The organism is Erwinia tasmaniensis Et1/99, from assembly GCF_000026185.1.
GTDB classification, from domain to species: domain Bacteria; phylum Pseudomonadota; class Gammaproteobacteria; order Enterobacterales; family Enterobacteriaceae; genus Erwinia; species Erwinia tasmaniensis.
Genome location: NC_010694.1, coordinates 403,701 through 519,043, shown reverse-complemented (window position 1 = coordinate 519,043; position 115,343 = coordinate 403,701). Strand labels below are relative to the sequence as shown.

At 53.7% G+C, this 115,343-nt stretch carries 95 protein-coding genes, 1 tRNA gene, 6 pseudogenes and 1 riboswitch (2 of these 103 cut by a window edge); of the genes and pseudogenes, 53 read left to right on the top strand and 49 right to left on the bottom strand.

Features of this window, described 5'->3' with window-relative positions:
- The 3 genes from ETA_RS03360 to ETA_RS03350 form a co-directional block, all read right to left on the bottom strand.
- A protein-coding gene (locus ETA_RS03360) for a pyridoxal phosphate-dependent decarboxylase family protein (RefSeq protein WP_012440204.1) crosses the window boundary here: on the bottom strand, positions 1–1,170 show its 5' portion. Its footprint begins 303 nt before the window's first position; 1,170 of the gene's 1,473 nt are visible here — the first part of the coding sequence; its start codon is at positions 1,168–1,170; its stop codon lies off the left edge, out of view.
- A gap of 4 nt (positions 1,171–1,174) precedes the next feature.
- Positions 1,175–2,569 (bottom strand): diaminobutyrate--2-oxoglutarate transaminase, encoded by a 1,395-nt coding sequence (locus ETA_RS03355; protein ID WP_167310300.1) that lies wholly within the window; start codon positions 2,567–2,569, stop codon positions 1,175–1,177.
- A 203-nt stretch (positions 2,570–2,772) separates the two neighbouring features.
- Positions 2,773–3,660: an AraC family transcriptional regulator gene (locus ETA_RS03350; RefSeq protein WP_012440202.1), complete on the bottom strand. Its 888-nt coding sequence runs from the start codon at positions 3,658–3,660 to the stop codon at positions 2,773–2,775.
- 241 nt (positions 3,661–3,901) lie between these two features.
- On the opposite strand from ETA_RS03350, the gene dkgA reads away from it, so the two are divergent.
- On the top strand, positions 3,902–4,726 hold the full coding sequence (gene dkgA, locus ETA_RS03345; RefSeq protein WP_012440201.1) for a 2,5-didehydrogluconate reductase DkgA: 825 nt from the start codon (positions 3,902–3,904) through the stop codon (positions 4,724–4,726).
- A 51-nt stretch (positions 4,727–4,777) separates the two neighbouring features.
- On the opposite strand, the gene ftsP is transcribed toward dkgA, so the two are convergent.
- The 3 genes from ftsP to parC all read right to left on the bottom strand — a co-directional run bounded on the left by ftsP (position 4,778) and on the right by parC (position 9,484).
- Complete coding sequence (gene ftsP, locus ETA_RS03340) at positions 4,778–6,202, bottom strand: cell division protein FtsP (RefSeq protein WP_012440200.1); 1,425 nt, start codon at positions 6,200–6,202, stop codon at positions 4,778–4,780.
- Positions 6,203–6,298: 96 nt separating this feature from the next.
- Positions 6,299–7,036, bottom strand: coding sequence for a 1-acylglycerol-3-phosphate O-acyltransferase (locus tag ETA_RS03335; RefSeq protein WP_012440199.1), 738 nt, complete (start codon positions 7,034–7,036; stop codon positions 6,299–6,301).
- A 171-nt stretch (positions 7,037–7,207) separates the two neighbouring features.
- Complete coding sequence (gene parC / locus ETA_RS03330) at positions 7,208–9,484, bottom strand: DNA topoisomerase IV subunit A (RefSeq protein ID WP_012440198.1); 2,277 nt, start codon at positions 9,482–9,484, stop codon at positions 7,208–7,210.
- Between the two features lie 296 nt (positions 9,485–9,780).
- Between parC and ETA_RS03325 the strand changes: the two genes are divergently transcribed.
- Together ETA_RS03325 and ETA_RS03320 are read left to right on the top strand one after the other, a co-directional pair.
- The gene (locus ETA_RS03325) at positions 9,781–10,362 is read left to right on the top strand and encodes an NAD(P)H-dependent oxidoreductase (protein WP_012440197.1); all 582 of its coding nucleotides are present in this window, start codon (positions 9,781–9,783) and stop codon (positions 10,360–10,362) included.
- 36 nt (positions 10,363–10,398) lie between these two features.
- Positions 10,399–10,710: a putative quinol monooxygenase gene (locus ETA_RS03320; protein WP_012440196.1), complete on the top strand. Its 312-nt coding sequence runs from the start codon at positions 10,399–10,401 to the stop codon at positions 10,708–10,710.
- A 46-nt stretch (positions 10,711–10,756) separates the two neighbouring features.
- On the opposite strand, the gene ETA_RS03315 is transcribed toward ETA_RS03320, so the two are convergent.
- The 6 genes from ETA_RS03315 to nudF all read right to left on the bottom strand — a co-directional run bounded on the left by ETA_RS03315 (position 10,757) and on the right by nudF (position 16,221).
- Complete coding sequence (locus tag ETA_RS03315; RefSeq protein WP_012440195.1) at positions 10,757–11,659, bottom strand: LysR substrate-binding domain-containing protein; 903 nt, start codon at positions 11,657–11,659, stop codon at positions 10,757–10,759.
- A gap of 43 nt (positions 11,660–11,702) precedes the next feature.
- Positions 11,703–13,598 (bottom strand): DNA topoisomerase IV subunit B, encoded by a 1,896-nt coding sequence (gene parE, locus ETA_RS03310; protein WP_012440194.1) that lies wholly within the window; start codon positions 13,596–13,598, stop codon positions 11,703–11,705.
- A gap of 54 nt (positions 13,599–13,652) precedes the next feature.
- Positions 13,653–14,231: an esterase YqiA gene (gene yqiA, locus ETA_RS03305; protein WP_012440193.1), complete on the bottom strand. Its 579-nt coding sequence runs from the start codon at positions 14,229–14,231 to the stop codon at positions 13,653–13,655.
- A 3-nt stretch (positions 14,232–14,234) separates the two neighbouring features.
- On the bottom strand, positions 14,235–15,062 hold the full coding sequence (gene cpdA, locus ETA_RS03300; protein ID WP_012440192.1) for a 3',5'-cyclic-AMP phosphodiesterase: 828 nt from the start codon (positions 15,060–15,062) through the stop codon (positions 14,235–14,237).
- 101 nt (positions 15,063–15,163) lie between these two features.
- Positions 15,164–15,589 (bottom strand): DUF1249 family protein, encoded by a 426-nt coding sequence (locus ETA_RS03295; RefSeq protein ID WP_068794415.1) that lies wholly within the window; start codon positions 15,587–15,589, stop codon positions 15,164–15,166.
- Complete coding sequence (nudF, locus tag ETA_RS03290; RefSeq protein ID WP_012440190.1) at positions 15,586–16,221, bottom strand: ADP-ribose diphosphatase; 636 nt, start codon at positions 16,219–16,221, stop codon at positions 15,586–15,588. The genes ETA_RS03295 and nudF overlap by 4 nt, the downstream gene beginning before the upstream one ends.
- 212 nt (positions 16,222–16,433) lie before the next feature.
- Between nudF and tolC the strand changes: the two genes are divergently transcribed.
- The 3 genes from tolC (at position 16,434) to ETA_RS03275 (ending at position 19,914) form a co-directional block, all read left to right on the top strand.
- Entirely contained in the window at positions 16,434–17,909 is a 1,476-nt protein-coding gene (gene tolC / locus ETA_RS03285; protein ID WP_042958583.1) for an outer membrane channel protein TolC, read from the top strand.
- Positions 17,910–18,075: 166 nt separating this feature from the next.
- Positions 18,076–18,747 carry a DUF1190 family protein gene (locus ETA_RS03280; RefSeq protein WP_012440188.1) on the top strand — a complete coding sequence of 224 codons (672 nt, stop codon included), beginning with the start codon at positions 18,076–18,078 and terminating at the stop codon, positions 18,745–18,747.
- A 6-nt stretch (positions 18,748–18,753) separates the two neighbouring features.
- Positions 18,754–19,914: a glutathionylspermidine synthase family protein gene (locus tag ETA_RS03275; protein ID WP_012440187.1), complete on the top strand. Its 1,161-nt coding sequence runs from the start codon at positions 18,754–18,756 to the stop codon at positions 19,912–19,914.
- A gap of 105 nt (positions 19,915–20,019) precedes the next feature.
- Here the strand turns inward: ETA_RS03275 and ygiD are convergent, their stop codons facing one another.
- Together ygiD and ribB are read right to left on the bottom strand one after the other, a co-directional pair.
- Positions 20,020–20,805 (bottom strand): 4,5-DOPA-extradiol-dioxygenase, encoded by a 786-nt coding sequence (ygiD, locus tag ETA_RS03270; RefSeq protein WP_042958580.1) that lies wholly within the window; start codon positions 20,803–20,805, stop codon positions 20,020–20,022.
- 199 nt (positions 20,806–21,004) lie between these two features.
- On the bottom strand, positions 21,005–21,661 hold the full coding sequence (gene ribB, locus ETA_RS03265; protein WP_012440185.1) for a 3,4-dihydroxy-2-butanone-4-phosphate synthase: 657 nt from the start codon (positions 21,659–21,661) through the stop codon (positions 21,005–21,007).
- 107 nt (positions 21,662–21,768) lie between these two features.
- A riboswitch (FMN riboswitch) is annotated at positions 21,769–21,917 on the bottom strand.
- Between the two features lie 148 nt (positions 21,918–22,065).
- Between ribB and ubiK the strand changes: the two genes are divergently transcribed.
- Positions 22,066–22,350: a ubiquinone biosynthesis accessory factor UbiK gene (ubiK, locus tag ETA_RS03260; RefSeq protein ID WP_012440184.1), complete on the top strand. Its 285-nt coding sequence runs from the start codon at positions 22,066–22,068 to the stop codon at positions 22,348–22,350.
- Positions 22,351–22,393: 43 nt separating this feature from the next.
- Here ubiK and hldE read toward each other — a convergent pair whose 3' ends face one another.
- The 3 genes from hldE to ETA_RS03245 all read right to left on the bottom strand — a co-directional run bounded on the left by hldE (position 22,394) and on the right by ETA_RS03245 (position 28,095).
- The gene (gene hldE / locus ETA_RS03255) at positions 22,394–23,830 is read right to left on the bottom strand and encodes a bifunctional D-glycero-beta-D-manno-heptose-7-phosphate kinase/D-glycero-beta-D-manno-heptose 1-phosphate adenylyltransferase HldE (protein WP_012440183.1); all 1,437 of its coding nucleotides are present in this window, start codon (positions 23,828–23,830) and stop codon (positions 22,394–22,396) included.
- Positions 23,831–23,917: 87 nt separating this feature from the next.
- Positions 23,918–26,752, bottom strand: a complete 2,835-nt coding sequence (glnE, locus tag ETA_RS03250) for a bifunctional [glutamate--ammonia ligase]-adenylyl-L-tyrosine phosphorylase/[glutamate--ammonia-ligase] adenylyltransferase (RefSeq protein WP_012440182.1) — start codon at positions 26,750–26,752, stop codon at positions 23,918–23,920.
- Positions 26,753–26,790: 38 nt separating this feature from the next.
- A complete protein-coding gene (locus ETA_RS03245) occupies positions 26,791–28,095 on the bottom strand; it encodes a CYTH domain-containing protein (protein WP_012440181.1) in 1,305 nt (434 codons plus the stop codon).
- A 251-nt stretch (positions 28,096–28,346) separates the two neighbouring features.
- Here ETA_RS03245 and ETA_RS03240 point away from each other — a divergent pair, with 251 nt between their 5' ends.
- Complete coding sequence (locus ETA_RS03240) at positions 28,347–28,967, top strand: TIGR04211 family SH3 domain-containing protein (protein ID WP_012440180.1); 621 nt, start codon at positions 28,347–28,349, stop codon at positions 28,965–28,967.
- Positions 28,968–29,104: 137 nt separating this feature from the next.
- Positions 29,105–30,328: a multifunctional CCA addition/repair protein gene (locus ETA_RS03235; protein ID WP_012440179.1), complete on the top strand. Its 1,224-nt coding sequence runs from the start codon at positions 29,105–29,107 to the stop codon at positions 30,326–30,328.
- A gap of 74 nt (positions 30,329–30,402) precedes the next feature.
- On the opposite strand, the gene bacA is transcribed toward ETA_RS03235, so the two are convergent.
- Positions 30,403–31,224 (bottom strand): undecaprenyl-diphosphate phosphatase, encoded by an 822-nt coding sequence (gene bacA / locus ETA_RS03230; RefSeq protein WP_012440178.1) that lies wholly within the window; start codon positions 31,222–31,224, stop codon positions 30,403–30,405.
- Between the two features lie 135 nt (positions 31,225–31,359).
- Positions 31,360–31,719: a bifunctional dihydroneopterin aldolase/7,8-dihydroneopterin epimerase gene (folB, locus tag ETA_RS03225; protein ID WP_012440177.1), complete on the bottom strand. Its 360-nt coding sequence runs from the start codon at positions 31,717–31,719 to the stop codon at positions 31,360–31,362.
- A 107-nt stretch (positions 31,720–31,826) separates the two neighbouring features.
- Between folB and plsY the strand changes: the two genes are divergently transcribed.
- On the top strand, positions 31,827–32,444 hold the full coding sequence (plsY, locus tag ETA_RS03220; protein ID WP_012440176.1) for a glycerol-3-phosphate 1-O-acyltransferase PlsY: 618 nt from the start codon (positions 31,827–31,829) through the stop codon (positions 32,442–32,444).
- A gap of 9 nt (positions 32,445–32,453) precedes the next feature.
- Here plsY and tsaD read toward each other — a convergent pair whose 3' ends face one another.
- Positions 32,454–33,467 (bottom strand): tRNA (adenosine(37)-N6)-threonylcarbamoyltransferase complex transferase subunit TsaD, encoded by a 1,014-nt coding sequence (gene tsaD / locus ETA_RS03215; RefSeq protein WP_012440175.1) that lies wholly within the window; start codon positions 33,465–33,467, stop codon positions 32,454–32,456.
- 305 nt (positions 33,468–33,772) lie between these two features.
- Here tsaD and rpsU point away from each other — a divergent pair, with 305 nt between their 5' ends.
- From rpsU to rpoD, 3 genes are all read left to right on the top strand, one after another.
- Positions 33,773–33,988 (top strand): 30S ribosomal protein S21, encoded by a 216-nt coding sequence (gene rpsU, locus ETA_RS03210; protein ID WP_001144069.1) that lies wholly within the window; start codon positions 33,773–33,775, stop codon positions 33,986–33,988.
- 290 nt (positions 33,989–34,278) lie between these two features.
- Entirely contained in the window at positions 34,279–36,024 is a 1,746-nt protein-coding gene (dnaG, locus tag ETA_RS03205) for a DNA primase (protein WP_012440174.1), read from the top strand.
- Positions 36,025–36,258: 234 nt separating this feature from the next.
- On the top strand, positions 36,259–38,100 hold the full coding sequence (gene rpoD / locus ETA_RS03200) for an RNA polymerase sigma factor RpoD (protein WP_012440173.1): 1,842 nt from the start codon (positions 36,259–36,261) through the stop codon (positions 38,098–38,100).
- A gap of 88 nt (positions 38,101–38,188) precedes the next feature.
- Here the strand turns inward: rpoD and mug are convergent, their stop codons facing one another.
- Both mug and ETA_RS03190 read right to left on the bottom strand, forming a co-directional pair.
- Complete coding sequence (gene mug / locus ETA_RS03195) at positions 38,189–38,707, bottom strand: G/U mismatch-specific DNA glycosylase (protein WP_012440172.1); 519 nt, start codon at positions 38,705–38,707, stop codon at positions 38,189–38,191.
- Positions 38,708–38,864: 157 nt separating this feature from the next.
- Positions 38,865–40,016 carry a porin gene (locus ETA_RS03190; protein WP_012440171.1) on the bottom strand — a complete coding sequence of 384 codons (1,152 nt, stop codon included), beginning with the start codon at positions 40,014–40,016 and terminating at the stop codon, positions 38,865–38,867.
- 549 nt (positions 40,017–40,565) lie between these two features.
- Between ETA_RS03190 and opgB the strand changes: the two genes are divergently transcribed.
- Together opgB and ampH are read left to right on the top strand one after the other, a co-directional pair.
- Positions 40,566–42,863, top strand: coding sequence for a phosphatidylglycerol--membrane-oligosaccharide glycerophosphotransferase (opgB, locus tag ETA_RS03185; RefSeq protein WP_012440170.1), 2,298 nt, complete (start codon positions 40,566–40,568; stop codon positions 42,861–42,863).
- Between the two features lie 92 nt (positions 42,864–42,955).
- Positions 42,956–44,131, top strand: a complete 1,176-nt coding sequence (gene ampH / locus ETA_RS03180) for a D-alanyl-D-alanine-carboxypeptidase/endopeptidase AmpH (protein WP_012440169.1) — start codon at positions 42,956–42,958, stop codon at positions 44,129–44,131.
- 22 nt (positions 44,132–44,153) lie between these two features.
- Here ampH and ETA_RS03175 read toward each other — a convergent pair whose 3' ends face one another.
- Positions 44,154–44,465, bottom strand: coding sequence for a helix-turn-helix domain-containing protein (locus ETA_RS03175; RefSeq protein ID WP_012440168.1), 312 nt, complete (start codon positions 44,463–44,465; stop codon positions 44,154–44,156).
- A 131-nt stretch (positions 44,466–44,596) separates the two neighbouring features.
- Here ETA_RS03175 and ETA_RS03170 point away from each other — a divergent pair, with 131 nt between their 5' ends.
- Complete coding sequence (locus ETA_RS03170; RefSeq protein ID WP_012440167.1) at positions 44,597–44,860, top strand: helix-turn-helix transcriptional regulator; 264 nt, start codon at positions 44,597–44,599, stop codon at positions 44,858–44,860.
- Positions 44,861–45,025: 165 nt separating this feature from the next.
- Entirely contained in the window at positions 45,026–45,799 is a 774-nt protein-coding gene (locus ETA_RS03165) for a MetQ/NlpA family lipoprotein (protein ID WP_049778774.1), read from the top strand.
- A 52-nt stretch (positions 45,800–45,851) separates the two neighbouring features.
- Here the strand turns inward: ETA_RS03165 and ETA_RS03160 are convergent, their stop codons facing one another.
- On the bottom strand, positions 45,852–46,409 hold the full coding sequence (locus ETA_RS03160; RefSeq protein ID WP_012440165.1) for a YecA/YgfB family protein: 558 nt from the start codon (positions 46,407–46,409) through the stop codon (positions 45,852–45,854).
- 816 nt (positions 46,410–47,225) lie between these two features.
- Here ETA_RS03160 and ETA_RS03155 point away from each other — a divergent pair.
- The 10 genes from ETA_RS03155 to ETA_RS03110 all read left to right on the top strand — a co-directional run bounded on the left by ETA_RS03155 (position 47,226) and on the right by ETA_RS03110 (position 60,620).
- A complete protein-coding gene (locus ETA_RS03155) occupies positions 47,226–47,984 on the top strand; it encodes a LuxR C-terminal-related transcriptional regulator (RefSeq protein ID WP_042958578.1) in 759 nt (252 codons plus the stop codon).
- A gap of 152 nt (positions 47,985–48,136) precedes the next feature.
- Positions 48,137–48,670, top strand: a complete 534-nt coding sequence (locus tag ETA_RS03150) for a fimbrial protein (protein WP_012440163.1) — start codon at positions 48,137–48,139, stop codon at positions 48,668–48,670.
- 76 nt (positions 48,671–48,746) lie between these two features.
- On the top strand, positions 48,747–49,289 hold the full coding sequence (locus ETA_RS03145) for a fimbrial protein (protein WP_012440162.1): 543 nt from the start codon (positions 48,747–48,749) through the stop codon (positions 49,287–49,289).
- A complete protein-coding gene (locus ETA_RS03140) occupies positions 49,289–51,829 on the top strand; it encodes an outer membrane usher protein (protein WP_012440161.1) in 2,541 nt (846 codons plus the stop codon). Before ETA_RS03145 ends, ETA_RS03140 begins: the two co-directional genes overlap by 1 nt.
- An 84-nt stretch (positions 51,830–51,913) precedes the next feature.
- A complete protein-coding gene (locus ETA_RS03135) occupies positions 51,914–52,660 on the top strand; it encodes a fimbria/pilus periplasmic chaperone (RefSeq protein WP_042958575.1) in 747 nt (248 codons plus the stop codon).
- 90 nt (positions 52,661–52,750) lie between these two features.
- Positions 52,751–53,368, top strand: a complete 618-nt coding sequence (locus tag ETA_RS03130; RefSeq protein ID WP_012440159.1) for a fimbrial protein — start codon at positions 52,751–52,753, stop codon at positions 53,366–53,368.
- A gap of 10 nt (positions 53,369–53,378) precedes the next feature.
- Complete coding sequence (locus ETA_RS03125) at positions 53,379–54,350, top strand: fimbrial protein (protein WP_012440158.1); 972 nt, start codon at positions 53,379–53,381, stop codon at positions 54,348–54,350.
- Positions 54,351–54,805: 455 nt separating this feature from the next.
- Complete coding sequence (locus ETA_RS03120; RefSeq protein ID WP_012440156.1) at positions 54,806–56,692, top strand: site-specific DNA-methyltransferase; 1,887 nt, start codon at positions 54,806–54,808, stop codon at positions 56,690–56,692.
- 14 nt (positions 56,693–56,706) lie between these two features.
- Positions 56,707–57,612 carry a hypothetical protein gene (locus ETA_RS03115; RefSeq protein WP_012440155.1) on the top strand — a complete coding sequence of 302 codons (906 nt, stop codon included), beginning with the start codon at positions 56,707–56,709 and terminating at the stop codon, positions 57,610–57,612.
- Entirely contained in the window at positions 57,612–60,620 is a 3,009-nt protein-coding gene (locus ETA_RS03110) for a type III restriction-modification system endonuclease (protein ID WP_012440154.1), read from the top strand. Before ETA_RS03115 ends, ETA_RS03110 begins: the two co-directional genes overlap by 1 nt.
- Before the next feature lie 139 nt (positions 60,621–60,759).
- Here the strand turns inward: ETA_RS03110 and ETA_RS03105 are convergent.
- From ETA_RS03105 to ETA_RS20530, 3 pseudogenes are all read right to left on the bottom strand, one after another.
- Positions 60,760–61,706, bottom strand: a pseudogene (locus ETA_RS03105) (nucleotidyl transferase AbiEii/AbiGii toxin family protein); the annotation flags it as partial.
- Positions 61,707–61,749: 43 nt separating this feature from the next.
- Positions 61,750–62,195: pseudogene (locus ETA_RS20645) on the bottom strand (DDE-type integrase/transposase/recombinase); the annotation flags it as partial.
- A gap of 7 nt (positions 62,196–62,202) precedes the next feature.
- Positions 62,203–62,334 (bottom strand): annotated as a pseudogene (locus tag ETA_RS20530) (transposase); the annotation flags it as partial.
- A 381-nt stretch (positions 62,335–62,715) separates the two neighbouring features.
- Here ETA_RS20530 and ETA_RS03095 point away from each other — a divergent pair.
- A complete protein-coding gene (locus ETA_RS03095) occupies positions 62,716–64,284 on the top strand; it encodes a sensor domain-containing diguanylate cyclase (protein ID WP_012440151.1) in 1,569 nt (522 codons plus the stop codon).
- A 68-nt stretch (positions 64,285–64,352) separates the two neighbouring features.
- Here ETA_RS03095 and ETA_RS03090 read toward each other — a convergent pair whose 3' ends face one another.
- Positions 64,353–64,811: a hypothetical protein gene (locus tag ETA_RS03090; RefSeq protein WP_012440150.1), complete on the bottom strand. Its 459-nt coding sequence runs from the start codon at positions 64,809–64,811 to the stop codon at positions 64,353–64,355.
- The gene (locus ETA_RS03085; protein ID WP_042958572.1) at positions 64,804–65,682 is read right to left on the bottom strand and encodes a winged helix-turn-helix domain-containing protein; all 879 of its coding nucleotides are present in this window, start codon (positions 65,680–65,682) and stop codon (positions 64,804–64,806) included. The genes ETA_RS03090 and ETA_RS03085 overlap by 8 nt, the downstream gene beginning before the upstream one ends.
- A 435-nt stretch (positions 65,683–66,117) precedes the next feature.
- On the opposite strand from ETA_RS03085, the gene ETA_RS03080 reads away from it, so the two are divergent.
- The 8 genes and pseudogenes from ETA_RS03080 to ETA_RS03045 form a co-directional block, all read left to right on the top strand.
- Positions 66,118–66,672, top strand: a complete 555-nt coding sequence (locus ETA_RS03080) for a fimbrial protein (RefSeq protein WP_012440148.1) — start codon at positions 66,118–66,120, stop codon at positions 66,670–66,672.
- A gap of 40 nt (positions 66,673–66,712) precedes the next feature.
- A complete protein-coding gene (locus ETA_RS03075; RefSeq protein ID WP_012440147.1) occupies positions 66,713–67,384 on the top strand; it encodes a fimbrial biogenesis chaperone in 672 nt (223 codons plus the stop codon).
- Between the two features lie 18 nt (positions 67,385–67,402).
- Positions 67,403–69,886 (top strand): fimbria/pilus outer membrane usher protein, encoded by a 2,484-nt coding sequence (locus ETA_RS03070; protein WP_012440146.1) that lies wholly within the window; start codon positions 67,403–67,405, stop codon positions 69,884–69,886.
- Between the two features lie 10 nt (positions 69,887–69,896).
- Positions 69,897–71,186 (top strand): fimbrial protein, encoded by a 1,290-nt coding sequence (locus ETA_RS03065; RefSeq protein ID WP_012440145.1) that lies wholly within the window; start codon positions 69,897–69,899, stop codon positions 71,184–71,186.
- A 68-nt stretch (positions 71,187–71,254) separates the two neighbouring features.
- Positions 71,255–71,923, top strand: a complete 669-nt coding sequence (locus ETA_RS03060) for a fimbrial biogenesis chaperone (RefSeq protein ID WP_231853297.1) — start codon at positions 71,255–71,257, stop codon at positions 71,921–71,923.
- A 105-nt stretch (positions 71,924–72,028) separates the two neighbouring features.
- Positions 72,029–72,301: a helix-turn-helix transcriptional regulator gene (locus ETA_RS03055; RefSeq protein ID WP_042958569.1), complete on the top strand. Its 273-nt coding sequence runs from the start codon at positions 72,029–72,031 to the stop codon at positions 72,299–72,301.
- A 229-nt stretch (positions 72,302–72,530) separates the two neighbouring features.
- A pseudogene (locus ETA_RS03050) lies at positions 72,531–72,788 on the top strand (integrase core domain-containing protein); the annotation flags it as partial.
- Between the two features lie 21 nt (positions 72,789–72,809).
- A pseudogene (locus ETA_RS03045) lies at positions 72,810–73,330 on the top strand (YgjP family zinc-dependent metalloprotease); the annotation flags it as partial.
- Positions 73,331–73,430: 100 nt separating this feature from the next.
- Here ETA_RS03045 and ETA_RS03040 read toward each other — a convergent pair.
- The 4 genes and pseudogenes from ETA_RS03040 to ETA_RS03020 form a co-directional block, all read right to left on the bottom strand.
- Positions 73,431–74,912, bottom strand: coding sequence for an N-6 DNA methylase (locus tag ETA_RS03040; protein WP_157861831.1), 1,482 nt, complete (start codon positions 74,910–74,912; stop codon positions 73,431–73,433).
- A gap of 2 nt (positions 74,913–74,914) precedes the next feature.
- Entirely contained in the window at positions 74,915–75,505 is a 591-nt protein-coding gene (locus ETA_RS03035; protein WP_012440139.1) for a restriction endonuclease subunit S, read from the bottom strand.
- A 453-nt stretch (positions 75,506–75,958) separates the two neighbouring features.
- Positions 75,959–77,212: pseudogene (locus tag ETA_RS03025) on the bottom strand (tyrosine-type recombinase/integrase).
- 201 nt (positions 77,213–77,413) lie between these two features.
- Positions 77,414–77,498: transfer RNA gene (locus ETA_RS03020), tRNA-Leu, on the bottom strand.
- Positions 77,499–77,847: 349 nt separating this feature from the next.
- Here ETA_RS03020 and ETA_RS03015 point away from each other — a divergent pair.
- The 5 genes from ETA_RS03015 to ETA_RS02995 all read left to right on the top strand — a co-directional run bounded on the left by ETA_RS03015 (position 77,848) and on the right by ETA_RS02995 (position 82,288).
- Complete coding sequence (locus ETA_RS03015) at positions 77,848–78,357, top strand: DUF2501 domain-containing protein (protein ID WP_042959239.1); 510 nt, start codon at positions 77,848–77,850, stop codon at positions 78,355–78,357.
- Positions 78,358–78,524: 167 nt separating this feature from the next.
- Positions 78,525–80,024 (top strand): helicase HerA-like C-terminal domain-containing protein, encoded by a 1,500-nt coding sequence (locus ETA_RS03010; protein WP_012440136.1) that lies wholly within the window; start codon positions 78,525–78,527, stop codon positions 80,022–80,024.
- A gap of 1 nt (position 80,025) precedes the next feature.
- Positions 80,026–81,303 (top strand): DUF445 domain-containing protein, encoded by a 1,278-nt coding sequence (locus ETA_RS03005; RefSeq protein WP_012440135.1) that lies wholly within the window; start codon positions 80,026–80,028, stop codon positions 81,301–81,303.
- Between the two features lie 437 nt (positions 81,304–81,740).
- Positions 81,741–82,013, top strand: a complete 273-nt coding sequence (locus ETA_RS03000; RefSeq protein ID WP_012440134.1) for a CopG family ribbon-helix-helix protein — start codon at positions 81,741–81,743, stop codon at positions 82,011–82,013.
- Positions 82,013–82,288 carry a type II toxin-antitoxin system RelE/ParE family toxin gene (locus ETA_RS02995; RefSeq protein ID WP_042958568.1) on the top strand — a complete coding sequence of 92 codons (276 nt, stop codon included), beginning with the start codon at positions 82,013–82,015 and terminating at the stop codon, positions 82,286–82,288. Before ETA_RS03000 ends, ETA_RS02995 begins: the two co-directional genes overlap by 1 nt.
- Positions 82,289–82,706: 418 nt before the next feature.
- Here the strand turns inward: ETA_RS02995 and lptG are convergent, their stop codons facing one another.
- The gene (lptG, locus tag ETA_RS02990) at positions 82,707–83,783 is read right to left on the bottom strand and encodes an LPS export ABC transporter permease LptG (RefSeq protein WP_012440133.1); all 1,077 of its coding nucleotides are present in this window, start codon (positions 83,781–83,783) and stop codon (positions 82,707–82,709) included.
- Positions 83,783–84,883 (bottom strand): LPS export ABC transporter permease LptF, encoded by a 1,101-nt coding sequence (gene lptF, locus ETA_RS02985; protein ID WP_012440132.1) that lies wholly within the window; start codon positions 84,881–84,883, stop codon positions 83,783–83,785. The genes lptG and lptF overlap by 1 nt, the downstream gene beginning before the upstream one ends.
- A 253-nt stretch (positions 84,884–85,136) precedes the next feature.
- Here lptF and pepA point away from each other — a divergent pair, with 253 nt between their 5' ends.
- From pepA to ETA_RS02970, 3 genes are all read left to right on the top strand, one after another.
- Positions 85,137–86,648, top strand: coding sequence for a leucyl aminopeptidase (gene pepA / locus ETA_RS02980; protein ID WP_012440131.1), 1,512 nt, complete (start codon positions 85,137–85,139; stop codon positions 86,646–86,648).
- A 139-nt stretch (positions 86,649–86,787) separates the two neighbouring features.
- Positions 86,788–87,243, top strand: a complete 456-nt coding sequence (locus ETA_RS02975; protein WP_012440130.1) for a DNA polymerase III subunit chi — start codon at positions 86,788–86,790, stop codon at positions 87,241–87,243.
- A gap of 5 nt (positions 87,244–87,248) precedes the next feature.
- On the top strand, positions 87,249–90,104 hold the full coding sequence (locus tag ETA_RS02970) for a valine--tRNA ligase (RefSeq protein ID WP_012440129.1): 2,856 nt from the start codon (positions 87,249–87,251) through the stop codon (positions 90,102–90,104).
- 265 nt (positions 90,105–90,369) lie between these two features.
- On the opposite strand, the gene ETA_RS02965 is transcribed toward ETA_RS02970, so the two are convergent.
- Positions 90,370–91,140: a hypothetical protein gene (locus ETA_RS02965; RefSeq protein WP_012440128.1), complete on the bottom strand. Its 771-nt coding sequence runs from the start codon at positions 91,138–91,140 to the stop codon at positions 90,370–90,372.
- Between the two features lie 307 nt (positions 91,141–91,447).
- Between ETA_RS02965 and ETA_RS02960 the strand changes: the two genes are divergently transcribed.
- The gene (locus ETA_RS02960; protein WP_012440127.1) at positions 91,448–91,951 is read left to right on the top strand and encodes a GNAT family N-acetyltransferase; all 504 of its coding nucleotides are present in this window, start codon (positions 91,448–91,450) and stop codon (positions 91,949–91,951) included.
- Between the two features lie 178 nt (positions 91,952–92,129).
- On the opposite strand, the gene rraB is transcribed toward ETA_RS02960, so the two are convergent.
- Positions 92,130–92,552 carry a ribonuclease E inhibitor RraB gene (gene rraB, locus ETA_RS02955; protein WP_012440126.1) on the bottom strand — a complete coding sequence of 141 codons (423 nt, stop codon included), beginning with the start codon at positions 92,550–92,552 and terminating at the stop codon, positions 92,130–92,132.
- 156 nt (positions 92,553–92,708) lie between these two features.
- Here rraB and argF point away from each other — a divergent pair, with 156 nt between their 5' ends.
- From argF to ridA, 4 genes are all read left to right on the top strand, one after another.
- Complete coding sequence (gene argF, locus ETA_RS02950; RefSeq protein ID WP_012440125.1) at positions 92,709–93,719, top strand: ornithine carbamoyltransferase; 1,011 nt, start codon at positions 92,709–92,711, stop codon at positions 93,717–93,719.
- Between the two features lie 288 nt (positions 93,720–94,007).
- Positions 94,008–94,943 carry an aspartate carbamoyltransferase gene (gene pyrB / locus ETA_RS02945; RefSeq protein WP_012440124.1) on the top strand — a complete coding sequence of 312 codons (936 nt, stop codon included), beginning with the start codon at positions 94,008–94,010 and terminating at the stop codon, positions 94,941–94,943.
- Between the two features lie 11 nt (positions 94,944–94,954).
- The gene (gene pyrI / locus ETA_RS02940; protein WP_012440123.1) at positions 94,955–95,419 is read left to right on the top strand and encodes an aspartate carbamoyltransferase regulatory subunit; all 465 of its coding nucleotides are present in this window, start codon (positions 94,955–94,957) and stop codon (positions 95,417–95,419) included.
- Positions 95,420–95,537: 118 nt separating this feature from the next.
- A complete protein-coding gene (gene ridA, locus ETA_RS02935; protein ID WP_042958564.1) occupies positions 95,538–95,930 on the top strand; it encodes a 2-iminobutanoate/2-iminopropanoate deaminase in 393 nt (130 codons plus the stop codon).
- A gap of 281 nt (positions 95,931–96,211) precedes the next feature.
- Here the strand turns inward: ridA and ETA_RS02930 are convergent, their stop codons facing one another.
- Positions 96,212–98,773 carry a DEAD/DEAH box helicase gene (locus tag ETA_RS02930; protein ID WP_042958562.1) on the bottom strand — a complete coding sequence of 854 codons (2,562 nt, stop codon included), beginning with the start codon at positions 98,771–98,773 and terminating at the stop codon, positions 96,212–96,214.
- A gap of 268 nt (positions 98,774–99,041) precedes the next feature.
- Between ETA_RS02930 and nrdD the strand changes: the two genes are divergently transcribed.
- Together nrdD and nrdG are read left to right on the top strand one after the other, a co-directional pair.
- Positions 99,042–101,180, top strand: coding sequence for an anaerobic ribonucleoside-triphosphate reductase (gene nrdD, locus ETA_RS02925; RefSeq protein WP_012440120.1), 2,139 nt, complete (start codon positions 99,042–99,044; stop codon positions 101,178–101,180).
- Positions 101,177–101,641: an anaerobic ribonucleoside-triphosphate reductase-activating protein gene (gene nrdG / locus ETA_RS02920; protein WP_012440119.1), complete on the top strand. Its 465-nt coding sequence runs from the start codon at positions 101,177–101,179 to the stop codon at positions 101,639–101,641. The genes nrdD and nrdG overlap by 4 nt, the downstream gene beginning before the upstream one ends.
- A gap of 1 nt (position 101,642) precedes the next feature.
- Here the strand turns inward: nrdG and ETA_RS02915 are convergent, their stop codons facing one another.
- Positions 101,643–102,041, bottom strand: coding sequence for a DUF350 domain-containing protein (locus ETA_RS02915; protein WP_012440118.1), 399 nt, complete (start codon positions 102,039–102,041; stop codon positions 101,643–101,645).
- A 128-nt stretch (positions 102,042–102,169) separates the two neighbouring features.
- Between ETA_RS02915 and ETA_RS02910 the strand changes: the two genes are divergently transcribed.
- On the top strand, positions 102,170–102,496 hold the full coding sequence (locus tag ETA_RS02910) for a GIY-YIG nuclease family protein (protein WP_012440117.1): 327 nt from the start codon (positions 102,170–102,172) through the stop codon (positions 102,494–102,496).
- On the opposite strand, the gene ETA_RS02905 is transcribed toward ETA_RS02910, so the two are convergent.
- Positions 102,460–102,963, bottom strand: a complete 504-nt coding sequence (locus tag ETA_RS02905; RefSeq protein ID WP_012440116.1) for a GNAT family N-acetyltransferase — start codon at positions 102,961–102,963, stop codon at positions 102,460–102,462. The two genes, ETA_RS02910 and ETA_RS02905, sit on opposite strands and share 37 nt — an antisense overlap.
- 704 nt (positions 102,964–103,667) lie before the next feature.
- On the opposite strand from ETA_RS02905, the gene ETA_RS02900 reads away from it, so the two are divergent.
- On the top strand, positions 103,668–104,675 hold the full coding sequence (locus ETA_RS02900) for a luciferase-like monooxygenase (protein ID WP_012440115.1): 1,008 nt from the start codon (positions 103,668–103,670) through the stop codon (positions 104,673–104,675).
- A gap of 75 nt (positions 104,676–104,750) precedes the next feature.
- On the opposite strand, the gene ETA_RS02895 is transcribed toward ETA_RS02900, so the two are convergent.
- The 9 genes from ETA_RS02895 to nusA all read right to left on the bottom strand — a co-directional run.
- Positions 104,751–106,652 (bottom strand): DEAD/DEAH family ATP-dependent RNA helicase, encoded by a 1,902-nt coding sequence (locus ETA_RS02895; protein ID WP_042958560.1) that lies wholly within the window; start codon positions 106,650–106,652, stop codon positions 104,751–104,753.
- A gap of 16 nt (positions 106,653–106,668) precedes the next feature.
- A complete protein-coding gene (yrbN, locus tag ETA_RS20640; protein ID WP_100229640.1) occupies positions 106,669–106,725 on the bottom strand; it encodes a protein YrbN in 57 nt (18 codons plus the stop codon).
- 104 nt (positions 106,726–106,829) lie between these two features.
- Positions 106,830–107,714, bottom strand: a complete 885-nt coding sequence (nlpI, locus tag ETA_RS02890) for a lipoprotein NlpI (protein ID WP_012440113.1) — start codon at positions 107,712–107,714, stop codon at positions 106,830–106,832.
- A 127-nt stretch (positions 107,715–107,841) separates the two neighbouring features.
- Positions 107,842–109,974, bottom strand: a complete 2,133-nt coding sequence (gene pnp, locus ETA_RS02885; RefSeq protein WP_012440112.1) for a polyribonucleotide nucleotidyltransferase — start codon at positions 109,972–109,974, stop codon at positions 107,842–107,844.
- Between the two features lie 306 nt (positions 109,975–110,280).
- A complete protein-coding gene (rpsO, locus tag ETA_RS02880; RefSeq protein ID WP_012440111.1) occupies positions 110,281–110,550 on the bottom strand; it encodes a 30S ribosomal protein S15 in 270 nt (89 codons plus the stop codon).
- Between the two features lie 228 nt (positions 110,551–110,778).
- On the bottom strand, positions 110,779–111,723 hold the full coding sequence (truB, locus tag ETA_RS02875; RefSeq protein WP_012440110.1) for a tRNA pseudouridine(55) synthase TruB: 945 nt from the start codon (positions 111,721–111,723) through the stop codon (positions 110,779–110,781).
- On the bottom strand, positions 111,723–112,136 hold the full coding sequence (gene rbfA / locus ETA_RS02870; RefSeq protein WP_012440109.1) for a 30S ribosome-binding factor RbfA: 414 nt from the start codon (positions 112,134–112,136) through the stop codon (positions 111,723–111,725). Before rbfA ends, truB begins: the two co-directional genes overlap by 1 nt.
- A gap of 181 nt (positions 112,137–112,317) precedes the next feature.
- Positions 112,318–115,008: a translation initiation factor IF-2 gene (gene infB, locus ETA_RS02865; protein ID WP_012440108.1), complete on the bottom strand. Its 2,691-nt coding sequence runs from the start codon at positions 115,006–115,008 to the stop codon at positions 112,318–112,320.
- Positions 115,009–115,032: 24 nt separating this feature from the next.
- Positions 115,033–115,343, bottom strand: the final stretch of a protein-coding gene (gene nusA, locus ETA_RS02860) for a transcription termination factor NusA (protein WP_012440107.1). It continues 1,195 nt past the right edge of the window; the window shows 311 of its 1,506 coding nt (coding positions 1,196–1,506); its start codon lies beyond the right edge, outside the window; it ends in the stop codon at positions 115,033–115,035.

Here is a 115,343-nt window from a genome sequence, read left to right as displayed (position 1 = left end):
CTGCTGTGCCAGCGTGACGCCGTGATCGATGATCTCGGCATACTGTTTTTCACCCAGCGCTTCCAGCCCCATCCACAGTTTTAACGCGTCAAAACGGCGGGTGGTCTGTAACGATTTGGAAACCAGGTTGGGTACGCCCTGCGCTTCGTCGAACTCGGAGTTCAGATAAGCGGCCTGATAACGCATCAGCTCATAGTGGCGCGCTTCTTTTAACAGGAAAGCGCCGCAGCTGATGGTCTGGAAGAACTGCTTATGGAAGTCCAGCGTGACGGAATCCACCAGCTCAATACCGTCCAGGTAGTGACGATACTGTTCAGACATCAGCAGCGCGCCGCCCCATGCGGCATCAACATGCACCCAGATCTGGTGCTCTGCCGCCAGTTGCGCAATCGCACGCAGCGGATCGATAGCGCCAGCGTCAGTGGTGCCGGCGGTGGCGACAATCGCGAGGATCTGCTCGCCGTTGGCCTGAGCCAGCGCCACTTTTTCCGCCAGATCGTTGATGTCCATGCGCGCGAGGCGATCGGTTTTCACCAGCGTGACCGACTGATAGCCCAGCCCCATCAGCGCCATATTCTTCTGCACCGAGAAGTGGGCGTTTTCAGAGCACAGCACTTTAATCTTGCGCAGATCGCCTACCAGCCCATCCTGCTGGATGGAGTGGCCCTGACGAGCAAAGAAGGCATCGCGCGCCAGCATCAGGCCCATCAGGTTACTTTGGGTGCCGCCGCTGGTGAATACGCCGGCATCGCCAGCCTGGTAGCCAACCCTGGTACGCAGCCATTCGATCAGCTTCATCTCAATGATGGTGGCGGACGGGCTTTGATCCCAGGAGTCCATGCTTTGGTTGGTGGCGTTGATCAGCACCTCGGCAGCCTGGCTGATCACCAGGCTTGGGCAGTGAAGATGCGCCACGCACTGCGGGTGATGCACCGCGAGGCTGTCTTTCAAAAAGAATTCAACCGCACGCTCAATGGCGGCCTGGTTGCCCAGGCCCTCAGGATTAAAATCCAGCGCGATACGTTCACGCAGTTCGGCAACGGTTTTCCCCTGATACATCTCAGGCTGTCGCAGCCACTGCACCACGGCCTCACTGCTTTGTGCTATCGCCTGCTGGTAAGCCTCGCTGCTTTGCGCGCTGGCGGCCAGAATAGGATTCAGTCTGGACATCACGTTACTCCACAGAAACCGGCTTGACGCCAGCGGCTAACAGCGCCATTTCGAATTTATCCAGGAAAATGCCCAGCTCATCATCAGAGATCAGCAGGGAAGGCAGCAGGCGCAGGACGCAGCCGTGACGCCCGCCGCGCTCAAGGATCAGCCCGTTTTCGAAGCATTTTTTCTGTAGCAGAGCGGATAACTCACCGTCAGCCGGATAGCAGCCCATGTGATCCTGCGCTTCGCCAGGCTTGACGATCTCAATACCGAGCATCAGGCCCAGGCCACGCACATGACCGATGACCGGATAACGTTTTTGCAGTTCAGCCAGCTGCGCTTTCAGCCAGTCGCCCTGTGCGGCGACTTTATCAGCAAGCTGATTATCTTTCAGATACTGCAAGGTGGTCAGGCCGGTTGCCATTGCCAGCTGGTTGCCACGGAAAGTACCGGTATGGTGACCCGGCTCCCAGGCGTCAAACTGCTTCTTGATACCCAGTACCGCCAGCGGTAAACCGCCACCGACCGCTTTCGACATCACGATAATGTCAGGCTCGATGCCGGCATGTTCAAAGGCGAACAGCTTACCGGTACGCGCAAAGCCTGCCTGGACTTCATCAATAATCAGCAGAATGCCGTGTTCCTGCGTCACCTTACGGATACGTTGCAGCCACTCTGCCGGAGCCGGATTCACCCCGCCTTCGCCCTGCACCGCTTCAAGGATGACGGCCGCAGGCTTGCGCACGCCGCTCTCAACGTCGTTGATCAGGTTTTCAAAGTAGTAGGTTAATGCCCGCACGCCCGCTTCGCCGCCGATGCCCAGCGGGCAGCGGTACTGGTGCGGATAAGGCATAAACTGCACTTCAGGGATCATGCCGTTAACCGCTTCTTTCGGTGACAGGTTGCCGGTGACCGCCAACGCGCCGTGCGTCATGCCGTGATAGCCGCCGGAGAAGCTGATCACACCGGTACGGCCGGTGTACTTTTTCGCCAACTTCAGCGCCGCTTCAACCGCATCAGCACCGGAAGGCCCGGTAAACTGCAGGCAATACTCTTTGCCCTCACCCGGCAGCAGGGAAAGCAGATACTCAGAGAAACGATCTTTTAACGGCGTGGTCAGATCCAGTGTATGTAACGGCAAGCCGCTGGTAATGACATTTTGGATGCTTTGCAATACATCAGGATGGTTGTGTCCAAGTGCCAGCGTACCTGCACCGGCAAGGCAATCAAGATATTGATTACCCTCAACATCAGAAATCCACACGCCCTCGGCCTTTGCAATGGCTAACGGCAGTTTGCGCGGATAACTTCTGACATTGGATTCAAATTCAGCCTGTCGCGCCAAATAGGTTTCATTGTTACCATCAAATGAAGTCGCACCTAAATTATCAATACGGACTTTATCCGTCATCATATCACTCCTACAACTGGGGGTATCTGTCACGCCGCAGTTGAAAATTTAAATTAAAGGGAAATTACCACTGTGAAAAAACGCGGCCAATATATGGCTTTTTAAGTCTCTTCTCAATCACTTATTTTGTTAAGATTTTATTAATAATTATCAGTGCGTTACATGTTATTTACTCCGTTACCGTCTGTTACAATGTGCGGTAAGCGCTACCCCGTATAGCGCATGCGCGTCATTTCTTCTCCCGGCGTCACGCCAAAGAAACGTTTAAACTCGCGCGAGAACTGCGACGGACTTTCATAGCCAACCTTCAGCGCCGCCACGCCGGCTTTCATGCCTTCTTGTAACATCATCATCCTCGCCTGATGCAGTCGGTAACTTTTCAGATACTGCAAAGGAGAGGTGCTGGTAACGGCCTTAAAGTTATGATGAAACGCCGAAACGCTCATATTGGCTTCCGCGGCCAGCTGGTCAACGCTCAGACTGTCGGTGAAATGATGTTCAATGCGCCGCAACGCGCGGGCTATCTGGCTGAACTGCGTTTGGCGGCTCACCAGCGACAGCAGCGCACCGCCGCAGGGCCCTTGCAGCACATGGTAAAGAATTTCACGTACGATATGCGGGCCGAGCACGCGCGCATCGCACGGATGCGCCATCGCATCCAGCAGCCGCTCGGTAGCACACAACATCTCCTCCGTCAGCAGCGCGGAGTGAATGCCGTGGGTCAGCGGCGGCGGATGGAACCCGTCATCGTCGCCAATATCGATCAGCAAATCCTGTAACTGAAGCACATCAACCCCCAGTGACAGCCCGGCGAGCGGCAGTTCAGGGGTAGCAAAGGTTTCGCATTCAAACGGCACCGGCACCGTAAGCATCAGGTATTTACTGGCATCGTATTGAATGACGCTTTTGCCGAAATAACCGGTTTTCTTGCCCTGGAAAACAATCACAATCGCCGGCTTATACATCACCGGCTTGCGTACCGAGCCAGATTCAGAATAAAACAGAGTAATGCCCGGTATTGGCGTCATTTTCTCCTGCTTTACCAGGCGGGTGACCTGTTGCGCCAGCCGGGCGCAGACGATTTTTCGATCCATAAGTGTTTGCCGCTCGCTGAAAGAATCCTGCCACCATCATCACCGGAAGCCGCTTTTTTCTCCAGCGATTTGGAGGATTAGGCAATATTCAGCGAGAAATGGGCACGGGGAAAACCTGGCGGATCCCACCACGCCAATCGAATGCCCGTTTCTCATTTCCCCCGCCTATCAATGTATCAACTAGAATTAACCTTATCCGTCGGTTTCAGTACACCGACTAACCTGCAAAACAGGAGATATCATGCCAAATCAACCGATCATCACATTACACGATGGGAACAGGATGCCGCAGCTCGGACTGGGCGTCTGGCAGGCCAGTATTGATGAGGCGCGCAGCGCGGCGGTTAAAGCACTTTCCGTAGGCTATCGCTCCATCGATACCGCCGCCATCTATAAAAATGAGGAAGGTATCGGCCAGGCGCTGAAGGAAACCGATGTGGCTCGCGACGATATCTTTATCACGACCAAATTATGGAATGACGATCAGCTGAACGCGCAGCAGGCGCTGGAAACCAGCCTGCAAAAATTGCAGCTGGAGCGCGTTGACCTGTACCTGATGCACTGGCCATGTCCGCAGAAAGACAATTATGTCGCCGCCTGGCAGCAGATGATCGCGCTGCAACAGCAGGGGCTGACCAAAAGCATTGGCGTCTGTAATTTCAATGAACCGCACTTGAAACGTCTGATGGACGAAACTGGCGTCAGCCCGGCGATCAACCAGGTTGAGCTGCATCCTCTGTTACAACAGCGCACCCTGCATGCGTGGAGCGCCCTGCACCAAATCCAGGTCGAGTCATGGAGCCCGCTGGCTCAGGGGGGAAAAGGCGTATTCGACCGGGAAGAGATCAAGGGGCTGGCGAAGAAATATGGCAAAACGCCGGCACAGATTGTTATCCGCTGGCACCTGGACAGTGGCCTGGTGGTGATCCCTAAATCTATCACGCCATCGCGTATTGAAGAGAACTTCAACGTGTTTGATTTTCGTCTGGAAAAAGCGGAAATCAGTACCATTGCCACGCTGGATCAGGGCAAGCGCCTCGGCCCGGATCCGGACGAACTGGATTAGCCGACAGGATGCAGGGCGACCTTTACGGTCGCCCATCGCCCATACCGCCGTTTAACCCGCCTGCGGCGCCGGATTGACAGCCAGCTGTCCCGCCGTACCGCGATCGGCCATCTCCAGCGTCTGGCTGTAGTAGACGAACGGGAAATGTTCAGAAGATGGCTGTGTAAAGGAGACAAACAGCTCCACATCGCCATCAACCCATACGGTATCTTTCCAGCCGCGATCCTCCGCCATTGGCTGCGCGCCGTTGACGTTTTTAATCAGGAACATCACTCCCTGAATATGGAATGCCTGCGGCGTATCGGCGTGAATGTTCCAGCGCTCATAAGTTCCCTGCTGCGCCTGGACGTCAATGCGCAGCATATCCCAAAGCGCACCGTTAATGCCCGGCGGCGCATCCGCAAGACGTAACTCGCGCGTGCGGCTCACCGCCCCCTCAATCACCTGGTCGGGCAGCAGACGCATCGGCAGGTTATCCGTCACCAGCGGCAGCAGGCCGGTAGGCCGTAAGGTGAGAACAAGCGTCGAGGTCAGAATAGAGGAAGGCTCAAACAGACCGCGCAGACGGTCAACTATCCCGGCAGCTTCGCCAGCGGTGATCGCCACTTCATTCCCCTGCGACATATCCACCAGCACCTCACGCCTCTCTCCCGGAGCCAGTGAAAGTTGTGACACCGCAACCGGTGCCGGCAGGAACCCCTGGTCGCTGGCGATGACGTTGAACGGCCGATCGTCACTCATCCGCAGCTGATAGCGGCGCGCGTTTGAGGCATTCAGCAAACGAAGACGCACCCAGCCACGCGAGACTTCAACAAATGGGTTCTGCACGCCGTTGACCAACAGGATATCGCCAACAAAACCGTCGCTCCCGGAGGGGGAGTACGTTGGGGTGCCGAAGTTATCCAGGCGTTTGTCCTGAATAATCAGCGGAAAATCGTCAACGCCGTAGTGGTTGGGGATGGGTAATGACTTACTGACATTGTCCTCCACCAGCCACATCCCTGCCAGCCCGTTATAAACGTGCGGAGCCATACGGTTTGGCGTATTCGCGTGATACCAGCAGGTGGCCGCCGCCTGACGGATCGGCACGACCGGTGCCCAGTCAACGCCGGGCGACATCAGGCGTGCGGCCCCCCCCATCAGCGCCCCGGGAACCTGCAAACCGCTGACCGTCATCGCGACCGGCTCGGTCAGACGGTTGCTGTATATCAGCTTGACGTCGTCGCCGTTCCACACCCGCACCGTGGGGCCAAGATACAGGCCGTTAATTCCCCAGACGGCCGCCTTCGTGCTGCCGTTAAATGACCAGTGGCTACGTTGCAGCGTCAGAAAAAGCGGCTGCCCGCGACGTGATTCAATCAGCGGCGGGATCGGTAACGCTATGCCCGGCACCGCGGCACGAACGCTGAAAGGTAAAGAGGAAGCGCAGAGGGCAATGCCCGAGGCCTGAAGAAATTGACGACGACTGAAGGACATACCCACTCCGTAAGCCAAAAAGGGGCCACCCCGGTGGCCCCGTTATTTTTTTTCATTCTGCGCGGACGGTTTGCCCGCATGGCAATGCCATTGAATTTATAACTTATCTGAGGCTTCGCGTGCGGCGACTTCGCCATTGAGCGCGTCCAGCTTCGCCGACATCAGCTCGCGGCAGTGGGTCGCCAGCTTGCGTACCGACTGATCGGCAAAAGCCTGGGTATCCACCGGCGGCAGCATTTCAACAATCGCCAGGCCGTTTTTTAGCCGGTTCAACTTAATTTTCCCATGAGTGTTTGAAACCACGACCGGAATAATCGGCACGCCGGCCGCAACGGCGGCATGGAACGCACCGGTTTTAAACGGCAGCAGGCCACGGCCACGGCTACGGGTGCCTTCCGGGAACATCCAGAAAGAAATTTTCTTCTTTTTAAACTGCGCGACCAACTCACCGATAGTGCCATGCGCTTTGGTGCGGTTTTCCCTGTCGATAAGCAGGTTGCCGGTCAGCCAGTAGAGCAGGCCAAAAAAGGGAACCCACAGCAGGCTGGTCTTGCCAACGGTCACGGTGGTCGGCTGAACGATGGCGGCTGCGGTGACCATGTCAAAGTTATTCTGATGGTTACAGATATAAATCGCATTCGGATAGTTTTCAGCCCCTGCGGGCTTACGCAGCTCAACCTTAAGGCCAAATACCGGAGCAAGACGCCCAAAAAGATGACCGAAAGTCGCCACATGGCGCGGATTGCGGGGGCTGAACAGGCAGTAAATACAGCCCAGGATACACACCAGCAGCGAGTAAACCACGACCACAATTGTTCGTAACAGAGCAAGCATCAGAACCTCATATTCTTTATTCGCGTCATCCCTCAGGCAGCACGGACGCCGGCGCATTTCGCGGTGCGAACCGTCGCCCTGGCCCAGAGGATGCAGCAATACTCTTTCTTGAAAGTAGAAATCATTCAGTTCAGTCAGTCGACTAAACTCTCCGTTAAATAAAGCAGAGGATCACTCCCCGCCGTCATCCCTGGCGGCTGTACGCGCCGCCCCTTCCACGTCAACCCGATCAATACGCTGTAGCCCTCGCGGCAGCAGCGTGCCGCGGCGACCACGCTCGGCGCGGAATTTCTGCAAATCAGCGGCTTTCAGCGTCAGCTTACGTTTACCGACATGCAGAGTAATATCGCTTTCCGGCGTCAGCAGCAGCAGCCAGGCCAGCTTATCTTCTCCTGAAGCCGCCTCGGCAGACGGAATGGAAACGATTTTATTTCCTTTGCCTTTCGACAGCTGGGGCAGGTCACCGACCGGGAACATCAGCATACGGCCAGCAGCGGTGATCGCCAGCAGCAGATCGTCGTTGCTGTGGATCGCTAACGGCGCCATCACGTTGGCATTTGCCGGCAGAGTTAACAGCGCTTTGCCAGCCCGATTGCGTGACACCAGATCGGCAAAGGTGCAAACAAAACCATAGCCAGCGTCGGAGGCCATCAGCAGTTTCTGCGTATCGTCCGCCATCAGCACCTGCTCCACCACCGCGCCCGGCGGCGGGGTCAGCTTGCCGGTGAGCGGTTCGCCCTGCCCGCGCGCAGACGGCAGCGTGACCGGGTCAAGCGCATAGCTGCGTCCGGTAGAGTCAATAAAGACAACCGGCTGATTGCTCTTTCCGCGCGCTGCTCCGAGGTAGCCATCTCCGGCTTTGTAACTGAGGCCGGCAGGATCGATATCGTGGCCCTTGGCGCTGCGCACCCAGCCACTCTGTGACAGCACGATAGTCACCGGTTCTGACGGCATCAGTTCGTGCTCCCCGATCGCTTTCGCTTCTTCGCGCTCGCGCAACGGTGAGCGGCGATCGTCGCCATAAGCATCGCTGTCAGCCTGTAACTCTTTCTTGAGCAGGGTATTCATTTTGCGTTCGGAGGCCAGGAGGCCCTCCAGATGGGCACGCTCTTTTTCCAGCTCATCCTGCTCGCCGCGGATCTTCATCTCTTCCAGTTTAGCAAGATGGCGGAGTTTCAGCTCAAGGATCGCTTCTGCCTGTGTTTCTGAAATATCAAAGCGCGACATCAGCACCGGCTTAGGTTCATCCTCGCCTCGGATAATCTCGATCACTTCGTCAATATTGAGAAAGGCCACCAGCAAACCGGCAAGAATGTGCAGACGCTTGAGCACTTTTTCCAGACGATGGTTCAGACGGCGGCGCACGGTATCGCGGCGGAATACCAGCCACTCGGAAAGGATCTCCAGCAGGTTTTTCACCGCCGGGCGATTGTTCAGTCCGATCATATTCAGGTTAATACGGTAGCTACGCTCCAGGTCGGTCGTGGCGAACAGGTGATTCATCACCTGGTCCATGTCCACGCGATTGGAGCGCGGAACGATAACCAGCCGGGTTGGGTTTTCATGGTCGGACTCATCGCGCAAGTCTTCGACCATCGGCAGCTTTTTGTTGCGCATCTGCGCGGCGATTTGCTCCAGCACGCGTGCGCCGGAAACCTGGTGCGGCAGCGCGGTGATCACCACATCGCCCTCTTCCTTTTTCCACACCGCACGCATACGCACCGACCCGCGCCCGTTTTGATAGATTTTACGAATTTCACTGCGCGGGGTGATAATTTCCGCTTCGGTCGGGTAGTCCGGCCCCTGGACGATATCCAGCAGCTCATCAAGCGTGGTTTTTGGGCTGTCGATTAACGTGATAGCGGCTTTGGCCACTTCGCGAAGGTTGTGCGGGGGAATGTCGGTGGCCATGCCAACGGCAATACCGGTGGTGCCGTTCAGCAGAATATTAGGCAGGCGTGCCGGTAACATCGACGGCTCCTGCATGGTGCCATCAAAGTTCTGCACATAGTCGACGGTGCCCTGCCCTAACTCCCCCAGCAATACTTCAGCATACTTCGACAAACGCGACTCGGTGTAACGCATCGCCGCGAAAGATTTAGGATCGTCCGGTGCCCCCCAGTTCCCCTGGCCGTCAACCAGCGGATAGCGGTAGGAGAACGGTTGCGCCATCAGCACCATCGCTTCATAACAGGCGCTGTCGCCGTGCGGATGATATTTACCCAACACATCCCCGACGGTACGCGCCGATTTTTTAAACTTAGCGCTGTTGCTCAGCCCCAGCTCCGACATCGCGTAGACGATTCGGCGCTGAACAGGCTTTAACCCATCGCCAATATAGGGCAGCGCGCGATCCATGATGACGTACATGGAGTATTTAAGGTAAGCATTTTCAGTAAATTCATGCAGGGCAAGACGCTCTGCACCATCCGGCGTCAGGTCACTCATTCTGTCTCTTTTCCTCATATCGCGGCGCGTTCAGGGCCAGCACCGCCATAGCGGTAAGTTTGGCGGGGATAGTACCTTATCTGGTAAGGGTCTGTCACAGGGATCGGTGGTTAAGCGGGGCCGCTTGCAACGAATTGTATCCTGCGGCGGTGAAACGAAATTTAGGTTAGGGTCATTTGGGGATGGTTACTGCGGATTATTGCTTTATGAGCAATAGTATTGTGATCAAAACCACATTTTTCCCTCAATATCCGTCCTGTAGACTCGCATCCATTGCCCACGGTTGCGAGATATTCATGAAACAGATCCTAATTATTGATGCTGGTAAGCCCTTTGCCCACTCTAAAGGTGAGCTGAACCATACCCTAACCGATGTTGCCGCCAGCTTTCTGCGTGACGCGGGTCATCATGTCGATATCACCGTTGTCGATGATGGCTACCGGGTCGCCGACGAAGTGGAAAAATATCTCGCTGCCGATACCGTCATCTATCAGATGCCGGGCTGGTGGATGGGAGAACCCTGGACGCTGAAGAAGTACATCGACGAAGTCTTTACCGAAGGCCACGGAAAACTCTATGCCAGCGATGGCCGCACGCGCGCCGACGCGGCAAAGCAATATGGTTCCGGCGGTCTGTTGCAGGGCAAGAGTTATATGTTGTCTTTGACCTGGAATGCCCCTTTACACGCTTTTACCGATCCACAGCAGTTTTTTGAGGGCGTGGGGGTTGATGGCGTCTATCTGCATTTTCATAAGGCGAATCAATTTCTTGGCATGCACGCTTTGCCGACCTTTATCTGTAACGATGTGATCAAGCAGCCAGATATCGCCGGTGATATTGTGCGCTATCGGACTCATCTGAGCGAAATCTTTGCTTAACTGATTAACTGACTTTGTAGAAAAGAAGGAAATCGTATGCTGACCGTTCTCGCTGAAATTTGTATCAGGCCAGGCCGTCGAAATGCCGTTTTACGGGCAATTGAGGAACTTACTCCGGTGGTGCTGGCAGAGGAGGGCTGCGGAAGCTATCAGGCGTTAATCGATCATAAGGCTCAGACCCCATGGAAACAGCACTCCCCACATTCAATCTTTATGGTGGAGCACTGGGTATCCCTGCGTCATCTTGAGCAACATCAGCAGGCCAGCCACATGGAAAATCACCGTGCTGCGATCAGAGATGATGTCATTGACGTGAAGATCTTTGTACTGGAACCGGCGGTTAAATAATACCGCCCGGAAGGGTCAGGCCGATCCCTGCTGCGGATCGGTCTTTTTACAGCAGCGTGTTGCTGGCAAACTGCTCGCTCAGATAATCGAGAAAACAGCTGATACGCGCCGAAAGCGTACTGTTACGGTAGTAGACCGCATGGATGGGATGACGCATCTCATGGGTTTGCGATTCCAGTACCGGCACCAGGCGACCGGAAGCCAGATCGGCACGACTAAGAAAATCGGAAATACGCACGATCCCCATACCGTTTACCGCCAGCTGGCGCAAGGTCTCACCGCTGGAGGCGCTGATGGTGGGTTTGATATGCAATAGCTCTTTTTCCGAGTGCCAGAGCGGCCAGATATTATGCTGTTCCAGATTGCAGAACCCCAGCAGCCGATGGTTGGCCAGCAGCTCCGCCACGTTATGCGGTTCACCATATTCAGCGAGATAGTCCGGACTTGCCATCAGCCGTAGCCTGCTGCTGCCAAGAGCGCGGGCATGCAGCGTCGAATCGCGCAGTTCACCGATACGGATAGCGATATCGGTCTGCTGCTCCAGCAGGTCAATCACCACCTCATCACTCGTCAACTCCAGCTGGATCAGCGGAAAACGCCGTGAGAATTCGGGGATAAGCGGTACGATCGCATGCAGCATAAATGGCGTGGCGGCATTGACGCGCAGCCGCCCGGAGGGGATCTCTCGCCGCCGGGCGATCTGTTCTTCAGCAGCTTCAACCGAACGAATGATCTGCCGCGCATGCTGCAAAAAAATCTGTCCTTCTTCGCTCAGGGCGATACGGCGTGTAGTGCGGTGCAGCAGGGTGGTTTGCAGTTTGCTTTCCAGCCGGCCCAGCGCCCGGCTGATGCCGGAGGTCGTCTGATTCAGCTGATCTGCGGCAGCGGTGATCGAACCGCTGTCGACCACCGTCACCCACGCACGTAGCTCTTCAAGGGTAATTTTCACCGGCTGCTCTTCTGTGAGTTAATACACCTTTCCTGCAACGGCTTTACACCTCGACTTCAGCGCTGTCGCCTTTTTCCTGTAGCCAATTACGACGATCCTCAGATCGTTTCTTCGCCAGCAGCATATCCATCACGGCCAGCGTTTGATCCACATCCTCATCGCCTATCGTTAACTGTACCAGGCGACGAGTGTTCGGATCGAGGGTGGTTTCACGCAGCTGTAACGGGTTCATCTCACCCAACCCTTTAAAGCGCTGCACGCCCGGTTTGCCCTTTTTACGCTTCAGCTGCTCAAGGATGCCCGCCTTCTCTGCCTCGTCCAGCGCATAATACACTTCTTTGCCCAGGTCGATGCGGTAAAGAGGCGGCATAGCAACATAAACGTGACCATTTTTCACCAGCGTGCGGAAGTGGCGCACGAACAGTGCACACAGCAGGGTCGCAATATGCAGGCCGTCAGAGTCCGCATCGGCAAGGATGCAGATTTTCCCGTAGCGCAGCTGGCTGAGGTCTTCGCTGTCAGGGTCGATGCCGATCGCGACCGAAATATCGTGCACCTCCTGCGAAGCCAGCACCTCGTCCGAGGAGACTTCCCAGGTATTCAGGATTTTACCCTTCAGCGGCATAATGGCCTGATATTCACGATCGCGCGCCTGCTTGGCAGAACCGCCCGCCGAGTCCCCTTCCACCAGAAACAGTTCGGTTCGACTCAAATCCTGTGCGGTGCAGTCCGCCAGTTTCCCCGGCAGCGCAGGGCCGCTGGTGAGTTTTTTACGCACCACTTTCTTTGCCGCGCGCATACGGCGCTGGGCGCTGGATATCGCCAGCTCGGCCAGCATTTCGGCGGCCTGTACGTTCTGATTCAGCCACAGGCTGAAGGCGTCTTTGACCACGCCTGAAACAAATGCGGCGCACTGACGTGACGACAGGCGCTCTTTGGTCTGACCGGCGAACTGTGGGTCCTGCATTTTTACCGACAGCACGTAAGCACAGCGATCCCAGATATCTTCCGCCGACAGCTTCACGCCACGCGGCAGAATATTGCGGTATTCACAGAATTCGCGCATCGCATCCAGTAAGCCCTGGCGCAGTCCGTTAACGTGCGTTCCGCCCTGCATCGTGGGGATCAGGTTCACGTAGCTTTCGGTCAGCAGCTCACCACCTTCCGGCAGCCACAGCAGCGCCCAGTCTACCGCTTCAACATCGCCGGAGAATGTGCCGACAAAGGGTTTTTCCGGCAGCAGAGGCAGACCGTTGACCGCCTCCATCAGATAGTCGGTCAGGCCATCGGCGTAGCACCAGCTCTGTTCGGTTTTGTTCAGCTTGTCTTTAAAAACGATTTCAACGCCCGGACAGAGCACCGCTTTGGCTTTCAGCAGGTGGCTTAAACGCGATACCGAAAAGCGGGGGCTGTCAAAGAACGACTCATCTGGCCAGAACTGTACGCGCGTACCGGTGTTGCGCTTAGCGACCGTGCCGGTCACCGTTAATTCCTGAACTTTGTCGCCGTTCTCAAACGCCATTTCATACACTTCGGCATTGCGGCGTACGGTGACTTCTACGCGTTTTGACAGAGCGTTAACCACCGAGATCCCCACGCCGTGCAGGCCGCCGGAGAACTGATAGTTTTTATTTGAGAATTTGCCTCCGGCATGCAGACGGCAGAAAATCAGCTCAACCGCCGGTACGCCCTCTTCGGGGTGAATATCCACCGGCATGCCGCGCCCGTCGTCAATGACCTCCAGTGACTGATCGGGGTGCAGGATCACTTCCACGCGTTTGGCATGACCGGCCAGCGCTTCGTCCACGCTGTTATCGATCACTTCCTGGCCTAAATGATTAGGGCGCGCGGTATCGGTGTACATACCCGGGCGGCGACGCACGGGTTCAAGTCCGCTGAGAACCTCAATGGAATCTGCGTTGTAGCTGGATTGGGTCATCGTAACAATCTGATTAGTGGTGGCTAAAAATGCGTGGTCAGACTCCGGCCGTGCTCAATCCTTAACGCTAAGAAAATCAAGGATGGCGGAGAAATGACGTTCGAATCCGATAAAAGCATGATTTCCGCCCTGTTCTACCGTCTGTCGACAGGCGCTGTAATAGTCAAGGGCCTGGCGGTAGTCGAGCACTTCATCGCCCGTTTGCTGCAATAACCAGAGCAAATCCGGTGACTCTAGTGGGTCAATCTGCATGACTTTTAGATCGTAAATATGGCGTGACTCTAACACATATTGCTGGCCGGTGTACGGGTTCTCGTTGACGCCAAGGTAATCAGCCAGCAGCTCAAATGGCCGCACTGCGGGATTGACGACCACTGCGGGCAGGGTGAAGCACTGTGACAGCCAGGTCGCGTAATAGCCGCCCAACGAAGAGCCGATGATACCCAACGGCTCGCCGGCCGACTGCATCACGAAATCCTCCAGCAGCTGCGCAGCCTCTGCCGGATACGCCGGGAGCTGGGGAACGTAAAGACGAATATCAGGATGATTCTGCGTCAGCCACTGCTCAAGCAGGGTCGCCTTAGCCGAGCGTGGCGAACTGTTAAAACCATGCAGATAAAGCAACGTAGCCATAGGTCAGTACCCTTCTGAGTCGAGATCCGGATTAAACATGCGGGTGTTCAGACGCCGAACCTCAGTCTCCAGACGGCCATCTTCTTGCAGATCCAGACAACGCCAGCCCGGCGCCTCGGCGTCAATGGTAAAATTGGTGCAGTGCGGCTTGAACTGTACACAGGTTGACGGCGTTGCCAGCACGCGCCGCCCTTGCCAGTTGAGGTCCAGCTCCTGATGAATATGACCACACAACAGCGTTTTTGCCAGCGGATAGCGCTGCAAAACGGCATCAAGCATATGTGGATTACGCAAACTGTGCTGGTCAAGCCATGAGCAACCGGAAGGCAAAGGATGATGGTGCAGTAGTATCAGCGTGTGGCGCTGCGGTTCAGCGGCCATCGCCCGTTCCAGCCATTCCAGCTGGTAATCGCTCAGCTCACCGTGTGGCACCCCATATACCTGACTGTCCAGCAGCACCACTTGCCAGCGATCTCCTAGCAGTACCTGCTTTTGGTCAGCGATGCTGGATGCCCCCAGCGTTCTGAACATCGTCGGCTGATAGTCGTGATTACCCGGTAGCCAAACGCAGGGGGCAGGCAGGCGAGAAATACCCTCAGCAAAATGCTGATAGGCCTCCATCGAGTGGTCCTGCGCCAGATCGCCCGTGGCAACGATCAGGTCATAGTGGGCGTGTTCTGCGGCAATAGCGTCGAGTACCGCGTCAAAACTCGCCCAGGTATTCACCCCCAACAGCGTTTCATGTTTACCTGAAAAAAGGTGGGTATCCGTAATCTGTAAAATCCTGACTCTGGACCCACTCGCCACAGGAAGTTTTAACAGGCTATCCAATCAAAGTCCTTAAGGTTAGATCTCTACCCATCATGCCCGAAAGCCTTAGGTGAGTTGGCTGCAACCCGGATTATTTAATCATAAAAATGTGTCAGTTCGCGCTAACATACCGGCACGACCATTGCATCGTGGGACAGACAATAGCGCAGCCAGTCCGCTAAGAACTGATTAATCTGGTGCTTTTCGTCACGCTGATGCAGCTTTTTATTAGGATAATCATAGCGTGCTTTAAAGCGATAGATCTGCTGAGTGGAACACACTTCTGCCACCATTGCATCGTGATACAAACGTACCGACATGGAAGGCAGGCTCCAATAGCTGACTGCCGGAGCGGTCTGTCTGACTTCCACCAGCGTGGTATAACGGGTCGATTCCTGGACGGTGATCTGATAACTGGCCCCGTTAACCTGATATGCGACAGATTCGCCTGCCCGATCTTCTTTAGGCAATAAACGGCGTAGCTGCGCAAAATTGGTTTCGCAGATGCGCATCATTTCAGGAAAGTCAGGGACATAGCGTTTCATTATTCGTTTTTCCACTCAAGGCGTAACTGTTTATGGTGCAGCTCCAGCCATTGCAAAGCAATAACGGCAGCAGCATTGTCAATTCTCCCCTGTTCCACCCATTGATAAGCCTGACTGCGGCTCACCACATGCACAAGAATATCCTCATTCTCTTCCTCCAGACCGTGGTTTCCCTGCGCCACGCTGGCATCCACTTCACCGACAAATACCGCCAGCCGCTCTGACGTTCCCCCCGCGCTGGAGAGATAATGAATAATCGGTTTAACGCGTCCGGCGGTCAGGCCGGCTTCTTCTACCGCCTCACGGCGCGCTACCGCTTCCGGCGTTTCGCCTGTTTCAATCATGCCGGCCACCAGCTCAAGTACCCAGGGGGTGGGGCTGGTATCGTAAGTTGCGATACGGATTTGCTCGATCAGCACCACTTCATCGCGCAGCGGATCATAGGGTAGCAGCACGGCGGCGTGACCGCGCTCAAAAATTTCTCGGGAGATTTCACCACTCATTTCCCCATTGAACAAACGATGGCGAAAGCGGTAACGCTGCAACGAAAAAAAACCCTGATATAAGGTTTCGCGGGCAATAATTTCTACATCGTTTTTGGTAAAGGTCACCGGATAATCGTTAACGGCTGTCATTAGTGCATCTCCTGAAAAAAGGGTGGCAAAAACGCTAAGTTCAATAGTAATTTTCCGGATGTCTGGTTCTTGATGAATTATTTCAGTAAATTAAAAGAAGGATGGCACTTTCAGCCAACTTACCTTATCCGGACTCTCTGCTATTATCGGCGATAATTTTCGGTCTTAACCAGCGCTACCATAGCAATTTTGCTGCACTACAAGGAATGCAAATGAACAAACTGCTCCCTTTACTTATCGGTCTGAGCCTGGGCGGCTTCAGTGTCGCCAGTCAGGCTGAAAACCTGCTGCAGGTATACCAGCAGGCGCGTTTATCAAATCCTGACCTTCGTAGCTCAGCAGCCGATCGCGATGCGGCATTTGAGAAAATTAATGAAGCACGCAGCCCACTGTTGCCCCAGCTTGGCCTCGGAGCTGACTATTCCTATACTAACGGCTATCGCGATAACAGTGGCTCTAACACCACCACCAAATCTGCGTCGCTGCAACTGACCCAAACCATTTTTGACATGTCAAAATGGCGCGCTCTTACCCTGCAGGAAAAAACCGCAGGGATTCAGGATGTCACCTGGCAGAGCGCGCAACAGACGTTGATCCTGAATACCGCCACCGCCTATTTTAACGTACTGAACGCCATCGATACCCTGTCATATACCGAGGCACAAAAACAGTCTATTTATCGCCAGCTTGATCAAACCACACAGCGCTTTAACGTGGGTCTGGTCGCCATCACCGATGTGCAGAACGCTCGCTCACAGTACGATACCGTGTTAGCCAGCGAAGTCGCCGCACGCAATGCGCTGGATAATGCAGTAGAAACCCTGCGCCAGGTCACCGGCAACTACTATTCCACCCTGGCCTCACTCAACGTGGGCGCTTTTAAAACGGATAAGCCGCAGCCGGTCTCCGCGCTGCTAAAAGAAGCGGAAAGCCGCAATCTCAACCTGTTATCAGCACGCCTTTCTCAAGACCTGGCACGTGAACAAATTCGCTCATCTGAAACTGGCCATATGCCAACGCTGGATCTGTCCGCGTCTACCGGTTTATCCAACAATCGTTACGGCGGAAGTCGGGCTAACCAGTCATCCAGTAATCAGGACAATATCAGCGGCAATAATCAGGTTGGTTTAAGCTTCAAACTGCCGCTGTACAGCGGAGGCTCGGTCAGTTCGCAGGTGAAGCAGGCGCAGTATGCCTTTGTCGCCGCCAGCGAGCAGCTTGAAGGCGCTCACCGCACCGCCGTTCAGACCGTACGCTCTTCGTTCAACAACGTGAATGCGTCAATCAGCAGTATTGCCGCCTACAAACAGGCCGTTGTATCAGCACAGAGTTCGCTGGATGCTATGGAAGCCGGTTATTCCGTGGGTACCCGCACCATCGTCGATGTGCTGGATGCCACCACCACGCTGTTTAATGCCAAACAGCAGCTGTCTAATGCACGTTATAGCTATATGATAAACCAGCTGAATATCAAGTCTGCGCTGGGTACGCTTAACGAGCAGGACCTGCAAACGTTGAATAACCAGCTGGGTAAAGATGTGGTCACCGCGCCAGATGCTGTTGCTCCGGAAGATGCACAGCAGGATGCCAACGCCAACGGTGCCGCTTCCGCGGCGCGCAGCGGTAAAGCTTCCGCGCCCGGCCGCCCGGCGGCTACCCGCACCAGCGGCAATCCCTTCAGTCACTAATACCTTTCGGGGCAGCATCCGCTGCCCCTTTTTACAGGGCTTACGGTTCCTTCACAATTGAACGTATAGCTAAGTAAAGATCCCGTATCGCCCGGGGCCCATCGCTTCATTTTTCGCCGCGCTTCCCCTATCCTATGCGCTACCTTTGGGCACAGGACGAAAATTGATGAAACGGACTAAACAGATTAATCACGCCTCCTTTCGCAAAAGCTGGAGCGCCCGCCATTTAACGCCGGTGGCGCTGGCGGTGAGTGCAGTCTTTATGCTGGCCGCTTGTGAACAGGCCGACGAAACCGTATCAATGTATCAAAATGCTGATGACTGCTCGGCCGCTAACCCCGGTAAAAGCGAGCAGTGCACCACGGCGTTTAACAGCGCCAAAGAAGAAGCGGCCAAAACCGCGCCAAAATATGCCAGTCGCGCAGACTGCGTGGCTGAATTTGGCGAAGGACAATGCCAGCAGGCCCCTGCTCAGGCTGGGGTTGGTAATACTAATGCAGAATCCCAGTCCAGCGGCAGCTTCTGGATGCCGCTCATGGCTGGTTATATGATGGGCCGCCTGATGGGCGGAGGTATGGGCGGTCAGCAGCAGCCGCTTTTCAGTTCAAAATCGCCAACCAGCCCAGCCAACGGTAAGTTCGTTGACGCCAGCGGTAAAAACTACGGTGCCGCTACGCCGGGCCGCACCATGACGGTGCCGAAAAGCGCTCTGGCTCCTAAACCTGCCACCACCAGCACCGTGACACGCGGCGGCTTTGGTGAGAGTGTCGCCAAGCAAAACACCATGCAGCGTAACAGTAGCAGTACTGGCAGCGCTAACCGCAGCATGGGGGGCTAATCGCTGATGAAGCGTATTGCCATAGCCGAACGCCCAGGCTGGCGCGAAAAAGCAACGGAATATGGTTTTCGTTTTCACACCATGCACGGCGAGCCGTACTGGTGTGAGGATGCTTACTATCAGTTCACGTTGCAGCAAATTGAATCGCTGGAAGACGTGACCAGCGAACTGCATCAGATGTGTTTACAGGCGGTAGAGCTGGTGATCGGCAGCGAAGAGCTGCTGACGAAATTCCGCATCCCCAGGCATACCTGGGACTTTGTGCGTGGATCCTGGAAAAGCGGCCAACCATCGCTTTATTCCCGACTCGACCTCGCCTGGGATGGCCAGTCTCCGGCCAAGCTGCTGGAAAACAATGCCGATACGCCTACCTCACTGTATGAGGCTGCTTTCTTCCAGTGGCTTTGGCTGGAAGACCAGCTGGAGTCAGGCCAGCTCCCCGCTGGCAGCGATCAGTTCAACAGCCTGCAGGAAAAGCTGATCGAACGCTTTAGCGAGCTGCATCAACAGCACGGTTTTAGCTGGCTACACTTCGCCTGCTGCCGCGATTCTGAAGAAGACAGGGGCACCGTGCAATATCTGCAGGACTGCGCCACGGAAGCCGGGCTGCCGACTGAATTCCTCTATATGGATGAAATCGGCCTCGGTGAGAAAGGGCAGTTTACCGATATTCACGACCAGGTTATCGGCAATCTGTTTAAGCTCTACCCGTGGGAGTTTATGCTGCGTGAAACGTTCTCCACCAAGCTGGCCGATGCCGGCATGCGTTGGCTGGAGCCGGGATGGAAGAGCATTATTTCCAATAAAGCGCTGCTGCCCCTGCTGTGGAAGATGTTCCCTAATCATCCGAACCTGTTACCGGCCTACTTCGCCGAAGATAACGTGCCGCACATGGACAAATATGTGGTTAAGCCACTGTTTTCCCGCGAGGGCGCGAATATCCGCATCGTAGAAAACGGTCAGGAAATTGCGCGGGTCGACGGGCCATACGGTGAGGAAGGGATGATTGTTCAGCAGTTCCATCCGCTACCGAAATTTGGTGACAGCTATACGCTGATCGGCAGCTGGTTAATCAACGATCGGCCCGCCGGTATCGGCCTGCGCGAAGATCGCGATCTCATCACCCAGGATCTGTCGCGTTTCTATCCGCACGCGTTTATTGAATAATCGGCAAGGGCGAGTCTTCACTCGCCCCGTTGGCATCGGGCAACGCGACATAATGCGCCCGTATGCAGTTGAAAAATGCAACAGGCTACCAGGCCTATGGCCCTGTCACCCCACCTGCACGGACAGCATACTCAGTGACCCCATCACGATCCCATCTATCGGGATCGATACGGATTCACCCGGTGTGCGTGCGCCGAGCACGTACAGCAGCGGCAAATAGTGCTCCGGCGTTGGGTTCGACAACGCCGCGTCCTCATGCTGCATAAAGTTCACCAGCGGATGCTGCGAAACGTCCCCTTCCCAGCTCAGATTATCGCGCACGTACTGATTAAAAGATCCCGCCCAGGGCCAGGCGGCGGCTTCATCCTGCCGGCGTATCTGACTCAGGTTATGTACGACGTTGCCACTGGCTACAATCATCACCCCCTGCTCACGCAGCGCGGCCAGCTTACGCCCCAGCTCGAAGTGATAAGCCGGTGGTTTGCTTCCGTCCACGCTTAGCTGCACCAGCGGAATATCCGCATCAGGATACATCTTGATCAGCACTCCCCAAGAGCCGTGGTCGAACCCCCACTCCCGGTCGAGCTGCACGGCAACCGGCGCCAGTGTATCAGCCACCTGTTGTGCCAACTCTGGAGAGCCCGGTGCCGGATAATGTGTGTCAAATAACGCCTGTGGGAAACCGCCGAAATCATGGATAGTGCGCGGATTTTCCAGTGCCGTGACCGCAGTACCCCGGGTATACCAGTGGGCGGAGACCGCAAGGATCGCTTTCGGTCTTGGCAGGGTGTTGCCCAGTTTACGCCAGGTTTGCGTATAGATATTCTCTTCCAGGACGTTCATCGGGCTACCGTGTCCGAGAAAAAGCGCAGGCATAATTTGCTTACTCATAATGTGGCTCCAGGCAAAATGTTGCTCAATGGACACCACACTACGCCCATTCACCTTTGGATGAACCTGGATAACCCTGATGAAGATATTCAGTAAATTTGAATGCCGGAAAAGCACGTTTTGACAGGGTTCAGCCAGGCGCAGTTGCAGGCCTGGCTGATATTTTCTGACCGGGGGGGGGAACCGGCCTGAAGGATAGTTAACTTGCCTGTAGCGTTTCGCGGCTACGGCGGTAAGACACCAGGTCTTCGATGGTGACGACCGGCATATCGTGCTGACGGGCAAACACGATGACTTCTGGCGCATGCGCCATTGAACCGTCGTCGTTAGTCAGTTCACAAAGCACGCCCGCCGGTTTGAAACCGGCCAGGGTGACCAAGTCGAGAGTGGCTTCCGTGTGACCGCCACGAGTTAACACGCCGCCGGAACGGGCGCGCAGCGGAAACACATGGCCGGGGCGATTTAAATCACTGGGCCTGGCATCATCTGCGATCGCGGCACGGATAGTGGTCAGGCGATCGGTAGCAGAAACGCCGGTCGTCACGCCCTCGGCTGCTTCGATAGTCACGGTAAAACCTGTACCGTAAGCGCTGGTGTTGTTCTGCACCATCATGGGCAGATCAAGCTGCTCCAGGCGTTCCTCATTCAGACACAGACAGACGATACCGCTGCCGTGACGGATGGTTAGTGCCATTTGCTCAACGGTCATGGTTTCGGCGGCGAAGATCATATCACCTTCGTTTTCACGATCTTCATCGTCCAGAACCATCACACCGCGGCCTGCGCGCAGCGCCTCAATGGCATGTGTAACACGCTGTTCAGGCGTGCCAAATTCAGAAAGTAGCGACTGATTCATGGTAAATAAACCTTTGTAAATGTATGGGTTACCAGAACCAGGGCGTGCTTAGGAGTGTTATACGGCGACAACAAATAACGCGAGGCGAGCTTCAGCCCGTCAAGAATCGTTACTCTCTCCCATCCGGACTTTAACCGTCGGCCCCGGAATTACACCGGATCTGCTGACCTTCAGAATGGCTCTGAAGCGCTCGCGGGCTTTCAGCCTCAGCTGATTTACCGCCGGTGGGGAATTTCGCCCCGCCCTGAGAATAAGCGAATTCATGATAGCGCTGAAAAAGTAACAGAGCAACGAACAAAAAGGGCTATCGGCTATCCATTTTATCACTAAGGCATTTTAAAGTTTGTGGCTGACGGCGGAGCGATTACACTAGAGCCAAACTCGCTGCTATCAGGAAACCTGCCATGATTGATGCAAAAAAGATTGAACAACTGGCCCGTCAGATCCATGACTCCATGCCGAAAGGCATTCGTGATTTAGGTGACGATGTCGAAAAGAAAATCCGTCAGACTTTGCAATCACAGTTGACGCGGCTGGACCTGGTTAACCGGGAAGAGTTTGACGTGCAAACTCAGGTGCTACTGCGCACCCGTGAGAAGCTTGCCGTGCTGGAACAGCGGCTCTCTGAACTGGAAAACCGTGCAGCACCACAACTGCCTGCTGCAATAGCCGAAAAACCAGCGGAGTAAGTCGCGCTGGATAATGGCTGCCCGAACGGGCAGCCGTCAGCCGTCAATTTTTCCCGCTTCCTGAAATGATCGTTTTGATGATATTACTGGTGGAAATACCGTCTTCGAAATTGAGTACCTGCACATCTCCGCCGTTCGCCCAAACCTCTTTGCTCCCGGCAATATCTTCAGGCTTATAGTCACCGCCTTTTACCAGCAGGTCCGGCAATATTTCAGCGATCGCTCGCTGCGGCGTATCCTCTTCAAAACCGATCACCCAGTCTACCGCCTCAAGCGCGCCCAATACCATCATGCGGTTAAGAAGCGGGTTGACCGGGCGTGTTTCACCTTTCAGACGACGGGTGGAGGCATCGCTATTCACCGCCACAATCAGGCGGTCGCCCAGCTTACGCGCATTGGCAAGATAGGAAACATGGCCCGCATGTAAAATGTCGAACACGCCGTTGGTCATCACCACCTTTTCACCACGCTGGCGGGCTTTTTTCACTTCAACAATCAGCTGTGCTTCACTCATTACGCCAAAACCCGACTCCGGACGCGCATGAATAGCATTTTCCAGCTCCATCGGAGACACCGTGGAGGTGCCAAGCTTACCCACCACCACGCCTGCCGCCGCGTTGGCAAGGAAACAGCTCTCTTCCAGCGTGTTTCCAGCCGCCAGCGCGGTTGCCAGCACACCGATTACCGTATCTCCAGCGCCGGTGACGTCAAAGACCTCCTGCGCCTGGGTCGGCATATGGAAAGGGGCTTTTCCCGGCTGCAGCAGCGTCATACCGTGTTCGGAACGAGTCACCAGCAGCGCAGAAAGTGCATGCTGTTGCATCAGCGCCGTACCACGTTCCACAATGTCGGCTTCGCTTTTACACTTACCCACCACCGCCTCGAATTCAGACAGGTTTGGCGTCAGCAGGGTTGCGCCGTGATAGCGAGAGAAGTCGGTTCCTTTGGGATCGACCAGCACCGGGACGCCCGCTTTACGCGCCAACGCTATCATGGTTTCCACGGTAGCCAGCGCCCCTTTCGCATAGTCAGACAGGACCAGCGCCCCGATGCCCGGCAGAGACCGCTGGATGCGTTCAAGCATTGGCTCAGGATCGACACCGTCAAATCCTTCCTCGAAATCCAGGCGGATCAGCTGCTGATTACGTGACAACACGCGCAGCTTGGTGATAGTAGGATGAGTCGCCACAGAGACAAAGTCGCACTGCACGTTGACCCCAGACAGGGCGGCGCTAAGCGCACGCGCCGCGTCATCAACCCCGGTCAGGCCAACCAGACGCGACTTTGCGCCAAGAGAGGCGATATTCATGGCAACGTTGGCCGCACCGCCTGGGCGCTCCTCCACGCTATCAACTTTTACCACCGGAACCGGCGCTTCGGGAGAGATGCGGTTGGTTGGGCCGTACCAGTAGCGATCCAACATCACGTCGCCCACTACCAGCACACCCGCGCGGGTAAAATCGGGCAGGGTAATTTTCATTCCAGAGACTCCAGACTGCAGTAAAAATTAATGCGCGCGATGATAGCATAATTGTTCAGCTGGCTAACCATCGCGTGCGATCGGTGATCAGGTACTTAACCACGCCTGCCAGCAGGCTTTCACCTCGGCTTTCTCCTGCGCGAAAGCATCAACCGCGACGTGCCCGGGCAACTCCTGCAAAGCAAGGTGATGAAGCGCATCGCGCAAAGTCACATAGGCATTCGTCAGCGCTTCAGCCTGAGCTGACGCCATTTTACCGCTGCGCGCCAGAAGCTCAAGAATGCGCACGTTGTCAGACCAGCGCGTCAGTTCCGGCACCTGTGAGGCGTAACGTAAAACCAGATATTGTGTAATAAATTCAATATCGACGATGCCGCCCGCATCGGCTTTGATATCCCACCGATCTTTGTGCTTGTTGCCGAGATGGGTACGCATTTTCTCACGCATCTCGCGCACTTCCGTTTGCAATTTTTTATCGTCACGTGGGCGTGCCAGAATGCCGCGACGAATGTGTGCAAAACGCTCGCCCAACGCGCTATCGCCGTACACGATACGGGCACGTACCAGCGCCTGATGCTCCCATGTCCAGGCATCGTTTCGCTGGTACTCATCGAAAGCATCAAAAGTGCTGACCAACATTCCCGCCGCTCCGGATGGACGCAGGCGGGCATCCACCTCGTAAAGAATGCCCGAGGAGGTGCGGGTACTGAATAAGTGCATCACGCGCTGTGCAAGGCGCAGATAGAACTGACGACCGTCTATACTGCGATCCCCCAGGGTCACAGCATCGGCCGGGCAGTCGTGGAGAAACACCAGATCGAGGTCGGAACTGTAGCCCAGCTCCCACCCCCCCAACTTACCGTAGCCAACCACGGCAAAACCGCGATCGCTGTCGTCAGCGAGATGTGAAGGGCGGCCATAGCGCTGGATCATCATATTCCACGCCTGCTGCACCACGGATTCAGTTATCGCCTCCGCCAGCCAGGTCAGATGATCGCTGACCTTCATGACCGGTAGCGTTTTGGCGATATCAGCAGCGGCAATACGCAGATGCTGTGCCTGTTTAAACTGGCGCAACGCCTCCAGCTGCTGTTCTTCATCCTCTTCCGGAATACGCAGCAGATACTGACGCAGTTCGTCACGATAGGCATCGGTGGCGGTGGGATGATACAGCGTAGCCGGGTCGAGCAGCTCATCAAGCAGCAGCGGATAGCGCGCCAGCTGGCTGGCAACCTTTGGCGAGGCGGCACACAGGCGAATCAGGTGCTGAAGCGCACCGTGGTATTCACTCAGCAGTTCCAGGTAGGTTGAACGCGTCACCACGCCCAGCAGCAGCGGAGTCAGGCGCATCAGCGTTACCGGCGCATCATCACGCGGCAGCACTTCACCCAGCAGCCGTGGCATCAGCTGATCCAGCGCCTGCCGCCCGCGTGGGCCAATCGTGCGTTTATCAAGATCCTGGCGGAAATCGTTAATGACGCACAGCAGCTGTTGTCGGGCATCACTGGCCAGATGAGGCACCAGCGGCTCCAGCTCCACCTCTTCCAGCCGATCCTGCCACAGTACGCCATATTCCCCTGCGTCACGGTTATCGCCACCATCGGCGCTATCATCGCCGATCAGTTCGTTGAAGATGCTGCGCACCGTTGCCATATGCCGATCGAGCCGGGCGTGTAATGTCGCCCAGTCGCCACATCCCATCGCCCAGGCGAGGCGCGTACGATCCAATTCGCTATCGGGCAGGGTTTGGGTTTGCTCATCGTTGATGCTTTGCAGTAAATTTTCCAGCCGGCGCAGAAACAGATAGGCAACACGCAGCTGCTCTGGCTGTTCTGACGGTAACAGATGCAGCTCATCAATGGCAGACAGAGCAGGCAACAGAGAACGCTGCTGGAGGGATCGCTCACGCCCGCCGCGGATCAGCTGAAAGACCTGCACGATAAATTCCGTTTCACGAATACCGCCCGCACCGAGCTTGATGTTATTCGTCAGCCCTCGCCGCCGGACTTCGCGGGCAATCATCCCTTTCATATTACGCAGCGACTGAATAACGCTGAAATCAATGTAACGGCGGAAAACAAACGGCCGCAGCAGCTGACGCAGCTCTTCGCTCCAGCGGTCACCGCTATCCCCCATCAGACGCGCTTTGACCATGGCGTAGCGTTCCCAGTCTCGCCCCTGCTCCTGGTAGTAATCTTCCAGCGCGGCAAAACTCAACACCAGCGGACCGCTATCACCAAAGGGGCGCAGACGCATATCGACACGGTAAACGAAGCCGTCTGCGGTCGCCTGGTTCAGCACTTTTATCAGGCGCTGGCCCAGGCGGGTAAAGAACTGGGCATTATCCAGCTCGCGCCGCCCTCCCTGCGTGGTGCCATTTTCCGGCCAGGTAAAGATCAGGTCGATATCAGAGGAGAAGTTCAGCTCGACGCCGCCCAGCTTTCCCATACCGAGGATCAGCAAAGGCTGTGGCTCTCCGGCAGCATTCATCGGGGTGCCAAGCTCGACACAGCAGGCACGCCACAACCAGTCGCGAGCGCCGACAATCAGCGTTTCCGCCAGCTCGCTCAACTGGCGCAGGGTCTGTTCAGTGGTGCTTTCTGCCAGGGTTTGCATCCAGGCAATACGCGTCAACATGTGGCGGCGGAACCGGCGCAGCTCGCGCATCAGCGCATTTTCATCCTGAGCGGCAGCAAGCTGAGTTTGCAACCATTGCCGATAGTGCTGCCATTCATCCGGCTGGGGCGGTTGCTCAAGCAGCTGCTGCCACCAGGCGGGGAACTGGATCAGGCTGGTGCGGATAAAGTCACTAAAAACCAGCACCGCCTGCTGCCGGCAAGACGCGCCGTTAAACAGCGGGTCTAGCCGGGTAACCTGGTCAGCCAGCAGCACGGGTAAAGGCTGAGTTAATGATGGCACCATAAGGTCAACGCTCCCTTCAGAATTCCACGACTGAAAAATTACAGACTGCCGTTTTTCCAGAATGCAGGCTGTTTCAGCGCCTGACGAAGATGGGCATCGAGCCAGATATCCTGCTGCCCGTCAATCGCCTGGCCCAGCTGCTGCCAGCTCTGGACCCAGCTATTGACCGCGGCCGCATCATAAGCTCCCGCCAACAGATGAACTGCCAGCAGCTGGCGATGAAGACGCGCCAGTTTGTCCTGATATTCACCCGCGTGATTCACCTGGGAGAAGGTCTCTTTCAGGTCAGCAGCAATGCGGCCCAGCATAATATCGCTAAAGCGTTTAAATGAGCCTTGCAGTTTAGCGTCAGCCTTGCTGTCGACAAACTCTCGCCAGCCGGCGGTAGCAAGCCAGTTGGTAAGCGCTAACTGGGTTTGCAGCCAGAGTGCACTGAAGCACAGCGTTTCGGCCGAGACGCCTTTATCCAGCATGGCTTCTTCCAGCAATGTCAGTTTCTGGCGCAGATCGCTGCTGGCCTTGCGAGGAACCAGCGCGCCGTAAAGTGAAAAGGCCTGACGCAGAGTTTCCAGCGCATCTTTTATTTCACGTCGTGCGTTGGCATTGCCCCTTAACCATAACTCCTCATGATACTGCCACTGGTTAAGCGCATGCAGAAAGGCCGCCTTCATGCCCTCTTCTACCGTGGCCTTCGGCCTGACCTTCAACAGGAGGAGCTGGCGCAGGGGCCGTGGCGGATTGCCCTGTGCCAGCGCGTAGCCGCGCGCGGCTTTACTCAAGCTGCCGAGGCGTAAGCCGTCAATTGTCGCCAGCTCGTTGGCAAAGGCCAGCAGATCGTCTCGCTGGCCGCTTTTTAACTCAAGCTCAATCTCCATAAGGGGCTCACTCAGGTCACCTGCACTGACTTCCCCTCTGTCGAAAGCAACCTCGATCTCGCTTTGCAGATAAGTGACCACCCACTTTTCACGCACAAAGTGAGTACTGAACAAGGCACTAAGTCGCGTCTGTAACGCGGCAACATCCGTACCGGCGGGCCACACTTCACCCGGTAACTGCCGGATATCCAGTTCGGGTTGCTCTAACGCCACATTATATTCCGGCCGCTGGTGCAGCCCGCCGATAGTCTGCCCTGCGGTTTTTAGCGTCATCTCATAGCTGTCACCGAAACCTCGAATGCGCAGCCCCATATCCCAATGACGCAGCTGTTTATCGTCCGTTTCGAAGTAAGTATTGGTTAACTTCTGTCCCGGCGTATGCTTATGAGGCCAGGCAGCCAGTTTGGCCGCTATTTTTGTCGCTGCGTTTGGCAAAGCAATGAACTTTAATTCGATTTCAATGGTCATAGTGTCTTATTTACGTCGTTAGGGGCACGGTCAGAGTGTCAGATTACGTCCGCTTTTGTCTTGCGGTAGATCGGGTCTGATATTGCCGCAAAGAGTAATGCACAAAAGACGGGGCTGTCTCTGCTTAAATTACGCATTCGCACGCGTCTTCTCAACAGAATGAGATCAGGACAGTTCTCATTCAGATTTTTGTGAGGCCGCTCCAGACTGTGCCATGAATTTTTCCAGTACTGATATCAAAAAGAGTTCGAATGAAAAAGACTCATCTTATTAGCCTGACTTTATTCGCTTTCAGCGTGGCAGCGAACGTGCATGCCGATGAAAAACGCTATATTTCCGATGACCTTTCCACCTGGACGCGCAGCGGCCCCGGCAATGATTACCGCCTGGTGGGAACCTTAAACGCTGGCGAAGAAGTTGAATTATTGCAGACAAATGACAACACCAAATACGGTCAGATCCGCGATAAGCAGGGGCGTACCACCTGGCTGCCACTGGCCCAACTGAGCGAGATACCCAGCCTGCGTACCCGTGTGCCGCAGCTGGAACAACAGGTGAAAGACCTTTCCGCCAAGCTGGCAAACATTGACGGCAGCTGGAATCAACGCACGGCAGACATGCAGAAAAAAGTTGCCGGTAGTGACGATGCGATCAATAGCCTGAAGGCCGAGAACCAGCAGCTGAAAAATCAACTGGTGGTGGCCAGGAAAAAGGTCGATGCCGCTAATGTCCAGCTTGACGATAAGCAACGCACCATCATTATGCAGTGGTTTATGTATGGTGGTGGGGTCGCTGGCGTTGGCCTGCTGCTGGGGTTGCTGCTGCCACGAATGATCCCGCGCAGGAAACAGAACAACCGCTGGATGAATTAAGCCACTGGCGCACTTTCAGGGTATCTGCGGATGCCCTTTTTCCCGTGTCTGCGATTTATCATTTCAGCAACACGAATGGTATAGTGCGACGATCCATCATCGGTTCATTTCGATGATTTGCTTTCTGGAGATGCTCAGTGAAAACATACCTTGTCGGCGGCGCGGTGCGCGACGGACTGTTAAATTTGCCGGTGAAAGATAAAGACTGGGTCGTGGTGGGGGCGTCTCCCCAACAGATGCTCGATCGGGGTTATCAGCAGGTTGGCCGCGACTTCCCGGTATTTCTGCACCCGGAAAGTCACGAGGAGTATGCGCTGGCGCGCACCGAACGCAAATCAGGCCGGGGCTACACCGGATTCACCTGCTATTCCGCGCCGGACGTCACCCTTGAACAGGATCTGGCGCGCCGCGACCTGACCATTAATGCCATTGCCCAGGATGCCGGCGGCAATTACTGCGATCCTTACGGTGGCCGTGCCGATTTACAGCAGCGCCTGCTGCGCCATGTTTCCGGCGCTTTTAATGAGGATCCGCTGCGCGTGCTGCGCGTGGCGCGTTTTGCCGCTCGTTTTGCCCATCTTAACTTCCGTATCGCTGACGAAACCCTGCTACTGATGCAGGCCATGACGCACAGCGGAGAGCTGCATCATCTAACCCCGGAACGGGTATGGAAAGAGACAGAACTCGCCCTGCAAACGCCCAGCCCACAGGTATTTTTTCAGGTGCTGCGTGACTGTGGCGCACTGGCGGTGCTCTTTCCAGAGCTGGATAACCTGTACGGCGTTCCCGCACCGGCCAAATGGCATCCGGAGATCGACACCGGGGTGCATGCCCTGATGGCGCTGGCGATGGCGGCCCGGCTCAGCCAGGAGATAGACATTCGCTTCGCCACCCTGTTCCACGATGTAGGTAAAGCCCTGACGCCAAAGGTAAAATGGCCGAGTCATCACGGACATGGCCCGGCAGGAGTGCCTCTGGTTGCCGCCTTATGCGAACGTTTGCGCGTGCCAAATGCGCTGCGTGACCTGGCGCTGCTGGTGACCGAATTTCATGACCTGGTGCATACCATTCAGTGCCAGCCCCCGACTGAGCTGGTTGCGCTATTCGACCGTGTGGATGCCTGGCGCAAACCGCAGCGCGTGCAGCAGATTGCATTGACCAGTGAAGCAGACGCCCGTGGGCGCACCGGCTTTGAAAATAATCCTTACCCACAGGGTGATTATCTGCGCGAGGCCTGGCGAGTCGTGCAAAGCGTCTCAACAAAAGAGGTCGTGGATGCAGGATTCAAAGGCATGGCGGTACGCGAGGAGCTGACGCGCCGCAGAATTGCCGCGCTGGATGCCTGGAAACAGGTTCAGTAATAGACTTTTTCTGCTGACTACGCGTCAGACTCTGGGGCGACCGGCCAACGCCATCGCCCCGGAGGCCGCGCGACTTACAGCACGAACAGGGCGTAGACCGCGGCTGCCACAATAAAGCGGTAGATAGCAAACGGTATAAACGAGATGCGTTTGATGATGTGCAGGAAGCTCTTAATCGCAATCAGCGCCACGATAAAGGCCGTGACAAACCCAACGGCAAACATGGGGAAATCGGCCATCGACAGGAAACCCATGCTTTTATAGAGGTCCAGCCCGGTTGCGCCTATCATCATCGGTACCGCGAGCAGGAATGAGAACTCCGAAGCCGCATAACGGCTGACGCCCACCAGCATCCCGCCCGATATGGTAGCACCGGAACGCGAGAAACCCGGCCACAGTGCCAGACACTGGAAGCAACCGATCATAAAGGCCTGGCGATAAGTGATATCGTCCACGCCAGGCGATTTCGGCCGTTTGGGCTTCAGTAGCTCTGCCGCAATCAGCAGCACGCCGCCGACCACCAGCGCATACATCACGTTGACCGGATTAAACAGCGTTTTGATCTGATCATGCAGCAGCAGGCCAATCACCACCGCTGGCACCATGCCCAGCAGGATATGAATTAACGTCAGTCTGCCCTGTCCGCTCCCTTCGTGTGGAACCTCACCAAAGTGAATGCCGATCAGACCAAACAGACGACGCCAGAACATCACCACAACGGCAAGAATTGAGCCGAGCTGGATCACCACCTCAAAAGTCTCAGCCTTATTGCCCTCGAACCCCAGCAGGTGACCGACAAGGATCATATGTCCGGTGGAGGAGACGGGAAGAAATTCCGTCAGCCCCTCTACAAGGCCAAGTATTGCCGCTATCCACAGTTGATGAATGTCTGTCATCAAATCTACCCCTGTTAAAAACATGAAAAAGGCGGTCGCTTACGCTACCGCCAAATTGTGCCCGCCAATTATTAGGCAACCTTAGGACAGAGGATAATGTGATTGGGTTTCATTGTGATGGCAATCACATTGGATTTATTTCGGAATAGTCCCGCGTTCGATAACCACCCCGACCTGGCGAGCCTGCGCTACCGCGCCTGGTTTACTCAGCTTGATCCGCACCCACGGTGAGGCGAATCGGGCCAGTAGCAGGGTTGCCACCTCCTCCGCAACGCGCTCAACCAGGGCGAATTTACCCTGACTGACATGTTCAACGATCGCTTCAGCCACATCGGCATAGCTCAGGCAGTCGTTCACATCGTCGCTGACGGCGGCTTTGCGGTTGTCCCATGCCATTTCGACATCGAACACCAGCTTCTGCTGAATGGTCTGCTCCCAGTCGTAAACGCCAATGGTGGTGATAACGGACAGTTGATCAATAAATACAATATCCATGATACGGCTCTCTGTTTTTGTGGTCACCGGATATCATCCCCGGCAGTTTATGCGTATTATCCACAGATGCTGTCAACAAAACGACCCCAACAAGATGGAACGGTGTTATGAGTGTATTCGCGCTTGGCATGATCCTTTTCGCGTATCTGTGTGGTTCCCTTTCCAGTGCGATCCTGGTTTGTCGACTGTTCAAATTACCTGACCCTCGCCACCACGGCTCAGGAAATCCGGGCGCCACTAACGTACTGCGCATCGGTGGCAGAGGGGTGGCGGCCACGGTACTGGTTTTTGACGTGCTCAAGGGAATGCTGCCGGTCTGGCTGGCTTATCACCTTGGAGCGACGCCTTTTTACCTTGGATTAACCGCGATTGCCGCCTGCCTCGGCCACATCTACCCGGTATTTTTCCATTTCAAAGGCGGTAAAGGCGTTGCTACAGCGCTGGGAGCGATTGCGCCGATCGGCTGGGATCTGACCGGTTTGATGACGGGAACCTGGCTGCTCACCGTCCTGCTAAGCGGCTACTCCTCGCTGGGCGCGATAGTGAGCGCGCTGATCGCCCCCTTTTACGTCTGGTGGTTCAAACCGCAGTTTACCTTCCCGGTGGCGATGCTCTCCTGCCTGATCCTGTTGCGTCATCATGACAACATTCAGCGCCTGTGGCGTGGACAGGAAACCCGGGTCTGGAAGAAAAAGGACAGGCGGAAAGGGCCAGGAAAGACCTGACCCATCGATTCAGATGGCGGGCAGTTCGGCCAGTGGCCAGCGAGGCCGCACGGTGACGCTAAGTTCAGCGTGCGTACCGCCTTTCAGGCGCACCATTCCAGCATAAGCAATCATCGCCCCGTTGTCGGTGCAGAACTCCGGGCGGGCATAAAACACTTCTCCTCCGCGTTTCTGCATCATTTCGGCCAGCTTAGCGCGCAGCGTACGGTTAGCGCTGACGCCACCGGCAATCACCAGCCGCTTGAAACCGCTCTGATCCAGCGCCCTTCGACACTTTATCGCCAAGGTATCCACCACGGCATCTTCAAAGGCACGGGCGATATCCGCATGCGTTTGGCTGCTATCGTCATTGTCACGAATGGTGTTGGCGGCGAACGTTTTCAGCCCGGAAAAACTGAAGTCCAAACCGGGCCGATCGGTCATAGGTCGTGGGAAAACAAAGCGTTTTTCCACCCCTTGCTGCGCCATTTTTGACAGCATCGGCCCGCCGGGGTAGTCCAGCCCAAGCAGTTTGGCCGTTTTATCAAACGCTTCGCCGGCCGCATCGTCAATGGACTCCCCCATCAGGGTATATGACCCAATGCCGGTCACGCTAATGAGCTGCGTATGACCGCCGGAAACCAGCAGCGCAACGAACGGGAATTCCGGTGGATTATCTTCCAGCATCGGTGCAAGCAGATGCCCTTCCATATGATGTACGGCAATAGCCGGCACATCCCAGGCAAACGCCAACGATCGGCCGATGGTGGCCCCCACCAACAGAGCACCGACCAGCCCCGGCCCAGCCGTATAGGCTACCGCATCAATATCCTGTGCCTGCAACCCGGCTTCCTGTAGCGCCGCCTGAATAAGCGGCACGGTCTTACGCACATGGTCACGCGAGGCCAGTTCCGGCACCACGCCACCGTAATCGGCATGGAGTTTGACCTGGCTGTAAAGTTGATTGGCGAGCAAACCGGCAGCATCGTCATAAATGGCAACACCGGTTTCATCGCAGGATGTTTCAATTCCGAGAACACGCATGGCTTTTTTTCACCTCATTCTTGCGGCGCGCAGTGTAGCATGAAGGCGCCCTGCCGAGCGGCAAATTTCCCCATGCGATGGTTACGCCTTGTACAATAAGGCGTTTTTTTTCACACCAGAAGTGTGTGATTCGTGTATAATCAGCTCCCTGAAAAAAACCGGCAGCCGCACAGGCGCATCTGTTGGTGACATAATGCTATGGTGCTTTACAACGCAGCCTGTGTTGGAGTAAAATTCCGCACCATTTTGAAATGAGCTGGCACCGATGCCAGCAGCAAAACCGAATTTATCGAGGTGAGAGTTACATGCCGGTAATTAAAGTACGTGAAAACGAGCCATTCGACGTAGCACTGCGTCGCTTCAAGCGTTCTTGTGAGAAAGCAGGCGTTCTGGCTGAAGTTCGTCGTCGTGAGTTCTATGAAAAACCGACTACTGAACGCAAGCGCGCTAAAGCGTCTGCAGTTAAACGCCACGCGAAGAAACTGGCTCGCGAAAACGCACGCCGCACTCGTCTGTACTAATATCCTGAAGGTTCGCCTTCACGCTTCACAGACAAGTTAGTAGTTATCAGGCCGTGCTTCCGAAAGGAATGCGCGGCTTGTTGCCGTTTATGAACCATAAACAGTTGGAAGCAACGGATAACGAAGGCAGCCAACGCCGCCAGACGCTGAAAGATGAAGGGCAATCCCCAATAGCTTTCAGTGACTGGCAAGGCGGCAACTGAGCGAATCCGCGGGAGCTTACAAAAGTAAGTGACCGGGGTGAACGAAGGCAGCCAACACCGCCAGACGCTGAAAGATGAAGGGGATTTATGGCAGGACGCATTCCGCGTGTATTTATCAATGACTTGCTGGCTCGCACGGACATCGTGGATCTTATCGATGCGCGCGTTAAGCTGAAAAAGCAGGGGAAAAACTATCACGCGTGCTGTCCTTTTCATAACGAGAAAACCCCTTCTTTCACCGTCAATGGCGAAAAGCAGTTTTATCACTGCTTCGGCTGCGGCGCGCACGGTAACGCCATCGACTTCCTGATGAATTACGATCGTCTGGAATTTGTCGAAAGTATTGAAGAGTTGGCGACCTTGTATGGCCTGGAAATACCGTATGAAAGCGGTAGCGGCCCCAGCCAGCTGGAACGCCACCAGCGTCAAAGTCTCTACCAGCTGATGACTGGCCTACGTGATTTTTATCAGCAGTCGCTGGATCATGGCCAGTCAGCAGGCGCCCGCGACTATCTGGCGCAGCGTGGGCTAAGTGACGAGGTCATTAAGCATTTTTCTATCGGCTTCGCCCCTGCCGGCTGGGACAACGCGCTAAAACGTTTTGGCAGCAATCCCGACGATCGCCAGTCGCTGATCGATGCCGGTATGTTGGTCACGAATGACCAGGGACGCAGTTACGACCGCTTCCGTGAACGAGTCATGTTTCCCATCCACGATAAGCGCGGGCGCGTCATTGGTTTTGGTGGACGGGTGCTGGGTGACGGCATGCCGAAATACCTTAACTCGCCGGAAACCGACATATTCCATAAGGGCCGCCAGCTATACGGCCTGTATGAAGCGCTAAAAAATCATCCTGAACCCGCCAGGCTGCTGGTGGTCGAGGGCTATATGGATGTGGTGGCGCTAGCGCAGTTTGGCGTGGATTATGCCGTGGCGTCTCTGGGAACCTCCACCACGGCGGAGCATATCCAGCTGCTGTTCCGCTCTACGGATACGGTTATTTGCTGCTATGACGGTGACAGGGCGGGGCGTGAAGCCGCATGGCGTGCGCTGGAAACCGCTTTACCTTACATGAATGACGGTCGTCAGCTACGCTTTATGTTTCTGCCTGACGGCGAAGATCCGGACACGCTGGTGCGCAAAGAAGGTAAGGACGCGTTTGAAAAACGCATGGAGCAGGCGATGCCGCTCTCGACCTTCTTATACGACACCCTGTTGCCTCAGGTAGACTTGAGTACTCCTGACGGCCGTGCCCAGCTGGCAACGCTGGCACTGCCCCTGCTTCGCCAGGTGCCGGGAGAGACCCTGCGCATCTATTTGCGTCAGGTGCTGGGCGATAAGCTGGGTATCCCCGATCACATTCAGCTGGAAAAGCTCCTGCCGGAGAAAGCGGAAAGTGCGAAAGCTGCGGCACAGCCCCAGCTAAAACGCACAACTATGCGTATACTTATTGGGCTGCTGGTGCAAAATCCGCAGTTGGCGGCGATGGTGCCGTCTCTGGATGGATTAGCACAGTCAGAAACGCCCGGCTTTTCGCTGTTTGTTGAGTTAGTGAGCACTTGCGCTGCTCATCCTGGCCTGACGACCGGACAGCTACTAGAGTTATATCGCGGCACAAAATTTAGCCAGAGCCTTGAAACCCTGGCAACATGGAACCACATGATCGTAGATGACGAAGTGGAAACCATGTTTCAGGATGCGCTGGCCAGCATGTACGACAATGCGCTTGAGCGCAGGCTGGAAGAGCTGATCGCCCGCGACCGCACTCACGTACTGAGCGCGGAGGAGCGCCGCGAGTTCTGGACATTGAGCCAGGCGCTAAAAAAACAGTAGAAGGGTGAACCCTTTTTGTTATCACCCTACTTACAAATAGAATTAAGAAGCGTTATCAGTCTTTAAGATAGCTTCGACACAGAACACAGCGGCTTAAGTGCCGAATAAGCGTCAGGTCAATCCTGACAGCCGCATCGACGGGCAGCGGCAATAATCTCAACGCCCTCACTGTTATTGTTGGCACGTTAGCCGACCGACACCAATCTAATTTAACAGAAGTGTGGACACCGTCTTATGGAGCAAAACCCGCAGTCACAGCTTAAGCTACTTGTCACCCGTGGTAAGGAGCAAGGCTATCTGACCTATGCCGAGGTCAATGACCATCTGCCGGAAGATATCGTCGACTCCGATCAGATCGAAGACATCATCCAGATGATTAACGACATGGGCATCCAGGTCGTGGAAGAAGCGCCTGATGCCGACGATCTGATGCTGAACGAAAACAGCAGTGATACTGATGAAGATGCTGCTGAAGCCGCTGCTCAGGTGCTGTCCAGCGTAGAGTCTGAAATAGGGCGTACAACCGACCCGGTGCGTATGTATATGCGCGAAATGGGTACGGTTGAACTGTTGACGCGTGAAGGTGAGATCGATATCGCCAAACGCATCGAAGACGGTATCAACCAGGTTCAGTGCTCCGTTGCCGAATACCCGGAAGCGATAAACTATCTGCTTGAACAGTACGATCGTGTTGAAGCAGGTGAAGCCCGCCTGTCCGACCTGATCACAGGCTTTGTCGACCCTAACGCCGAAGAAGATATTGCGCCAACCGCCACGCACGTGGGTTCAGAACTGTCTGCGGAAGAGCGTGAGGATGACGACGAAGATGAAGAGTCCGATGACGACAGTTCGGATGATGACAACAGCATCGACCCTGAACTGGCGCGTGAGAAGTTCAGCGATCTGCGCATCCAGTACGAGACCACCCGTACGGTGATCAAAGCGAAAAGCCGCAGCCACGCTGACGCTATCGTAGAGATCCAGAACCTGTCCGACGTATTTAAACAGTTCCGCCTGGTACCGAAGCAGTTCGATTTTCTGGTAAACAGCATGCGCGTCATGATGGATCGCGTTCGTACTCAAGAACGTCTTATCATGAAGCTGTGTGTTGAGCTGTGCAAAATGCCGAAGAAAAACTTCATCACCCTGTTTACCGGTAATGAAACCAATGAAACCTGGTTCAAAGCCGCGCTGGCAATGAACAAACCGTGGTCAGAGAAGCTGAACGATGTTTCAGAAGACGTGACGCGCGGTCTGCAAAAGCTACAGCAGATTGAAGAAGAAACCGGCCTGACCATCGAACAGGTGAAGGACATCAACCGTCGCATGTCCATTGGCGAAGCCAAAGCGCGCCGCGCGAAGAAAGAGATGGTTGAGGCAAACCTGCGTCTGGTTATCTCTATCGCCAAGAAATACACCAACCGCGGCCTGCAGTTCCTTGATCTTATTCAGGAAGGTAACATTGGCCTGATGAAAGCGGTAGATAAGTTTGAATACCGCCGTGGTTATAAGTTCTCAACTTATGCGACCTGGTGGATACGTCAGGCTATTACCCGCTCTATCGCTGACCAGGCGCGAACCATCCGTATTCCGGTACATATGATTGAGACGATTAATAAGCTCAATCGTATCTCGCGCCAGATGTTGCAGGAGATGGGCCGTGAGCCAACGCCGGAAGAACTGGCGGAACGTATGCTGATGCCGGAAGATAAAATTCGCAAAGTGCTGAAAATTGCCAAAGAGCCGATCTCTATGGAGACGCCAATTGGTGATGATGAAGATTCACACCTTGGTGATTTTATCGAAGATACCACGCTGGAGCTGCCGCTGGACTCGGCCACTTCAGAAAGCCTGCGTTCAGCTACCCATGACGTACTCGCTGGTCTGACCGCGCGTGAGGCGAAAGTGCTGCGTATGCGTTTTGGTATTGATATGAATACTGACCACACGCTGGAAGAAGTGGGCAAACAGTTTGACGTTACGCGTGAGCGTATCCGTCAGATCGAAGCGAAGGCGCTGCGTAAACTGCGTCATCCAAGCCGCTCCGAAGTTCTGCGCAGCTTCCTCGACGATTAATCAATATTCTGCGATATAAAATGGCCCCTTCGCTCACCGCAAGGGGCCATTTTTTTGCTGAGATTTTATCACGGCCACGCCGCTTTGATTAATCCACCAGCCCACCCAGCGACCGATACAGCTGCGAGTAGGCTTCGGTCATTTCCTGTTGGGAGGCACGGTTCAACCCACTGGGGTTCGGCAGCACCCAGATTTGCGTTCCGCCAATGGTCACCGGCTGCCTGCCCCACTCCACCTTAGTGCGGCGAAAGGCCTGTTGATAAGCCTGCTTGCCCAGCACGGCCAGTGCCAAAGGCTGGAAGCGTTCTATCTTATCCATCAGCACCTGACCCCCGCTACGCAGTTCGCTGCCACCCAGTTCACTGGCCAGCACCGTTGGCCGTTCCACCAGCATGGTGATACCGCAACCGGTTTCCAGCAGCTGCTGCTCCTGTTCGGGCTTTAACTGGGTTTGGGTGAATCCCGCCTGGAAAATGGTTTTCCAGAAGCGGTTGCCGGGATGAGCAAAATGGAAGCCGGTATGAGCGGAGGACTTTCCGGGATTGATGCCGCAGAACAACACCCGCAGACCCGGCTGAATAATATCGGTGATGCCGTGTGCTTCCATGTATCCGTCTCTCTTAGACAGCAGGCACTGGGAGCCCCAAACCTGCATATTCAGATGGCGTCGAGCGCCTGCGGTAACAATGTATGAAATCAGGCTGAAAAAGGCCAGCGGACAAAGACAGGCGTTCCCCGGACGGGTGCCGGGGAACGGGACGAACTTAGAAGTCGTAACGCAGACGTACCAGGTTCATATCACCCAAGTTGTCGGTACTGGAAGTAAAGACGTGTTCATAGTCAACACGGAAGCCGTAATCCAGCTTGAAGGTGACGCCCACACCGTTATCAATACGCTGGTAGTCACGCCCGGTGACATACTGCATACGGTCACCCATCACGTACGGCATCACAGACTTCAGGCCATATTGATTGACCGCAACGGTATATCCGGCGAGGTATTCAATCCCCCAGGCATCACCAGAGAAGTAGTGATTAACATCGACTTTTTTGCTCGGAAGGAAGTTATCGTACCAGCCGCCGCCGAAGGTAAAGGTCCAGTTGTCCGGGGTCCAGCTCAGAGCCGTACCAAAAATGTTCTGATCGTATGATTTTTCATTCCCGTTACCGGGGTTACGCATTTCCGCCCTGGTGTAGTTCCATGCGGTGCCCCAGGTCAGGTCTTTGGAGAGATGATAATCCACGCCCAGCGATCCGCCGCCCTGGCGCTTGTAGCGCAGGCCATTGCCCGGCAGGTATTCATTATCAGCAAACAGGTACGAGGCGTAAATATCAGCATCGCCGAAGGTATTTTTATATTTCAGCATCTTGCGCGAACGATATGAACCATCGTAGTCGCCTTTAATGCCATTACCCGGCGCCTGGCCCAGCATGTCGTAGTCCCAGATATCGGTTTTCGCCCCGACCACATCGTAGTACACGCTGTTTTGCTGGCCGAAGGTGAGCTGCCCCCAGGTTTTGCTCTTCAGGCCGGTATACAGCATACGGCGCGTGGTGTTATTCGCCCCGTCAGCATGATGGTGATCCCAGTCGAACAGCGTTGGAAGATCTATCCCCAACTCGTAGTAGCTTACCCAGCTGATATCATCAAAAAGATAGTAATCAGCGGCAAAGCGCAGACGGCTGCCGCCATCAAAACCGTTACGTTTGTAGGAGCCCTTGTCACCATCGCCGGTTAAATTATTAAACTGCGGACGGATACTGCCACCCACGGTAAAATTAAGGCGGCTTAAGGGATCGCCCGCCTGCGGATCCTGTTTCAAAACGGTAATCTCTGCATTTGCCGCAAAGGAGGCACTGCCAATAGCCAGCCCCAGACCAATGGCCTGAGTTAAAATATGTTTTTTTGTTAACATTTCGTAGCCCTGTGTAATAGCAAAAAAGGAATTGCCAACGCATACTATCCTGCTGGCTGCCCTTTAATAGCGGTAACAGAGCTAATTTATCTGTATTTATGTCAAAATAGATTAAGCAAGTGTGTCAAATAATGAACCTGTTAACACAACCAAACCAACGTGAGCCGAACTTTATTCGGTAAAAGGTTCGCACAAGGAACTGCCTACACGACATCTGCCTACCTCATGTGCCAAGAAAACGTCTCACTGCATCATCAGCTCGAGTCATCCTGTTTATAAGAGACTGGCATCAGTCTGCCTGGCCTGTACAGATGGCTGCACGATACTGTCACGTCACAGGGGCAAAGCGGTTATCCGTAGCGGGTCCATCCCCGATCGATTGCTTGTTAAACCAAATATAAACAAAACCCACTCTACAGTGAAAACCATCTAACTCCCTGTTTCTACGTAGGGTTGTCTGGGATAATTTACTGCGTTAAATTTCCTCATCATTTCTTACCTCGCAGCTACCTGACAGGGATTGCGTCAAAAAAGGATAAACTCAACCTAATGGTTTCAGAATGGTTATCGTTGCTGTTGTTTCTCACTTCGGCCCTCCTTTACGCCTGGAAGGCAGGACGCCATAAGCTGTGGTTTATTGCGGTGTTGTCATTGCTGGGCATCTATATTGTGCTTAATGCTTCTTTGTTGGCCAGTAACTATTTTACCGGCGAGGGGATCAATGACGCGGTCATCTATACCATCACCAGCAGCTTGAGCGGTGCCGGACTGCAAAAGTATGTGCTGCCCGCCGCAGGGCTAATACTGATTTTATCGCTGCTGTTTGCCTTTCTGGCGTGGGTTTTGCGCCTGCGCAAACGCCACGATTACAGTCCTCTTTACAGCATGCTGGCGTTAATACTGGCGCTGGCCTCAATTAAAACCACGCCGGCTTACCAGCAGGTGACGGCACTTATCAAGTCGCAGACGAATAACGGCGACTCTGATTTTTACAGCCATTACCGGGTGCCCGCTAAAACCCTGCGCGGTGAGCGGCTTAACCTGGTGTATATCTATGCGGAAAGCCTGGAACGCACGTATTTTGACCAAGACGCTTTCCCCGATCTGGCCCCAGAACTGAATAAAATAAAAGACCAGGCGCTTGATTTCAGTCACACCGAACAACTACCCGGCACCGAATACACCATTGCCGGCATGGTCGCCTCACAGTGCGGCATTCCCCTGTTCGCTCCGTTTGATGGCAACGCGTCCAGCTCGCTTTCCAGCTTCTATCCGCAGAATATCTGTCTGGGCGATATTCTCAAATCCTCAGGCTATCAGAACTATTTCTATCAGGGTTCCAGCCTGAGCTTTGCCGGTAAGGATCTGTTTCTCTCCTCTCACGGCTTTGATCATCTTTATGGCTTCAGCGAGCTGAAAAATGCGGTGAAGGACGAAAAATATCGTAACGACTGGGGCTGGTATGACGATACGGTGCTCGAACAGGTGTTCGATAAATACGTCGAGCTGGCGCAAAAAGAGCAACCCTTTTCACTGTTCGCTCTGACGGTGGATACCCATCATCCGGACGGATTTATCTCACGCGGATGTCAGCGCAACTCATACGCATTCGAGGGGAAAGAGAATAAATCCTTTGCCGCGGTGGCCTGTAGCCAGGAGCATATCGCCAGACTTATTGAGAAGATCCGCGCCACGCCCTGGTTCAAAAATACCCTGATCGTGGTCAGTTCTGACCACCTTGCGATGAATAACACCGCATGGAAATCCCTTAACCAACACGACCGCCACGACCTGTTTTTTATGCTGCGAGGGGATAATGACGGCAACGGCCGGGTGCTCAACGTGAAACGTAACACCATGGACAACGGCGCAACCGTATTAGATGCGCTGGGCGGAGATAACTTTATTGGCCTGGGACGCAGCAGCCTGTCATCCACTTCGCTTTCCACCAGCTACCTCAATATCAAAGAGAAGATCAATGAGTGGAAGCCGGACGTGATAAAACTGTGGAACTTCCCAAAAAATATTTCAGACTACACAGTCGATACGGCAAAAAATACCTTCAGCTTCTCGGGTGCGCATTTCAAACTGCCGCTGTTGCTTTCGGTCATGCCGAACAGGATCGAACCCAAGCTGGATGCCTGGCTGGCAACGCCGCTAAAGCAGCAGCTGGCGGGATTTTCCGCCAACGAAAAGTTCGTCTGGATTGACCGTTGCTTTAAGATCGGCAGTGTCTGGGATGATGCGCTGGCGCTGAATAGCGGTCTGTGCGTGGCTAACGGCACGCTCAACGCGCAGCCGACCATTTTGCCAGTGCGGCCGGGCATCTCACTGGGCAAGATCGCTTTCCCGACGGGCGGCGAACAGAGCGACGATCGCTACCAGCACAGCCTGGCACGTCTGCGGATTGCCGATATCGACCTGAAATACTCCTCCGACACCATTTTATTTAATCTGCCCGGCATGCCGCAGCAGGTGCAAAAAATCTCCGGCCTGTCGCACCCTGAAGCCTGGGGCCGCTGGTCGGATGCTAACCTGCAGCCGGATGTCAACATACAGTACTCGGAGCCGCTGCCCGCGGCCTTCACGCTAACGATGACCGCACGCGCCTGGGGTAATAACAGCCAACATCCGGTAACGATAAACGTTGGCAACTGGCAACAGCAGGTGGCTTTTACCGGGCAGGACACCACCCTGACGCTACGGGTTAATAACCCAACGCGGGCGCGCAGTATTATCATCACGCCTTCGCAGCCGACCGGATCCAGTGAGGGAACAATGGACGGCTTTGCCGCCCGTAAACTCGGCATTGGTCTGGTCAGCCTGCGTGTCACCGCGCAGCCATGATCGGCTCGATGGATGCACAGGAAAGACTTGCAGTTAAAGCCAAAAAAACTACTATGAATCGCCCATTGATTCACTGACAGGAGCGGCCCCCGTTGAAACCCTTGCTTTGTGCTTTTTTGCTGCTTCCCGTACTGGCACTGCCGCTGGCAGGGCATGCGCGAACCGCTCCCGACCCGCTGCTGGCAGCTAAGACGGTAGAGCGCTACGCCGATAATATTTTTTACAACACTAAAGCCAGCGCAATGGCGATAGTCGCGATTGATGCCAATCAGCGGATGTTCGTCAGCCGCGGTTCGATGCGTCCCGGCAGCCAGCAGCCGCCACAGAAAGATTCTCTTATCCGCGTGGCGTCACTCACCAAGCTGATGACCAGCCAACTGATGGTGAAGCTGGCCGAAGAGGGGCGTCTGCAGCTGGACGACCCGCTCAGCAAATATGCTCCTCCCGGCAGCCGGGTGCCGAGCTATGACGGGCAGCCTATCCGCCTGATTAATCTGGCTACGCATACCAGCGCCCTGCCAAGAGAACAGCCCGGCGGGAAAGCCGTCCGGGCGGTATTTACCTGGCCGACCTACAGCCAACGCTGGAACTGGCTGCACAGCGCGCAGCTAAAATGGGCGCCCGGTGAACGTGCCGGTTACTCTAATCTCGCTTTCGATCTGCTGGGGGATGCGCTGGCAAGAGCTGGCGGTAAGCCCTACCCCGTCCTGTTTCGTGAGAAGATCACGCGCCCGCTGGGTATGAAAGACACCACGTTTACCCCTTCACCGGATCAGTGTGGCCGCCTGATCATCCCGGCCAAAAACCCCAGCCCCTGCGATAACGCCCTGGCGGCCATCGGCAGCGGCGGCGTTTATTCCACCCCGGATGATATGGGGCGCTGGATGCAGCAATTCCTCTCATCTGATGTTCATACCCGCAGCCCGCAGGCCGATCGCCTGCAAACGATGATTTATCAGCGTGACCAGCTGAACAAAGTAGACGGTATGGATGTGCCGGGTCGGGCCGATGCGCTGGGGATGGGCTGGGTCTATATGGGACCGCACGATGGCCGCCCTGGCATCATTGAGAAAACCGGCGGCGGCGGCGGCTTTATCACCTATATGGCAATGGTGCCGCAGTACAGCGTAGGGGTGTTTATTGTTGTCGCTCGGTCGGCAGAAACCCGCTTTACGCCGATGAGCGACGGGGCAAATAATCTGTTAACCGAGCTTATCGGCAATACCTCCGGAAGCGCCCGGCTAGCCGCCAGCATTATGGCTAACTGAACAACACCGCCAGAAAGCGACGTTAAGCGTTACTTTCTGGCGGTATGATCATGCTCTCCTCTTTATCGCCCGTGACCCGTGACCGGCGCAAGCGCTGTTCACGGGCCAGCAGCCGTCCCCGGCTGTCGTAATAACGGCTGGGCCAGATTGCTGCCGGATGAACCCCCAGCGCGGCGGCAATAATAAACTCCCCTTTTGGCCACGGCCTTTTCAGTGCATTCGCCAGCGTACCGGAATTCAGACCTGCCTGACGCGACAGGGCCGCCAGTGACGTCTTGCGTTTTTTGAACGCGGCCAGAATATCGGCCGGATGCATATCTCTTCTTTTTTTCATGCCTTCCTCTGCTTAAGATTTATGTCCGTTTAACTCCTGCTACCCTTAAAAGTTAACACTAAGTATTACTTAGTACAATTTGCATGAGCAGCTAAGAGAATCCTGTTAGTTATTCAGAAGTCAGGATTGACATGCTGCCACATCGTTTGAAAGAAGCTCGCCTGAAAAAAGGCTTTTCCCAACAGAAACTTGGGGTTTTAGCGGGAATTGACGAAGCCACCGCCAGCGCACGAATGAATCAATACGAGCGCGGTATACACGTTCCTGATTTTGAACTGGTATGCCGGCTTGCGGCGGTGCTGGATGTGCCTGCCTGCTACCTTTACACGCTTGAAGATGACCTTGCCGGGCAGATCCTGCAATGGCATGAGCAACGCAATAAAAGCCAATCTTAACCCCGCCTCTTCTTTTTCTGCTTATAAATCACGCTTTTTTAGCATAAGCCGCGTCATTGACTCAGCGGGCTGGTTACGGTTATTTATTATTCTGCTATCAGACTGAATATAAGGATAAATAACGTGAAGCCTGCCCTGAATCATACTGTAACCGCCGCGCTGTTGATGCTGGGCTCCCTGCTGGCTGGCTGCGATAATAAAAACGCGAACGCCTACGCGATTAAGGTGGGTGTCATTAACGGTGCCGAGCAGGATGTGGCGGAAGTGGCAAAAAAAGTGGCGAAAGAAAAATACGGGCTGGACGTTGAACTGGTGGGTTTCAGCGGGTCGCTGCTGCCGAATGAGCCGACCGCCCACGGCGATCTTGATGCCAACGTCTTCCAGCACCGCCCGTTTCTCGAACAGGATAATAAAGCGAAAGGCACGTCGCTGGTTGCCGTCGGCAATACCTTTGTCTTCCCGATAGCCGGTTACTCGAAAAAGATTAAACGGATCTCCGAACTGAAAGACGGTGATACCCTCGCCATTCCTAACGATCCGACCAACCTTGGGCGCGCGCTATTGCTGCTGAACAAAGAAAAGCTGATCGCCCTGAAGCCCAACACCGGGCTACTGCCAACGGCACTGGACATCACCGCTAACCCACGGCGTCTGAAGATCATAGAAATAGAGGCGGCACAGCTGCCGCGTGCGCTTGACGATGCCCAGGTGACGGTCGCGATTATCAATACCACCTATATCCAGCAGACCGGCCTGAATCCGGTGCGCGACAGCGTGTTTATTGAGGATAAGCAGTCACCCTACGTCAATATCATCGTGACGCGCGCCGACAACAAAGATGCGGCAAACGTGCACGACTTCATCCGTGCTTATCAGTCGCCAGAAGTGGCAGCGGCGGCGGAAAAAATCTTTAACGGCGGTGCCGTGGTGGGGTGGTAAACCGCGATATGCAACCGCCACGCAACGGCACGCGTGGCGGGAATAAGGTGAGTTAATGCAGCTGTCTTTTCTGATGCAGACTTAACGCCGCCGGGCGTATAGCCGCAATGCTCTGCTCATATTCATCCGGTGAAAACGTGTCCAGTTCGGCGAAGTGCTCTTCCTTACCATGCAGCGCAATAACCTGTAGCGCCGGATGCAAAGACGGGTGCAGCCTTGACCAGTCACCCAGCGCCACGCCTTTCATATAGCCGAAACACCACTCTTCCACCACGGTAAACTCCTGGCCCTCCACTTCACGGGTGCCAAACAGCGGTTCGAACTGATCGGGATATTCATTCAGGCGGTCGGCAATATCATTCATATGCTGTGCGATCAGGTCCATAAACCGCTCGAACTCCTCCTCGGTTTCCCAGTCAGGATCGTGCTCTTCCCCACCCCAGATCAGCGGCAACCACACCTGTGGCTCCACCAGCGTAGGGCCGGAGAGAATGGCGGTGAACAATCCGTCCAGTTCAGAGGCATCGAGTACCGACTCATCGTTACCGTATTTGGTTAGGATATCGTCCAGCCACTCCAGCTCTTCTTCTGTTAATGGTCCTTGCTGCATACTTGTCCCCTCGCTGCGCATATGGATTTTTATCCGGCGTCTGCCGGTCTGGGGGTATTCTGGGCGGCAGGAAAGGAAAAATCCACCTTAATCGATGTGCTTTCACCGGGCTAACGGATCGTATTCTGACGTTCCGGGCGGCAGGTGCCTTATTCTTTGGCACTAAAGTAACGGTATTGTCAGCCTGCCGTCCATCATTCTGGAGCAAAAGAAAATAGCGACAGAGCCGGCTAATTTAGCCGTATTGCGCTGAAAAAATAGTGACCACGCTAATAATCCCCAGCTGACATATACGCGTATATCCTGAAATTGATCCAGTTTTTTCGGAGTATCCCCCTTTCATACTCTCCGCTGTCGATAGCCGCCTACTTGCCAACTTCATATTTTTCAGAAACACAGCCAAACAGATCATTCATCTAAAAATTTGCCTAATGATGAAACTAATATACCAGCATCATGCTTCTTATGCGCATTAAGACCAGAACTCATCATACTGGTAAAATAAAGAAATAGGTTATTTGCGTTAAATTTGAGTTAAGAAAAAATAATTCATATACGAAGAGCACATTTAAGATTGACCTTATAATGTAACCATAAAACCCATAATTATTATTATCGAATAGATAATATATTACGTGATAGGAATATTCTTAAATGATGGTAGATTAATATTCTGTTTTTATCGATTTAACGATCTATTATGTTGCTTAATGCTTTAGTTGAAGTAGGATATATCCATACGAAATGTTGATTTGCGAGATAACGTAACCAACTGTGAAAACGGGAAGGTTCGTATTTGAGCCATTGATCTTTGCAATGGCCAGGGATGCAAAGGGAATGAACGGGATGCCAACCATATCGAAACAGACGCACACCACGCGCCGCGCGCTGGTTCTGGATAATAACAGTTATTTTCTTGATGCCGTAGAAAAATGGGCAGAGATTAATGACATCGTTGTTAGTGCGACCAGCCATTCGGATGATTTTTTCTACCGTCTGGCGATGAATGACGATATTGACATCGTATTTGTCTCTTATAATCCTATCTGGACAAGAACACTGCATCTTCTTGATAAACTACAACGATTTTATCCTGATATCAGGACAGTCGTTGTGGTTGATTCCCCTCATACTCCATCCGTTATTCTGATGAGGAGTTTTGGGGTAAATATCATTATCACCAAACAAGATATTTTAAGCTGCCTGCAAAAAACGATAACCCTCGATTCATCGAGTCTCTACCTCAGTCCATCTATTGCCGGACAGGTTGACGATGAGCACATTGATGCTAAACATCGTCTGACCCATGAAGGCGTTATGTTGACTCAAATGGAGCGAATGGTACTGGCTGAACTTAGCGGTGAAAAAACGATTCAACTCATTGCCAGAGAACGGGGATGCAGTGCGAAAACCGTGAGTCAGCATAAACAAAATGCGTTATGCAAGATGGGTTTCAGAAAATTGAAAGAGGTATTTTCAATTAATAGCAAAACAAATATGGCCGGGCTGATTTATCTACCCGCAACCCTACTATTTTGCCAGTCATACCTGGATATTCTTAAATTTAGTTTTTAAATGGATAGGTTTACTTAAAATCCATAGACCTACTCTTAACTTAACGTTTTATACAAGTTAGCTGGAAACGCGTCTATCCCTTTCGGGATGGGGCAGCTTTTCTCGCTTTTTAGCGTAGTGCATCAATGTGTTTTATTAAGGAGATAGAAGTAATGAAATTGAATAAACTGTCAGCCGTATTAGGATTAGGTTTTGTACTGGCGAGCGGTGCCGCTTTCGCTGCTGATCAGGGTCACGGTACCGTGACTTTTAAAGGATCTATTATTGATTCACCTTGCTCAATCACCCCAGAAACAGCTAACCAGACTGTTGATATGGGACAGATCTCTAACAAGGCTCTGCAGAACACCGGTAAGTCAACCGCGCGTCCTTTCTACATCAAGCTGGAAAACTGCGACGTGTCTTCACTGACCAACAAAACCGTCACCACTACCTTTACCGGTACGGCGTCTAAAGCACAGCCTAAAAACCTGGCGTTAGTCGGTCAGGCTTCCGGTGCAGCGCTGGTTATCACCAATGGTGATGGTGCGGCAATCGACCTGGGCAGCGCATCACTGCCAACTTCCGTGCAGACCGGTAACAACACGCTTTCTTATGCTGCATACCTGCAGGGTGATTCTGCCGATGTCGCTGTAGTGCCTGGCGATTTCTCTTCGGTCGCTAACTTTACTCTCGCCTACCAGTAAGCCTGAAACGTTGTGACAGGCGCCTCAGTGCGCCTGATTTACAGAAGTTAACGGTTACCAACGGGAAGGGGGAGCGATGGTCACAGGCCACAATTCTGTTTTTTTACTTTGCCTTATGCTGATGCCTTCAGCGGTTTTTGCTGACCGCCAGGCCGATCAAGGGCACGGGCTGGTTGAAATGCAGGGATCGATTATCGATACCCCCTGTGCCATTGATGTTGCCGATCGTAACCAAAGTATTGATATGTCGGTGATCCCTGTCAGCCAAATCATGCGCGACGGTCAGGGGCCAACCCGTCCATTTACCATTCGATTAATTAACTGTGTGCTAACCCCGCTAAAACCGGGTCAGCCTGTGGTTTCCAGGTTCAGCGTCACCTTTGACGGTGCAACCACCAACGATAACCTGTTTGCCGTATCCGGAGAGGGCAAAGGGGTGGGGCTGCAAATTGCCGATGCCAATGGCAACCTTGCCGATCCTGGGCAGCCTCTGGCCGGTGGCAAACTGCAACCCGGCAACTCAAGTCTTGATTACACGCTGCGCCTGGTGAGCAACCGTCAAACGTTGCGTGCAGGCACCTATGCCGCCACTATTCGCTTTAAGCTGGACTATTACTGATGAATGTCTACCGCTATTTCGCCGTACGCCCTCTTTCCGCGCTGCTGGCTTTAGCTGCATTGGTGAATCTTCCGGCGTTGGCTGTAGAAACGATCGAGTTCAACACCGATGTGCTGGATGTTAAAGACCGCAGCAAAATCGATCTGAGTGATTTCTCCCGAGCTGATTATCTGATGCCGGGGCAATATCAGATGGTTGTCCGAATCAACAAAAACGAGCTGCGCGAGCAAAACATTACGTTTATGCCGCCCGAAGACGATCCGAAAGGCAGCATACCCTGCCTGACGCCGGAAATTGTCAAACAGCTCGGCTTCACCGCGGCCGCCATGCGTGAATTGCGCTGGTGGAACAATGCGCAATGTCTGAGATTAGACTCTCTGAAGGGAATGACTGCCCGTGGTGATTTAGGCAGTGCATCGCTATACATAAACGTTCCCCAGGCGTATCTGGAGTACGTTGCTGACAACTGGGATCCGCCTTCACGCTGGGATAACGGTATCAGCGCGCTGGTGTTCGATTATAACCTGAATGCCCAGAGTACCCATCAGTCTAAAGGCCACGAAACCCAGACTCTGAGCGGTAACGGCACCACCGGATTTAACCTCGGCGCATGGCGATTTCGTGCCGACTGGCAGGGGGGTTACGACCACTCTACCGGTAAGGACGAGGGCAGCAACAATAACTGGGATATGAGCCGCTACTACGCGTATCGGGCGATTGCATCGCTGCGCGCCAAGCTGATGATGGGTGAGAGCTACCTGAACTCCACCATTTTCGACAGCTTCCGCTTCCTCGGCGCCAGCCTGGTCTCCGATGACAATATGCTGCCGCCTAACCTGCGCGGCTACGCGCCGGAAGTGTCCGGGGTGGCTAAGACCAATGCAAAAGTCACGGTAAGCCAACAGGGGCGTGTGCTTTACGAAACGACCGTATCCTCGGGTCCGTTCCGCATCCAGGATCTTAATTCGGCGACCACCGGTACGCTGGATGTAAAAATTCAGGAACAGGACGGAACCAGCCGCACTTTCCAGGTCAGCACCGCCAACGTTCCCTATCTGACCCGACCAGGCCAGCTGCGCTATAAGTTAGCGCTGGGTAAACCCTCTGACCTGAAGCATAACACCCAGGGTCCGGGATTCGCCGCCAGCGAACTCTCATGGGGAATTAATAACGGCTGGTCGCTGTACGGCGGATCCGTGCTGGCCGGCGACTACAACTCTGCGGCGTTGGGCGTTGGGCGCGATCTGCTGTCATTCGGCGCGCTGGCATTCGACGTTACCCAGTCGCGTGCCAACCTGCCACAGCAGGGAACGTTAAGCGGGCGTTCATTCCGTCTGAGCTATTCAAAACGCTTCGACGAGTATGACAGCCAGGTGACCTTTGCCGGCTATCGCTTCTCCGAGCGCGACTATCTGAGTATGACGCAGTACCTTGATACCCGCTATCACGGGAACAACTACGGCAGCAGCAAAGAACTTTATACCGTTACCTTTAATAAGCAGTTCCCGGATATCGGGATCAGCTCCTATATCAACTATAGCCATCGTACTTACTGGGATCGCCCGGCTAACGACAACTATAACCTGTCGCTGTCGCGCTATTTCAACGTAGGACGCGTGCACAACGTCAGCGTTAACCTCTCGGCCTATCGTAACAGTTATAACAATCGCGATGACGACGGCATGTTCCTTAGCCTGACCGTACCCTGGGGAAATACTGCCAGTCTCACCTATGACGGACAGTTCAACAGTAGCGGTAGCAGCAATATGGTGGGTTATTACGATCGTATCGACGATAACAACTCCTACAACGTTAAAACCGGCGTCGCACAGCAGGGTCGTGGCGCGGCCAGCGGTTACTTCACTCATGATGGCGATATGGCGCAGATGACCGCCAATGCCAGCTATGAAAGCGGAAGATACTCCTCGGTCGGACTGGGTTTACAGGGCGGTCTCACCGCCACGCCGCAGGGCGCCGCGGCGCACAGGATTAACGCGATGGGAGGCACCCGTATGATGGTCGATACCGACGGCGTCAGCGATGTTCCGATACGTGGTTATGGCGGCCTCAGCCACAGTAACCATTTCGGTAAAGCGGTTGTCAGCGACGTAAACAGTTACTACCGCAACAGCATCTCGGTCGACGTTAACGCCCTGCCGGATAACGTGGATGCCACCCGCTCGGTGGTGCAAGGCACGCTGACCGAAGGTGCCGTGGGCTACCGCCGCTTCGGCGTCATTTCCGGAGAAAAAGCGATGGCGAGCCTGCGGTTGGCGGATGGTTCTTCTCCACCGTTTGGCGCCACCGTAGTGAACCAGAACCACTATCAAACCGGCATCGTTGGTGATAATGGCAGCGCATGGTTAACCGGCATTAAGCCTGGTGAAACGATGCGTGTGCGCTGGAATGGAAAAACGCAGTGCGTTATTTCTCTGCCTTCGCCGCTGCCGCCGCTGACCAGCAACCTGCTGTTGCCATGTCGCGCAGCAGGAAATGACCTGGCAAAAGACGATGCCGTAGAGAAAGAGAACGGCCTGTAAAGGCCGGATGAAGATGACGCACGCCGGGGTGAGCTTCCCTCCCCCGGCGAGAGCTAATGAGGTGATAAAGTGAACAGATCGGTGATGAAATATTTGGCGGCAGTAACCCTGACGACGGCTGGACTGCTTGCGGGCGTACAGCAGGCCAGCGCGGCCATCGCGCTCGACCGCACCCGCGTGATTTTCAACGGCGGGAGTCACTCCATGAGCGTGAATATCAGTAATCAGAACAGAGAGCTACCCTATCTGGCACAGGGATGGATTGAGGACGATAAGGGGAACAAGATTGAGTCCCCGCTGCTGATACTTCCCCCGCTACAGCGGGTGGAGCCAGGGGCAAAAAGTCAGGTAAAAATCCAGGGTACCCCGGCACTAAATGCACTGCCGCAGGATCGCGAATCCCTTTTTTACTTCAATCTACGCGAGATTCCGCCACGCAGTGAAAAACCTAACACGCTGCAAATTGCGCTGCAAACACGCATCAAGCTGTTTTACCGACCGGCCAGGCTGCAGGCGGGGCAAAATGAGTACAACGATCCCTGGCAGAAAAAGATCACCCTGACGCGCGAAGGCGACAAGTACCGCCTGAATAATCCCACCCCCTATTTCGTCACCCTTGTTGCCGCAGAAACGTCGCAGAGTGGGAAGGACATCGCCAGCTTTAATCCGCTGATGGTCGCCCCAAAAAACTCATCGCTGCTGACCCTGAGCGCGGAAACCCTCGGAAGTACGCCGGTACTGACCTATATCAACGACTTTGGCGGCCGTCCGAAGCTGGTGTTTAGCTGCAACGGCGCAACCTGCAGCGTGAAAGAGAACCTGCCGGGCTAAGCTGAACGTCGGCACGGGTTGCAGGATAGTTAACGGATAAAACAGATAGGGTATGGTCGTCAGACTCAGCCCATCGCGGAGGAGAGAACGATGGCAGGAACCGGGCATCATGAAGTCCGTAACGGACGATACATCGTCAGATCAGGCGCGATTGCCATGCTGTTATTATGCCCGGCGATCGCGCTGGCCACGGTGGATAACTGGGATGTTGAAGGCGAAAACGGCGTGCTGCACGTCACCGGCGCGCTAAGCGCCGCCGCCTGTCGGCTGGATATGCAGTCAGCCCGTCAGGAAGTGGCTATGGGTACAACCCCGCTGTCGAGCCTGAGGCGCGTTGGCGATCGCGGTACGCCCGTTGCCTTCCAGCTTTATTTGCGTGACTGCATGATGAGCGGAGGCAGCCAGCAGGATCGGCGCACCGCCGGACGAGTATGGGACCCGAAACAGCCCGTGGTGACGCTAAGTTTTAGCGGCAATAGCGACATGCAAAAGCCGGAGTTGATCCAACTTAAAGGCACTTCCGGCGTTGGTCTGCGCATTCTGGACGACCAGAACCGCGATATCCGCTTGGGCAGCAGGGGAATGCCGCTGTTTCTCACCCCGTGGAACGCCCAACTGACCTACTACGCCGTGCCTGAGCGAACGCCGGCAACGCCGATCGCCGGACCGTACCAGGCGGTTGTTGATTTCAGACTGAGCTATGAGTAAGGGAAAGCCCATGCGATTTACCCGTTTATCAACACGTTCTACTCCCGGCCTTGTCGCTGCGGCTTTGCTGTTCTTTATCAGCCTTGATGCATCGGCCTATACCTGCCGCAACAAGCAGACCGGTCAGAGCCTCAAGGGAGGTAACTCCTCCGTGACCGTACCGATAAGCCGTACGCTGACGTTCGGCGAACAGGTGGTTTTTGATATCGGCCAGTACTACGAATGTAAGAACGATAATCCGGGAACTTACAGCGACTATATGGAAACCCAGGCTAACGCCTCGTCGACCACCTTGCCCACGGCATTTGACACCGGTGCACTGATCAACGGGGGGAAATACGACTTCCCGCTCCCCCAGGTGAACGTTTTTACCCTGCCGAAAGGGGGCGACAGCAATTACCACAATGTCCCGATTCAGGTGTACTACTCAATGAAGGACACCCCCGGTCAGCTGGTCAAAATATCCAAAGGCCAGACGCTGGCAACCCTGCAACTGCATAAATACGCCACCACCACCGGCGGTCCGCAGGATCCACAGGACTTCACGTGGAATATTATCGCCGCCAATGATTCCATATTTACTTCAGGCAGCTGCGAGATTAACGGCGGCCGCAACATTGATATCGACTTTGGCCAGGTTGCCAGATGGCAGCTGACCAGCGCCGGTTCTTACAGTCCGTTCAGAAGACAGGTCGAAGTTCCCTATAACTGTAATAACCCGGTATCCATGTCGGTGGCGATTACCCTTTCGGCCGACAGCGCCACCTTTGCCAGCGACACGATAAAGACGTCTAACGCCAACCTCGGAGTACAGATGTTGCAGGGCGGTCAGCTGGTGAAACCGGGTGACTCCGTACACACGCAGCTGGTCAGCGGCATTGGCCGCAGCCAGTTTGAGTTTGTCCTGCTGAAAAATGCCAACAGTACGGTCGATACCGGTGACTTTACCGGCAGCGCGGTACTGGTAATGAGCGCGGATTAACGTTCAGAAAGTGGCGTGTTACGCCAGACTGTTAATGTGTGACAAGCTAAAAGCCCCTTAAGAAAAGTCATTAAGGGGCCTGAACGGCCTCCGTCTCGGTTGAAGCTGACGAACGATTTATGACTTCTATCGTGTTCAACTAAAGCGGGTCATCATTCGCCAGCGTATTGGTGAGGCCTGGGCACCGGGCCTTACCCACCGGACTCTTTCCCCCCTCAAATTGCCCCCCCTCTGCCCCCAGGCTTCCGCAGCTGAAAGCGCTGAAAATCTCCCTTAACGCCCCGCGTAATCAATGCCGCAAAGCGGTATCGATAAATCAAAAAGTAAAGCCCTGCCTGCTAAAACATCGGATTGCGGCGCTGAAGACCACACTGTAGTGTGAGAAGATACGCAAAACGCCTCGCTTGGTTTAAGATTTACACCCCGCCACGCCTAAATGGACTATTGAGATAACCATGAAAAAAATCGCCATCAACAGTAACGAGGCTCACTCTGCCGATCTGGCAGCAGGAAATATTGAACGGCTCAACGCGCTGTTTCCTGAGCTTGTCACCGAAGGGCCAGACGGCGTTGTGGTTAATATTGACGTGCTGAAAGGACTTGTGGGTGACCGCACCGTCACCGACGCCGACGAGAAATACGGCCTGAGCTGGCATGGGAAGCGCAGCGCCCGCCAGCTTGCGCTGACGCCGAGCACCGGCACCCTGCGTCCGGCCACGGAAGTCAGCCTTAACTGGGAGTCTACCCAGAACCTGATGCTGGCAGGCGATAATCTCGAAGTCCTCAAACTGCTGCAAAAAAGCTATTCCGGTAAAGTTAAACTGATCTTTATCGACCCGCCGTATAACACCGGCAAAGACTTTGTGTACCCGGACAATTTTCAGGACAATATCAAAAACTATCTGGAACTGACCGGGCAGATGGAGAACGGGCAGAAGCTGAGCAGCAACACGGAAGCCAGCGGACGTTTTCATACCGACTGGCTTAATATGATATACCCACGGATCAAGCTGGCCCGTAACTTACTGAGCGACGACGGCGTGATGTTTATGTCCATCGACGATGGCGAAGTCGCCAACCTGCGTAAGGTCTGCGACGAAATTTTTGGCGAAGAAAACTTTATCGCCAACATCGTCTGGCAGAAGAAATACACCCGCTCCAACGACGCAAAATGGTTCTCCGATAACCACGACCATATCCTCGCCTATGGCAAAAACAAAGAGCGGGTCACGCTCAACGGCCAGGAGCGTAATGAGGATCAGCTTAAGGCTTACACCAACCCGGACAACCACGCGAAAGGCCCGTGGAAAGCCACGCCGCTGCATGCCAAAAGCGGCACCAACACCAAAGCGTTCACCTTCAAAAACGGCGCCGCCTGGGCACCGCCGAAAGGCACCTACCGCCGGTTCAATGATGCCGCCATGCGGCAGATGGACGAGGGTGATGAGATCTGGTTTGGGGAAGACGGTAGCCTGACGCCACAGCGAAAATCGTTCTTAAGTGAGGTCAAGCAAGGCGTTACGCCGGTGACCCTGTGGCCGTATCAGGAGGTCGGGCATAACCATGAGGCGAATAGCGATCTTAAAGCGCTGGATCTGGGCGGCATTTTCGACAACCCGAAACCCGTCCGCCTGCTGCAACGCATGATCCACCTGGCGACCAGCGCGGATCGGCAACACATCGTGCTGGATTTCTTCGCCGGTTCCGGCACCACCGCGCATGCGGTGATGGGATCCAATGCGCAGGACAACGGCAACCGCCGCTTCATCTGCGTTCAGCTTCCTCATCCGCTTTCCAGACCGGTGAGTGAACACGGGATGACGCTAAGCACGATTGCGGATATGACAACGGAGAGGATCCGCCGCGCTGCCGCCGCGCTGCGCAAGCGTCACGAGGACTACCAAGGAGATCTTGGTTTTCGCGTCTACCGCCTGAGCAACTCCAATATCCGCGCCTGGGACCCGGCACCAGAGAGCCTGGAGCAATCGCTCTTCGACACCGCGCCGCATATCCTCGAAGGCCGCAGCGCGGCGGATGTGCTCAGCGAACTGCTGCTGAAGCTGGGGCTTGAGCTGTGCGTCCCCGTGGTGACGAAGACGATTGCAGGCCACGAGGTGTCTTCGGTGGCGGGCGGCGCGTTAATCGCCTGCCTGGCCCCCTCTATTACCACAGACGATGTGGAAGCGCTGGCGGAGGGGATTGTTGAGTGGCGTCGCGAACTCGCCCCGTCGGCAGATCCTACCTGCGTCTTCCTTGATGATGCCTTTGCTGACGATATGGCGAAACTGAACGTCACGGCGATTCTGGAGCAGTCCGGAATTAAAAACATTCGCAGCTTATAAGGAAGACGGCTCTCATGGTTATTGCCCCCCTGCAACAGGCGTTATGCACGGACAGATGTCGGGTAACCTCTGGCCCGGAGCCAGGCAACTGGATCGTGCCGTCATTACCTGACGGCTGGCGGCTGGTAAGCTTCCACTTTTTTGTCGACTGGCGTCAGACGCCGCTTGTGGTGGCGGATCGCATCTGGATGACCCGCCAGCTACGGCTGGACCTGGGGGACACGCTCGACAACATCAGCGAAGATAAGATCCTGGCGCAGTTTTATGACGGCGGAACGTTTCAGGAATTTACCGAGCTGGAGCGTATCGTCGCGCCCTGCGGCCAACAGGTGTCCGTCATTCTGCTGCCGGAAATTCCTGTTGGCGATATTAATGACGATACGCCCATGTGGGCGATTATCAGGGGGCAAAACGGGGAGCCTCAGTTCGGGAAATGTCCTGTCAGGCACTTAAAAGCACGTATACAACATCATTCAGGCGGCGCGGTTTCCGTCGGGAGTAAAGGCCTGACCTACGGCACCAGCGCGGTGGAGTGCGCCTTGTCGAAGACAAACGCCGCTTTCCCTGGCGACGCGGACGCGGTGATTGTCGACGACCGGGATCGGATCCGCTATATCGTGGAATACAAAAAGCACACGCTGGATGCGCCGATTGGCGAACATGTAGTGACTCAATATTACCCGACGCCCGATGGCCGTAAGTACCAGCGGCTGGAGGCACTGGCCGCGCGTTACCGGCGTTCGCAGTCATCCCATATTCCGCTGGTTGTGCTGTATTACTCGACAAAAAAACCAGAAATACGACTACAGCACATCACCTCAATGGATGCCAAAAACATCAACATAGGCGCGGATTCGAAAAACATGCCTGATAATGCACATACCTCATCCGCTGTTGTGAACTGGCTTGGAATGCTCTGATGAAACTGAATTTTGAACCAAACTTAGACTATCAGCGACAGGCTATTGAGTCGGTATGCGACCTCTTTCGCGGACAGGAAGTGTGCCGCACCGAATTTACGGTCACACGGCAAACGCCCGACGCGCAGTCGCAGCAGATGTCACTGGGGATCGCCGAGTCCGACCTCGGGGTTGGCAACCGTCTGACCCTGCCCGACGATGCAATACAGCAAAACCTGGCGGATATCCAGCTGCGGAACGGCCTGCCGCCATCCAGTGCGCTAACCTCCGGCGACTTCACCGTTGAAATGGAGACCGGCACAGGTAAAACCTACGTCTATCTGCGCACCCTTTTTGAATTGAACAAACGCTACGGCTTCAGCAAGTTCGTGATTGTGGTGCCATCGGTTGCCATCAAAGAAGGCGTCTATAAAACCCTGCAAACCACCGAAGATCACTTCAAGGGGCTTTACGCAGGCGTGACGTTCGACTATTTCCTGTATGACTCCGGCAAGCTCGGCCAGGTCCGTAACTTTGCCACCAGCCCACACATTCAGATCATGGTGATGACGGTCGGGGCAATCAACAAAAGAGACGTCAACAACCTCTACAAAAACGGCGAAAAGACCGGCGGCGAGAAGCCCATCGACCTGATTAAGGCCACGCACCCGGTGATCATCGTCGATGAACCGCAGAGCGTCGACGGTGGCCTGGAAGGACGAGGTAAAGAGGCGCTGGCGGCGATGGAACCGCTGTGTACGCTGCGCTACTCCGCCACCCACGCCAACCAGCATCATATGCTGTATCGCCTGGATGCGGTGGATGCCTACGAACGTAAGCTGGTAAAACAGATTGAGGTCGCCTCTGCTACGGTCGAAGACGCGTACGACGCGCCGTTTATCCGATTCATCAAAGCCGAAAGCAAGCGCGGCAACATCTGCGCGACCATCGAGCTGGATATCGCGACCGCTGGCGGTATCAAACGCCAGGAAGTAAGCGTGCAGGACGGCGACGATCTGGCGCGGATCTCCCGCCGCTCGCTGTACGCCGATTTCCGCATCGGTGAAATCAGCACCGCCAAAGGCGCGCAGTTTATGGAGCTGCGCTATCCCGGCGGCGAAGCGTTCTTGCGGCAGGGACAGGCCCACGGCGGCGTGGATGCGCTCGCCCTGCAACGTGAGATGATCCGCCGCACCATCCGCGAGCATATGGACAAGGAGCTGCGCCTGCGCCCGCTGGGCATCAAGGTGCTGTCGCTGTTCTTTATCGATGTCGTCGAGATGTATCGACAGTACGACGCCAGCGGCCAGCCGCTAAAAGGCGTCTACGCGACGATCTTCGAGGAAGAGTACCGACGTGCCAGCAAACTCCCTGCCTATCAGAGCCTGTTTGCTGACGCCGACCCGGAGGCCCTCGCACAGGCGGTGCACAACGGCTACTTTTCCATTGATAAGCGAGTGATCACGCCTTTCTCCGACCTCGAACTAAAAAAATCGGCGAGAAAAGAAGACATTGAAACCAGCTCCTACAACCTGATCATGAAAGAGAAGGAGAAATTACTCTCCTTCGAGACGTCGTTGCAGTTTATTTTCTCGCACTCGGCGCTGAAAGAAGGCTGGGACAACCCCAACGTGTTCCAGATTTGTACGCTGCGCGATATCCAGACGGAGCGGGAACGCCGCCAGACTATCGGCCGTGGTCTGCGTTTGTGCGTCAACCAGCAGGGCGAGCGGGTACGCGGCTTTGACGTGAACACCCTGACGGTGATCGCCACCGAAAGCTACGAGCAGTTTGCCGAACAGCTTCAGACGGAAATCGAGAGGGATACCGGCATCCGCTTCGGGATTATCGAACCGCACCAGTTCGCCGCGATCCCGGTAATGGACGTGGACGGAAAATCAGCCCCGCTGGGCGTTGACCGGTCTAAAACGCTGTGGCAAAGCCTGCAGGCGCAGGGATACCTGGATGCCAGAGGCAAAGTACAGAAATCGCTGAAACAGGCGCTGAATGACGGCACGCTGTCGCTTCCTGACGAATTCGAGGCGCAGCGCGGGCCGATCGTCGAGGTGCTGCGCAAAATCTCCGGCCGCCTTATCATCAAAAATGCCGATGAACGTCGTGCCGTACCGCTGCGTAAAGGCAGCGATGGCAAAGCCCTGTACCTCAGTGAGGCTTTCCGCGCGCTGTGGGATCGCATCAAGCATAAAACCACCTACCGCCTGCGGTTCGATAATGAGCAGCTGATATCCGAGTGCATCGCGGGTTTGCAGGCGGCGCCAGACATAAGCCGGACGCGTCTTCAGTGGCGCAAGGCGGATATCGCTATCGGCAGATCGGGCGTGGCGGCGACTGAGAAAAACGGCGCAATGTCGGTGACGCTGAACGAAACATATCGTGAACTCCCGGATATTTTGACGGATTTACAGGACAGGACTCGCCTCACGCGCCGCAGCCTTGCCCGTATCCTGACCGCCAGCGAGCGCCTGGACGACTTCAGACGCAACCCGCAGCAGTTTATCGAACTGGCCGCCGAGGTGATCAACCGTTGCAAACAGCTGGCGCTGGTCAGGGGGATTGTCTATCGAAAACTGGGGGAGCATGACGTTTACGCACAGGAGCTGCTCGGAAAAGAAACCCTGACGGGCTACCTGAAAAACATGCTGGAAGAGACCCGCAAATCGATATATGAACATGTGGTGTACGACTCGCTTCAGGAGCGGGACTTCGCCGACGCGCTGGAGAAAAACGCCGCCGTGAAGCTCTACGCCAAACTGCCGGGATGGTTTAAGGTGCCGACCCCGCTTGGCAGCTACAATCCAGACTGGGCGGTGCTGATCGAAGAGGAAGACGCCCAGCGCCTTTACTTTGTGGTGGAAACCAAAAGCAGCCTGTTTTCCGACGATCTGCGCGATAAAGAGCAGGCAAAAATCGTCTGCGGACGTGCGCACTTCCAGGCCCTGGCCAGCGGGGAAAACCCCGCCCAATACGTCGTGGCGCGCACGGTTGACGATATGATTGGAAACGTCTGATCGATGGATGCCATGGATGGTTTTTTTTTTAGATTGTCAGAGCGGGCGTGGCTCTGACTCTGGCAAGATAGTCAGGCACAGTTTTCAGGGAGAAGATCCCTTGGAAGGTGACTAACAATCGAGCATATCTCTGTCGGTATGCATCAATCACATCCAATGCAGTTTTGCGTAAACAAGCATACGCATCTTCCCAAGAAACGTGGCTTTCACCGAATATCATTAGTGTGACGAACTGTAGATAGCGTTCCTTGTATACAGAGTTACTCACGAGTTCCTTCAGCCCCATTTTTAGTTCTTAAGCAGGTGACTCGCAGAATTCAGGGTGTTGGTGCCGTAACGTTCAATATCCTGCTCAATGCATTCCTGAACCAAGTGCTTTAAAACAGAAACGTCAGCACCTTTTTCTCTAACAATACAAAAATTATCGTAGATATGACGCACCAGTGACCCATCCACTGCACGTTCCACATTACACATATTTGCAGCCGTTCTGCGCATCATCGAAATCAGCTTTTCAGCCTACGTGCTGGCGATAGTTGCGCAGGGGAAAGCCCTCACGACTTCGCCCTTCTTTGTTAGATCCATTACCAATGAGCTAATAACACGGTTTTCCGCAGCCTCAAGCAAATCTGTTTCCATTAATTCCAGTTTGATAAATGGCCTTAAGCGAGGAGCTAGTGCATATTTCTGCGGGTAACGCACCGGGATTTCATTATAGCGGTTTTCATCACGAGTAACCTTTGGATACTCCCCATCCATGCTAAAAACACCTGAAGCTACAATCGTTTCGGTGATGGTCTTAATAATATCTTTACGGATATTTTTTACGCCAACCTCTGGAATATTGCTGGAAAAAACCGGCGACAGAGACAAACTTAATGTCCATGTCCTCCGATATCCTGTTCAAAGAGATCCCCGCTTTTGACAGTGCCGTTCCCCGGCAAAAACCAGCTGATGGGTATCAAAGGCCAGAGGCTGGAGGAATCGCAATAACTCAACGATGTAATAATCTTTCTCTACAATTGCAACAGATTCAATGCTCCGTGCATCGGCAACGTCCGGGAATAGCTTTGTTAAATTATCCATTTTATTTGCTGTTCCCTACTAACAACGTTCTCTTAAAACATGAATCGAGTATTATGCTGTGAAGTTCTGCCCATTCGGTTAACGCTGCCACTGTGAACTCCGCGCCGTTATCGCTGCGAATACAAACCGGATAACCTCTTTCCTCGCTCAAACGTTCCAGAACCCGAATGACACGATGAGCAGATATGTTTAAATCAACATCAACTGCCAATGCCTCCCGGTTAAAATCCTCCACTACGCTGAACAGGCGGCGCCTCCATCCGTCAGGGCATCGCTCATAAAATCAACTGACCGGAAATGATTCATATTAACCGGAACAGTAAGAGGCTGTGGGTGTCGGTTGGGTCAGCGTTTTTTGCTTTTGCGGCGGAAATTTAGCTTTAGCAGGCGATAAACCCGGTAAACCCGCTTCGCATTCCACTCCATTCCTGATTGACGTAACTTCCTGAACATCAGGCCAAAACCCTACGCCGGATACCGCTCCGCCAGTTGATCTCTTCCCTCGCCACGTATAGAACGTGGCATCAGAAATGCCCAGCTTGCGGCAGACATCCGGCACGGACGCCCCCTGCCCGGCCTGCTTCGGGGCAAAAACATTCTGCTCTTCAGTGAATCGTGACTTTTTCATCGGCACCACCTCCGTTCAGGAGAGTGTTTATCATGCCGGAATTCTGTTTCTGAATGGAGCAGGATTTCTGGTCAGGGGCAATATGTCAGCAGAGTGATTCACTTCTACCTGTAATACGGCGCTTAAGGTGAATTCTCAGCATGAGATAAACAGCACGACTAAAAGGAAGTCTGGCTCTGTTCTCAGGTTGCTTTGTATAAAACGGTCATAACATGACCCGTTGGAACGGTCAGCTGGATTTGTCGTCTGCAAATGGCCTCATGCTATATTCGTATGAACAATAATTTTGATTTAATCATTGCTTAACCGCCCCTATCTTGTTAACTGTCAGTACCAACATTAATTCGGCAGCACAAATAACAAGTCATTTAGGGACAACCCATGCTCAACAAGCCCTCACTGAAGAGTCTGCTGTGTCTGCACTCGGTATGCGGCATACTCCTTACAGCAATCCTGCTTTCCATAGTGACCGGCTTTGCGTTAAAGAACCTGACCGAACAACGTATCCTTGAATCCAACACTGCATATGCACGCAAGCTGGCCAACACTGCCGATAACATGTTCCGGACGGCCCAGAAGGAACTCGCTTTCAGCGCCGGACAGATAACCAGTTACAGGGATTTGCAGGCGTTGCAGTACGAAACCGACAGACTCCGTCTGCAGTCAGACATGTTCAGTTCCGTACTGGCCCTGTCACCCGAGGGGCGGATTGTGGCCGCTTCTCCATTGAATTTACTTCCGTCCGGTACTTCGCTCAGCGTAGCGCCCTGGCAGCTGCAGGCTGTAAAAAAAGGCCCCTTTGTTTCTGACCCAGTGACCCCCTATACGGGAAACTACCTCGTCTTTTTGTCGAACCCGGTACATTCGCCGTCAGGCGAATATCTGGGTTATCTGGCAGGCTCAATCTATCTGACAAAGAGCAGTATGCTGAGCCGTCTTCTGAACCAGCACTTCTACGCTGATAAGACGACTGTCAGCATCGTTTCTGATACCGGCGAAGTGGTTCACTCACCGGATGAGACTCTGACCGGGAAAAAAATCAACCTGAGTGCGGACCTCTCGGCGCAAATGAAAGAGAAAAAATATGGTGCAGTGAAAACCCGGTTAAATCAACAGGACTGCCTGCTGGGTTATTCGGACGTTGTGAAAACGAACTGGCATGTGTTCGTCTGCGTTTCATCCGACGTGACAACCGCAATACTCCACCGCATCGTCAGAGATGTGATCCTCTACGGGCTGGTGCTGGCGCTTCTACTGGTCATTGCGAGCCTGTACATTTCCGCCAGAATTTCACAGCCACTCGAGAATCTGACCCGCCTGACGAGCTCAGGCACGGCCGGGCGGCTATCTGGAAAAGTGGATGAAATAGAAACCTGGTATCGAGAGGCTGACAGGCTAAAAAAAGCGTTTCAGGCTTATTCAAGAACCATCAATAAAACATTTTCTATACTGCGCGATGATGCCCTGACGGATCACCTGACGAAACTGCACAACCGGCGGGGATTCGATCAACTCACTGCACCTTTTGTCGGGGGGCAGGGTTCACACAGCCTGGCTCTGATTGATATCGACCACTTTAAACAGGTTAATGACCAGTTCGGACACGATACCGGGGACGAGGTACTGGTGGCTGTATCAGGTTTGTTAAAAAAAGGATGCCGCACTCAGGACATTATCTGCCGGTTTGGTGGTGAAGAGTTTGCCATTTTGTTTCCAGACACAACGCTGACCGAAGCCGGAAGGGTTGTAAACCGTATTCGTGAAAACATTGCAAATGTGCAGTTCCCTGCAGTGATACACATCACGATTTCAGCAGGCGTTTGTGAACTCGCTCAAGATGGCGATGACAGAGAAAAAGCGCTGGCTGTGGCAGACCAGCTTCTGTACAGGGCCAAGCATGAAGGCCGGAACCGGGTAGTGACCCCGGTACATTCGGTTCACTTACCCTGAGGGTACGTTTTTCTAGTCCGCATCAGCCGAACGCAGATTGCGCGTGTGATTAGCCGGCAGCATAGCCGTTAATTGCTTCTCTCACAGATGAAAAGCGGTGTATTTTCACTATAAAAAACCCAGGCATCTTTACCATAGGGTCTGATCTTGAGTACCAGCGGCATATTGTTCTCTGTAAAAAATTCGGGTAGCCATTTCTTCTGATCGGAAAGGCTCATCGTCATCTGAGGGGAATCAATGATCAGCTCAGACCTGAAGTAGTAAAAAAAACTGTTCTGTAAGTATGAAAATGAAACCGTCTTACTCAGATAAGCTTTTGTTTTATCTTTTTCATATAAAATTCCAGACATTGAAAGAACGCCCTTTCCGCCATGAAGGGTTTGCGTAGTGAGTAAATCCAGCCGGTCCTGCTTCCAGTGATAGGCCACATCGGATTTACATGAAATGGTGTCTCCCCCGCTCCTGATGAATGGCGTAAATAAATAAATAGCAATGCAAAAGATAATCAGTAGAGTAATTTTAATCATTATTCAGGTTCTTCACATAGTAGTGCGAACGGCAGTTTGTTCTGACATGCCCACTCAACGGATGCTCGCAATCAAAGTAGGAAAGACTGTCTGCATGTTTGAATGCGGTAAGATAGACATAAGATGTTGTACTACATTTTATTTTCATCTCATCAACCAGTTTCTTGACCTCATCCTTTCCCAGCCACCCATCCGCATTATTGAATATGATACAGCCTTTGTAGTTAGTACTGTAAACAAACACAGCATCATTATAATTCAGTCCGGCTCTGATATAAAAAAAAGACGAAAACAAAAGTGCCAAAAAAAGCATAAAGGTTACGGCCATCGTTTTTTTTGACTTAAGAAAGGCTGGAAAAAAATGACATTCAGTCAAAGCAGAATATAAAAAATTCTTGTTTCCAGAATCAGATTCTTGCTTATTCTGTGCTGTTCTCATCCTTTCATCTGTGGGACTGGGGTCTGGCATTTCATTGCCGCCCGCGGAGAGAGTATTAGCTCTCTCCGGCTCAGTGCTGACGGGTGTGAAGGAAGAAAGACTTTCTCTCTGAACGGATGTCTGTGGGGAAAGGAGAAAACCCTTACGTGGCATGGTCCGGATGATATCCTCCTGAAGGCCGGCTTTATTTAGTGCACGTCTCAGCGCCGAGATATTCTGGTAAAGGGTCGTTGAAGCAGGTTCCGTGCCAAACCGACGCCATACATAGTCATAAAACTGTTGATGCGTGACAAGTAGCCCTACATTTTCAATGAGTAGTTCCAGACACAGTGATGCGGATGCGCTGATAACCGCCGGGTTCCCCCTGCCGGTGATTCTTTTTTTATCCGGTTCAAAAATCAGAAAATTGTTAAGAGTGATTTTTCTGCTCAAGGCATTTTCCACCAGTGAAATAAGCAATAATAATCCCGCATAAAACCTGTGCCTAACGAGCGGGAAAGGTCTTCTGGAAGCAGAAGATCGTAAATACGAAAGTTACTCAGATTGAGTAATATAATTATAGCACATCTTTTTATTGCAAGTTTACATTTGCATTCCACATAAATCACCATGAAAAACCATTTAACCCATTGATTTACAACAATATAACTTTGAACATAAAATTCATATGAATTTAAACAAATTTAGTGAAATTCAAAGATGTGATCATCTCCCTTCTCACATAAAATGTTTTCGCTGGCTTTGTTATTTCGATGAGATAAGTGTTTTAGCACTATTAACAATGCTGATAACTATATCTCTTGATTTATTTAATCAGGCATCAGTCAGCATATTTATTAACAGATAAAAATTTAAAGGATTACTGGTATGTTTAAAAAGACCTTATTAACCGGGTTCGTTTCCCTGACCGTATTATCTGCCAACAGTGTATATGCAGCACAGCAAAACAGTATTCGTTTCAAGGGTGAAGTGTCCGCCCAGACGTGTAATGTCAGCATCAACGATTCAACTTCAGCTGCACCGGTTGTCTTGCTGCAGACGGCAAAAGTCAGCGATCTTTCGACCACGGGAAATACGTCTACCCCTACGACTTTCAGCATGAAGCTGACAGGATGCACCGATCCTAAAACAGCTGATCAGGACATTAAAATGCATTTTGCGTCCTCTAATGTTGATGCTTCCGGTAACCTGAAAAACATTGCCACTTCCTCCCCGGCAAATAACGTCGCAATTCAGTTACTGGATCCGGATAATAATGTCATTGATTTAAAGTCAGGCGAAGCATTTGCTAAAGCATTCTCGCTCAAAACGGGTGAAACCAGCGGAGAAGCACAGTATACCGCGCGGTATATTGCTACCGGTGGGGCTGCAACAGCCGGTAAGGTTGAAGCGACCGTTCAGTACTCTATCAGTTATCTTTAAAAACTGCGCCCCGCGATTTCTCGCGGGGCTGGAATAAATTATGAAATTTGTGACTTATCTGAAAATATTTTCAGTTTACTTCTTTTTAATCAGTGGCGTAACGCATGCTGCTGTGGTCATGAACGCTTCGCGTATTGTGATGGAAGATACCACTGAGAAAACTATTATATTTGATAACACCAGCGAAAATCCGTTTATTGTTCAGGTTGAGGCAGATAATAAAGAAAAGCCTGATTTTATTGCCGTACCGCCTGTTTTCAAAATTAAAGAGAAGGGCGGACAGACGGTAAAAGTTAAACTATTGTCCAGTCAACTGCCTCAGGATAAAGAGTCGCTCTTTTATCTGAATTTCACTCAGATTCCGGGCGTGCGGAAAGATGAAAATGGCGATGACCGGCTGAATATCATTATTCGGAGTCGGCTAAAAATTATCTACCGGCCGGCTTCCGTCAATGCTTTTTCTGCAAAAGATGAAAATAAAATTTCATACCGGTTGCAGAGCGGAACCTTAGTGATTAGCAACAAATCGCCGAATATTCTCTCCATTAGAGAAATCAGCAATGGGAAGCGGATTTTGGCGGAACAAGTGACGCTGTTGCCCGGTGAAAATCATTCCACAGTCCTCAAAGACAATCATCTCAGTGGTCCACTTAATGCGGTAATAATTAATGATTATGGCACGCCAGTAAATTTCCTGATTACAGATAAATGACGTGATATTTTTAAGAAAATGAAAATCAGTATTTATTCCCTGCTTCTTTCCTTCTGCACTTTGTCTGTTTATGCGGAAGAATATGAATTCAGCCCCGCCATGCTCAGAGCAGGCGGGCTGAGCGACATTTCCGCATTATCAGGAGACGACACATTTTATAAACCGGGTGAATATGACGTTTCTGTTTACGTGAATAATAAATTATTTTCAAAAAAGACGCTGACTTTTGAACGGAAAGGCAAGACGTTAACGCCGTTATTTACAGGTTATTTTATCAACAGCTTACCTCTTAAAAAAAAGCCAGAAGCCCTTGGTGATGACAGAAAATACGTTCTGGAAGCCGTTCTGCCGGAAGCAAAGGCTGCGCCGGATCTTTCCTCTCTGCGGGTAAACATTACCGTGCCTCAGTCTTTGCTGGTACACCGTCCGGATGATTATATTCCGTCGAGTGAGTTTGAGGCAGGCAGTTCCGCCTTATTTTCGAATTATACGGTAAACCAGTATGAGTCACACAGCCCCTATACAGGCGGGGTAAGCTCAACCTACCTTGGGCTCAGCAGCGGCTTTAACGCAGGAAAGTGGCAGTTCCGGCAGCAGGGAAATTTCAACCGTAACCGCTTCGGATCCAGATGGCACTCCTCACGCCTGTACGTCAGTCGGGGCTTACCGTCGCTGCGAAGTGAGCTGTCGCTGGGTCAGCTTAGCTCGGACTCTGATGCCTTCAGCGGACTCAGTTTCAGAGGTATAGGTCTCAGGACGGATAACCGTGTGTTACCCCCTTCCATGGTTCAGTATGCGCCGACGGTGCAAGGTACGGCGAGAACCAACGCGAAAGTCGAAGTCTTTCAGAAAAAATACAAAATTTATGAGACGACTGTTCCACCGGGTAGCTTCAGAATTGATGACCTGGCACCGGCTTTCTACGGTGGAGACCTCAGTGTCAGGGTGACGGAAAGTGACGGCAGCATCATTGAGTATTCAGTGCCCTACTCTACACTGCCGGGTTCCGTCCGCCCCGGGCGCCTGGACTATAGCTTTTCTGCCGGCGAAATCAGCGATTACAGCCGCGACAACCAGTTTTCCGAGCTTTCCGTCAAGTATGGCGTTTCTAATTCGGTAACGGCAAACAGCGGGGTACGTATCGGCAGCGGCTATAAGGCGGCCAGCGGCGGGGTCATTTATTCTTCGTCGCTCGGTGCATTCGGCACTTCTGCAACCTGGTCCAATGCCAGACTCAGAAATGGCACCGTCGCGCAGGGCGGGATGGTGAATACCCAGTACAGTAAAACGCTGGATTCGCTCGGTACCACCATCAGTTTTGCCGGCTACCGGTATTCCACCAGGGGCTACCGGGATCTTCAGGACATCGTTGCCCTGAACAACTCGGACACCCCGCTGTCGTCGGTGGAGGGCGGAACGTACATGCAGAAAAACCGCCTTCAGGTCAATCTCAGTCAGCCGCTGGGTTCACTGGGCAACATTTATGTTTCCGGCTCCTCACAAAACTACTATGACGGACGAAACAAGGACACCTCTTATCAGGCGGGATACAACACGGCACTGCCTTACGGCATTCACATGGATTTCAGTATTTCCAGACAGTACCGCACCCGGATATCAGACGCGCGGAGATGGGGAGTACCTGACGAAAATCGGCACAAGGAATATTACAAAGACACCCAGTTTGCGCTGAATTTTTCCGTGCCTCTCGGACGTGATACCCGTAATACAGCACTGTCTGCGTCATACATCAGCAGCAACAGTGAACACAGCTACCAGACCTCGCTCTCCGGCAGCGCAGGTAAAGACAACACGACCCAGTGGGGTGTGAATTACAGTCGGGACAGCTCGGGAAGCAGTTCGGGTCTAAACCTGGCCACCATTCTGCCCAAAGTCAACGTGAGTGGAACGGTCTCAAAATCTCCGGGAAGCTGGCAGGCATCCGGTTCGATGAGCGGTGCCGTCGCATTGCACAGCGGCGGGCTCACCCTGGGGCATACCGTGAGTAACACGTTTGCCATTGTGGAAGCAAAAGGAGCAGAAGGCGCCACTTTACTCAACGGGCAGAACATCAAAATCGACAGTTCTGGTTACGCCATCATTCCTTCGCTGATGCCCTACAGGCGTAACAACATCAACCTTGATGCGCCGGAAGGGGAGTCTGCGGATGTCGATATTATTGACAGCCAGCGCGTTGTGACGCCATACGCGGGTTCCGTCAACCGGGTGGTCTTCAGAACGCGACAGGGCATACCCGTCATGATGCAACTCAGGCGAGGGGATGGCAGCTATGTCCCCCTGGGTTCAGATATTTTGGATCCCGGCGGTAATAACGTTGCCACGGTAAGCCAGGCCGGTAATACCTACCTGCGGCTGGAAAACCGTCAGGCACTGACTGCCCGCTGGGGCAGTGCGCCCGATGAACAGTGCACCATCCGGTATACGCCTGTGGATATTAATTCCACGAAAGCGCTGAATTATATTACCGCAGTCTGCCAATAAGGCCTTAAATATGAAAAAGTATGCAGTCTTTATTTCCCTGGTGATCACGACGTTCTGTACATCGTCAGCCTTCGCCAAATGCCAGCCTGTCTATAAAGCCAAACAGGGCGATGACAGAGAAGGCGGCGTGCCTTTGACTTTTGGTTCAATAAAACTTCAACCCACTGAGTTTATGCCAACCGGCCTGATAGGCTCTACTACTTCCAGAGTAGGGCAGGCTCAATCCTTCCCTGAAGGAGAAAATCAGCTGTTATATACCTGTGATCTTGCCGACCAGGGACAGACCTATGAGTATTTTGCCACCAATGGCGACAGTAACGTGGGTGGCAACGTCAGCGCGGGGGATGGCGTCTATCAGACCTATTTTCCTTTCACTGGCATCAAACTCATCCGTGACAGTGACGGTAAGGTGTTCTCAAGATACTGGCAGCATTCCCCCATAAACGGGCACCTGGAAGGTAACAAGCTTAATTTTTATGCCCGTGACTTCAGCGGTGTGACGGCAGAAATTTACCGCTTACCTTCCACAATAAGGGGAGGCGATCCTATTGCGAAATATGGGTGTAATGGCCCTGCGGATGATACCGCCAGCGGTATTGCTTACACCTGTCCCCAGCCCAACGGCTATACGGTTTTTGTCGGACCGGGCTGGAACGACGACCAGGATATCACGGTCCCTGGCGCCGACAGTAACAATCACTGGGGAGGATTCAGTAACTGGAACTGGATTGGCTTTGGTATGCATTACTCTTCGGCAAACACGTTCACGCAAACGTCCTGGGGATGTCGCGTCTACAACTACACCAACCCTGTCATTTTACCGCCAGTCACTATTGCTGAGTTAAAGTCTGATTCTGAAACAACAGGTAAGAACTTTACTGTAACCTACCGGTGTGGTGGCGCGCTCATTAATAGCTTTATTAACCAGAATGCAGGTGTTGGACCTGATAAAATATCGGTCGCATTCAGCACTGACAATCCTATTCCCGGGAACGGCGTTTCGTGGTCGCGTTACGCGTTATCGGATAATTACGGACAGGATGGATATGCGTCTAACGTCGGCATAGGTTTATCTGTTGCCGGTAAGACGGTTGGATTTATAACCAATGCGTATACTAATGATTATCAAACAGGCTGGTTTTCGCTGCTCGACGGGGAAACCTCGCGTTCTCAAAACACCCCCTCTCAGGTGGATATCACATCTCAGTATTTCGCATTCTACGGCATCGTTGACACCACTAAACCTGTCACCCCCGGGAAAATTGATGCGATGGCGCATATTATTGTGAGGTACTGGTGATGAGATATTTTTTACACTGGGTCAGTTTTATCTTTTTGTTTAATTCGCTGGAGCTTCAGGCAACAATTATGCCGTTGCAGGACAGGGTGCTGTTCAACAGCACGGACAGCAACAGGCGCCTGCTCATCGTCAACAACGACAGTCATGCGCCGGTGTTACTTCAGAGCTGGGTTGATGACGGAAGTGCCGGCGATATTAATAAAGAAAAAAATTACCCTTTTGCTGTTATTCCGGCAGTTGCCAGGATGACACCGGGTAAAATTTTGAATCTGAAGATACTGCCCACGGAAAAAATGCTTGATTTACCCCATGACCGTGAGTCCGTATTCTGGATAAATCTTTATGAAATTCCGGGCGTCAAAACGTCTCAGCAGGCGAAAAATGCCAATAAAATAGAGGTCGGATTAAACACCCAGCTGAAAATTATCTACCGGCCTTTCAAAAGCAGTATGGACATTAACAGTATTGGCGGAGCCATAAAAATTCGCTTTACCGACAACGGTCACTCACTCGAGCTGAGTAATCCTACGCCATATTACGTGACGCCTGTTTCAGTAAAAGTGAAGTTATTGGCTGAAGAAAAGTCACTAAAGCTGGGTATGGACAGAATGATCGCTCCTTTTGGCAATAAACGCTTTGGTTTACCGGAGGTAATGAACAGCCAAAATCTGACCGTTGAATACACGCTGGTAGATGACACCGGAAAAGAGGCAATTTTTACTAAGCCCCTGAATTAGCTTTTACCTTATATACGTTATTTTCAGCCTGGCAGAATAACGTTGCCGACAACTTTTTATGACATTATTTAATCCGTTTTAAGCAATGTAGGAGCTGTGACGTTTATGGATAATACCCGACGCTTCCTGTCATTCAATGAGAATGAAGTCGCTGTCACCTGGTTCTTTATGACCGGCATGACGCTGAAGCAGATAGCCGAATGGTCAGGGCTGAATGAGAAAGCCGTCAGTTATTACAAAAGGAGGATGATGAGAAAAATCGGAGTCAAAAACAATAATGAATTTATTATGTGGTTCCTGGAAAATAGATTGATATATCAGAACAGCTCCGAGGAATTAAGTATTCTGCGCCGAAGTGCTCCTGACTCCCGAAATTGATCTCTTCCCTTTGTTCAGTACCGGCGTAAAGTGGGTTTCCGGCCTTTCTTTCCCTGAACAAATCAGGTCATCCGGCATGAAAAAGACGCGTTATACCGAAGAGCAGATCGCTTTTGCCCTGAAGCAGGCAGAAACGCGAGGCGGTCGAACACCTGCTGGCGGCGTACCGCATCGGAGTTCGCAGGGGATGCCGGCTGATGATGCAGAGCCGAACGGTCTACCACTACCGCAGCTGCGGCTTATCCATCCCGGCAAGCCGACACAGAACGGATTGATTGAGAGTTTTAACGGGGGCTTTCGCGATGAATGCCTGAATGAGCACGGGTTCAGCGATGTCATTCATGCCAGAAAGACCATCAGTGAATGGCGTCAGGATTATAACGAATGCCGCCCGCACTCCACGCTGAATTATCAGACGCCGTCTGAATTTGTGGCGGGTTGGAGAAAGGCTAATTCTGATAGTGAAGGATCTGACATTACTTACTGAGCGTTGTATCTAATCCTGGGGGCAGGTCAACGCCAGAGTGAACGAGAAATGTGTAGTGGAGAATCAAACTATCTTTGGGGAAGAGGATATCGACTGGATGTAGTTTTAGTGGATAACCCCGCTGAAGTAAAACTTCAGCGGGGTTGGATACGCATGAAAGTTCCTCCACATTACGACACAGCCCAACGGGAAGCAGTTCTCAACCAATGGTATCGCAGTATTTTAAAACATAGACTGCCCAAGTCGATGGCCAAATGGCAGCCCGAGATGAAGGTTGAAGCGAGCTTTGTTGGTATCAAGCGTATGAAGACTAAGTGGGGTAGCTGTAACCCTCAGTCTGCGCGTGTCTGGATCAATCTCGAACTAGTTAAAAACCTCCTGAATGCCTTGAATTCATTGTGGTCCACGAACTTGTTCATCTTCACGAACGTAAACACAATGAGCTTTTTATCGGCCTGAAGAATATGTACCTACCGAACTGGCGTGAACACAGAGTTAAGTTGAATAAGATGCCCTTGGCTTATAATCACTGGTCATATTAAAAAATTCACCTATTTAATTAAAATCTTAACACACTCTAAAATTACATATAGATATAAAAATATCAAACAAGACTAGTACCCTTAGGTACTAGTTTATCGTTCAATAACCAATATATGATTTCATCTCCTTTTCTAAGTAATGTAGCTCTGCTAGTAATTCCTCTTGTTTATCGATTAAAGAGTATAGATCAATATCTTGGATTTCCTCAACACGCTTAACATATCTGGTAATGTTGATGTTATAGTCATTATGCTCAATTTCACTCAAACAGGCAACATGGGAAATATTGCAGACATCTTGTCTTTCGTGGAAAGCTTTTAATATTCTCTTAATGTGCTCGCCTGTTATATAGTTTCGTCCTTTTGAGTTTTCAAAAAGTATCGTTGAATCTATAAACAAAACGTTTGAATCCATCTTATTTTTTCTAAATATTAAAATCGCAGTTGATATATTTGTTGATAAAAACAAACGTTCAGGCAGACCGATAACGGCGTCTAATAAATTCTCCTTAATTAAATTCATCCTAATTAGAGCTTCATTTGCCCCACGAAATAATACACCATGGGGAACCACGACTGCCATTCTCCCTGTGTCGTCTTTCAGAGATGCAATCATATGCAAAATAAATGCATAATCAGCTTTAGATTGTGGAGGAACTCCCATAGCAAAACGACCAAATCTATCGCTCAAAGCCTCTTTATTTCCCCAATTGGACATAGAGAATGGAGGATTTGAAAGTACGACATCGAATTTTGCCAATTCACTTTTTGAATTTTTAAACTGGGGATTTTGAAAGACATCTCCCCACTTTATTTTACAAGAGTAAACCCCATGTAAAAACATATTGATATACGCAATATTCCATGAGACCTTTATTATCTCTTGTCCATATACATTATGGTTTTGGCATTTTTCTATATAAGGTATTTTGTGCACAGCACTTAATAAAAGCGAGCCAGTTCCACAGGCTGGATCATAGATTGAATCCCCTGCCCTAGGTGAAACCAACTCAGATAACAACGCCGAAACTCCATGTGGAGTATAAAAATCCCCACCTCTTAGGCCTGCTTCAGACGCTGTTTTTTCAAATAGAATACTACATATTAAACTTATTCTATCTGCGCCATCATTATAATAATTGAATTGAAATTCTCTAGAATTAAAAATATGCATCAACTCACTTAAAAAAGCATCTCTGCCTCTGGCCGGACCAAGCCTATCAGAGGTAAAGTCTATGTCACTGAAGATCCTACTATCACATTTGTATAATGATTGAAAAATAGCCTCATCATAGCAACTCAGTGCTGTATTAATCCTTTCACCTATACCTCCATGATTAATTTCTGAGGATATCGAATAGAAACTCATACCTTTAGGAACATTAGATAAAAGTTCTTTCAATCTTAAATCGTTATCAGATACTCTATCTTCATTGATATCACAGATCAAATCAGATATATACTTTAGAAATATCAAAGATATAATATAATCTAAACACTGAATAGCATCTAAACGCCCTCTGAAAATATTAAATATATCCGAGATAATTTTTTTGGTTTCTTTCTCATCAACTATAGACATCATTAATCACCTTCTCTAAGCAAGTTAAAGCAAACTTTGAGATATAATAAATTGCCATTATCGACAACCCTCCTATGAATATCCCTTTGTTTTTCCCAGTTATTTTTTATTTTGACAATATCAGATTGAATATCTAAAGATGGAAGTTTAACTTCCATATCAGAAAGGATTTTTAAACTTAGCTTAGTAATATTAGTCCCTTCACTCATCCTGTGGAAATAATTTTGGCCTAATGATGAGTTAATGTACCAGTGTAAATAACCAGGCAATACCTTATTCTCTTTGCACTTTATTATTGCATTTTGATTACTTGTAACACTAGGTAATGTTTTTGAACCCGTAAACACTCCCGCTGCAAAATTTGGCCCTCGCACGCGTAGAAGAATGTCCCCATCTTGAAGATAATGCTTTTCTGGATCGACCGGAGGAGATACCCTCGCAAGATCTTCCATACGTAAAATACCCTCTATATCAATATCTTTTGACTGAATTAAATAACACTTACCTTCAACGCCAAGATCATTTATTGCAGTTTTAAACGGCATTCCTAAACGGACATGCGCAATTTCTTCTAATCTAACAGTAACATTCATAGGTCAGGTAGGGGAGATACCTCCCCTCTCTCCATTAGTTAGTCTTCAAGATAATCGATTGCTTGACGTTCGTATCACCCATATGAACTTCCAAGTCCATCTGCAATGATAAGACCGGCACCACATATAGAAAAATGGCTATAGGTGCCATACGTAGTCTTTTCATTGTTGCATTCATTAGGATGTGCTGGTATTTTTTGAGATTCATATTTTTCATTCCTCTTCAATTAATGGTTTTTTACAAGAGTAATGAGAGTGAACTGTAGCCCCACTACATGAACACTCCCCTATCGCTGTAGTAGGCTACGTACTACACCAGCGATAGGGTTAATGTAACTATAACCGTTACGATACGCAAGTAGTACACAGCGTACTACGGTAAGGGTTGTTCTCTACTAGACTGCCTAAATCGTGTTAACCTATTGGTTTTAATGAACATACCAGTCATTTTTTTTATTTTTTTTTTTCAAAATTAAATGGTTCTTCTCTTCTATCCCGATTCGCATCTAGAAAATCAGCCCACCACTACAACATCAACCTGCGCTCCCCAAGATGTTCCGCCTAATGAATATAAGCCGCACGCAAAGAGTTACGCTCCTGATGACGCATCTGTCGATCTACCGCATCCCTCGACCAAAATCCTTACTCAATAAGTCAACTACACGCCATCGTCCTAAAACCATGCCCGCAGACTTCAACTTTCGTATCGTAGCCCATAACCCGCAAAGCCTTATTGACAGTGTTTTCACTCATCGGTTTACGTGGATCGTGATCACCAACGAAGATCAGCTCACGGTTTCCGCTCATACTTTTGATCTTTTCCAAAATGCCGAGAGCTTGACGCGACAAAGGAACAAGATGAGGCGTCCGCATCTTTGAACCACGCTGAGAATGTTTAACTCCTTCCGATGGTTCACGCTCTCCCGGAATCGTCCACATAGCGGTTTCAAAATCCACTTCTGACCAGCGCGCAAAACACAGTTCGCTTGAACGAATGAAAACTAACAGCGTGAGTTCCAAAGCCAGCCGAGTTAATGGTCTTCCAGAATAGTGATCGATACGATGAAGTAATTCAGGAATGCGGCTAAGTTCTAACGCCGCACGATGCTGTCTTTTCGCCGTAGCAACCGCACCGGCAATCTCTTGAGCGGGGTTGTAGTCGATTAATCCGCTCTGCACAGCAAAGCGCATAATTGCGGTAGTTCGCTGTTGCAAACGAGCGGCGACTTCGAGTCGCCCGGATGACTCGACAGCCTTGATTGGTACAAGCAGATCACGTGTCTTCAATTCAGCAATGTTCCGCTTACCAATAGCAGCAAAGAGATTATCTTCGAGACTTTTCAATACACGAGCGCTATGCGATGCCGACCATTTCTGATTACTGGCTTGCCAGTCTCTGGCGACCATTTCAAACGTTATAGCCTCTTGCTCCTGCTCTACCTTAAAGGCTTTCTTGTTTTCACTGGGATCCACGCCATTTGCTAACAGCTTACGGGCTTCATCCCGGCGAGCCCTGGCATCTGCCAACGACACTTCAGGGTATTTTCCCAGTGCCAGCATCTTCTCTTTGCCGCCAAAGCGATAACGAAGCCGCCAATATTTTGAGCCGTTAGGGTGAGCCAGCAAAACCATGCCGTCGCCATCAGTCAGTTTACAGGCTTTTACTTCAGGCTTTGCCGAACGAACCTTTACATCACTCAGAGCCATGTTGAGTATCCTTTCAAGGGTTCTGTGTGGGTACAAACATAATCGAACCGGGATATACCCGCAGCAGATGTAACCGCATCAGTAATTTGATATAGATTGAATCAGATTGACGTCGGTTGACTGAAAAGCGGGGCAAAGCCTTGCGGGGACTGGATTTCAGGCATAAAAAAAGACCTCCATCGAGGTCTATTTGCATACTTATGGTGCCGAAGGCCGGAATCGAACCGGCACGCCTTGCGGCGGTTGATTTTGAATCAACTGCGTCTACCGATTTCGCCACTTCGGCACTGAAGGGTATGCGGAAAACGCTGTGGATTATACCGTTACCCCCTGTTTACGCAACCTTATTCGCGTCGCGCACCGACTGAATGATGAAAAAACATGCACAGGGCCGCAATGGCTCACCGCCATTGACCTTGCGAAGGGGCATCATTTCCAATATTGACGACCTTTTCCGCAACGTTGTTGAAGACTTTCATTCACTTCTTTTGCAGAATTTTCTTAAACCATACGCCATAATTGAAGCCTGGCCGTGGTACGGGGAACTCATCGGTTATCCGGCAGTCCGAAAAGGTATTCAACGGCGCGGTGCCAGAGTGGAAGCCGCGTGCAACATCACACTCAAGGATAAAATGATGAAAGCAGCAACCAAGATGATCCTGGCCTTGTCCCTGTCCGGCGCGCTTTTTAGCGGTATCGCCAACGCCGCAAATTGGCAGGATCAGCTAAGCTCCGCTGCCAACGCGCTGGGGCAGAACGCGAACGGCAGCGGCACTTCGGCAACCGGCACCCAGGGCGGCGCATCCCTTGCCTCGCTGGCCGGGCTGCTCAACGGCGGTAACAAATCACTCAGCGCTAACAGCATGAGCAATGCGGCCGGCGTGCTGCAATACTGCATGAAGAATAATATCGTCGACAACAACGTGTCTTCGGTTAAAGACCAGCTGCTTGGCAAGCTGGGGCTGGCAGACTCATTAAAACAGAAGCAAAGTACCGACTACAATCAAGGTCTGATGGGCCTGCTGAATACCGGCAACAATCAGCAGGTTAACCTGAAGTCGCTGGGCGATAGCGAGATGGGCAAGAAGGTCAAAACCAAAGCCTGCGATCTGGTGCTGAAGCAGGGCCAGAAGTTTATCTCTTAATGTCTCTCAAAGGTGGAGAGGCTGTCCCCTCCCCGCCTTCTTCCCAGGCCACCTCGTGTGGCCTTTTTTATCGCGCTTCAGGCGCAGCCTGGCGAAGCCAGCGATAACGTTGCCTGCTATGCTTACACTATGCCCCACCCCACCTGCAACCAAATGGATATGTGAAGATGACCGAGCCGCTGCTGATTGCGCAAACACCTGAACACTCTCTGCATCTGCTGCCTGCTATGGCCAACCGCCACGGGCTGATCACCGGGGCAACCGGTACCGGCAAGACCGTGACGCTGCAAAAGCTGGCGGAAAGTTTTTCCAACATTGGCGTACCGGTGTTTATGGCCGATGTGAAAGGCGACCTGACCGGCATTGCCGAAGAGGGCGTGGCGTCTGAAAAGCTGCTCGCCCGGCTGGCTAAGAACGGCGTGAAAGACTGGAAAGTTCAGGCCAACCCGGTAGTACTGTGGGATATTTTCGGCGAACGCGGTCATCCGGTGCGTGCCATGGTTTCCGACCTCGGGCCGCTGATGCTGGCGCGTCTGCTTAACCTCAATGAGGTACAGAGCGGCGTGCTGCACATCATCTTCCGCGTGGCGGACGATCGGGGCCTGCTGCTGCTCGACTTCAAAGATCTGCGCGCCACTACCCAGTACATCGGAGAAAATGCCAAATCCTTCCAGAACCAGTATGGCAATATCAGCAGCGCCTCGGTGGGGGCCATTCAGCGCGGCCTGCTGGCGCTGGAACAGCAGGGAGCCGAGTACTTCTTTGGTGAGCCGATGCTGGATATCAAAGACTGGATGCGCACCGATGCCAACGGCAAAGGAGTTATCAATATCCTTGCCGCCGAAAAGCTGTATCAAATGCCAAAGCTGTACGCCACCAGCCTGTTGTGGCTGCTGTCCGAACTGTACGAGCAGCTGCCGGAAGCGGGCGATTTGGATAAGCCAAAGCTGGTGTTCTTCTTTGATGAGGCGCATTTGCTGTTTGCGGATGCCCCGGCGGTGCTGCTGGATAAGATAGAACAGGTGATCCGCCTGATCCGTTCAAAAGGTGTCGGCGTTTATTTTGTCTCGCAGAACCCGGCGGATATCCCGGACGCGGTGCTCGGCCAGCTCGGCAACCGCGTGCAGCATGCGCTACGCGCCTTTACGCCGAAGGATCAAAAGGCGGTGAAAGTGGCAGCGCAGACCATGCGCGCCAACCCGGCGTTTGATACCGTCAGCGCCATTCAGGAGCTGGGGACCGGCGAAGCGCTGGTGTCGTTCCTGGATGAAAAGGGCAGTCCATCGATGGTGCAGCGCGCCTCGGTTATTGCCCCCGGTTCGCGTATGGGGCCGGTCAGCGATGACGAGCGCAACGGGCTGATCAATCACTCGCCGCTGTCGGGAAAATACGAGGAGGCGGCTGACCGCGAGTCGGCTTACGAACTGTTGCAGCAGGGCGTACAGGCCGCCAGCGAACAGGCAGAGGCTCCGGCAGCAAAAGGCGATGCGGCGCTGGATAGCGGAATTCTCGGCGGCCTGAAGGATATCCTTTTTGGCAGCACCGGGCCACGCGGTGGCAAGCGCGACGGCGTGGTACAAAACGTGGCGAAAAGTGCCGCCAGACAGATCGGCCAGCAAATTATTCGTGGTGTGCTGGGCAGTATTATGGGCGGTCGTAAGAAGTAATATGGATCAAGAAACTGAACTGCGGCGGGCAAAGCGCCTGCCGTTGCTGTTACTGATGCTGGCAGCGCTGCTATTTATCTTCACCGTGCTCTGGCCGGTCTATGCAGCGCCGAACCTGTGGATTTCCGGGCTGAAGGCGGTGGCGGAAGCGTCGATGGTCGGGGCCTTAGCCGACTGGTTCGCCGTCAGCGCGCTGTTTCGCCATGTGCCGATCCCGCTGGCGGCGCGTCATACGGCGATTATCTCGAAGAATCAGGAGAAGATCGCCGACAACCTCGCGCTGTTCGTGCAGGATAAGTTCCTCAACGGCGAGTCGCTGCTGGCACTGATCCGCCGTCACGATCCGGCGCAGCTTATTGCCCGCTGGCTGAGCGCTCCGGAAAATGCCGCCCGCCTGAGCGGCTATCTGCTGAAGATGATGCGTGGTTTTCTTGATCTTGCTGACGACCAGCGTATTCAGAGCCTGATGCGGCGGGCCATCCACCGGGCGATCGATAAGGTCGATCTCAGCCAGTCGATGGCGGTGATCCTCGAGAGCCTGACGAAAAATAACCGCCATCAGCAGCTGCTGGACGATGCGCTGGCTCAGGTGCTACAGCTGGTCAATAAGCCGGCCACCCATGAGTTTATCGCGCATCAGGTGGTACGCTGGCTGAAGCGTGAACATCCCCTGAAAGAAAAAATGCTGCCTACCGAGTGGCTGGGCGAGAAAAGCGCCGCGCTGGCGGCGGATGCGGTGCAGTCAATCCTGAACGATATCGAAAATGATAGCGGCCACCAGCTGCGCCAGGGATTTAATCGTGCGGTGCAGCGATTGATCGAACGGCTGCGTAACGACCCGGAGATGCAGACGAAAGCCGAAGAGATCAAAACGTATCTCAAGCAGGATGAGGCGCTGAACGGTTATATCAGCCAGCTTTGGGGCGATCTGCGCGGCTGGCTGAAAGAGGATCTTAACCGCGAGGACTCGCTGCTGCATGCGAAGGTCAGCGCCGCCGGTCAGTGGTTTGGCGATACGCTGTTACAGGATGAGTCGCTGCGCGCCTCACTGAATCAGCATATGGAAGAGGCCGCGAGCAGCGTCGCGCCTGAATTCTCAGCATTTCTTAGCGACCATATCAGGCACACGGTGAAAAGCTGGGACGCCAAAGAGATGTCACGTCAGATCGAGCTGAATATCGGCAAGGAATTGCAGTATATCCGCATCAGCGGCACGCTGGTGGGGGCAACAATCGGGTTGATTCTCTACCTGCTGTCGCTGTTGCCGCTGGTGCTGTAATCGGCTGGCAGGCTGTTTCTCTGCACGCGCTAAAGCGCTAAAACCGATTTATCCTTTTGATCTTTTTCCTGAAAACAGTGCGACACCAATATTTCGCCCAATGAAGCGGACATCACTCTCCCCCAACGGACTACGACCAAGAATATGGCTATGACTGCGACTACGATTAGCCACCACATAAACAATCCTTAGTTTTTTGAAATTTTGGGCACGAAAATGGTGCTGCCAGTGTATAAGTCAAATTGTGTAATTGGCTGAAATCTATGACCGCTAATATCAAGTGTCAACAATATACATTTAAGTCTCTAACCTGACGGATTGCCAAGAAGCGCCCTGACATCAGGTTAATGTATAGCCCAATCTGACGGGACACTTGACGCCGTAGTATTATTCATTATGATTTATTATTAATCACAATTATGCAGGATTATCCACACATGACAACCTCCGCAAAAACCCGATCCGTCACAGCTCACGTTCCGGTGCAACTGGCGGAAAAAGTCGATTTGATGGCTGAGCGTCTGGAGCGATCTAAGAACTGGATCGTCAAGCAAGCTCTCTCTGCCTGGATAGACCAGGAAGAAGAGCGTAGTCGCCTGACCCGTGAGGCCCTGGATGATGTTGACGCAGGACGCGTTATTGACCACCAAGCCGTCCAGGCCTGGGCTGAGAGTCTTAGCACCGACACTCCGTTGCCCGTGCCGCGCTGATGGAATTTAAGTGGACAAGCAAGGCGCTTTCCGACATTAGCCGACTATACGAGTTTCTGGCCTCGGTGAATCAACCTGCCGCCGCAAGAACAGTGCAGCAACTCACCACCGCACCTACCACGCTGCTGTCCAACCCGCGCATTGGTGAGCGACTCGAAGAGTTTGCCCCCAGAGATGTACGCAGGATCCATGTCGGCCATTACGAGATGCGTTATGAGATAGTCGAATCGACTATCTACATGCTGCGCCTGTGGCACACCCGTGAGGACAGATAATAGAAGCCCTAAGGTGGCCCGGAAAGCAGGCGGCCGGAACGCCCTGGAACTTGACCTTGACCTGGACTTGACCTTTGACTTGGCCTTTGACCTTCAGGCGGCGTTAAGCCGCGCCGAAGCCCGGCTGATTTCCAGCATGAGCCGACAGGACGTCGGCGAAAGGGCGTGCTGAGACAGGATGTCGATTCACGTCCGGTGCGGCCGGAAAGCAGGCGGGCTGAGGGCACCCACGCAGTGGGCGCTGCGCCAGCCGCAAGCCCGGGGTGAAGGGGGGTGGGCGACTGCAAACCCCTTCCCGACCGCCTGCAAGGCGGCCGGAACGCCCTTGAACTTGAAGTTGACCTGAACTTCACCGGGCTGTTGACCTTGACCGCAATGTGACGAATCTCAACCGGGTCACCAAATAACCCCAGAAGAGCTACCGCCGTTTAATCAGCATCGCCACGCTAAGCACGAAAAACGCCGCGCTGGGCAGCAACGCGCCGAGGACAGGTGGAATATTGTAGACCAGGCTTAGCGGGCCGAAAATCTGATCCAGCACGTAGAACAGGAAGCCAAAGCTGATACCGGTGATCACACGCATCCCCATCGACACGCTGCGCAACGGCCCAAAAATAAACGACAGCGCCATCAGCATCATTACCGCCACCGACAGCGGCTGGAAGATTTTGCTCCACATATTGAGCTGATAGCGCCCTGCCATCTGGCCGCTCTGCTGCAAATATTTCGAATAGCTGTACAGGCCGCTGATGGATAACGCCCCAGGGTCGAGTGCGACCACGCCCAGCTTGTCCGGCGTCAACGTGGTTTTCCACTCGCCGCTCAACGTCTGGCTGCCTTTAATCTGCTGCGCGTCGGTCAGATCGGACTGATCGACCTGCGCCAGCTCCCACAGTTTTTTATCCGCGTTGTATTTCGCCGAGGCGGCATAACGCACCGTCTGAAGGCGGCGGTCGTGGTCGAAACTGTAGATGCTGATACCCGAAAGCTGGCTGTCGTCGCGTATACGTTCGATAAAGACGAAGTTATCGCCATCTTTTGCCCACAGCCCGCTCTGGGTGGAGAGCAGCGAACCGCCCACCAGCTGCTGCGCGCGGAAGTTACGCGCCATTTGCTCCCCTTGTGGGGCAACAAATTCACCGATGGCCATCGTCAGCAGCACCAGTGGAATAGCGGTTTTCATCACCGATGCCGCAATCTGCATACGGGTAAAGCCGGAAGCCTGCATCACCACCAGCTCGCTGCGCTGCGCCAGCGCACCCAGCCCGAGCAGCGCGCCGAGCAGCGCCGCCATCGGGAAGAAGATCTCGATATCTTTCGGCACGCTGAGCAGCGTGTACAGCCCGGCGCCCAGTACGGTGTATTCACCCTGCCCGGTTTTGCGCAGCTGATCGACAAACTTAATGATCCCGGAGAGTGACACCAGCATAAACAGCGTTGCCATGATGGTGTTGAAAATCGTTTTACCGATATATCTGTCAAGAACGCCAAACATCAGACCGATCCTCCGCGGGTAAAGCGAGCGCGCAGACGGCGCATCGGCACCGTATCCCACGCATTCAGCAGCACGGCCAGCGCCAAATAAACAACGTTAACTGTCCACATCGCAATAGCCGGGTCGACGCGACCCTTGTCGCCGCTGGAGCGCAGTGAACTTTGCAGCAGGAAGAACACCAGATACAGCAGCATGGCGGGGAGCATCGACAGCACGCGGCCCTGGCGTGGATTCACCACGCTAAGCGGCACCACCATCAGCGCCATAATCAATACCGAAAATACCAGCGTCAAACGCCAGTGCAGCTCGCTACGAAAATCGGGCTTGTCGGAATGCCACAGGGTATCAAGGCTCATCTGCTCTGAATCATTCGGGTCAAGCGTCACCACCTGATGACCAACAATCGCCTGGTAGTTTTTAAAATCGGTAATGCGGAAGTCACGCAGCAATGCGGTGCCCTCAAAGCGCGTGCCCTGGTCCAGCGTCACCACCTGCGAACCGTCTCTGCGCTGTTCCATATGACCATGTTCGGAAACCACGACGGAAGGACGGGCGTTGCCCTTTGGCCGCAGCTGCGCGAGGAAAACGTTGCTAAAGGTGTCACCCTTGACGTTTTCAATAAACAGCACCGATTGCCCATCCCCCGACTGCTGGAACTGCCCGGCTGCCAGCGCCGCAGCGCCTGGGTTCGCCTTCGCGTTTTGCAATACTTCATTCTGATAGCGTGAAGACCAGGGGCCAAGCCAACCAACGTTGACCGCCGCCAGCAGCGCGGTAAACAGCATCAGGATCATGGCGGCCTTCACCAGCACGCTTTTACCCAAACCACAGGCATGCATGACCGTAATTTCGCTCTCGGCATAGAGCCGGCCAAGCGTCATCAGAATGGCTAAAAACAGGCTTAATGGCAGGATTAATTGCGCCATTTGCGGCACGCCAAGGCCGAGTAATGTCAGAACTAAATTTGTAGGGATCTCGCCATCCACCGCGGCTCCCAATATCCTGACTAACTTCTGGCAAAAGAAGATCAGCAGCAGGATAAACAGGATAGCCAACTGGCTTTTGAGCGTTTCCCGAACCAGATATCTAATGATAATCACACTGAGTACGCCTGTGAAAACTTGTCTTTTTGCAGGAAAATCGCTAGTTTCATCGCTTATACGCCATTTTTATTACCAATGGCCCTCGTCATAGCTAAAATTGTATGACAACAATCGCGTTTTGGTGAGGCAAAAAAACTTTATATCGCCAAAACTCAATCTGATAACGACGTAATGCGCCAGCTCGTAGGTTACATAAGTAAACCATTCTAGCCGCAGCAAGCGCCGTTGTCTTCAAGATTCAGGAGAGTACATGGAGTTCAGTGTAAAAAGCGGTAGCCCGGAAAAACAGCGCAGTGCCTGCATCGTGGTGGGCGTGTTTGAACCGCGCCGGCTGTCACCGATTGCTGAACAGCTGGACAAAATCAGCGATGGATATATCAGTGCCCTGCTGCGCCGTGGCGAACTGGAAGGCAAAGTCGGCCAGACTCTGCTGTTACATCATGTGCCTAATATCCTTTCTGAGCGCATCCTGCTGATTGGCTGTGGAAAAGAGCGTGAGCTTGACGAACGCCAGTATAAGCAGGTTATTCAGAAAACCATCAATACTCTGAATGATACCGGTTCAATGGAAGCGGTGTGTTTTCTCACCGAACTGCACGTCAAAGGGCGCAATACCTACTGGAAAGTGCGCCAGGCGGTGGAAACGTCGAAAGAAGCCTTGTACAGCTTCGATCAGCTGAAAAGTAATAAAGTTGAACCACGCCGCCCGCTGCGCAAACTGGTATTCAACGTGCCTACGCGCCGCGAGCTGACCAGCGGCGAGCGCGCCATCCAGCACGGACTGGCCGTGGCGGCAGGCGTGAAAGCGGCGAAAGATCTCGGCAATATGCCGCCTAATATCTGTAACGCCGCCTACCTTGCCTCGCAGGCGCGCCAGCTGGCGGACGCCTACAGTAAAAATATCACTACGCGCGTCATCGGCGAACAGCAGATGAAAGAGCTGGGTATGAATGCCTATCTCGCCGTCGGCCAGGGGTCGCAAAACGAGTCCCTGATGTCGGTGATTGAGTACAAGGGCAACCCGGATGCGGAAGCACGCCCTATCGTGCTGGTTGGTAAAGGCGTCACCTTCGATACCGGCGGCATCTCGCTGAAACCGGGCGAAGCGATGGACGAAATGAAGTACGATATGTGCGGTGCCGCGTCGGTGTACGGCGTGATGCGCATGGTCGCCGAGCTGAACCTGCCGCTGAACGTGGTTGGCGTGCTGGCAGGCTGTGAAAATATGCCGGGCGGGCGCGCCTATCGTCCGGGTGATGTACTGACCACCATGTCCGGCCAGACGGTGGAAGTGCTGAATACCGATGCGGAAGGTCGCCTGGTGCTGTGCGATGCCCTGACCTACGTTGAGCGTTTCGATCCGGAAGTGGTCATTGACGTCGCCACGCTGACCGGTGCCTGCGTGATTGCGCTTGGCCACCATATCAGCGGCCTGCTGTCGAACCACAACCCGCTGGCGCACGAGCTGATCGGCGCTTCCGAGCAGGCCGGTGACCGCGCCTGGCGTCTGCCAATGGCCGACGAATATCAGGATCAGCTGGAGTCCAATTTTGCCGATATGGCCAATATTGGCGGCCGTCCGGGCGGGGCTATCACCGCCGCCTGCTTCCTGGCGCGTTTCACCCGTAAGTACAACTGGGCACACCTGGACGTGGCGGGTACAGCCTGGCGCTCCGGCAAGGCCAAAGGTGCCACCGGGCGTCCGGTCGCGCTGCTGTCACAGTTCCTGCTGAATCGGGCAGGCCTGAACGGCGACGATTAACTCACCGCGGCAAAGAGAAACCGGAAGGGAAACCTATCGTGCCGTCAGTAATACGCTGGCGGCGTATCTTCCCGGACTCACGCCCGCAGGGTGCAGGTAACGTGGACTCCTTCGTTTTATTGTGTAGCAGGCATCATTAATGAAAAACGCAACTTTCTATCTGCTGGAAACCGACGCTCCGGTTGGCGAGCTGAGCGCTCAGGAAGCGCTGGTCTGCTCGCTGGCCGAGGCCCGCTGGCGTGAGGGGAAGCGCGTGTTGATCGCCTGTGAAGACGAAGCACAAGCCATCCGGCTGGATGAAGCGCTGTGGCAGCGTCCAGCCAGCGCCTTTGTCCCGCATAATCTGGCGGGAGAAGGGCCAAAGTATGGTGCCCCGGTTGAACTGGCCTGGCCGCAGCGGCGCGGCAATGCGCCGCGCGATCTGCTGATCAGCCTGCTGCCGCAGTTTGCAGATTTTGCCACCGCTTTCTATGAAGTGATAGACTTCGTACCCTATGAAGCATCTTTGAAACAGCTGGCGCGCGACCGCTACAAAGCGTATCGCAGCGTTGGCTTCCACTTGAATACGGCAACGCCCCCCTTGCCTAAGACATAGCAGAAATGGAAAAGACATATAACCCGCAAGATATCGAGCAGCCGCTTTACGAGCACTGGGAACAACAGGGCTATTTTAAACCGCACGGCGATACGTCCCAGGAAAGCTTCTGCATCATGATCCCGCCGCCGAACGTGACCGGTAGCTTGCATATGGGCCACGCTTTCCAGCAGACCATCATGGACACCCTGATCCGCTACCAGCGTATGCAGGGGAAAAATACCCTGTGGCAGGCAGGTACTGACCACGCGGGCATCGCCACGCAAATGGTGGTTGAGCGCAAGATCGCCGCAGAAGAAGGCAAAACCCGCCAGGATTACGGCCGTGATGCCTTTATTGAGAAAATCTGGCAGTGGAAAGCCGAGTCCGGCGGCACCATTACGCGCCAGATGCGCCGCCTGGGCAACTCCGTCGACTGGGAGCGTGAGCGCTTCACCATGGATGATGGCCTGTCGAACGCGGTGAAAGAGGTGTTCGTTCGTCTGCACAAAGAAAACCTGATTTACCGCGGCAAGCGCCTGGTGAACTGGGACCCGAAACTGCGCACCGCTATTTCCGACCTGGAAGTGGAAAACCGCGAGTCGAAAGGTTCCATGTGGCATGTCCGCTATCCGCTGGCCGACGGTGTTAAAACCGCCGACGGCAAGGATTACCTGGTGGTGGCCACCACGCGCCCGGAAACCGTGCTCGGCGATACCGGCGTGGCGGTCAACCCGGAAGATCCGCGTTATAAAGACCTGATCGGCAAATTCCTCGTACTGCCGCTGGTGGGTCGCCGTATTCCGATCGTCGGCGACGAACACGCGGATATGGAGAAAGGCACCGGCTGTGTAAAAATCACCCCGGCGCACGACTTCAACGACTACGAAGTGGGCCGCCGCCATCGCTTACCGATGATCAATATCCTGACCTTCGATGGCGATATCCGCGATTCCGCTCAGGTATATGACACCAATGGCGAAGAGTCTGACGCCTGCGATCCCACCATCCCGGCAGAGTTCCGCGGGCTGGAGCGCTTTGCCGCACGTAAAGCCATCGTCGCGGCGGTGGATGCACTCGGCCTGCTGGACGAGATCAAACCGCACGACCTGACGGTGCCTTACGGCGACCGTGGCGGCGTGGTGATCGAACCGATGCTGACCGATCAGTGGTACGTGCGCACTGCCCCGCTGGCGAAAGTGGCGGTAGAAGCAGTAGAACAGGGCGATATCCAGTTCGTGCCGAAGCAGTACGAAAACATGTATTTCTCGTGGATGCGCGATATCCAGGACTGGTGTATCTCACGCCAGCTGTGGTGGGGTCACCGCATTCCGGCCTGGTATGATGCCGCAGGCAATGTCTACGTTGCCCGCAGCGAAGAAGAAGCGCGCGCCGAAAACAATCTGGGCGCGGACGTGGTGCTGACCCAGGACGAAGACGTGCTGGATACCTGGTTCTCCTCCGGGCTGTGGACGTTCTCCACCCTCGGCTGGCCGGAAAATACCGAAGCGCTGCGCACCTTCCATCCTACCAGCGTGCTGGTGAGCGGCTTCGATATTATCTTCTTCTGGATTGCGCGCATGATCATGCTGACCATGCACTTTATCAAAGATGAAGACGGCAAGCCGCAGGTGCCGTTCAAAACCGTCTATATGACCGGCCTGATCCGCGACGATGAAGGGCAGAAAATGTCCAAGTCGAAAGGCAACGTTATCGATCCGCTGGATATGGTTGACGGTATCTCGCTGGAAGACCTGCTGGAGAAGCGCACCGGCAACATGATGCAGCCGCAGCTGGCTGAGAAAATCCGCAAGCGCACCGAGAAGCAGTTCCCGAACGGCATTGAGCCGCACGGCACCGACGCGCTGCGCTTTACCCTGGCGGCGCTGGCGTCAACCGGGCGTGATATCAACTGGGATATGAAACGTCTGGAAGGTTACCGCAACTTCTGTAACAAGCTGTGGAACGCCAGCCGCTTCGTGCTGATGAACACCGAAGATCACGACTGTGGCTTCAACGGCGGTGAACTGGCGCTGTCGCTGGCGGACCGCTGGATCCTTGCCGAGTTTAACCGCACGGTGAAAGCCTACCGCGAAGCGCTGGACAGCTACCGTTTCGATATTGCCGCCAATATCCTGTATGAGTTCACCTGGAACCAGTTCTGCGACTGGTATCTGGAGCTGGCCAAACCGGTCATGAACGGCGGTAACGAGGCCCAGCTGCGCGGCACGCGTAATACGCTGGTGAACGTGCTGGAAGCCCTGCTGCGCCTGGCGCATCCGATTATTCCATTTATCACCGAAACCATCTGGCAGCGGGTGAAAGTGCTGAAAAATATCAGCGACGACACCATCATGCTACAGCCGATGCCGGCATTCTCTGCCAGCAGGGTAGACGAGGTGGCGATGGCCGATACCGAGTGGCTTAAGCAGGCCATCGTTGCGGTGCGTAATATCCGTAATGAGATGAATATCTCTCCGGCCAAGCCGTTGGATGTGCTGCTGCGTGGGGCCAGTGATGAAGTGGTACGGCGCGTCAATGACAACCACAACTTCCTGAAAACCCTGGCACGCCTGACGACGCTGGAGCTGCTGCCTGCGGGCGAGAAAGGCCCGGTTGCCGTCACCAAACTGGTTGATGGCGCTGAACTGCTGATCCCGATGGCTGACCTGGTGGATAAAACCGCCGAGCTGGAGCGTCTGGCGAAGGAAGTGGCTAAGCTGGAGGTGGAAATGGAAAAAATCAACGCCAAGCTGGGTAACGAAGGGTTTGTCGCACGCGCACCGGAAGCGGTGGTGGCAAAAGAGCGTGAACGCCTGAGCGATTTTGCTTTGGCTAAAACCAAACTGATCGAGCAGCAGGCGGTGATCGCCGCGCTGTAAGACAATCAGTGCAACCTGTCTGTGCAGGCCGGCCTTTGTTATTGGCCGGCCTGTGACAACGCGGCCCCGTTGCTCGTCCAGAAACCATTGGTTTTCTTTTGTCAGCGGCAGTGAAAAAGCCAGGCGGATGCTGGTTGAGATTAGGATCCGTTGCGCCCGGTTGAAATAAACATTTACCACAACATGGCGGCACAGCATATTATTCCACTTGCCAGACTGACCTGGATTAATCCCGGAACTTCATTAAGCTCAACGTTATCGATTATTATGTTGCGGCTGGCTGCCAGTTATTAATGGCATCGTGATAACTGTGCAATTCCATCGGCCCCATCGTATTGCCGTGAATGAGAATGCCATCGTGTTTCAGCATTCCGGTCAGATTTTCTTTGAAGCTATCAAGTGATTGTTGTCTTTCTGAGAATGATTTTCCATCTTTGCTCAGGAAGCCGCCTAAGTACATTTCGATGTTGCTCGCATAAACTGCAGAAACACCATGAGGCGTATCCTTTTCAATCTCGCTGGCTGAAGAGCTGGCAAGATCGACATGATAAAATGCAATATCCTGATTGCGGATCCTTCTCTGCAATTGTTCAAAAGAGAGGTCGTCACCGTTTCGGGAGATCAACAAACTCAGATGTGAAGCATACGATGAGCCATGCTCCTTTTTCACATCCTTAAGCCAGCCATCCTGATTGTGATTCTTCTCGGCCAGCGCAATGACTGATTTAACGCCAGCGAGGTGTGCATCCGACAAATCGGAAACCACCACTTTACCATGCCCCCGCCCCATTGCTGCCATCACTGCCATTGAGTTTGCTACCGTGACAACATCACCTTTATGGGTGGCATTAGCCAGCAGGGACGGAATTGCGTTGTTGGATTTACTGCCCACAAAATCACTGACTTTTGTTGTATTAGCCCTGCAACCGATATTATCGTGCAAACCATATCGTGTCGCTCCGCCAGCACTATCTGAATAACTTGAACTCACACCTGAGTGTGAGCCTGAAATACTTAAACCACCGATCCTAAACATTGTTGCTACCCCTGAAAAAAAGAATATTTAAATTTTTTTTAACTTTCAGGGTGGATAAGTGTTGTGAATCGGTAAAAAGTTCCCACTTTTACCATTTGCCATGTAGAAGGCACTATTGCAACGTGCAGGCTGCTCGTGCAGAGACCTGCTTGCCCAGGATCAAATTTTATGCTCACGCCCGCTGCAGATGGCTGCCTTAACAGCATCCTTTAACAATGACCACCTGGACTTAGAAAACGGTCATTGCATCCGGGCACCGCCAATGTTATTACACGAGTCTGCAACTGCAACGCCATGAGCAAAACGTATGACATCCCCGACAGAGACTGCCCCGCGCGTACGCCCTATCACCCGCGCTGACAACCCGCATATCGCCGCCGTTATTCGTGAAGTGTCGGCAGAATTTGGCCTGACGGCAGACAAAGGCTATACGATTTCGGACCCCAATCTTGATCATCTTTATGAGCTGTACAGCGCGGAAAACAGCGCCTACTGGATAGTGGAAATCGCGGGCAGGGTTGTCGGCGGCGGCGGCGTTGCCCCGCTGACGGGGAGCGATGCCGACGTTTGCGAGCTGCAAAAGATGTATTTCCAGCCCTCCGTGCGTGGCCTCGGGCTGGCACGCAGTCTGGCGATCGGGGCGATGGATTACGGTCGCCAGTGCGGTTTTACGCGCTGCTATCTGGAAACGACCGCCTCGCTGACACGCGCAATACGCCTGTATGAACAGCTTGGCTTTCGCCATATTGACGGCCCGATGGGAGCCACCGGCCATGTGGACTGTGAAGTGACAATGCTGAAAATGCTGTGAAACACCGCGCTAACTGAAGGGCGTTACGCCGCGACAAGAGCGCAGTTCATCGTCCGGGCAGCTTATCCCACTGGCCTTGCGGCGCGAAAAGGCAGGAAATGGGCAAGAAGGGATTCGGTATGGATTGCTCAACCCCATAAGCGGGTTTTGGCCGGGACTAAGCCCGGCCAGTGCGGCATCAGTGGCGTACGCCGTTATCCTCGCCGTCCAGGTGCTCGTCGTCGTCTTCGTCTTCATCCTGCGCATCCGGGTCCTCGAAATAGGTACCCCATCCGTCGTAGTCAACGTTGAATTTACCCGCGACATCCACCAGCTGCTCAACCTGCACGTCGATCAGCTCGGCATTTAACGCGCCTTCGCTAAGGATGTCGCAGCACATGATTTTCGTGCCGTCTTCCAGATCCAGCTCTTCCGGCTCGGTGACTTCGTAGCCCAGCTTGAACGCTTCTACCGCTGCCTTTTCCAGCGCGTCGAAGCTGTCACAGGAAAAATGATGCTCAATGGTATACAGCGCGTCAGGGTCGCTGCCATCTTCCAGCAGTTCTTCAATAATTAGCCGCGTTTCTTCACGCTGCTCTTCCAGCAATGCTTCGTTAGCCATGATCCGTTCCTCTTAGTGGCATTATTTCAAGTATTTTCCCACAGTGCCGTTTGCGCCACTACCTTTAAACGAAAGTTTCTGCACGCGGGGGTTGAATGTGAATATTAATACCGTTAAATTGAATTTAAATTCAATATAGATTACCTGGAGTGCTTTATGAGTCAGTTATATCAGCGCCACTTCCTACGGCTACTTGATTTCATTCCTGATGAAATCAACGGGTTACTAAAGCTGGCGTCACGGCTTAAAGCCACAAAGAAAAAAGGCGATGAAACTCAGTACCTGAAAGGCAAAAACATCGCGCTCATCTTCGAAAAAGACTCGACCCGTACCCGATGCTCTTTCGAAGTTGCCGCGTTCGATCAGGGCGCCAACGTCACCTGGCTTGGCCCGAGCGGCAGTCAAATTGGCCATAAAGAATCGATAAAAGACACCGCGCGCGTGCTGGGCCGTATGTATCATGCCATCCAGTATCGCGGCCACGGCCAGCAGCTGGTGGAATCGCTGGCAGAACATGCCGGTGTGCCGGTGTGGAACGGGCTGACCAATGAGTTTCACCCTACCCAGCTGCTGGCGGACCTGTTGACGATGCAGGAACACCTGCCGGAAAAAACCTTAAACCAAATGACGCTGGCCTACGTGGGCGATACGCAGAACAATATGGGTAATACCCTGCTGGAAGCGGCCGCGCTGGTCGGTCTCGACCTGCGTCTGGTTGCGCCGAAGAGCTGCTGGCCGGATCCCGCGCTGGTCGCCCAATGCCGCGATGTGGCGCAGCAGACCGGGGGGAAAATCACCCTGACCGAAGATATCGCTGCGGGGGTACAGGGCGCTGATTTTATTTATACCGACGTCTGGGTATCGATGGGCGAACCAAAAGAGGTGTGGCACGAACGTATCACGCTGCTGCGTCCGTATCAGGTGAATATGGCGCTGTTGCAGGCGACCGGGAATCCCCAGGTGAAGTTCCTTCACTGCCTGCCCGCCTTCCACGACGATCAGACTTTGCTCGGCCAGCAGATGGCGCAGCAGTACGATCTGCACGGCGGTATGGAAGTGACCGATGAGGTGTTTGAATCCGCGCACAGCGTGGTATTCGACCAGGCGGAAAACCGCCTGCATACCATCAAAGCGGTGATGGTCGCCACGCTGTCACAGCAAGAATAGTTCAGGCAAGGCAAGCGGTAACCGTGCCCTTTTTTCCCTTGCCGGGCGCGGAGGGATGCGTATAATGCACCCCGTTTGCCGGGAGGATGCATGAAACTAAATCGCATAACTATTGCCTCACCAACGCGCCATTTCGCCGGTGGGCAGCGCCGTTTCTCTGTATCAGGCATCACCGATCGTAAAGATAAGCCCCTCATTGAGGGGCTTTTTTTTGCCCACCATTCAGCGCAAAAGAGATTCGCCCCGCCGCACTGATGCAGGTGCGACAGGCAACAGAGGAAAGATAAGATGGCCAATCCGCTCTATCGCAAACATGTTATTTCCATTAACGATCTCAACCGTAGCGAGCTGGAGCTGGTGCTGCGCACCGCCGCCAGCCTGAAAGCGAGCCCGCAGCCGGAACTGCTGAAACATAATGTGATTGCCAGCTGCTTCTTTGAGGCCTCAACCCGTACCCGCCTGTCATTTGAAACCGCCATGCACCGGCTCGGGGCCTCGGTGGTGGGTTTTGCCGATGGCGGTAATACCTCTCTGGGCAAGAAAGGTGAAACCCTGGCCGATACCATTTCGGTGATTGGCACCTATGTCGATGCCATCGTGATGCGCCATCCTCAGGAAGGTGCCGCACGGCTGGCTACCGAATTCTCCGGCGGCGTGCCGGTGCTGAATGCCGGAGACGGTGCCAACCAGCATCCAACCCAGACGCTGCTCGACCTGTTCACCATCCAGGAAACCCAGGGGCGCTTGAGCAATCTGCATGTCGCGATGGTTGGCGACCTGAAATATGGCCGCACCGTGCACTCACTGGCGCAGGCGCTGGCGAAATTCGACGGCAATCGCTTTTATTTTATCGCTCCGGATGCGCTGGCAATGCCGGCCTATATCACCGATATGCTCGACGAAAAAGGCATTGCCTGGACCCGGCATGACAGCATTGAAGAAGTGGTTCCGCAGGTAGATATTCTGTATATGACTCGCGTACAGAAAGAGCGCCTCGACCCCTCGGAATATGCCAATGTAAAAGCGCAGTTTGTGCTGCGCGCTGCCGATTTGAGCGGTGCCCGTGAAAATATGAAGGTACTGCATCCGCTGCCGCGTATTGATGAAATCGATAACAATGTCGACGACACGCCACACGCCTGGTATTTCCAGCAGGCAGGCAACGGTATCTACGCACGTCAGGCGCTTCTGGCGCTGGTACTCAACCGCGAACTGGCTCTGTAAGGGGAACAATCATGACTCAGGACAATAAACTACAGGTCGAAGCGATTAAACGCGGTACGGTGATTGACCATATTCCGGCACTGGTTGGCTTTAAGCTGCTGTCGCTGTTCCGCCTGACGGAAACCGATCAGCGCATTACTATCGGCCTGAACCTGCCCTCCGGGGAGCTGGGACGTAAAGACCTGATCAAGATTGAGAACACCTTTCTGACCGACGATCAGGTTAATCAGCTGGCGGTGTATGCCCCGCACGCCACGGTAAACCGTATTGATGAATATAACGTGGTGGCGAAGCTCTCCCCCACGCTGCCGGATCGCATCGACCGCGTGCTGACCTGCCCGAACAGCAACTGTATCAGCCGCAGCGAGCCGGTTGATTCCAGCTTCGCGGTGAAAAAACGCCATGATGAACTGCACCTGAAGTGCAAATATTGTGAAAAAGAGTTCGCGCACCATGTGGTGATGGCAAACGGCTGACCGTTGTCGTTTGCAATTCGCGCCGGCGGCGGGCAGGATGTGGGTGCCCCTCGCCAGGCAATATCAACGCCAGCTTCAGGTATGCAGGGGATCGTCTCAGATCACTTCAGGAGAAAAAATGTCTCGCGAAATCAGTACTGAAAAAGCGCCTGCCGCCATCGGCCCCTATGTTCAGGGCGTCGACCTCGGCAGCATGATTATGACCTCTGGCCAGATCCCGGTCGATCCCACTACCGGCACGGTGGCGGACGATATTGCCGCCCAGGCACGCCAGTCGCTGGAAAACGTGCGGGCGATTGTAGAAGCCGCCGGTTTGCAGGTTGGTGACATCGTGAAAACCACGGTGTTCGTTAAAGATCTTAATGACTTCGCCACGGTTAACGCCACCTACGAAGCGTTTTTCACCGAACATCAGGCCAACTTCCCGGCACGCTCGTGCGTGGAAGTCGCGCGTTTGCCAAAAGATGTGAAAATCGAAATCGAAGCGATCGCCGTGCGGCGCCAGGCATAACCAGGGGAGCGCGTTCGCCCCTGCTATAGTGCGCCAGGCCGCTGCTGAAGGCCTGGCGCAGAAGGATATTATCCTCCCGCAGCAACGTTTCAACGGGACAAGCCAGCACGCCACCCTCTATGCTGAGCAGGCACATCCTTGCCACTGACCGGCACCACAGATGCACTCATTTCCTGTCACGGCCACGAGTGACGGCCCCATCTTAACGCTCGCAACGGCAGATCCGCGGCCAGCAACGTGCTGCCACATGGCGCGGCAAGGTTAGGGTGAGAGCAGGTAAATCAGGGTGCAAACAGATCGGTGATATCCTGCTGGCTAAAGCTGGCGGGTTCACTTAGCCCATCACTGAGGATCTCTTCGGCCAGATCGGCTTTTTGCTGCTGTAAGGCGACGATCTTTTCTTCGATGGTGTCGGCAGCAATCAGCTTGTAAACAAATACCGGCTTATCCTGTCCGAGGCGATAAGCACGATCGGTCGCCTGGTTTTCCGCTGCCGGGTTCCACCAGGGATCGTAGTGGATCACCGTATCTGCCGCCGTGAGGTTCAGCCCCACGCCGCCCGCCTTCAGGCTGATCAGGAATACCGGAACCTCACCCTGCTGGAAACGGCGTACCGGTTCATTGCGATCGCGGGTAGAACCGGTCAGGGTCACAAACGGGATATGTGCCTTTTGCAGCTCCCCGGCGATGATCGTCAGCATGGTGGTAAACTGCGAGAAGATCAGGATCCGCCGATCTTCCGCCAGCAGGTCACGCAGCATTTCACGCAGCAGCGCCAGCTTGGCCGAGTGACGGACCTTCTCCGCACGAGGATCGGACAGCAAACGCGGATCGCAGCAGATCTGGCGTAGCTTTAATAGGGCATCCAACACCAGCAGGTGGCTGCGCCCCGCTCCCTGCTGCTGGACCGCCAGCTGAACGCGGTCCTGCATCGCCTCGAGAACATCGTCATACAGTTCACGCTGTGCCCCGTCCAGCGCCACGCTGCGCACGATGGTATTCTTAGGCGGCAGCTCCTTTGCGACCTCCTGCTTACGCCGACGCAGCATAAATGGCCGCACGCGTTTCGCCAGCAGTTCGCGCCGCACGGCATCCCCCTGCCGCTCGATCGGAATGCGCCAGCGTTGGGTGAAATCGCGTTCGCTGCCCAGAAAGCCCGGCAGCAGAAAATCAAACTGCGACCACAGTTCGCCAAGATGGTTTTCCAGCGGGGTTCCGGTCAGACAGAGGCGATGGCGTGTTTTCAGAGTCCGAATGACCGACGCCGCGCGTGAGCTGCTGTTCTTCACATACTGCGCTTCATCGAGGATCAGCAGGTGGTAGTGCTGTGCCACCAGCTGCGGCTGATCGCGCCATAACAGCGAATAGGTGGAGATCACGACATCATACTGCTCAAGCCGCTGATAAAAGTCTTTGCGCTGCGGGCCGGTTAGCGCCAACACCCTGAGCCCGGGCGCAAAGCGGGCGGCTTCGCAGCACCAGTTGTGCACCAGGGTGGTTGGCACCACGATAAGCGCCGGTCGATCGAGCCGCCCCGCCTCTTTTTCCAGCAGCAGATGGGCCAGCGTCTGAATGGTTTTGCCTAAGCCCATATCGTCAGCCAGCACGCCAGCCAGCTGGTGCTGACTCAGGAACTGCATCCAGCTTACGCCCTGCAACTGATAGTCGCGCAGCGTTGCCCGCAGCCCAACCGGTGCCGCGACCGGCTGTACGCCCGTATGACCGCTTAGCCGCTCTGCCAGCTGAAAAACCGCGTTTTCGCCGTCAAAGATCCAGCGGCCGCGATCGTCCGCTTCGCTAAGACGGCCGATATCCCAGGCACCCAGACGCAGCGGCATCGCTTCGCCGTGGGTAAACAGGTCGATAAGGTTCCCCACCAGCGGCTTGAGCTGGGAAGCACGGAACGCCAGACGCTGCTGATATTTATCACGTATTTCGATCTGTTCATCGTCTGGGATTAACGAGAGATCGCCGGACATCCAGCGTCGATCGCGCGCGAAAAGCCCTGCCAGCAGCGGCTCCAGCCGCACGCGGCGGCGGCCAATTTTCATCGCAAGTTCAAGGTTAAACCCGCCATCCTCCCCCTGAACGGCACGCCCTTCGATGTTATCCACCTCGGTGATATTCCAGGTAAAATCATCTTCCATGCTGATACGCCAGCCGCGTTTGCGCAGATCCGGCAGGCCCTTTTTAATGAATTCACGCCACTCGGCGGGCGATGCGGGCGCAAATATCGTATCGGGAAGCGGAGCCGGGGTATAAATATGCCCGGAGGGAATGTTATTCAGCACGGTACTGTCCAGCTGTGACAGCCAGTGCTGCTCGTCATCCGCCAGACGCTGAACCTGGAAACGCTTCCCGCTACGGTCGGCAAAGCTCTCGGCCTGGCTGCCGGCATCCACTTTCACCCCGGCATAGTCAAAACTGACCGCGGCAAAATCAAGACGTTTTTGTCGGTGGCCATAATGGCCGTAGCCGCTGATAAATTTAGCCCAGGACTGGAGTTGCAGCACGGGTATCGGCACCGCCTGGATCGTGTCGATGGCGATGACGGGCTGTGGCTGGCGCATTTGTAGATGCGCTAACATCAGCGCAGCCACATGTTTGCAGTTGTTCTTTACCGCACAGCTGCACTCGCCGCTGGCGAGCAGTTTGCCCTGCGGACGGCTGAAATGAACAATCACGCTAAACGGCTCTGCTTTTCGCCCCGGCACTTCTCCGGTTAGCAGAGTATTTTGCCACTGAATATGCTGTACGTTGGCAATCAGATCCCGCGCCCGGGCCACGGTGCGCGCACCAAGCCAGCGAATGACCTGTTTTTCGTTATAAGCAACGGACGACATTGGGCAGTATCCCAGAGTAACCAGAGCGAAATGGTTTCGCTCCACAGCAACCGGCAATAGTAGTGACTCCTTATGGTTGAATGCAACCGTCACGGCACGCCGGAGGGGCAAAAAAAATTATCGGCAGCGCTGTGCGGGTGAATGAGAGATCCTCACTGACTTTGCCGCAGGTCAATAAAACGGCAGTTAAACTGCAGCAAAACGCTATATATAGGCATTAATATAGATAAAACCCCCATATATAGTTTCACCATTCAGGAGATCCACAGTGTTAACTCAGGTGATCAAACGCGATGGCTGCAAAGTGGTATTCGATCCTGCGCGCATCGAAGCCGCAATTCGTGCGGCGGCAAAAGCAGCAAATATTGACGACGACGATTACTGCACCAGCGCAGCCAGCCAGATTAGCGCCGCGCTGGGCAACCGCCAGCAGGTAGACATTAACGAAGTACAGCAGGCCGTGGAAAATCTGCTGATGGCCGGCCGCTATCCACGACTGGCACGCCGCTATATTGAGTATCGCCACGATCGCGACGTGGCGCGGGAACGCCAGGGGCGGTTAAATAGTGAGATCCGTGGCCTGATTGACCAAACTGAAACCGCGCTGTTGAATGAAAATGCCAATAAAGACAGTAAGGTTATCCCCACCCAGCGCGATCTGTTAGCCGGGATCGTCGCCAAACACTACTCACGGCAGCATATGCTGCCACGAGATGTGGTTGACGCTCATGAGCGCGGCGAGATCCACTACCACGATCTTGATTACGCACCCTTCTTCCCGATGTTCAACTGCATGTTGATCGACCTGCACGGCATGCTAACCCAGGGCTTCAATATGGGTAACGCCGGGATCGAAACGCCGAAATCGATCTCAACCGCCACCGCCGTGACCGCACAGATTATTGCGCAGGTCGCCAGCCATATTTACGGCGGCACTACCATTAATCGCATCGATGAGGTACTGGCTCCGTTCGTTGACGCCAGCCTCGCCAGGCATCAAGCCATTGCCCATCAATGGCAGATTGCCGACGCCGAAGCCTACGCCCGTTCACGCACCGAAAAGGAGTGTTATGACGCCTTTCAGTCGCTGGAGTATGAAGTCAATACGCTGCATACCGCCAACGGTCAAACGCCGTTTGTCACTTTCGGCTTTGGCCTCGGCACCAGCTGGGCGGCACGACTGATCCAGCAGTCTATCCTGCGTAACCGCATTGCCGGGCTGGGTAAAAATCATAAAACGGCGGTCTTTCCCAAGCTGGTATTCGCCATTAAAGCCGGGTTGAACCGCCACGCCGGCGAGCCCAACTACGATATCAAGCGGCTGGCGCTGGAGTGCGCCAGCAAACGTATGTATCCCGATATCCTTAATTATGAACAGGTGGTCGCCGTGACCGGTTCGTTTAAAACGCCGATGGGCTGCCGCAGCTTCCTCGACGATTATCAGGAGGCGGGAAAACCCGTTCATGATGGTCGCTGCAATATCGGCGTCATCAGCCTTAATCTGCCGCGCATCGCGCTGGAAGCGCACGGGAACGAAGGCCATTTCTGGACGCTGCTCGATCGGCGTCTGCTGCTGGCGAAAAAGGCGTTGATGACGCGCATCGCCCGGATGGAAAATGTAAAGGCCCGCGTCGCCCCGATCCTGTATATGGAGGGCGCCTGCGGGGTACGCTTAACGGCCGATGAGCCTGTTGCAGCCATTTTTAAGCACGGGCGCGCCTCAATTTCGCTGGGCTATATCGGCATACATGAAACGCTGAATGCACTCAGCGGCGGCGGCGTGCATCCCTATGATGATGCACGACTGCGTGCCAAAGGCCTGGAGATCGTCGCCCATATGCGCACGGCCGTCGACCGGTGGAAACGGGAAACCGGCTACGGCTTTAGCCTGTACAGCACGCCGAGTGAAAACCTGTGCGATCGCTTCTGCCGGCTTGATGCCGCCGAGTTTGGCGTGGTGCCAGGGGTAACCGACAAAGGCTACTATACCAACAGCTTCCATCTCGACGTGGAGAAAAAGGTTAACCCTTACGACAAAATCGACTTCGAGGCCGCCTATCCCCCGTTGACCAACGGCGGTTTTATTTGCTACGGCGAGTACCCCAACATGGAGCATAACCTTAAAGCCCTGGAAGACGTATGGGATTACAGCTACGGCCGGGTACCCTATTACGGCACCAATACCCCGATCGACCAATGCTACGAATGTGGTTTTCGCGGCGAATTCACCTGCACCAGCAAAGGCTTTACCTGCCCAAACTGCGCCAACGGCAACAGCAGCCGCCTTTCGGTGACCCGCCGCGTGTGTGGCTATCTTGGCAGTCCGGACGCACGCCCTTTTAACGCGGGCAAGCAGGAAGAGGTCAAACGCCGGGTGAAACATCAGTCCTCAGGTCAGGCAGAATGAATATCCATCAATACTATCCTGTGGACGTGGTGAATGGTCCCGGTACGCGCTGTACGCTGTTCGTGGCCGGCTGCGTGCATCGGTGCCGGGGTTGTTACAATAAAAGTACCTGGCGGCTAAACTCCGGGCAGCCGTTTACCCTTGAAATGGAAGAACAATTGATTGCCGACCTTAACGATACGCGCATTATTCGTCAGGGGCTGTCGTTATCCGGCGGCGATCCGCTGCACCCGGCCAATCTGGCCGATGTGGGTCGCCTGCTACGCCGGGTCAGGCGCGAATGTTCGGGTAAAGATATCTGGATGTGGACCGGCTACCGGCTGCAGGAGCTGGACGACAGCCAGCGGCGGGTTATCAACGAAATCAACGTGCTGATAGACGGGAAATTTATTCTGGCGCTGAAAGACCCGGCGCTGCCGTGGCGTGGCAGCAGCAACCAGGTTATTCATCAACTGCGCTAAGTCAGTAGGTCATGCAGGCCGCGTTCAGGATGCCCACGCCAAGTGACACCGCGCCGAGAAAGAGTCCTGCGGCATGCTGGTTTTCCTCAATACGTTGACTGATGTCGCGAATAAACAGACGAACGGCGGTGAAAACCAGCAGCTGCACGACCAGCGCCACCGCACCCCATAGCAGGTAATCCAGCAGGTTGACGGAGTTAATCGCCACGCTGGCCAAAGGGATGATGTAGCCCAGCAAAGCACCGATAAATCCCCAGGTCGCCGCCAGATTATTGGCCTTAATCAGACGCCATTCGTTGTGTGGGGTGATGCGCGTATAGATCAACAGGAACACCAGTACCATCGCGCAGCTGGTAAAAAAATAACTGGCAAAGGCGAGTAAGAGTTGCAAAGTGGCCATCTTTCTTCCTGAATAGGTCAGTCATTTGATCATGCAGCCAGGTATAAAATGCCGGGCTGCGTCAGTCGTAGCCTGTTTAACAGACTTTGCGTTACAGTATCATGATTATGATTGCGCCGGGTTAATCTATGGACACCGTTTCTCACGCCGAATGGCATTTGTATATTGTGCGTACCGCTGGCGGCGTGCTCTACACCGGGATCGCCCTGGACGTGGCGCGACGATTCGCCCAGCACCAGGATGGAAAAGGTGCCAAAGCGCTGCGCGGTAAAGGGCCGCTTGAGCTGGTATTTCACTGCGCAGCGGGCGACCGCTCTCTGGCATCAAAGCTGGAATACCGGGTCAAGCGGCTTAAAAGACCGCAGAAGGTCAGGCTGACGGAACAGCAGCCCGTCTCACTGATCCAGTGGTTTGCCGATCAGAGTCGATCAAAGGGCGACGGATACGCGATATAACCCGACACGCCGTTGAAAGCCTCATCCGACAGCCCGTAGACCAGGAAGGTCTCTTCCGTGCCGTGGCCGCGGCAGCGTAGCTGGTGACGTACCGCAGGCTCAAAACCGCGGCGCTGGTAGTAAGCCGGATCGCCCAGCACAACCACAGCGGCGTAGCCGAATTCATTTAAGGTATCCAGCCCTTCGTCAATCAAACGCGATGCAAGACCCTGCTTACGCACGCTGTCATCGACCGCCAACGACGCCAGTCCAACCCATTGCTGCTCTTCGCCGTTAACGGTCACCGGGCTGAATGACGCATAGCCCAGAACCTGACCTTCATCATCGGTGGCAACCATCCCCAAAGTCAGTAACCCGTCTTCACGTAGCTGCTGTACCAGCTCCGCTTCGGCGGAGGTCGGGAAGCTGCGGCGCAGCAGGGCATCAATGCTGGCGGCATCAATGCCAATTTCTGTGCGAATTAACATGCTATACCTGCGCGATCCACCGGGGAATTCGCGTCCTTTTCATTCAGGCCTTAGTAATATCAGCCGGTTGTATAAGCCCGATGCGCAACGGTGTCGGCACCCATTCAAATCCTGTTATAATCATCCGAGGGCCAACTTGAGAGCGCTGGCAAATGGCTGTTGCCATCAGGTAAAGGAACAGCTATCGCTTTTAACCTGTAATAGCCCGCTTATCAATAGATGATGAGTCGCCGCAGATTAAATCGTCCTGTTTTTTTACCCATTGCCCCCAGCTGAAACAGCCTGCCCCATGTCCTGCGGCACCGGTAAACGCCAAACGCTACGATGCCCGTCAGGCGCAGTGAAAATATTAACATTAGCCATATTGGCTTTTGTAGCATCGTGACCAGATTAGTACAAAACCTCTGCCAGCACGTTTTTTATTGGACCGTCTCCGATGTGCATAAACGCACAGTATCGGCTTACCCGACACGCCTTTTGACATTATTTCTCCCCTAAAGCAGATGAGACGATGACCTAAAAAAATGAGTGCTTAATTCGCACAAAATGTTGTTCGTTACTAAAAGCATCCTGCCGTGTAACACACTTTTGGCCGCCATTTTTTTCTAAAGAGTGCTCGAAACGGACAATCACAATGTGCGCAGATACCGTACCCTGCTAATTTACATGCACCTCAGTTATGCCTCTAAAATAAGTGAGCCACTATGTCTGAGATAAAATCCGTACCGCTTTCGCTGCTCGACCTTGCGCCAATCCCGCAAGGTGCCACGGCAAGTGAAGCATTTCATACTTCACTGGCGCTGGCGCAGCAGGCAGAAAAACTCGGCTATCACCGCTACTGGCTGGCCGAGCATCATAATATGACAGGGATTGCCAGCGCGGCGACCTCCGTGCTGATTGGCTATCTGGCGGCCAATACACAAACTCTGCGCCTCGGTTCAGGTGGGGTTATGCTGCCTAACCATGCCCCGCTGGTGATTGCCGAACAGTTTGGTACCCTCGAATCGCTCTACCCAGGTCGTATCGATCTGGGTCTTGGCCGCGCCCCGGGCTCCGATCAGCAGACCATGATGGCGTTGCGCCGCCATAACGGCGTGCGGGAAGATAACTTTCCCGCAGACGTGGCTCAATTAATCAGCTGGTTCGATGCAGCAGACGAGGCTGACCTGGCGGTGCAGCCCGTGCCGGGCAAGGGACTGCATATCCCGGTCTGGCTACTGGGTTCAAGTTTGTACAGCGCGCAGCTGGCCGCACGGCTGGGGCTGCCGTTTGCGTTCGCCTCACACTTCGCCCCTGAAATGCTGTTACAGGCGCTCCACCTTTATCGTGAGAAGTTTCAGCCATCAGCACGGCTGGAGAAGCCTTATGCGACGGTGTGCGTCAACGTTGTGGCCGCCGACAGTGAACGTGAGGCGAACTACCTGTTTACCTCAATGCAGCAGCAGTTTATCAACCTGCGGCGCGGCAGGCCGGGGCCATTACCGGCACCGGTAGCCAGCATGGATCATTTGTGGTCACCAGCAGAGCAATATGGTGTGCAGCAGGCATTGAGTATGTCGATAGTTGGTGACAAAGAAAAAGTACGTCACGGGCTGGCGGCGCTGATCCGTGAGACGGCAGCGGATGAGATCATGGTTAACGGTCAAATTTTTGACAGTACCGCTCGCCTCACTTCCTTCAAGCTGGCCATGCAGGCACGTAACATGCTCTGATACCACCCATTTTTACTGGATTACGCCCATAAAAAAACCAGCCCGAAGGCTGGTTTTTTTTACGGCTGTCAGTGATTACGCATCACGACGACGTGCTGGTGCACTGCCGCCTTCTTCGCGACGAGGACCACGGTTGCCCGCTGGACGACGTTCACCACCGCGATCGTTGCTGAAACGACGACCGCCGCCTTCAGCACCGCGACCGCCTTCACGACCGGCGCCGAAACCACCGCGCGCAGGACCGCCAGGACGACGCTCACCACCACGTTCGTTGCTACGCGGCTGTGCATCACCAATCAGCTGCATATTCATCGGTTTGTTGAGAATACGCGTGCGGGTAAAGTGCTGGAGCACATCGCCCGGCATACCTTTTGGCAGCTCGATGGTGGAGTGCGTACCAAACAGCTTGATGTTACCGATGTAACGGCTGCTGATATCACCTTCGTTAGCGATAGCACCAACGATGTGACGAACTTCAACGCCATCATCACGGCCCACTTCAATGCGGTACACTTCCATATCGCCAACGTCACGACGTTCACGACGTGGACGGTCGCCATCGCGCGGTGCTTCGCCACGCGCTTCGCGTGGACCACGGTCAGGACGGTCACCGCGACGCTCGTCACGCTCACGGAACTCGCGGCGCGGACGCTGTGGCGCATCGGCAGGAACGATCAGCGGGCGTTCGCCCTGAGCCATTTTCAGCAGAGCTGCGGCCAGGGTTTCGATGTCCAGCTCGTCTTCCGGCTGCATTTTAGACAACAGCGCACGGTACTGTTCCAGATCGCTGCTTTCCAGCTGCTGCTGAACTTTAGCGGCGAACTTAGCCAGACGACGCTCACCCAGCAGTTCTGCATTTGGCAGTTCAACTTCTGGAATGGTCAGCTTCATGGTGCGTTCGATGTTACGCAGCAGGCGACGTTCACGGTTCTCAACGAACAGTAGGGCACGACCGGCACGACCAGCACGACCGGTACGGCCGATGCGGTGCACGTAAGATTCTGCGTCCATTGGAATGTCGTAGTTAACGACCAGGCTGATACGCTCAACGTCCAGACCACGGGCAGCAACGTCGGTGGCAATCAGGATATCCAGACGGCCATCTTTAAGGCGCTCCAGCGTCTGCTCACGCAGTGCCTGATTCATGTCACCATTCAGCGCGGCGCTGTTATAACCGTTGCGCTCAAGCGCTTCGGCAACTTCCAGCGTCGCGTTTTTGGTACGCACGAAAATAATCGCTGCATCAAAGTCTTCTGCTTCCAGGAAGCGGGTCAGTGCATCGGTCTTACGGCCGTAGGCAGTCCAGTAGCTCTGGCTGATGTCAGGACGTGTAGTCAGGCTTGACTGGATGCGCACTTCCTGCGGATCTTTCATAAAGCGTTTGGTAATACGGCGAATCGCCTCTGGCATAGTGGCAGAGAACAGCGCGGTCTGATGACCGTCTGGGATCTGCGCCATGATCGTTTCAACGTCTTCGATAAAGCCCATACGCAGCATTTCATCGGCTTCGTCCAGCACCAGACCGCGCAGGTTGGACAGATCCAACGTGCCGCGTTTCAGATGGTCAAGCAGACGGCCAGGCGTGCCGACAACAACCTGTGGGCCCTGGCGCAGAGCGCGCAGCTGCACGTCGTAACGCTGGCCGCCGTAAAGGGCAACAACGTTCAGACCGCGCATATGTTTAGAGAAATCAGTGACGGCTTCAGCTACCTGTACCGCCAGTTCGCGGGTAGGTGCCAGCACCAGGATCTGTGGTGCTTTAACCGTTGGATCGATGTTATGTAACAGTGGCAGCGAGAATGCTGCAGTTTTGCCACTCCCGGTCTGCGCCATACCTAACACGTCACGACCTGCCAGCAGGTGAGGAATACACTCAGCCTGGATTGGGGATGGCTTTACGTAGCCCATGCCGTTCAGTGATTCAAGGAGGTCGGCGTTCAGGCCAAGGTCAGCGAAAGTAGTTTGGATATCAGTCATGTAGTACACGTGCCTCTTAGATTGCGGCGGCCAGTCTACATAACTCGTCGTGAAAATTTTCAGTCATTTTCATCAAAAAGTGTGAACCGGCTCAAATTAGTGGTTTCGACGAACAAAAGTGCCCTCATCCGCTAAGATGATGACTTTTCGAAAATTCGGGCAATAAAAGTTCGTCAGCTATTGCTGGTCAGATTCTGATAAATCGTCTTGTGTCTGGCCGAGTAGCGCCAGCTCCAACAATGCATATCGATGCTCAACAAAGTTGTGAACGTTGTTGGCGACCGTCAGCTTGAACAACGCTTCTGCGTTGTCCTTCTCCCCCAGACTTAGGTAGTACTTACCTAAATAGAAGTTGGTTTCACTGAGATGTTCAGCGAGCGAGGTGTTATCCGTTGCGTCCGCCTGGAGCCGTTCTGTCAGCGTTTTTTCGCTGATGTTGCCCAGGTAGAACTCGACAATATTCCATCCCCATTGCTCCTTAACCGCTTTATCGTAACGCTGCTTCAGCGCGACTTTAGCCCGGTCGGCATTTATCCCACGTTCGGTGAGATATAACCACAGGCTGCGGAAGGGATCGTTAGGATCGTCTTGATAAAACGCCAGCAGATCATCTTGCGCCAGTTTAAATCTTCCGCCGTAATACAGGGCGATACCGCGATTTAAACGCGCATAATTGTAAGTTGGATCAAGCTCAAGTACAGAATCAAACGCTTCATAGGCAGCATCAAAGTTGCCTGCCTGCGTTAAGTATATGCCTAAGTAATTGAATACTTCAGGCATATCCGGTCTGATAGACAGCGCTTGTGAAAAATCATTTCGCGCCAGTGCTCTCAAACCGAGACTATCATACAACACTCCGCGCTCATATAACAGCTGTGCGCGTTCATCATCGGTCAATGACCGACTGGCAAGTATTTGTTCCATGCGAGCGAGAATGACTTCCTGTTGCAGCGTAGGCTGCAAAGGCACTGCCAAAACTTCGTTCTTACGCCAATCGGTGTTACTGCATCCAGCTAAGGATAAAGCCGTCGCAACAAGACACCAGCGCAAAAATGGCTTCATTTACCACTCCCGAAAACAAACATTGGGAAGAACATCCTGTTACCCGCTTGCCATCGACGAGGTCGTCCCGCCCTCGCGTTTAAAAACTCTCCGCACTCGAAGAGCGCGGAGAATTCATCAGTGTTGCTTATTCGGCTTCTGGTGCAGCAGGAACGGCTTCGGCTTCAGGCTGAGCCTGTTCGCCTGCCTCTTTGATGCTCAGGCGTACTCGGCCCTGGCGGTCAACTTCCAGCACTTTTACCGGCACTTCCTGACCCATCTGCAGATAGTCTGTCACTTTTTCTACACGCTTGTCAGCGATTTGAGAAATGTGTACCAGACCCTCTTTACCACCGCCGATAGCGACGAAGGCGCCGAAGTCCACGATGCGCGTCACCTTACCGTTGTAGATGCGACCCACTTCGATTTCTGCGGTGATCTCTTCGATACGACGAATAGCAAACTTAGCTTTATCACCGTCGGTAGCGGCGATTTTCACCGTGCCGTCATCTTCGATTTCGATGGTGGTGCCGGTTTCTTCCGTCAGAGCACGGATCACTGAGCCACCTTTACCGATCACGTCTTTAATTTTATCAACGCTGATTTTGATGGTGTGGATGCGTGGAGCAAACTGAGAGATATCGCCACGCGGTCCGCTGATAGCCTGTTCCATCACGCCCAGGATATGCAGGCGCGCACCTTTAGCCTGGTTCAGAGCCACCTGCATGATTTCGCGGGTGATACCTTCAATTTTGATGTCCATCTGCAGCGCGGTGATCCCTTCACGACTACCGGCTACTTTGAAGTCCATATCGCCCAGGTGATCTTCATCACCCAGAATGTCAGACAGCACCACGAAGTTGTTTTCGTCCTTCACCAGGCCCATAGCGATACCGGCTACAGCGGCTTTGATCGGCACGCCTGCATCCATCAGCGCCAGAGAAGCACCACAGACGGACGCCATAGAAGAGGAGCCGTTTGATTCAGTGATTTCAGACACTACGCGCACGGTGTACGGGAAAGCATCGCCCTTTGGCATCACGGCCAGCACGCCGCGTTTCGCCAGGCGACCGTGACCAATTTCACGACGCTTCGGCGAACCGACCATGCCGGTTTCACCCACAGAGTACGGAGGGAAGTTGTAGTGGAACAGGAAGTTATCAGTACGCTCGCCCATCAGCTCATCAAGGTTCTGCGCATCACGGGCTGTACCCAGGGTAGCGGTAACCAGCGCCTGAGTTTCACCACGGGTGAACAGCGCGGAGCCGTGGGTACGCGGCAGCACGCCGGTGCGCACGTCCAGACCACGGATCATGTCTTTTTCACGGCCGTCAATACGCGGTTCGCCACGCAGAATGCGGCTACGCACCACGTCTTTTTCCAGCGCGTGCAGCAGGTCGCTGATTTCAGCAGCATCGAGCGCTTCGTCTTCTGCCAGCAGCGCGGCAGAGGTTTCAGATTTGATGACGTCAACCTGAGCGTAGCGCTCCTGCTTTTCAGTAATGCGGTAAGCATCGCTCAGGCGTGATTCTGCCAGTGCGGTAATGCGTGAACGCAGCGCTTCGTTGACGGCTTCTGGCTGCCAGTCCCAACGTGGTTTGCCCGCTTCAGCGACCAGCGCATTGATGTTATCAATGACGATCTGCTGCTGATCATGGCCGAATACCACCGCGCCCAGCATCTGATCTTCACTCAACAGCTCGGCTTCAGATTCAACCATCAGCACGGCACCTTTGGTACCGGCAACAACCAGATCCAGCTTACTCTCTTTCAGCTCATCGCTGGTTGGGTTCAGTACGTACTGATCGTTCAGGTAACCCACGCGTGCAGCGCCGATAGGACCGTTGAACGGCAGGCCAGAAAGCGCCAGCGCAGCAGAAGCACCGATCATCGCCACGATATCTGGGTTAACCTGTGGGTTAACGGAGACCACGGTAGCAATCACCTGCACTTCATTAACGAAACCTTCCGGGAACAGCGGACGGATTGGGCGGTCAATCAGGCGTGAGGTCAGCGTTTCGCCTTCGCTTGGACGGCCTTCACGGCGGAAGAAGCTGCCTGGAATACGGCCAGCAGCGTAGGTACGCTCCTGGTAGTTTACGGTCAGCGGGAAAAAGCCCTGACCTGGTTTTGCTTTTTTCTGACCAACAACGGTGACGAAAACAGCGGTGTCATCCATGCTTACCATAACGGCCGCTGTGGCCTGGCGAGCCATCATGCCGGTTTCGAGAGTGACGGTATGCTGGCCATACTGGAATTTTTGTACGATCGGGTTTAGCAAGATGAGTTCCTTAGCTTCAGGGATGGTAATTTTTTATACCAGCCGTGGATTTTCTAATCTTCATTTTGCATCCTCGCGACTAATGACAATCCTAACCCCTAATGGAATAAGGCCTCTCATTAGCCGCGCGAAAATCTGCAACTGAAGATCACACGAATCAACAATACAATAGTTTGCGTTTAATTGCTGCCGCCTGCTTGAAAAAAGGGGCCATTAAGGCCCCTTCCCAGCAAACTTGCACCAGGCTGTCCGAATGTCCACGGCGTTGTCAGAAAACTGAAAACGGGACGGGACAGCCTGTATGACTTAGCGACGCAGACCCAGACGCGCGATCAGACCGGTGTAGCGTGAAACGTCTTTACGCTTGAGGTAATCCAGCAGCTTACGACGCTGAGATACCATACGCAGCAGGCCACGACGGCTATGGTGGTCTTTTTTGTGCTCAGAGAAGTGACCCTGCAGATGGCTAATCTGTGCGGTCAGCAGTGCAACCTGAACTTCTGTAGAACCACTGTCGTTAGCATCGCGACCGAAATCAGCAACGATTTTTGCTTTAGTTTCATTACTTAGAGACATGAGACAACTCCAAATTTTAAGATAAATGTACAGGCGCCGATCTCTAATTCAGCCACCCAGTGTAAAACCGCGCCATTCTACTCTTAGCCATGCCAGAGCGCAAATTTACCCGTCATATTTCAAGCTGCAGATGCATAGGCTGCGCGTGACGCCGGTCACACAGCGATCTCTACATCAGAGGACACACGAGCCTGTCACCTTCCTGCACCCCGAATGACTTGGGTAATGCTAGTCGGAATATTCTACAACCAGCCTGCGCGGCGCTACGCGTCCATCGTCAGCAATTTCAGCCATACCAATAAACTTGCCCTGCTCACCTTCCGTCACGCGCACCAGTCCGTCTGCTGGCGCACCGGCCACCTGTACCGGCATGCCCTGCTTAAAGTACGCAGCCACACTACTCAGCAGATTCACCACCGGATATTCAGATGCCGGGCTATCCATCGGCATCAGCAGCGGGTCGAGCAGATCGGCAGGCGATACGCCGGCGCGGTGCGCCTCTTCGGACACCGCGCTAAGCTGCTCCAGTGTGACCATCCTTTCGATCGGATAGCGGGCAACCTGAAGGCGACGCAGATAAGTCACATGCGCACCACAGCCCAGCTTTTCACCGAGATCGTCGATAATGGTACGGATATAAGTGCCTTTCGAGACGTGAATTTCCAGCTCCAGCTCGTTACCTTCATGGCGGATAAACAGTAGCTCATACACCATAATGCTGCGCGATTCACGCGGCACCTCAATTCCTTCACGGGCATATTCGTAAAGTTTACGCCCCTGGTATTTCAGTGCCGAATACATTGAAGGGATCTGCTGCGTTTCGCCGCGAAAACCGTCCAACGCCTGTTCCAGAGCTTGTGCGGTGAAGGCCAACGGCCGCTCACTGACCACTATGCCATCCGCATCCGAGGTATCGGTGCGCTGACCGAGGCGAGCAATCACCCGATAGCGTTTGTCCGAATCCAGCAGATACTGGGAAAACTTGGTTGCTTCCCCCAGACAGATGGGCAGCATACCGGTCGCCAGCGGATCCAGCGCGCCGGTATGACCTGCACGGTTGGCGTTGTACAGGCGTTTGACTTTTTGCAGCGCATCGTTGGAGGAGAGCCCCTGAGGTTTATCCAGCAGCAGCACGCCGTGAATATCGCGACCGCGACGACGAGGACGACTCATTACTCAGCCTTGCCTTCTTCCGGGTTTTCTTCAGCAGGACCACGACGCTCTTCGTCGTTTCTGACCACGTTAGTCACCAGGTTAGACATGCGCATCCCTTCAACCAGCGAATTATCGTAGAAGAAAGTCAGTTCAGGCACGATACGCAGGCGCATTGCCTTACCAAGCAGGGTGCGGATATAGCCAGAAGCATCGCCCAGAGCGCGTAAGCCCCCTTTAATGGCCGCTTCGTCTTTGTCGTTAAGGAAGGTGACAAACACTTTGGCATAGGCCAGGTCACGGGATACGTCCACACCGGAAACGGTCACCATCATGCCCAGACGCGGATCTTTAATCTCACGTTGCAGAATGATAGCGATCTCTTTTTGCAGCTCCTGAGAAACGCGCTGCGGGCGACCAAATTCTTTCGCCATAATTTTTATCTCCAAATAATTTGGGAGGCCAGAAGCCTCCCAAATAATATCCTACATCTTTTGCACCCGGCGACGTTAACTGTTCCTTTTATGCACCGGTCACAGGTTTAAATCGGTGACCGGTGCGTATTCGGTTGTCATCGTGCCGCAACGCGAAATTTGCTGGATACCTGTCAGATTATTAATCGATAGTACGCTGGATTTCGATAATTTCGAACACTTCGATCATATCGCCAACACGCACATCGTTGTAGTTCTTCACGCCGATACCACATTCCATGCCGTTACGGACTTCGTTAACGTCATCTTTGAAGCGGCGCAGAGATTCCAGCTCACCTTCGTAGATAACCACGTTGTCACGCAGCACGCGGATTGGGTTGTGACGTTTAATGTTACCTTCGGTCACCATACAACCGGCGATAGCACCAAATTTCGGTGATTTGAACACGTCACGTACCGCAGCCAGACCAATGATCTGCTGTTTGTACTCAGGTGCCAGCATGCCGCTCATCGCCGCTTTTACTTCGTCAATCAGGTTATAGATGACGGAGTAGTAACGCAGATCCAAGCTTTCTGTATCGATCACGCGGCGCGCAGATGCATCGGCACGCACGTTGAAGCCCACCAGGATAGCGTTAGACGCTGCGGCCAGGGTCGCATCAGTTTCAGTGATACCGCCCACGCCGGAGCCAACGATTTTCACTTTCACTTCATCAGTAGAAAGTTTCAGCAGAGAGTCGGAGATCGCTTCGACAGAACCCTGAACGTCAGCTTTCAGCACGATGTTCAGTTCAGACACTTCGCCTTCGGTCATGTTAGCAAACATGTTCTCCAGCTTGGATTTCTGCTGACGCGCCAGCTTAACTTCACGGAATTTACCCTGGCGATACAGCGCAACTTCACGCGCTTTCTTCTCATCGCGTACCACGGTTGCTTCATCACCCGCTGCCGGAACGCCGGACATGCCGAGGATTTCAACCGGGATAGATGGGCCAGCAGTCAATACTTCGCGGCCCAGCTCGTCACGCATAGCTCGTACGCGGCCGTACTCAAAGCCACAGAGTACGATATCGCCTTTATTCAGGGTACCTTCGCGGACCAGCACGGTAGCAACCGGGCCACGGCCTTTATCCAGGAAGGATTCGATCACTACGCCGCTCGCCATACCCTGACGTACTGCGGACAGTTCGAGAACTTCCGCCTGCAGCAGGATAGCGTTAAGCAGGTCATCAATACCGGTACCGGCTTTCGCTGATACATTGACAAACATGTTCTCGCCGCCCCACTCTTCCGGAATGATGCCGTACTGGGTGAGTTCGTTTTTAACACGGTCCGGATCGGCTTCCGGCTTATCACATTTGTTCACAGCAACGACGACCGGCACTTTTGCCGCCTTCGCATGCTGGACCGCTTCAATGGTCTGAGGCATCACGCCATCGTCAGCAGCAACGACCAGGATAACAATATCGGTCGCCTGAGCACCACGGGCACGCATCGCGGTAAACGCGGCGTGGCCTGGGGTATCCAGGAAGGTCACCATACCGTTATCGGTTTCAACGTGGTAAGCACCGATATGCTGTGTAATGCCGCCCGCTTCGCCGGAGGCGACTTTGGTTGAGCGGATATAATCCAGCAGTGAGGTTTTTCCGTGGTCAACGTGACCCATAATGGTCACGACCGGAGCACGAGATTCCAGCACCGCATCGGTGTCACGATCGCTCATTACCGCTTCTTCCAGCTCATTTTCGCGGCGTAGAGTCACTTTGTGACCCATTTCTTCCGCGACCAGCTGGGCAGTTTCCTGATCGATAACCTGATTGATGGTCGCCATAGCGCCCAGTTTCATCATCGCTTTGATGACCTGAGAACCTTTAACGGCCATTTTGTTAGCCAGTTCCGCTACGGTGATAGTTTCACCGATAATCACATCACGGTTAACCGCCTGTGCTGGCTTGTTAAAGCTCTGCTGCAGAGTGCTCGGCTTACGCTTGCCGCCTTTACCGCCGCGAACCTGCGCACGCGCCTCTTCACGATCGGTTTTGGCTTCGGAATGCTTGTTGCCTTTCTTACGCACCGGAGCTTTGGCCGGACGTACGGCACGAGTGCGACGATCGCCTTCAACCTGCGCGTCGTTCTCGTCTTCCGCTGCACGAGCGTGAGTTGAAGTGGTGACGTGGTAATCGGAGGTGTCTTCTACCTCTTTCGCTACCGCCCACTCTTCGCCTTTCTCTTCCGCCATTTTACGCGCCTCTTCCGCTACACGCTTCGCTTCTTCTTCAATCTTGCGATGCGCTTCTTCTTCAGCTTTACGCTTCAGTTCAGCCGCTTCCGCTTCACGGCGGGCTCTGTCGGACTGAGTGGCCCGGGTTGTTTCGTCGGTATGTTGATTGCTCACTTTATCTTTTTCCGCCGCTTCACGTTTGGCTTTATCAGCTGCCTCACGCTTGGCCTGCTCCTCGGCTTCACGCTTTGCTTTGTCTTGAGCTTCGCGCTGGGCTTTTTCTTCAGCCTCGCGACGAGCCAGTTCTTCCGCTTCACGCTCTGCCTGCGCTTCAGCTTCTGCCTGTTCAGCATTAGCCGGATCGCCTTTTACATAGGTGCGCTTTTTGCGGACTTCGATTTGCACCGATTTACTTTTGCCCCCGGTGCCGGGAACATTCAAGGTGCTGCGCGTTTTGCGCTGCAGAGTCAGCTTACTTGTTCCACCACCGTGTTCGCGGTTCAGGTGGGCAAGTAATGTCTCTTTTTCATGCTGGGTAACAGAGTCGGTTTCAGACTTTTGGATCCCTGCATCAGCAAACTGCTGTACCAGGCGTTCTACGGGTGTCTGAATCTCTGCGGCCAGCGATTTTACGGTTACATCTGTCGTCATGCTGTTCCTTCCTGCTACAGTTTATTACGCGTCGTCGCCGAACCAGCAGATATTTCGTGCAGCCATAATCAGCTCACCAGCCCGCTCATCGCTCAGGCCTTCAATATCTGACAGATCGTCAACACCCTGCTCGGCAAGATCTTCCAGCGTACACACGCCTTTCGCAGCCAGCTTAAAGGCCAGCTCACGTTCAAGGCCTTCCAGACTGAGTAAATCTTCAGCCGGTTGGGTGTCGCCCAAGCTCTCTTCCTTAGCCAGTGCAAGGGTGGTTAACGCGTTTTTAGCCCGGTCGCGCAACGCTTCTACTGTCTCTTCATCCAGACCGTCGATTTCCA

Coding starts and splice junctions, on each gene's coding strand:
- ETA_RS03355 (WP_167310300.1), bottom strand. CDS start 2,569: ATGATGACGGATAAAGTCCGTATTGATAATTTAGGTGCGACTTCATTT.
- ETA_RS03350 (WP_012440202.1), bottom strand. CDS start 3,660: ATGGATCGAAAAATCGTCTGCGCCCGGCTGGCGCAACAGGTCACCCGC.
- dkgA (WP_012440201.1), top strand. CDS start 3,902: ATGCCAAATCAACCGATCATCACATTACACGATGGGAACAGGATGCCG.
- ftsP (WP_012440200.1), bottom strand. CDS start 6,202: ATGTCCTTCAGTCGTCGTCAATTTCTTCAGGCCTCGGGCATTGCCCTC.
- ETA_RS03335 (WP_012440199.1), bottom strand. CDS start 7,036: ATGCTTGCTCTGTTACGAACAATTGTGGTCGTGGTTTACTCGCTGCTG.
- parC (WP_012440198.1), bottom strand. CDS start 9,484: ATGAGTGACCTGACGCCGGATGGTGCAGAGCGTCTTGCCCTGCATGAA.
- ETA_RS03325 (WP_012440197.1), top strand. CDS start 9,781: ATGAAACAGATCCTAATTATTGATGCTGGTAAGCCCTTTGCCCACTCT.
- ETA_RS03320 (WP_012440196.1), top strand. CDS start 10,399: ATGCTGACCGTTCTCGCTGAAATTTGTATCAGGCCAGGCCGTCGAAAT.
- parE (WP_012440194.1), bottom strand. CDS start 13,598: ATGACCCAATCCAGCTACAACGCAGATTCCATTGAGGTTCTCAGCGGA.
- yqiA (WP_012440193.1), bottom strand. CDS start 14,231: ATGGCTACGTTGCTTTATCTGCATGGTTTTAACAGTTCGCCACGCTCG.
- nudF (WP_012440190.1), bottom strand. CDS start 16,221: ATGACAGCCGTTAACGATTATCCGGTGACCTTTACCAAAAACGATGTA.
- tolC (WP_042958583.1), top strand. CDS start 16,434: ATGAACAAACTGCTCCCTTTACTTATCGGTCTGAGCCTGGGCGGCTTC.
- ETA_RS03280 (WP_012440188.1), top strand. CDS start 18,076: ATGAAACGGACTAAACAGATTAATCACGCCTCCTTTCGCAAAAGCTGG.
- ETA_RS03275 (WP_012440187.1), top strand. CDS start 18,754: ATGAAGCGTATTGCCATAGCCGAACGCCCAGGCTGGCGCGAAAAAGCA.
- ygiD (WP_042958580.1), bottom strand. CDS start 20,805: ATGAGTAAGCAAATTATGCCTGCGCTTTTTCTCGGACACGGTAGCCCG.
- ribB (WP_012440185.1), bottom strand. CDS start 21,661: ATGAATCAGTCGCTACTTTCTGAATTTGGCACGCCTGAACAGCGTGTT.
- ubiK (WP_012440184.1), top strand. CDS start 22,066: ATGATTGATGCAAAAAAGATTGAACAACTGGCCCGTCAGATCCATGAC.
- hldE (WP_012440183.1), bottom strand. CDS start 23,830: ATGAAAATTACCCTGCCCGATTTTACCCGCGCGGGTGTGCTGGTAGTG.
- glnE (WP_012440182.1), bottom strand. CDS start 26,752: ATGGTGCCATCATTAACTCAGCCTTTACCCGTGCTGCTGGCTGACCAG.
- ETA_RS03245 (WP_012440181.1), bottom strand. CDS start 28,095: ATGACCATTGAAATCGAATTAAAGTTCATTGCTTTGCCAAACGCAGCG.
- ETA_RS03240 (WP_012440180.1), top strand. CDS start 28,347: ATGAAAAAGACTCATCTTATTAGCCTGACTTTATTCGCTTTCAGCGTG.
- bacA (WP_012440178.1), bottom strand. CDS start 31,224: ATGACAGACATTCATCAACTGTGGATAGCGGCAATACTTGGCCTTGTA.
- folB (WP_012440177.1), bottom strand. CDS start 31,719: ATGGATATTGTATTTATTGATCAACTGTCCGTTATCACCACCATTGGC.
- plsY (WP_012440176.1), top strand. CDS start 31,827: ATGAGTGTATTCGCGCTTGGCATGATCCTTTTCGCGTATCTGTGTGGT.
- tsaD (WP_012440175.1), bottom strand. CDS start 33,467: ATGCGTGTTCTCGGAATTGAAACATCCTGCGATGAAACCGGTGTTGCC.
- rpsU (WP_001144069.1), top strand. CDS start 33,773: ATGCCGGTAATTAAAGTACGTGAAAACGAGCCATTCGACGTAGCACTG.
- dnaG (WP_012440174.1), top strand. CDS start 34,279: ATGGCAGGACGCATTCCGCGTGTATTTATCAATGACTTGCTGGCTCGC.
- rpoD (WP_012440173.1), top strand. CDS start 36,259: ATGGAGCAAAACCCGCAGTCACAGCTTAAGCTACTTGTCACCCGTGGT.
- mug (WP_012440172.1), bottom strand. CDS start 38,707: ATGGAAGCACACGGCATCACCGATATTATTCAGCCGGGTCTGCGGGTG.
- ETA_RS03190 (WP_012440171.1), bottom strand. CDS start 40,016: ATGTTAACAAAAAAACATATTTTAACTCAGGCCATTGGTCTGGGGCTG.
- opgB (WP_012440170.1), top strand. CDS start 40,566: ATGGTTTCAGAATGGTTATCGTTGCTGTTGTTTCTCACTTCGGCCCTC.
- ETA_RS03175 (WP_012440168.1), bottom strand. CDS start 44,465: ATGAAAAAAAGAAGAGATATGCATCCGGCCGATATTCTGGCCGCGTTC.
- ETA_RS03170 (WP_012440167.1), top strand. CDS start 44,597: ATGCTGCCACATCGTTTGAAAGAAGCTCGCCTGAAAAAAGGCTTTTCC.
- ETA_RS03165 (WP_049778774.1), top strand. CDS start 45,026: ATGCTGGGCTCCCTGCTGGCTGGCTGCGATAATAAAAACGCGAACGCC.
- ETA_RS03160 (WP_012440165.1), bottom strand. CDS start 46,409: ATGCAGCAAGGACCATTAACAGAAGAAGAGCTGGAGTGGCTGGACGAT.
- ETA_RS03155 (WP_042958578.1), top strand. CDS start 47,226: ATGGCCAGGGATGCAAAGGGAATGAACGGGATGCCAACCATATCGAAA.
- ETA_RS03150 (WP_012440163.1), top strand. CDS start 48,137: ATGAAATTGAATAAACTGTCAGCCGTATTAGGATTAGGTTTTGTACTG.
- ETA_RS03145 (WP_012440162.1), top strand. CDS start 48,747: ATGGTCACAGGCCACAATTCTGTTTTTTTACTTTGCCTTATGCTGATG.
- ETA_RS03140 (WP_012440161.1), top strand. CDS start 49,289: ATGAATGTCTACCGCTATTTCGCCGTACGCCCTCTTTCCGCGCTGCTG.
- ETA_RS03135 (WP_042958575.1), top strand. CDS start 51,914: ATGAAATATTTGGCGGCAGTAACCCTGACGACGGCTGGACTGCTTGCG.
- ETA_RS03130 (WP_012440159.1), top strand. CDS start 52,751: ATGGCAGGAACCGGGCATCATGAAGTCCGTAACGGACGATACATCGTC.
- ETA_RS03125 (WP_012440158.1), top strand. CDS start 53,379: ATGCGATTTACCCGTTTATCAACACGTTCTACTCCCGGCCTTGTCGCT.
- ETA_RS03120 (WP_012440156.1), top strand. CDS start 54,806: ATGAAAAAAATCGCCATCAACAGTAACGAGGCTCACTCTGCCGATCTG.
- ETA_RS03115 (WP_012440155.1), top strand. CDS start 56,707: ATGGTTATTGCCCCCCTGCAACAGGCGTTATGCACGGACAGATGTCGG.
- ETA_RS03110 (WP_012440154.1), top strand. CDS start 57,612: ATGAAACTGAATTTTGAACCAAACTTAGACTATCAGCGACAGGCTATT.
- ETA_RS03095 (WP_012440151.1), top strand. CDS start 62,716: ATGCTCAACAAGCCCTCACTGAAGAGTCTGCTGTGTCTGCACTCGGTA.
- ETA_RS03090 (WP_012440150.1), bottom strand. CDS start 64,811: ATGATTAAAATTACTCTACTGATTATCTTTTGCATTGCTATTTATTTA.
- ETA_RS03080 (WP_012440148.1), top strand. CDS start 66,118: ATGTTTAAAAAGACCTTATTAACCGGGTTCGTTTCCCTGACCGTATTA.
- ETA_RS03075 (WP_012440147.1), top strand. CDS start 66,713: ATGAAATTTGTGACTTATCTGAAAATATTTTCAGTTTACTTCTTTTTA.
- ETA_RS03070 (WP_012440146.1), top strand. CDS start 67,403: ATGAAAATCAGTATTTATTCCCTGCTTCTTTCCTTCTGCACTTTGTCT.
- ETA_RS03065 (WP_012440145.1), top strand. CDS start 69,897: ATGAAAAAGTATGCAGTCTTTATTTCCCTGGTGATCACGACGTTCTGT.
- ETA_RS03060 (WP_231853297.1), top strand. CDS start 71,255: ATGCCGTTGCAGGACAGGGTGCTGTTCAACAGCACGGACAGCAACAGG.
- ETA_RS03055 (WP_042958569.1), top strand. CDS start 72,029: ATGGATAATACCCGACGCTTCCTGTCATTCAATGAGAATGAAGTCGCT.
- ETA_RS03040 (WP_157861831.1), bottom strand. CDS start 74,912: ATGTCTATAGTTGATGAGAAAGAAACCAAAAAAATTATCTCGGATATA.
- ETA_RS03035 (WP_012440139.1), bottom strand. CDS start 75,505: ATGAATGTTACTGTTAGATTAGAAGAAATTGCGCATGTCCGTTTAGGA.
- ETA_RS03015 (WP_042959239.1), top strand. CDS start 77,848: ATGAAAGCAGCAACCAAGATGATCCTGGCCTTGTCCCTGTCCGGCGCG.
- ETA_RS03010 (WP_012440136.1), top strand. CDS start 78,525: ATGACCGAGCCGCTGCTGATTGCGCAAACACCTGAACACTCTCTGCAT.
- ETA_RS03005 (WP_012440135.1), top strand. CDS start 80,026: ATGGATCAAGAAACTGAACTGCGGCGGGCAAAGCGCCTGCCGTTGCTG.
- ETA_RS03000 (WP_012440134.1), top strand. CDS start 81,741: ATGACAACCTCCGCAAAAACCCGATCCGTCACAGCTCACGTTCCGGTG.
- ETA_RS02995 (WP_042958568.1), top strand. CDS start 82,013: ATGGAATTTAAGTGGACAAGCAAGGCGCTTTCCGACATTAGCCGACTA.
- lptG (WP_012440133.1), bottom strand. CDS start 83,783: ATGTTTGGCGTTCTTGACAGATATATCGGTAAAACGATTTTCAACACC.
- pepA (WP_012440131.1), top strand. CDS start 85,137: ATGGAGTTCAGTGTAAAAAGCGGTAGCCCGGAAAAACAGCGCAGTGCC.
- ETA_RS02975 (WP_012440130.1), top strand. CDS start 86,788: ATGAAAAACGCAACTTTCTATCTGCTGGAAACCGACGCTCCGGTTGGC.
- ETA_RS02970 (WP_012440129.1), top strand. CDS start 87,249: ATGGAAAAGACATATAACCCGCAAGATATCGAGCAGCCGCTTTACGAG.
- ETA_RS02965 (WP_012440128.1), bottom strand. CDS start 91,140: ATGTTTAGGATCGGTGGTTTAAGTATTTCAGGCTCACACTCAGGTGTG.
- ETA_RS02960 (WP_012440127.1), top strand. CDS start 91,448: ATGACATCCCCGACAGAGACTGCCCCGCGCGTACGCCCTATCACCCGC.
- rraB (WP_012440126.1), bottom strand. CDS start 92,552: ATGGCTAACGAAGCATTGCTGGAAGAGCAGCGTGAAGAAACGCGGCTA.
- argF (WP_012440125.1), top strand. CDS start 92,709: ATGAGTCAGTTATATCAGCGCCACTTCCTACGGCTACTTGATTTCATT.
- pyrB (WP_012440124.1), top strand. CDS start 94,008: ATGGCCAATCCGCTCTATCGCAAACATGTTATTTCCATTAACGATCTC.
- pyrI (WP_012440123.1), top strand. CDS start 94,955: ATGACTCAGGACAATAAACTACAGGTCGAAGCGATTAAACGCGGTACG.
- ridA (WP_042958564.1), top strand. CDS start 95,538: ATGTCTCGCGAAATCAGTACTGAAAAAGCGCCTGCCGCCATCGGCCCC.
- ETA_RS02930 (WP_042958562.1), bottom strand. CDS start 98,773: ATGTCGTCCGTTGCTTATAACGAAAAACAGGTCATTCGCTGGCTTGGT.
- nrdG (WP_012440119.1), top strand. CDS start 101,177: ATGAATATCCATCAATACTATCCTGTGGACGTGGTGAATGGTCCCGGT.
- ETA_RS02915 (WP_012440118.1), bottom strand. CDS start 102,041: ATGGCCACTTTGCAACTCTTACTCGCCTTTGCCAGTTATTTTTTTACC.
- ETA_RS02910 (WP_012440117.1), top strand. CDS start 102,170: ATGGACACCGTTTCTCACGCCGAATGGCATTTGTATATTGTGCGTACC.
- ETA_RS02905 (WP_012440116.1), bottom strand. CDS start 102,963: ATGTTAATTCGCACAGAAATTGGCATTGATGCCGCCAGCATTGATGCC.
- ETA_RS02900 (WP_012440115.1), top strand. CDS start 103,668: ATGTCTGAGATAAAATCCGTACCGCTTTCGCTGCTCGACCTTGCGCCA.
- ETA_RS02895 (WP_042958560.1), bottom strand. CDS start 106,652: ATGACTGATATCCAAACTACTTTCGCTGACCTTGGCCTGAACGCCGAC.
- nlpI (WP_012440113.1), bottom strand. CDS start 107,714: ATGAAGCCATTTTTGCGCTGGTGTCTTGTTGCGACGGCTTTATCCTTA.
- rpsO (WP_012440111.1), bottom strand. CDS start 110,550: ATGTCTCTAAGTAATGAAACTAAAGCAAAAATCGTTGCTGATTTCGGT.
- truB (WP_012440110.1), bottom strand. CDS start 111,723: ATGAGTCGTCCTCGTCGTCGCGGTCGCGATATTCACGGCGTGCTGCTG.
- rbfA (WP_012440109.1), bottom strand. CDS start 112,136: ATGGCGAAAGAATTTGGTCGCCCGCAGCGCGTTTCTCAGGAGCTGCAA.
- infB (WP_012440108.1), bottom strand. CDS start 115,008: ATGACGACAGATGTAACCGTAAAATCGCTGGCCGCAGAGATTCAGACA.